The organism is Paraburkholderia sp. 22099 (assembly GCF_052045835.1).
Taxonomy (GTDB): domain Bacteria; phylum Pseudomonadota; class Gammaproteobacteria; order Burkholderiales; family Burkholderiaceae; genus Paraburkholderia; species Paraburkholderia terricola.
In genome coordinates, this window is record NZ_JBQEPU010000003.1 from 173,015 (window position 1) to 288,357 (window position 115,343).

Genomic DNA, 115,343 nt, shown 5'->3' on the forward strand with positions numbered 1-115,343 from the left:
TTGCCGTTGGGCGCATCCGACAAACTGTATTGCCGCGGCTGGTCAACACCCAGTTCATCGACAAAGCGCTTCACGCTCAGATATTGGCCGGGTTCGAAACCGCAGGCCGGCGAGCCGTCGGCGGGAGTCAGATAGAACGACGTGATCTCGTCGCTCTCCACTTCCTTGCGGGCGACCTTGAACGGCCGGAAGCCGGTCCACGCGGCGCCGTCGTACAGCTTCGCCTCGGTGCCGATGAAGATATTGGCCAACTGCCCGTACGCGGCTTGCCATGCACTGAGCGTTTCCTGATCGACCGCGTCGCCGAGCACATCGACGATCGCGCCGAGCAGGTGGCGGCCCACGATCGGGTACTGCTCCGGGCGGATATTCAGGCTGGCGTGCTTATGCGCGATCCGCGAGACCGTCGGGCCGAGGGCGCCGAGATTGTCGATATTGGCTGCATACGCATACACCGCTTTCGCCAGCGTTTCCGGCTGATTGCCGCTCTTCTGGTGGGTCTGGTTGAACACGTTCTTCAACTCGGGGTGGTGCGCGAACATGCGCTTGTAAAAGTGCTTGGTGATGATGGTGCCGTGTTCGGCGAGCACGGGAACAGTGGCTTTGACGCGGGCGATCTGGTCAGCGGTGAGCGTGGTCATCAGGCTTTCTCCTAAAGATGCGCGTAGAATACCTCTTTAAGAAAAGACTTGCCCGGACAGATTGTCACAGGGCCACCAATGCGCCTATCCGGCCCCGCGGTCGTGCTGCCACAGTACGTCCGCGCCGCCGTCCGCGCGATTCAGCACGCGCGCCAGCACAAACAGAAGATCGGACAAGCGGTTCACATACTGGCGCGGCGCCGGATTGATCGCTTCGATTTCGCCCAGCGCGACGATCGCCCGCTCCGCGCGCCGGCACACCGTGCGGCACACGTGCGCGAGCGCGGCCGCGCGCGAGCCCGCCGGCAGAATGAATTCCTTCAATGGCGGCAGCGTCGCGTTGTAGTCGGCGAGCCAATCGTCGAGCTGGCCGAGATGTTGGTCGGTGATCATGGTGTGGCCGGGGATGCAAAGCTCGCCGCCCAGATCGAACAGATCGTGCTGAATCGCGACGAGCGCCGCTCGCACTTCGTCCGGCAGTGTCTCGCACAGCAGCACGCCGAGGTTCGAATTGAGTTCGTCGACGTCGCCGATCGCCGCGATGCGCGCGCTGTCCTTGCGCACGCGGCGGCCGTCGCCGAGACCGGTGGTGCCGTCGTCGCCGGTGCGGGTGGCGATCTTGCTCAAGCGGTTGCCCATGATGTCTCCGTGCATTTAGTAACGATGCGTCCGCGCGGCGCCGGCCATTCCATCCGGCGCATCGGCCACCCGGCCGGATAAGCCAGCGGACAAGCCACCGCGTTTATCCATATTGCGCGCATCGCGAGGTCGCCGCCATTATAGAAGCGCAAGCCGGTCCCGACGCCGGCCAGAAGGCGATCGGCGTAAAATGAAACGCCTGCTGCAAACCAGCTCTGCCACCCTATATCAGGAGACATGCGTGAACCATCCCGAGCCATCGGCTCCGTTGCGCCGGCCGTTTCCCGCTGAGTTGCTGAGCGCGCTGAACGCCGCTTTCGGCGAACGCGTGTCGATTGCCGAAGCCGTGCGCGCCCATCATGGCCGCGATGAATCACCCTTCGATCCCCAGTTGCCCGACGCCGTCGTATTCGCGCGCACGACCGAGGAAGTGCAGACCATCGTCAAGCTATGCGCGCAGCATGACGTGCCGATCATCCCCTACGGCAACGGCTCCTCGCTCGAAGGGCACCTGCTGGCGGTGCAAGGCGGCGTGTCGATCGACTTGTCGGAAATGAACCGCGTGCTGTCGATCAACGCGGAAGACCTCACCGTCACCGTCGAGCCCGGCATCTCGCGCAAGCAACTGAACGAAGCGCTGCGCGACACAGGGCTGTTCTTCCCCATCGACCCCGGCGCGGACGCGAGCATCGGCGGCATGTCGGCCACGCGCGCCTCGGGCACCAACGCCGTGCGCTACGGCACGATGCGCGAGAACGTGCTCGGGCTGACCGTGGTGCTGGCCGACGGCCGCGTGATCAAGACCGGCACGCGGGCGCGCAAGTCGGCGGCCGGATACGACCTCACGCGTCTGTTCGTGGGCTCGGAAGGCACGCTCGGCGTGATCACCGAAATCACCGTGCGTCTCTATCCGCTGCCGGAAGCGGTGTCCGCCGCGGTATGCGCATTCCCGTCCATGGGCGATGCGGTGCGCGCCGTCATCGAAACGATCCAGATCGGCGTGCCGATCGCGCGCGTCGAGTTCGTCGACTCGCTCGCGATCCGCTCGATTAATCGCCATTCGAATCTGACGCTGCGCGAGGCGCCCACGCTGTTCTTCGAATTCCACGGCACCGAGGCCGGCGTCAAGGAGCAAGCCGAGCTGGTGCAGGAAATCGCCGCGCAGAATGCCGGCGAGGGTTTCGAATGGGCGACTCGACCGGAAGACCGCAGCCGCCTGTGGAACGCGCGCCACAACGCTTATTTCGCGATGCTGCAACTGAAGCCCGGTTGCCGCGCGGTCACGACCGACGTCTGCGTGCCGATCTCGCGCCTCGCCGAATGCGTGGTGGAAACCGAGCAGGATCTGAAGGCGTCGCCGCTGCCCTGCCCGATCGTCGGCCATGTCGGCGACGGCAACTTCCACGTGGCGATCCTGATCGATCCGGAAAAGCCCGAAGAACTCGTCGAAGCGGAGCGTCTGAACCAGCGCATCGTGCAACGCGCGCTGCGCATGGACGGCACCTGCACGGGCGAGCATGGCGTCGGCCTGCACAAGATGGGCTTCCTGCTCGAGGAACACGGCGAAGTCGCGGTGGATACCATGCGCTCGATCAAACACGCGCTCGATCCGCGCAATCTCATGAACCCCGGCAAGATCTTTTCCTGGGCGGCTTGAGGCATTTCCAGGCGCGGCAGCGGCGCCGCCGCCGCATCGAACCCGACGAGCACGCCGGGTGAGCGACACGAGGAGACAACCCACATGAACGCACCCGCTGAACTGACGGCCGACGTACTCGCCCAGCGCCAGCGCGAAGTCGTGCAGGCGCTGATGGCCGTGTTGCCGACCCACTGTTTGCTATATCGCGAGGAAGACACCGTCGCCTACGACTGCGACGGGCTTGCCGCCTACCGGCGTCTGCCGCTGGCGGTCGCGTTGCCGGAGACGGAATCGCAGGTGCAGCGCATCGTGCAGATCTGCCACCGCCTCGACGTGCCGATCGTGCCGCGCGGCGCGGGCACCGGTTTGTCCGGCGGCGCGATGCCGATTCGCCACGGCGTGGTGGTGTCGCTCGCGCGCTTTCGCAAGATCGTCGAGGTCGACTCCTACGCGCGTACCGCCACGGTCCAGCCGGGCGTGCGCAATCTGTCGATTTCCGAGGCCGCCGCGCCCTATGGCTTGTACTACGCGCCGGATCCGTCGTCGCAGATCGCCTGCACGATCGGCGGCAACGTCTCCGAGAATTCCGGCGGCGTGCACTGCCTCAAGTACGGCCTCACGGTGCACAACGTGCTGCGCGTTCGCGCCGTGACGATGGAAGGCGAAATCGTCGAATTCGGCTCGCTCGGGCCTGACGCGCCCGGCCTCGATCTGCTCGCGGTGTTGATCGGCAGCGAAGGCATGTTCGCGATCGTCACCGAGGTCACCGTCAAGCTGATCCCGAAGCCGCAAACGGCGCAGGTCATCATGGCCAGTTTCGACGACGTCGTGAAAGGCGGCGACGCGGTGGCCGGCATCATTGCCGCGGGCATCATCCCGGCGGGCCTGGAGATGATGGACAAACCGGCCACGCGCGCGGTGGAGGAATTCGTCCATGCGGGCTACGACCTGGACGCAGCCGCGATCCTGCTCTGCGAATCGGACGGCACGCCCGAAGAAGTCGCCGACGAAATCGTGCGCATGACGGCGGTGCTGCGTGAACAGGGCGCCACCCGCATCCAGATTTCCCGCTCGGAGAACGAGCGGCTGCGCTTCTGGTCCGGGCGCAAGAACGCGTTTCCGGCCGCGGGCCGCATTTCACCGGACTACTACTGCATGGACGGCACGGTGCCGCGCCGCAGTATCGGCCCGCTGCTCGCGCGCATCGAAGCGATGGAGAAGAAATACGGCCTGCGCTGCATCAACGTCTTTCACGCCGGCGACGGCAACATGCATCCGCTGATCCTGTTCAACGGCAACGACCGGGACGAGTGGCACCGCGCGGAAGCGTTCGGTAGCGACATCCTCGAAACCTGCGTCGAACTCGGCGGCACGATAACGGGCGAACACGGCGTCGGCATCGAGAAAATCAACTCGATGTGCGTGCAGTTCTCGCCCGAGGAGCGCGACACGTTCCACGCGGTCAAGCGCGCCTTCGACGCGCCGGGCCTGCTCAACCCCGACAAGGGCATTCCCACCCGAGCGCGCTGCGCCGAATACGGCAAGATGCACGTGCGCGGCGGCTTGCTGCCGCATCCCGACCTTCCGCGGTTTTAACTCATGGGTTTCCGCTCACCCATGGCGAACTGACGCAGCGCGCATAGCCCGCTCTGGCGGGGCTTTCCGGCGTTCACCCTGATTACCCGATGCGGGTCCGCTCCGGGTTGTCAGCGCGCTCCCGGCCGGTACAATCAAACGAAACACAATGAAGCAGGACACCATGGAAGAGGACGACATCGTCGCCGTTTGGTCCGAACGCGTGCGTTCGGCCAGCGCCGCGGGACGCGCGTTGCGCATCCGTGGCGGCGGCACGAAGGACTGGTACGGTCAGGCGCTGGAAGGTGAGATCCTCGACACGCGCGCCTATCGCGGCATCATCGCGTACGATCCGGCCGAACTGGTCATCACCGCGCGCGCGGGCACGCCTTTGCTGGAGCTCGAGGCGGCGCTCGCCGAACACCATCAGATGCTCGCGTTCGAGCCGCCGCACTTCGGGCCGCAGGCCACCTTCGGCGGCTGCATCGCGGCGGGCATCGCCGGTCCGCGCCGCCCGGCTGCGGGCGCGGCGCGCGACTTCGTGCTCGGCGCCGTCGTCATGAACGGCCAGGGGCAGACGCTGCGTTTCGGCGGGCAAGTGGTGAAGAACGTCGCCGGTTACGACGTCTCGCGCCTGATGGCGGGCTCGCTCGGCACGCTAGGGCTGATCCTCGAATTGTCCGTCAAGGTGTTGCCGCTGCCGCAGGCCGAAACGACCCTCAAGTTCGATATGAACGGCACCGACGCGGTCCGCAAGCTCAACGAATGGGGCGGCCTGCCGCTGCCGATCACCGCGAGCGCATGGCGTCACGGCACCTTGGCCGTGCGGCTGGCCGGCGCGGAAAGCGCCGTCAAGACAGCGCGCACGACGCTTGGCGGCGAAGTCGTCGATGCGGTCGAGGCGGAACGCTTCTGGGCGGGCCTGCGCGAACAGACCGACCTGTTTTTCTCGGCGATTCCGCCAAAGGCCGCGCTGTGGCGCCTCGCGCTGCCGTCGATCACCGAGCCCATGCAGTTGCCGGGCGCGCAGTTGATGGAATGGGGCGGCGCCCAGCGCTGGTGGATCACCGACACCGACGCGCAAACCGTGCGCATCAGCGCCAAGCAGGCGGGCGGCCACGCCACCATTTTCCGCACCGGCCACGGCTATGACCGCAGCACCGGCGTGTTCACGCCGCTGCCCGCGCCGCTGATGAAAATCCATCGCGGCCTGAAAGCGGCCTTCGATCCAGCCCGCATCTTCAATCGCGGCCGTCTCTACCCCGACTTCTAAGCGACGCGATGCAAACCAACCTCGCGGACTTCATTCGCAATACGCCCGACGGCGACGAAGCCGACGCCATCCTGCGCAATTGCGTGCACTGCGGTTTCTGCACGGCCACCTGCCCGACCTATCAATTGCTGGGCGACGAACTCGACGGCCCGCGCGGACGCATTTATCTGATCAAGCAGATGGTCGAGGGCGCGCCGGTCACGCGCAGCACGCAGGTTCATCTGGACCGCTGCCTCACTTGCCGCAACTGCGAAACCACGTGTCCGTCGGGCGTGCAATACGGCCGGCTGGTGGAAATCGGCCGCAAGCTCACCGAGGAAAAAGTCACGCGACCGTTCGGTCAGCGGGTGGTGCGGCGGTTCCTCGCGAGCTTCGTGCCGAACAGCGCGCTGTTTACGCCGGCCATGCGGCTCGGTCAGCATGTCCGCCCGCTCCTGCCGAAGAAGCTGCGCGACAAGGTGCCCGCGCGGCAGCGTCCGCTCGAATGGCCGAGCGCGAAACATTCGCGCAAGATGCTAATGCTGGCGGGCTGCGTGCAACCGTCGATGATGCCGAACGTCAATACGGCGACCGCGCGGGTGCTCGACGCGCTCGGCATCGAGACCGTGGTCGCGCCCGAAGCCGGCTGCTGCGGCGCGATCCGCCTGCATCTCGGCTACAACGACGAAGCGCTCGACGATCTGCGTGCGAACATCGACGCATGGTGGCCCCAGGTTGAAAACGGCGTGGAAGCGATCGTGATGAACGCGTCCGGTTGCGGCGCGACGGTCAAGGAATACGCGCACCTGTTGCGCCACGATCCGGCCTACGCGGAGAAGGCGCGCCGCATCGTCGAACTGACGCGCGACATCGCGGAGATCTTGCCGGAGTTCGAGGAAAGCCTGATCGCGGCCACGAGGCGCCGCTCGGTTCACACGGTGGCGTTTCATCCGCCCTGCACGTTGCAGCACGGTCAGCAGGTGCGCGGCAAGGTCGAGCATCTGCTGACGGCGCTCGGCGTCGAAGTGCGTCTTCCCACGGATAGCCACTTGTGCTGCGGCTCGGCCGGCACTTACTCGCTCACGCAGCCCAAGCTCTCGTATGCGTTGCGCGACCAGAAGCTCGAGCGGCTCCATGCGCAGGAACCGCAGGTGATCGTGTCGTCGAACGTCGGCTGCATCGCGCATCTGCAAAGCGGCACGTCCACGCCGGTCGCGCACTGGATCGAACTGGTCGAGCACATGCTGTCCGTATAATCCGGTCATCGCCCTCCGGATCCGTTCCATGTCCGATCTGATTCACCACCTCGAAGCGGTGCGGCAGCGCATCGCGGCCGCCGCGCACGCGGCCGGACGCGACGCGCGCACCATCGACCTGCTCGCGGTTTCCAAGACCTTTCCCGCCGAAGACGTGCGCGCCGCCTACGACGCGGGCCAGCGCGCGTTCGGCGAGAACTACGTGCAGGAAGCCATTGCGAAAATCGAAGCGCTGGCCGATTTGCGCGCCGCGCTCGAATGGCATTTCATCGGACCGTTGCAATCGAACAAGACGCGGCCGGTCGCCGAGCATTTCGACTGGGTGCATTCGGTCGACCGCTTGAAGATCGCACAACGCTTGTCGGAGCAGCGGCCGGACAATCTGCCGCCGCTGAACGTGTGCTTGCAAGTCAACATCAGCGGCGAGGCGTCGAAAAGCGGCGTGAGCATGGCCGAGGCGGTGGAAGTCGCGCAGGCGATCGCCGCGCTGCCGAAGCTGCGTTTGCGCGGCTTGATGGCGATTCCGGAACCGGCCGGCGGCATCGACGAGCAACGTGTGCCGCATCGCCGCTTGCGCGAACTGTTCGAGCGCCTGCGCGAGAACGGTCTGCCGCTCGATACCCTTTCGATGGGCATGTCGAGCGACCTGGAGGCGGCCGTGCTGGAAGGCGCGACGATCGTGCGCGTCGGCACCGCGATCTTCGGCGCGCGGGATTACTCTCACTGACCCTTGCTTGTTCGAACCCAGGCGGGCTCTCAACGGAACTTCTTTCGGACCATCATGAAAATTGCTTTTATCGGCGGCGGCAACATGGCTGCGGCGTTGATCGGCGGCCTCATCAAACGTGGCGTCGCGCCCGCCGATCTCTATGCGATCGATCCCAACGAGGACGCGCGCAAGCGCAACGAGCAGCAGTTCGGCATCCGGACCGGCGCCGCGGCGGACGCCGCGCTCGCGTCGTATGACGCCGTCGTGCTGGCGGTGAAGCCGCAGATCCTGAAGAGCGTCGCCGAGGCGCTGGCGCCGCACTTGAACGCGTCGCAACTGGCGATCAGCATCGTCGCCGGGATTCGCATGGACGATATGTCGCGCTGGCTGAACGGCCACAGCCGCATCGTGCGCGTGATGCCGAATACGCCGGCGCTGATCGGCATGGGCGTGGCCGGTCTCACCGCCACGCGCAGCGTCGACGAAGCGGGCCGCGCATTGGCGTCGCAGGTGCTCGGCGCGGTGGGCGAAACCGTCTGGTTCGACGACGAAGCGAAGATCGACGCGGTCACCGCCATCTCGGGTAGCGGCCCGGCCTACGTGTTCCATTTCATCGAAGCGTTGCAGGAAGCCGCGCGCCAGCTCGGCATGAACGAAGCGCAAGGCCGCGCGCTGGCGGTGGCGACCTTCACCGGCGCGGCGCAACTCGCCGCGAACTCGGACGAGCCGCCGTCCGTGCTGCGCGAACGTGTGACGTCGAAGGGCGGCACCACCGCAGCCGCGCTGGCGTCGTTCGACGCGAGCGGCATCAAGGATGCAATCGTGCGCGGCGTGCTGGCCGCCGATGCGCGTGCCAAGGAAATGGGCGACGAGTTCGGCAAGCAGTAAGCGCGGTTGGTGCGCTCGACGCGTTAAGCGCGGATCAGGCAGTCAGTCAGGAAAAGTGCGCCGCAGGACGCGGCGCCTCGAAATTAGCTGACGGATTCGGCCGGCGATCAGAGCGGTTAGCGCGGTCGTCGCGCTCCGCGCCGACGAGCAGTTAGAACAGAAGTGGATTCGAACCGAGGCGGCGTGCGCGGCACAAAGGCAACGCGAACACAGCGCTGAAAAACTAGAACGAAGCCGCCGCGTAATGCGCGGCGATGCCGGCAAACAGCGCGCCGCCCAGCCAGTTGTTATGCCGGAACGCCGCGAAGCAGGCCATCCGCTCGCGGTTGCGGATCAGCGTGTAGTGATAGATCGCGCAGCCCGCCGCCGCCGCCCATCCCAGCCAGTACAGCACGCCGAAACCGAGCAGTACGCCGATGCCGACGTAAATCCCCAGCGTTGCCGCATAGCACAGCATGATCGCGGTCACGTCGAAGCGCCCGAAGGTCAGCGCCGAGGTGCGGATGCCGATCTTGATGTCGTCGTCGCGATCGACCATCGCGTATTCGGTGTCGTACGCGACCGACCAGAACACGTTGGCCAACAGCATCACCCAGGCGAGCATCGGCACGTGGTCCTGAATCGCGGCGAACGCCATCGGAATGCCGAAGCCGAACGCGATGCCGAGGTATGCCTGCGGAATCGCGAAGAAACGCTTCGTGAACGGATACGAACCGGCGACGAACAACGCGGCGACGGACAGCTCCTTGGTCAGCGTATTGAGCGGCAGGATCAGCAGAAAGGCCAGCAGGGACAGGCCCGCCGCGAGCGCCACCGCTTCCCATGCCTTGATCTTGCCCGAGGTGATCGGACGGTTTTCGGTGCGCTTCACGTAGCGGTCGAAATCGCGATCCGCATAGTCGTTTATTGCGCAACCGGCCGAGCGCATCAGCACCGTGCCCACCGTGAAGATCACCAGCAGCGGCCACGACGGATGACCGTCGGAGGCGATCCACAGCGCGTTGAGCGTGGGCCACAGCAGCAGCAGGCTGCCGATCGGCTTGTCCATGCGCACGAGGCGCAAATACAGGGGAAGTCGGGCGAACATGGCGGATTCGGTGGAATGCGGAGATGTGCGGCTATTTTACGGGATGCGGGCTGCGGGGAGCTTCGGCAGGACGACGGTCACGCGCTCGGCGCCGACGCAGGAGCGAACGCCAGCGTCGAAGCCGAAATCCGCCCCGTAAAAAAACAAAAGCCTCCCGTAAAGGGAGGCTCCGTCTGGATTCATCACACACGCCGAAGCGCCGGTCGATGAATCCGCACGCCGCCGCTCAAGCGGATCAACCGCTCAAGCCAGCATCGAACGCAGCATCCACGCGGTTTTCTCATGCGTCTGCATGCGTTGCGTCAGCAGGTCGGCGGTCGGTTCGTCGTTGGCGGCTTCCGTCGACGGGAAAATCGCGCGCGCGGTACGCACCACGGCTTCCTGACCTTCCACCAACTGGCGGATCATTTCCTCGGCAGCCGGCACGCCGTCCGCTTCGGGAATCGACGACAGCTTGGCGAAATCCTTGTAGCTGCCCGGCGCGTGGACACCCAGCGCGCGAATACGTTCGGCGATCGAATCCACCGCCAGCGCCAACTCGTTGTACTGCGTTTCGAACATCAGGTGCAGCGTGTTGAACATCGGACCCGTGACGTTCCAGTGAAAGTTGTGGGTCTTCAGATACAGCGTGTAGGTGTCGGCGAGCAGATGCGACAAACCTTCCGCGATCTTCTTGCGATCCTTGTCGCTGATCCCGATGTTGACATGCTGTACGGCTTCTTTCTTGGCCATGATGACTCCTTTGAAGAGTGATACGAACCGGTCGGCAAACTAACGGTTTGCGAATGACAAACCGGAAACATCGAACGCTCGACAGTTTATCTTAGAAAGGTGCCGCGTTCGTGTGACGCGTGGTCACTTGCCGCCCTTGCGGCAAGCGCTTGAATCAGCCGCCTGACGCGTGCCGGAGCGCTTCTGCGACGATCACCGCCAGTCCGCTCGTGAAGATCGCGAAACCCACGGTCTTGCGCGCCATCCATGCCTGCCGCTGTTGCGCGCCGCGCGTCGACGGCGTGCCGCCGATGGTCGCCATCATCATCTGGATCATGATCGTGCTTCCTCGATTCGTCTCAATACCGGCGGGGCGCCGATGCGCCCCGCTTTGCTGCATCACTTCCCGATTACTTCGACCGCTTACTTCTTGCCGGCTTCCGCAAGCGCGGCCAGCGCGGCGGTCACGCCTTCGGCGTAGGCCGGATCGATGCGGCGGAAATGCTCGATCTGACGCGCGACGATCTCCTGCGGCACACCGTTGATATGGCGCGCGATATTGCCGAACAGACGCTCGCGCTGCGCGGCGTCGAAGAGCGCGAACAGCATCGCCGGCTGCGTGTAGTAGTCGTCGTCCAGCCGATGATCGTAGCGATCCACCGCGCCCGCCGCGAGCGGCGGCTCGGACGCATTCGCGTCCTGCGCGAAGTCGCCGAAACGGCTCGGCTCGTAGTTCACGTTACCGCCGAGGTTGCCGTCGGTGCGCATCGCGCCGTCGCGATGGAACGAATGCGGGTTCGGCACGCGCGCCGCATTCACCGGAATCTGGTGATGGTTGATGCCGAGGCGATAGCGCTGCGTGTCGCCGTACGAGAACAAACGGCCTTGCAACAGACGGTCCGGCGAGAAGCCGATGCCCGGCACCACGTTGGCCGGCGTGAACGCCGCCTGCTCCACGTCCGCGAAATAGTTGGCCGCATTGCGGTTCAACTCGATCGTGCCGACGTCGATCAACGGATAGTCCTTCTGCGACCACACCTTCGTGATATCGAACGGATTGAAGCGATATGCCGCGGCTTCCGCTTCCGGCATCACCTGAATCGCGAAGCGCCATTTCGGGAAATTGCCCGCGTCGATGTTCGCGACCAGATCGCGCTGCGCGCTTTCACGGTCCTGCGCGACCACTTGCGCCGCTTCGGCATCGGTGAAATTTTCAACGCCCTGCAGCGACTTGAAGTGGAACTTCACCCAAAAACGTTCGTTGTTCGCGTTGATGAACGAGTACGTGTGCGAGCCGAAACCGTGCATCTGACGATAGTTCTTCGGAATACCACGATCGCTCATCAGAATCGTCACCTGGTGCAGCGACTCGGGATGACGCGACCAGAAGTCCCACGCCGCGACGTTGCTGCGCATGTTGGTGTACGGGTCACGCTTTTGCGTATGGATGAAGTCCGGGAACTTCAGCGGATCGCGGATGAAGAACACCGGCGTGTTGTTGCCGACCACGTCCCAGTTGCCTTCTTCCGTGTAGAACTTGATCGAGAAACCGCGCACGTCGCGTTCCGCGTCGGCCGCGCCGCGCTCGCCCGCCACCGTGGAAAACCGCATGAAGAGCGGCGTTTCCTTGCCGACCTCGGCGAACACTTTCGCCTTCGTGTAGCGCGAGATGTCGTGCGTCACTTTCAGCGTGCCGAATGCGCCCGAGCCTTTGGCGTGAACGCGGCGCTCCGGAATCACTTCACGATCGAAGTGGGCGAGTTTTTCGAGCAGCCATACGTCTTGCAGGACGACCGGGCCGCGCGTGCCGGCAGTCATCGAATTCTGGTTGTCGGCGACGGGTGCGCCGGCGGCATTGGTGAGCTTGCGTTCTGACATGCGTGACTCCTGGGTGTCTTGTATCGAAACTGAATGTGGGGAGAGGCGCGGCACACTGATGCCGGAAACTTGAGCCGATATCGAGCGAATGCTAAGTGGGCACTAAGCGGACAGAGCCCGGTCGACCAGCAACGAGAACGCGACGGTGCGCATATTCAGCATCGACGCGGCGAACGCGCGGGGCGTGGCGACGGCTTGGGCTTGCTGCGAATTCGGTTGGGCCATGATGTCCTCCGGGTCTTATGGGATCGGGTGATCCGTTGGAGAAACTATATCAACCCTATCGAACTTCCGTGGTTAATTAATTTAATCTATTTGATAGGCGCGGGACCAACGGCGCCTTGGGCGATGGCCGGGCCGCCAGGATACTTGGCGAGCCGGCTTCGGCGCGAAACGGGTAACAATCAGCGGGTGAAAATCAGTTGACGGCGACCGGCAGGTCCAGCTTCTTGACGCCTGGCAGATCGCAGGCGCTGACCGCGTCGCAAATGGCCTCGATGGCGGGCATGCGGGTGAAACTCTTGCGCCAGGCGAGCACGACGCGGCGATCCGGCACCGGCTCGCCGAAAGGAACGTAGCTCAGCAGGCCCGAGTCGATGCCGCCCGCATGCGCCTTCACTTCATGCACCGACATGCGCGGCAGCACGGTAATGCCGACGCCGCTCGCCACCATATGGCGAATGGTTTCCAGCGACGAACCTTCGAAAGTCTTCTGGATGCCGTCCGCGTTCTGCGAAAAGCGCATCAATTCCGGGCACACGCCCAATACGTGGTCGCGGAAGCAATGGCCGCTGCCGAGCAGCAGCATGGTTTCCTGCTTCAGATCGTCGGCGTCGATTTCCTTGCGGTTTTCCCACGCGTGGCCCGAGGGCAGCGCGACGACGAACGGCTCGTCGTACAGCGAGCGCAGCATCAGGCCCGTTTCCGGGAAAGGCAACGCCATGATCGCGACGTCGATTTCGCCCTGCTTGAGCAGCTCGATCAGCTTGAGCGTGTAATTTTCCTGCAGCATCAGCGGCATTTGCGGGACGCGCTTGATCATCTGCTTGACGAGCGTGGGCAGCAGATATGGCCCGATCGTATAGATCACGCCGAGGCGCAGCGCTCCGACCAGCGGGTCCTTGCCCTGCTTGGCGATTTCCTTGATGGCGAGCGTCTGTTCGAGGACGCGCTGCGCTTGCGTGACGATCTGTTCGCCGATCGGCGTGACGCTGACCTCGCTGGTGCCGCGCTCGAAAATCTGCACGTTCAACTCGTCTTCGAGCTTCTTGATCGCCACCGACAAGGTCGGCTGGCTAACGAAACACGCTTCGGCGGCCCGGCCGAAGTGCCGCTCGCGGGCAACCGCGACGATGTATTTCAATTCGGTGAGCGTCATTAGGGGACCAATCAGTGCGGTGAATTCGATAGGTTCTAGTTATACACCTATAGGGTCGGTTCGCCAACCTTTTGATCCCCCGGCTTTCCCGAAGGCGCTGCTGTTTGTCCGCCAAGCGGCATCACGCTTTCAGATAGTGCTCGCGCGCCCCGAGCCACCGCGCGAGATGCTGCATCACGACCTCGGGGTATTGCTCGAGCAACGCCGCCGCGGCTTCGCGCGCCGGCTCGATCAGCCACTGATCGTTCTCCAGATCCGCGAAGCGCAGCATGGCCGCGCCCGACTGCCGCGCGCCCAGGAATTCCCCCGGCCCGCGGATCTCGAGGTCCTTTCGAGCGATCTCGAAGCCGTCGGTGGTCTCGCGCATGGTCTGCAAGCGGGCGCGCGCCGTCATCGACAGCGGCCCGGTGTAAAGCAGCACGCAAACCGACGCCGCGCTCCCGCGCCCCACCCGTCCGCGCAACTGGTGCAATTGCGCGAGGCCGAACCGCTCGGCGTGCTCGATCACCATCAACGACGCATTCGGCACGTCGACCCCCACTTCGATCACCGTCGTCGCGACCAGCAACTGCACCTCGTTGCGGGTGAAGGCGTCCATCACCGCCGCCTTCTCGGCCGGCGCGAGCCGGCCATGCACGAGGCCCACGTTCAGTTCGGGCAACGCGGCTACCAGCGTCTCGTAGGTTTCCACCGCGGTCTGCAACTGCAAGGTCTCGCTTTCCTCGATCAGCGGACATACCCAGTACACCTGGCGCCCCGTCAACGCGGCTTCGCGCACGCGGCCGATCACTTCCTCGCGGCGCGCATCGGACACCAGTTTGGTGAGAATCGGCGTGCGCCCCGGCGGCAATTCGTCGATCGTGGAGACATCGAGATCGGCGTAATAGGTCATCGCGAGCGTGCGCGGAATCGGCGTGGCGGACATCATCAACTGATGCGGCTGGAACTCGCGCACGCCGTCGGCGGCTTTGGGCGCCTTGGCGCGCAACGCGAGCCGCTGCGCGACGCCGAAGCGATGCTGTTCGTCGACGATCACGAGCCCCAGCCGCGCAAATTCGACCGCGTCCTGAATGATCGCGTGCGTGCCGATCACGAGATGCGCCGTGCCGAGCGCGGCGGCTTCGAGCGCGGCGCGCTTTTCGCGGGTCTTAAGACTGCCGGCCAGCCACGCGACGCTCACGCCGAGCGGCTCCAGCCAGCCGCGCAGCTTGCGCGCGTGTTGCTCGGCGAGGATTTCGGTAGGCGCCATCAGCGCGGCCTGATAGCCGGCGTCGATCGCCTGCGCCGCCGCCAGCGCGGCGACGATCGTCTTGCCGCTGCCGACGTCGCCCTGCAGCAACCGCTGCATCGGATGAGGCTGCGTCAGATCGAGCGCGATCTCGCCGCCGACGCGCTCCTGCGCCGCCGTCAGCGAAAACGGCAGCGCCTTCAGCAAACGCGCCACCAGCGCGGATTCGTCGCCCAGCTTGCGGCGCGGCATGGCCGGCGCCGCGCGCCTGCGGCGCTCTTCGTGCGCGCGCTTGAGCGACATCTGCTGCGCGAGCAATTCCTCGAACTTGATGCGCACCCACGCCGGATGCGTGCCGTCGATCAACGCGGTTTCATCGGACTGCACGCCCGGATGATGCAGCGTGCGCACGGCGTCCATCAGCGTCGGCACGCCGAGCGGCTGCAGATAGGCCCGCGCGATCGGCTCGGGCAGCAATTCCGGCAACGCGGTGCGCGACAACGCGTTGTCGATCGATTTGCGCAGATACGCCTGGGTCACGCCCGCGGTGCTCGGATACACCGGCGTCAGCGCCTGCGGCAGCGGCGTGTCCTCGTCGACCACGCGCACCGCCGGATGCACCATCTCCAGACCGAAGAAACCGCCGCGCACGTCGCCGCGCACCCGCAGGCGCGCGCCGATCGCCATCTGCTTGACCTGCGAGCCGTAGAAATTCAGAAAGCGCAGTACGAGCTCGTCGCCGGCGTCGTCGCGCAACTTCACCAGCAACTGGCGACGCGGACGATAGGCGATCTCGTTGTCGAACACCACCCCTTCCGTTTGCGCGACGCCGCCCGGCAGCAGGTGGCCGATCGGCGTCAGCGAGGTTTCGTCTTCGTAGCGCATCGGCAGATGCAGCACGAGGTCGATGTCGCGCGTGAGGCCGAGCTTGGCGAGTTTGTCGGCGGGTTTGGCCGCAGGCTTGGCCGCCGGGGACGCGGCTTTCTTTTTGTCCGGCGCGGCGGCGGTTTTGGTGCTGTTCGAGGTTGCCGATTCGGATGCGGATCTGACGTTGCTCGCGGGGGCTGAGTCAGGTGCGGCTTTGGCGCCGCTGGGAGTTGCCGGGTCCGGTGCGACTTTGGCGCTGGTGGCGTTGGTGGCGTTGGTGACGTTAGTAGCACCGCTCGCGCCGCTCATCGCACCGCCCGCACCAACCGCATCGGCCGCACCCGCCGCCGGCCTGCCCCGCGAGACGCGGCGCTTGGGCTCGGCGCTCACTTCGTCGGTAGCGGAGGGCAATCGGCGTTCGGACAAAGGCATGGGTTGCTTCGCAAGTACAATATCGGCTGTCAAAGATGTCGCCGCCAATCAGCGCGCGGGCTCGCGGGCCGCTCAGGCGTCCCGCAATCATAGCCGCCCGGCTCCGGCTTCGGCTCAATTCCGTCCCAATTCGCTTCCAGTCGTCCGCATGTTTACGCTTTCCGATTTCGATTTCGATCTGCCACCCGAGCTGATCGCGCAAGTCGCGCTGCCCGAGCGCAGCGCGAGCCGTCTGCTCGAGGTGGACAATCCGCTCGATGCCGGCGCCGCGCGCCTGATCGACCGCCGCTTTGCCGAACTGCCCGATTGCATCGCGGCGGGCGACCTGCTCGTCTTCAACGATACCAAAGTCCTGAAGGCGCGTTTCCTCGGCCAGAAGGCCAGTGGCGGCAAGGTCGAAGTGCTGGTGGAGCGCCTCACCGGCGAGCGCACGGCGCTCGCGCAAATCCGCGCGAGCAAGAGCCCGCAGCCGGGCACCACGATCCGCCTGGCCGACGCGTTCGACGTCACCGTCGGCGAACGCGTCGAGCCGTTCTACACGCTGCATTTCCCGGACGACTGCCTGACGCTGATCGAGCAACACGGCCGCCTGCCGTTGCCGCCGTACATCGAGCACGATCCCGACGCAACCGACGAAACGCGTTATCAAACGGTGTTCGCGCAAAATCCGGGCGCGGTCGCCGCGCCCACCGCCGGCCTGCATTTCGACGACGCGCTGCTCGCGAAGCTCGACGCCAAAGGCGTGCAACGCGCGACGCTGACGCTGCACGTCGGCGCGGGCACGTTCCAGCCGGTGCGGGTCGAGAACCTGGCCGAGCACAAGATGCACAGCGAGTGGTATCACCTGCCGCAATCGCTCGCCGACAGGATCGCGGCCACGCATGAGCGCGGCAACCGCGTGATCGCGGTCGGCACGACCTCGATGCGCGCGCTCGAAGCCGCCGCGCGCGACGCCGAAGCCGCCGGCCGGCCGCTTGCCGCCGCCAGCACGGAAACCGACATCTTCATCACGCCGGGCTACAAATTCCGCGTGGTCGACCGGCTGGTGACCAATTTCCATTTGCCGAAGTCGACGCTGCTGATGCTGGTGTCGGCGTTCGCCGGCGTCGAGACGATTCGCGAAGCGTATCGCCATGCGATCGACGAGCGTTACCGCTTCTTCAGCTACGGCGACGCCATGCTGCTTACGCGGCGGGAAGGCTGAGACCGTCGTATCGCGCCGATGGCGTTGCGCGCCGGCCATGTGCGCGGTAGTCTGCCGCTCCTTGCCGCGTTGATGTGGCGGCGGTGCTTGCCCCGCTCTTGAGCGGGCATGCCCGCATCTCGAGTTTTATTACCCTGCCGCCGTGGCTGACCCGGCGGCGTTCGATACCGCGCCGGACTGTTCTCCGGTGGCACAGGAGTCTCCATGACCGAAGGTCATACCCACGATACACGCGGTAGCGGCAATACCGGCGGGAACACCGCCTCGCGCCCCGATAACGGCCTCGCATTCGAACTGCTCGGCACCGACGGCCAGGCGCGCCGCGGGCGCGTCACGCTGAATCACGGCGTGGTCGAAACGCCGATCTTCATGCCGGTCGGCACGTACGGCACGGTGAAAGCCGTCCAGCCGCGCGAGCTCGAGGAAATGCACGCGCAGATCATTCTCGGCAACACCTTCCACCTGTGGTTGCGTCCGGGGCTGGAAACGATCGAGGCGCACGGCGGCCTGCATGGCTTCATGGGCTGGAAGAAGCCGATCCTGACGGACTCCGGCGGCTTTCAGGTGTTCTCGCTCGGCGATCTGCGCAAGATCACCGAGGACGGCGTCACGTTCGCTTCGCCGATCAACGGCGACAAGCTGTTCCTGTCGCCGGAAGTATCGATGCAGATCCAGAAGGTGCTGAACTCGGACATCGTCATGCAGTTCGACGAATGCACGCCGTACGCCACCAACAATGTGCCGACCTCGCACCAGGAAGCCGCCGATTCGATGCGCATGTCGATGCGCTGGGCGAAGCGCTCGATCGACGAATTCAACCGGCTCGGCAATCCGAATGCGCTGTTCGGCATCGTCCAGGGCGGCATGTTCGAGGATCTGCGCGACGAATCGCTGGCGGGTCTCGCGGAAATGGATTTCCACGGGCTGGCGATCGGCGGGTTGTCGGTCGGCGAGCCGAAGGAAGACATGCTGCGCGTGCTGAACCACATCGGCCCGAAGCTGCCGGCCGACAAGCCGCACTACCTGATGGGCGTCGGCACGCCGGAGGATCTGGTGGCGGGCGTCGCAGCCGGCGTCGACATGTTCGACTGCGTGATGCCGACCCGCAACGCGCGCAACGGCTGGCTGTTCACGCGTTTCGGCGACATCAAGATCCGCAACGCGGCGCACAAAAATTCGCTGCGCCCGCTCGACGAGCAATGCGGCTGCTATACCTGTCGAAACTTCACCCGCGGCTATCTCCACCATCTGCATCGCGTGGGGGAAATCCTCGGCGCGCAGCTCAACACGATCCACAACCTGCACTACTACCTCGAACTGATGCAGGAAATGCGCGACGCCATCGACGCAAAAATGTTCGAGCCGTTCCGCCGGCGTTTCCAGGAGAACCGCGCGCGCGGCATCGATTAGACAGACGGTGCGCGCGCCGAAGGATTTGCATGAGGATTCCGTCGGCGTCACGCGGAAAACCTTACAATCCACTTTCGCGCGCGAGGTAAACAGGCTTTAACCGATTGATCGCAAAGCCGATTCGCCGCGCCGACGCGCATAGGGCCAGTGGTAGAATAACCGGCTGATTTTTTTGATCGTTTTTGACTTATAACGGAGAGACCAACGTGTCGTTCATTTCCAATGCCTTCGCTCAAGGCACAGCAACTGGTGGCATTGAATCGAATCTGATGAGCTTCCTGCCGCTGATCTTGATGTTCGGCGTGCTGTACTTCATCATGATTCGCCCGCAAATGAAGCGCCAGAAGGAACATCGCAGCATGCTCGCCGCGATGGCCAAGGGCGACGAGGTAGTGACGAATGGCGGCATCGTCGGCAAGGTGACCAAGGTGGGCGAAGCTTACGTCGGCATCGAAATCTCGGAAGGCACGGAAATCACCGTGCAAAAAGCGTCGGTCACGACGATTCTCCCGAAGGGCACGATCAAGTCGCTGTAAGGCCTGCTCTCTCGCGTCCGGCGCGGCCTCGCCGGCGGTTCATGCAACGCAACGCCGAACCGCCCGCGCTCATCGCCGGGCGCATCGCTTCCAAGCCAACCTTCCCGTTGGACCACTCATGAATCGTTACCCCCTCTGGAAATACGCCGTGATGCTGGTGGCTCTGGTCATCGGCCTCGTGTACACGCTGCCCAATCTGTTCGGCGAAGCGCCGGCGGTGCAGGTGTCGAGCGGCAAGGCAACGGTCAAGCTCGACTCGACCACGCTGTCGGCGGTCGAAGCCGCGCTCGCGGCCAGTCAGATCAAGCCGGCCGACGTCACGTTCGACAACACGTCGGCCAACGCGAACATTCGCGTGCGCCTGACGGACACCGACACGCAATTGCGCGTGAAGGACCTGCTGCAGAAGTCGCTGAACAGCGACCCCACCGACCCGCAGTTCATCGTCGCGCTGAACCTGCAAAGCGCGTCGCCGCGCTGGCTGACCGCCTTGCACGCGCTGCCGATGTACCTCGGTCTCGACCTGCGCGGCGGCGTGCACTTCCTGCTGCAGGTCGACATGGCCGGCGCGCTCAACAAGAAGCTCGACTCGGACGCCTCGGACGCGCGCACGCTCCTGCGCGACAACAACATCCGCGACGGCGGCGTGAATCGCGTCAACCAGACGGTGGTGATCAATTTCGCCGACCAGGCCACGGCGGACGCGGCGCTCAAGCAACTGGGCCGCGGCATCAGCGAACTCCAGTGGGCCTCGCAAGCCAGCGCCGACGGCAGCGTGCAACTCGTCGGCACGTTCACGCCCGCGGTGCAGAAAACCGTCGAGGATGCGGCGCTCAAGCAGAACATCACCACGCTGCACAACCGCGTGAACGAACTCGGCGTGGCCGAGCCGGTGATCCAGCAGCAAGGCGCGGATCGCATCGTGGTCGAACTGCCGGGCGTGCAGGACACGGCGAAGGCGAAGGACATCATCGGCCGCACGGCAACGCTCGAAGCGCGTCTGGCCGACCCGGTCAACACGCACCCGAATCCGTCCGACCCGGTGCCGCCGGGCGACGAACTGTTCACGCAAGGCAACCAGACGCCGGTGCTGCTGAGAAAGCAGATCATCTTCACGGGCGACCGGATTATCGACGCGTCGGCCGGGTTCGACGAACATCAGCGTCCGTCGGTCAACATCCGCCTCGATTCGGCGGGTGGGCGCGCGGTGCGCAGCGTGTCGCGCGACAACATCGGCAAGCCGATGGCGATGGTGCTGTTCGAAAAGGGCAAGGGCGAAGTGCTGACGGTGGCGACCATCCAGTCGGAACTGGGCGACCGCTTCCAGATCACCGGCCAGGCCACGCCGCAAGGCGCCGCCGACCTCGCGCTGCTGCTGCGCGCCGGTTCGCTGGCGGCCCCAATGGAGATCATCGAAGAACGCACGATCGGTCCGAGCCTCGGCGCGGACAACATCAACAAGGGCTTCCACTCGGTGGTGTGGGGCTTCGCGGCAATCGCCGTCTTCATGATCGCGTACTACATGCTGTTCGGCGTGATTTCGATGATCGGCCTGTCGGTCAACCTGCTGCTGCTGGTCGCCGTGCTGTCGATGCTGCAGGCCACGCTCACGTTGCCGGGTATCGCCGCTATCGCGCTCGCGCTCGGTATGGCGATCGACGCGAACGTGCTGATCAACGAGCGCGTGCGCGAGGAACTGCGCCACGGCGCGCCGCCGCAACTGGCGATCCAGAACGGCTACGCGCACGCATGGGCGACGATTCTCGACTCGAACGTCACCACGCTGATCGCCGGTCTCGCGCTGCTCGCGTTCGGCTCGGGCCCGGTGCGCGGCTTCGCGATGGTCCACTGTATCGGCATTCTGACGTCGATGTTCTCGGCCGTGTTCTTCTCGCGCGGCCTCGTCAACCTCTGGTACGGCGGCAAGAAGAAGCTCAAGTCGCTGGCGATCGGCCAGGTGTGGCGTCCGCAAGCGGAAGGTATCGACGGTGCCGCCGCGTACCTCGGTAACGAAGACGCAGCAACGGATACCGCACAAGCCGTCGCTGCCGTCACCGCGAAGCCGAAGGCCAACGCTGGCGCGCAAGCGCGTGCCGGCAAGCCGACCGTGCGCCGCCGCAATGCGTCGAATGCGTCGCCGAATGCGTCGAACACGCCGCAGAAACCGGGTTCATCCCGCTGAGTCCCGGAGAACAAGACCATGGAATTTTTCCGTTTTCGCAAAGACATTCCGTTCATGCAGCGTGCGTTGATCTTCAACGCAGTCTCGCTGTTGACGTTCCTTGCCGCTGTGTTCTTCCTGCTGCATCGCGGGCTGCACCTGTCGGTGGAGTTCACCGGCGGCACCGTCATCGAAGTGCAGTATCCGGGCGCCGCGCCGCTCGAACCGGTGCGCGGCACGCTCGCGAGACTCGGCTATGCCGACGCGCAAGTGCAGAACTTCGGCACCTCGCGCGACGTGCTGATCCGCTTGCCGCTCAAGCAGGGCTTTACGTCCGCGCAACAGAGCGACCAGGTGATGGGCGCGCTGCGAACCGAGACGCCGCAGGTGCAATTGCAGCGCGTCGAGTTCGTCGGCCCGCAGGTCGGCAAGGAACTGGCCACGGACGGCTTGCTCGCGCTCGCCTGCGTGGTGATCGGCATCGTGATCTACCTGTCGTTCCGTTTCGAATGGAAGTACGCGGTGGCCGGCGTGATCGCGAACCTGCACGACGTGATCATCATTCTCGGCTTCTTTGCGTTCTTCCAGTGGGAGTTCTCGCTGTCGGTGCTGGCCGCGGTGCTCGCGGTGCTCGGCTATTCGGTGAACGAGTCGGTGGTTATTTTCGACCGGATTCGCGAAACCTTCCGCCGCGAACGCAAGATGACCGTGATCGAGGTGATCAACCACGCGATCACCAGCACGATGTCGCGCACGATCATCACGCACGGCTGTACGCAAATGATGGTGCTGTCGATGTTCCTGTTCGGCGGCCCCACGCTGCACTACTTCGCGCTCGCGTTGACGGTGGGTATCCTGTTTGGTATCTACTCGTCGGTGTTCGTCGCGGCGGCGCTCGCCATGTGGTTCGGCGTGAAGCGTGAAGATCTGTTGAAGGACAAGAAGGTCGGCACCGATCCAAACGATCCGAACGCGGGCGCGCAAGTCTGAGTCGGTTGTAGCCGCAGACTTCGCAGCTCCATGCAAAAGGCCGGTTCTCTCGAACCGGCCTTTTGCGTTTACGCCGCGCTCGCCGAGGCGCGGCGAAAAAACTTCGCGCCTCAGCGAAACCCGAGCTTGCGCCGCGCCGCCATCAACGCGACGAGACTCACCACGGCGGCAAAAATCAGATAGTAGCTCGGCGCCGCCTTCGAACCCGTGAAGCCGATCAGCCACGCGATGATGAACGGCCCAAAGCCGCCGAAAATCGTCACCGCGATGTTATAGGCGAGCGACATGCCGGTGGTACGCGTCTGCACCGGGAACATCTCCGAGAGCAAACCGGGCAGCGCCGCGAAGTAGCCCGTCATCAGAAAGCCGAACACGATCTGCAGCGCGATCAGCGTGCCGAAGCTCGGATGCGCGATCAGGTACACGAAGGCCGGATAGATCAGGACGAGCAGCAGCAGCGCCGGCGCCAGCATGATCGTGGTGCGCCCGTAGCGGTCCGACAGATGGCCGACCAGCGGCGCGAACAGCATCTGGATCACGCCGGTCAACGCGATCGCCCCGAAGGCGACCGAGGGCGCGAGTCCCAGTTGCTTGACGCCGTAAGTCGGCATGTACAGCACCAGATAGGTGGACACCGTCCCCAGCACCACCACGCCGATTGCGATCAGCAAGCGCAGCTTCTGGCTCGTGAACGTGTCGCGCAGCGGCGTGGTGGTCGTTTCCGCCGCGAGGAACTCGGGGGTCTCGTCGAGCCGGGTGCGGATGTACCAGGCGACCGGCCCGATCAGGAGGCCAAACACGAACGGCACGCGCCAGCCCCACGACGCCATGTGTTGCGGCGAGAGTTCGCCGGTCAGCAGCGCGCCGAAACCGGCGGCGAGCAGCGTGGTCAGCCCCTGGCTCGCCACCTGCCAGCTCGCGAAGAAACCACGCCGGCCCGGCACGTGCTCGGCGAGAAACGCCGTCGCGCTGCCGAATTCGCCGCCCGCCGAGAATCCCTGCATCAAACGGGCGATCACGAGGATCACCGGCGCGGCAAGGCCGATGCTCGAGTAGGTCGGCAAGACCGCGATGATCAGCGTGCCGCTCATCATCAGCACGATCGACAGCGTGAGCGCCGCCTTGCGCCCGGCGCGGTCCGCGTAAGCGCCGATCACCACCGCGCCCAGCGGCCGCATGAAGAACGACACGCCGAAGGTGCCGAGCGTGAGCAGCAGCGAGACCGTCTCATTGCCGGCCGGGAAAAACAGCTTCGCGATGATCACCGCGAAAAAACCGTACACCACGAGGTCGAACCATTCGAGCGCGTTGCCGATCGAGGCGGCGACCACCGCTCGCCACGAGTTCTGCCGGGTTCCCGCCCGGCTGACGGCTGTCGTTGCGTCCATGAGGATCTCCAATTCGCGCGAGCTGTTATTGATTCGGGCTCTTTTACGCCCGATGTGGCCGACTGGATGCGCGCGCAGCCAACCGGCCTCAGCGCTCTATGTATCTTAAAAATTAAACGGATGCTATCGCCAAATGACGGCGAGCCGCTACCTCAGGCCCGCGGCGCTTCAGACAGGCAATAAAAAACCGCTTCCTCGCCAAAGCGAATGGAAGCGGTTTTTGTTGCGGCGTAACGTGGACGCCATTCAATGCGATCAGGCAAAAAGGCGTGTCGAGGCGCTTATTGCTTGATGCCCTCGGCCTGAATATGCAGCTTGGTATCCATATTGAAGCCGTACTTCACGCCGGAATCCATGCCGTAATCGGCGCGGCTGAAATGGCCGCTCGCCTCGACGCCGCACACTTCCCGCTTGAGCATCGGATGCGGCATGCACTTGAACGATTCGATCTTCAGATTCAGCGGTTTGGTCACGCCGTGCATCGTCAGGCTGCCGACCACTTCAACCGGCTTGTCGCCGTCGAACTTGATGTCGGTGCCTTTGTAAGTCGCCGACGGGAATTTGGCCACGTCGAAGAAATCCGAGCCCTGCAGGTGCTCGTCGAGCTTGCCGTTGCCGGTCTGAACCGACGCCGGATCGACCGTCACCTCCACCGTGCCGGTTTTCGCCGTACGGTCGAGCGTCACCGTGCCGGAGCTCTTGGCGAACTTGCCGCGCCACACCGAGAGGCCGCCGAAGTGATCCGCCTCGAAGCTCGGATAGGTGTGAGTCGGGTCGAGTTGATAGGTGTCGGCGGCGGCGAACGCGCCGAGCGAGAGCGAGGAAGCCAATGCGCCAACGGCGATCAACATGGATGTTTTCAATTCATGCTCCTTGGTCTTTGAAAAAAAGCGGCTGCGCCGGAACAGCGCAGCGAACGTCACTTGCGTGCTGCAACGATATGAAACTTGATCACCACCTCGTCGGCGACCACCGACGTGTCTTTCCATTCGCCGGTGCCGATGTCGAATTGCGAACGCTTGATCGGCAGCGCACCGTCGAAGGTTTCCGTGCCGCCCTGCTGCGTGACCGTGACCGGCACCACCACCGTCTGCGATTTGCCCTTGATGGTCAGCTTGCCGGTCACCTTGAACTGGTTGCCGCCGGCGGGCGCGATCGCGCTCGAAACGAAGGTGGCGCTCGGATAGGTCCTGGCGTCGAACCAGTCCTTGCCGCGCACCTGCTCGTTATAACTTTCGTCGCCGAGATCGTAGCTGGCGACGTCGATGTTGATCTGCGCGCTGCCCTCCGCGGGCTTCGCCGGATCGAACTTGACCTGCGCGGTGAACTTGCCGAACTTGCCTTCGACCGGCACGTTCATCTGCTTCGAGGTGGCCGTCACCGAACTCTTCGCGACGTCGACCTGAGCGAGCGCGCTGCCGGCCGCGGTCAACGAGGCCGCCGCGAACGCGGCGAGCATGTAGCGGTAAAACGAAACTTTCATGGTCGTCCTTATTTGATGAAAGGGAGCATGCGCGACAGCAGACCGTCGCGGTCCAGCCATTGATGCTTGAGCGCGGCCGCGACGTGCAGCGCGACCAGCACGAGCAACGTGTAATTCAGCGCGATATGCACGTTCTTCAGCAGTTCCTTGAGATGCGGATCAGGCGCGATCAGGCGCGGCAGCGGAATCAGCCCGAGGTACACCACCGGCACGTTGGCCGCCGAACTGTACAGATAGCCCGACAGGGGAATCACGATCATCAGCACGTACAGCAACACATGCGTGAGATGCGCGGCGCCGCGCTGCCAGGCCGGCATGCGGCGCGGCATCGGCGGGCCGACGTGCGTGGCGCGCCAGAGAATGCGCAGCACCGCGAGCGCGAACACCGTCACGCCGATCCACTTGTGCCACGAGAAGTAGCGCAGCTTGGTGGGCGTGAAGCCGGGGATGTCGGTCATCACCCAGCCGAGCGCGAAGCCGCACACGATCAGGAGCGCGATCAGCCAGTGAAAGGCGATCGCGGTGCGCGTGTACGACTCCTGTTCGCCGAAGGAAGGATTGATTGCCATGACAGATCAGCACGAGCCAATAAAGGTTAACGGCGCGGCCGGCCCCGCTATTCCCCATGCGGATGCAAACCGTGCATCCAACGGGAACATTTCACCGGAACATGCCATGCGGCACACGCCAAGGCCGCCATGCTACCCCAAGCGGAAAAAGCTGGCTGCGGCTCGTGTCGAGTGCGCCGCTGGAAGCTTTCAATCGCTGTGCATCCCTATTGAACAATTAGGGACGGAGGTTGTCAGAGCCACGGCGATTCCGTTAGAAACCAGTCGAACGGCGACGCAACCCGCGTCGCAACTGTATTCGGGGTGCGGCCGGCGCGACGCCCGGGCGCGTTTTGGTACTATTGCTGCAAATTTTGCAGACCCGCGCGACAAGAACCGGTATTGCACGCTCCCCCTCACACCGTAGGCCTTTTGCCGCATGGACCATGAGAACCTGATCGCGTGCCACGAATGCGATACGCTGTTCCGCAAGCCAACGCTTGTCGGGCGCAAGGTCGCGCGCTGTCCGCGCTGCGGCGCAACGCTCTACAGCGGGGTCTCCCGCAAGCTCGACAGCATCTGCGCCATGACGCTCGGCGCGCTGATCACCTTCCTGATAGCTCAGGGCTTTCCCATCGTCGAACTCGAAGCCAACGGCATCACCTCGCAAACCACGCTGTTCGGCGCGCTCGTCGCGCTGTGGAACGAGGACATGCAGATCGTCGCCGTCATGGTGTTCTGCTCGACCGTGCTGTTTCCGCTCACCGAACTGGTCGCGCTGCTCTACGTGCTGATCCCGCTGCGCGCGGGCCACGTGCCGCCCGCCTTCAACCAGGTGCTGCGCGCGATTCAATTCGTGCGCCCGTGGGGCATGATCGAGGTCTTCATGCTCGGCGTGCTGATCACGATCGTGAAGATGGTGAGTCTCGCGCGCGTGATTCCCGAGGCGGCGCTCTTCGCGTTCGGCGCGCTCACGCTGATGTTCGCGGTGGTCGTGACGTTCGATCCGCGCATTCTGTGGGATCTCGCCGACGAGCTGGGCGCCGGCACGCGGCGGCCGCGACCGCGTACCGCCGCCGACAGCGCGGCGGCGGCCATCAGTTCGGTTGCCGGGCCGCCCGCGCCGCCCGGCATGCACAATGCGGTGCAAAGCGCGGCCCAAACGCCGGCGTCCCCCGCTTCGCCGCGCGGCGCGCCGCCGAAGCCGCGTCACGGGTGAGCGCACGATGAAATACGTCACCGCGAAGCGCGCGGGTCTCGTCGCCTGCCATGCCTGCGGAAGAGTCGAACCCCGTATCCGCTCGGTCACCGCGCAGCACTGCGGGCGCTGCGGCGCGCGCCTTCACTCGCGCAATCCCGACAGCCTCATGCGCACATGGGCGCTGCTGATCGCCGCGGCCCTGCTGTATATTCCCGCCAACCTGCTGCCGGTGATGCACACCTCGTCGCTTCTCGGTTCCGAAGAAGACACCATCATGAGCGGCGTCGTCTATTTCTGGACCTCGGGCGACTGGCCGCTCGCTGTGATCGTGTTCGTCGCCAGCATCATGGTGCCCATGCTCAAGCTGAGCGTGCTGGTGCTGCTCACCGTCACCGCGCAGCGCCGCTCGCGCTGGCGGCCGGGGCAACGCACCACGCTCTACCGGATGGTAGAGCGGATCGGCCGCTGGTCGATGCTCGATATTTTCGTCGTCACACTGACTGTCGCGCTGGTGCGCTTCAAATCGCTCGCCGTCATCACCGCCGGGCCGGGGGCAATCGCCTTCGGTTCCGTCGTGATTCTGACGATGATGGCCTCCATGCAATTCGATCCACGGCTCATCTGGGATCACGTGGAAGGCAATACCAAAGAACCTCAGGATCCAGACCATGACTAGCCCGCAAGGACCGACGCCCGCCTCCGAGGCGCCGCGCAACGATTCGAACGGACCCACGCTGCCGCCCCAACTGCCCGACCCCGAGATCGAGCCCCGCAGCCGCTGGCTGCCTTCGCTCGTCTGGGTGATTCCGCTGATCGCCGCGCTGATCGGCATCGCGCTCGTGATCAAGTCGGTGACCGAGAAAGGCCCCACGATCACGCTCAGCTTCACCAGCGCCGAGGGCCTCGAACCGGGCAAGACCAAGGTCAAGTACAAGGACGTCGACGTCGGTGCGGTCAAGACCATTACGCTGTCGAAGGATCTTTCGCACGTTCTGGTTCAGGTGCAGTTGACCAAGGAAGGCGAGGACTTCGCGGTCAAGGATTCGCGCTTCTGGGTGGTGCGCCCGCGCGTCGGCGCGAGCGGTGTCTCGGGGCTCACCACGCTGCTCTCGGGCGCCTACATCGGCGCGGACGCGGGTCATTCGTCGGAGACCGAGAAAAACTTCGTCGGCCTCGAAACGCCGCCGCCGATCACCGGCGACCAGAAGGGCCATCAGTTCATTCTGCACGGCGAGTCGCTCGGCTCGATCGACATCGGTTCGCCGATCTTCTACCGGCGCGTGCAGGTCGGCCAGGTGGTCGGCTTCTCGCTGGACAAGGACGGAACGGGCGTCACCATGCAGGTGTTCGTGTCCGCGCCGTTCGACCAGTACGTCGGCACCAATTCGCGCTGGTGGCATGCGAGCGGCGTCGATCTGCGGCTCGACTCGAGCGGCTTCAAGCTGAACACGCAGTCGCTCGCGACGGTGATCGTCGGCGGCTTGTCGTTCGAGTCGCCGCCCGGCCAGGGGGTGGGCGCGCAGGCGCCGAACAACATGACGTTCCGCCTCGGCTCCGATGAAGCCGACGCGATGCGCGAGCCGGACGGCGTGCCGCTGCGCGTGGTGATGAACTTCAACCAGTCGCTGCGCGGTTTGTCGGTCGGCGCGCCGGTGGATTTCCGCGGCATCGTGCTGGGCCAGGTGACCAACATCGGCATCGATTACGATCCGCAGAAACGCAGCTTCACCATGCCGGTGACGATGAACCTGTACCCCGACCGGCTCGGCAAGCGCTTCCGCGAAACGGCTCCGGTGCCGGGCAGCATCGCGGGGCAAACCATGCTGCAACAGCTCGTCAAGCATGGCCTGCGCGGTCAGTTGCGTACCGGCAATCTGATCACGAGCCAGTTGTATGTGGCGCTGGACATCTTCCCGAAAGCGCCGCCGGCCACCGTCGACGTCGCAAGCGATCCGCTCGAATTGCCGACCATTCCGAACACGCTCGACGAATTGCAGTTGCAGGTCGCCGACATTGCGAAGAAGCTCGACAAGGTGCCGTTCGACCAGATCGGTGCCAACCTGAACAGCGCGTTGAAGAACGCCGATCAGCTCTTCACCCGACTCGACAAGGAAGTCGTGCCACAGGCCCGCGACACGCTGGCAGCCGCGAAGCAGACCTTCGGCTCGGCCGAGGCGACGTTGCAGCAGGACTCGCCGTTGCAGTCGGATGTGCATCAGGCGTTGCAGGAACTCACGCGCACGTTGCAATCGTTGAACGCGCTGTCGGATTACCTCGAGCGTCATCCCGAATCGCTGTTGCGCGGTAAATCAGGAGATAAACCATGATGTTTGCCCGGCTCCCTCGCCTGCCGCGCGGGCCCGTGCGCGGTGCCGTTTATGCTGGCGCCCTGGCCGGATTACTGGCGATGACGGCCTGTTCGTCGCCTTCGAGCCGCTTCTATACATTGAGCGATGGCGGCGTGACCGGCGCCGCGGCTTCTGCCGGCACGCGGACTTCGGCTGCGCCCGCGTGGCTGATCGAAGTCGCGCCGATCAACGTGCCGCCGCAAGTGGCAAGAAATCAGTTGGTCGTGCAGACGGCGCCGACGCAAGTCAGCGTGCTCGAACAGGAGCGTTGGGCGTCCCTGCCGGGGGACGAGATTCGCCGGGCTTTGTCGACTACTCTGACGCAGCAGCTCGATACCATCGATGTGTACGGCACCGCTTATCCGGATGCGACGCCGGTTTATCGAGTCAGCATGAACGTGCAGCGGTTCGAGTCGTGGCCTGGGTCGCATGCGTTGATCGATGCGGTGTGGAGTGTGCGGGCTGTGCGGAGTGCGGTGGTGATGACTTGCCGGAGTGTGGTTAGTGAACCGGTTGGCGGTGGGTATGATTCTCTGGTGAAGGGGCATCGGCAGGCGTTGGAGCAGGTTTCCTTGCAGGTTGGGGCTGCTGTAAAGGCTATGGCTGGTTCTGTTTCGCGGGGGAAAGGGGGTGGTGTGGGTGTGCCGGGGTGCCCTTCGGGGGGTGGGGGTTGAGGCTTTTTTTTGCCTGCTCGGCGGTTTGTGGTTGTGGTTGTGCTGTTGCTGGTTGGCCTCTCCTTGTGTTGTTAGTGGTCTATTAGCGTTGCCCCTGTGCGGGGCGGCACCTACTTTCTTTGCCGCCGCAAAGAAAGTAGGCAAAGAAAGCGGCTCACACCGCCAGTTCTGAAGCGGGTCCCCTGGCTTGGAGGGCGTAGTGGTGCATCTGGAATCCGTGTTCTCGCGCACTCCGCGTTCGTGACAAGGCAATCATTCTTCCGGCGGCGCTGCGCGCGCCGTCGCGGTGCTTCGTAACACCTACACCTTGGTCTACCGTCTCGGCACTTTGCAACCTGTCGCTCTGGTCGGCCGTCGCGGCACTTTGCAATACCCGGCACTCTGGTCGGCCGTCGCGGTGCTTTACAACAACGGGCACTTTGTTGCGGTCGTGGCGTCGGCGCGCGTCGCGAAACTCGCGCGGCCATGTGTTTTGCGTTCGTCTTCTGTAGGGCGGTCAAATCGCGGGACTTGTTTGTCGCGCGATGCGGTGCGCTCGCCGTCGCGTTGCGCGATCTGGCAGCGCGAGTTCCGGCAGCGTATTCCGGCATCCGCGGGAAACCGCGCAGCCGGCGCGCCGCCGGTCCCACCCCGACCGCGTACAATGGCGCCTTATCTAACGCCTTCCGGCAACTCAATGTCCTTCGATTTCTTCCTCCCCTGCCCACGCGGCCTTGAAGCCTCGCTCGCGGCCGAACTCGCCGAAATTGCCGCGCAACACCTGAACGGCGCGCCGTTTACGGCAGGCGCGCAAGTGCCGGGCGGCGTTCATTTCCGCGGCGGCTGGGCCGCCGGCATGGCCGCCAATTTGCATTCGCGCATCGCGAGCCGCGTGCTGCTGAAGATCGCGCATCGGCCCTATCGCAGCGAGCAGGACGTGTACGCACTTGCCGTCGAACAGCGTTGGGAGCAGTGGTTCTCCGCGAACGAAACGCTGCGCGTGGATGTCACCGCGATCAAATCGCCGCTGCGTAGCCTCGAATTCACGACGCTGCGCGTCAAGGACGCGATCTGCGACCGTCTGCGTGAAGTCAGCGGCGCGCGACCGAGCATCGACACCGGCATGCCCGACGTGCGCGTGTTCGCGTTCCTCACCGCCACCGATTGCACGCTCTACCTCGACACCTCGGGCGATCCGCTCTTCAAGCGCGGCTGGCGCCTCGACAAGGGCGCGGCGCCCCTGCGCGAAAATCTGGCGGCGGGCATCCTGCGTCTGACGGGTTGGACCGCCGGCACGCCGCTCTACGATCCGATGTGCGGCAGCGGCACCTTCCTCGCGGAAGCCGCCCAAGTGGCGTTGAATATCGCACCGGGCGCTGAACGCCGCTTCGGCTTCGAAAAGCTCAAACAATTCGACGCCAGGAGCTGGCAAACGCTGAAGGCCGCCGCGCTCGACGCGAAGCAGGCGGCCCGCAATTCGCGCGCCGATATCCAGATCTACGGCAGCGATATTTCCGGCGACATGCTCGACAAGGCACGCGCGAACTTCCAGCGCGCCGGTTTGCCGACCATTCCGCTCAAGCAGGTCGACGCGCGCGGCATGACGCCGCCGAGCGCGGAGCCCGGCATCCTCGTTGCGAATCCGCCGTATGGCGAACGGATCGAAGTGCGCGGCCGCAATGCGCGTGGCGAAATCCGCGAACGCGGTAATCGCGAGAACCGCGACGACGACGGTTTCCGCCGCGCCCAGGAAGAAGCACCTGACAGCGAGTTTTTCCAGTCGCTCGGCGACGCGCTGAAGCAGCGCTTCACCGGCTGGCATGCGTTCATCCTGACGTCGGATCGCAAGCTGCCTGGGCAGTTGCGTCTGCGTGAATCGACCAAGACGCCGCTCTTTAACGGCGCGCTCGAATGCCGGTTGTTCCGTTTCGATCTGATCGCGGGCAGCGTGCGGCAGCGGCCGCAAAGCGATACGCCGGCGCAATGACGCAGCGATTGCACGTCGAACCAGCGAACGCGGACCTAGGTCCGCGTTTTTTTCGAGGTGCTCCGGTTAGGATCGCGCTCACGATCGCGGCTCCTCTCCGCTCTTCCTGTTGTTTTCCGTCTCGCCGGGCGCCCTGCCGTTGCCGTCGTGGAATCCAATGAGCAAATCCGGCGACGCTCGCTCTTGGGTTGGCTTCGAGGCTCAAGGACATTCTTTAACGCCGCCGCGGAGCGCCGTCGCTGCGACGCGCCGATCCTCTGCTCTTCCTGTGCGATGAAATCCGCCGCGATGCGGTTGTATGCGGCGGGCAATCGGTCGCGCATGTCCCCCGCCGTCAGCAATTCGCCATAGCGGACTGCGCCGTCGTACTCAACGTAGGTCGAGCTATTGGATGAGAGGTGGTGGGCGACGGGGCTCGTCGATGCGAGTTCTGCCTGAGCCGGCTAGAACTGCGCGGTGAGTTGGAAGCCCACCGTCACGCGCGCGGTGGGAAAGCCGGACGGCTTGTAGATCGGCGTTGCCGCGAACAGGTCATACGCGAGTCCCGCGTACTTCGCCGGTATGCCGCCACGGATACCGATGACCGCGCCCGCCAGTTGCGTTCCCGCCAGGAATGCCGTGTTCGGGCCGAACACCCGCCCGTAATCGATGCCCGCGTACAGCGACTGTCCTGTCTGTCCGATCGACATCTGCAGTTCGTTGCGCCAGTAAAAACCTTTCTCCGCCGCCAGCATCGTTTCACCGTCGAAGCCGCGCACCGTGTAGCGGCTGCCGATGGTCAGGTCGTCCAGGTAGAACAGCGTGTCGTTCGTGAACTGGCCGTGAAGCGTCGTCACGTAGCGGAAGTTCTGTTTGGCTACGGAGAACGGCACCGACAGGTTCGCGTCGAGCACGGTCATGTGGAAGCGGTAGGTGGGGCCGCCCGGATACGGGTCCGGCGTCGCGCCGAGTCCGCCGATACCCTGACGGTAGGCGAGCGTGCCGTCGAACTGCGATGCGCCGAAGTAATGGCGATCGGTCAGGCCCGCTTCGATGAAGGTGTTGTTGCGCCGCTGCGTCGGAATGCTCGCGTCATTGATGAAGCTTTCGCCGAAGCGCTTCGAGAGCTGGAACTCGACGCCGAACACGTCGTTCTGGCTGCGGCTCAGTACACGCGTGAGGCGTAGCGCGGTTGTCTGCGCGTTGCCGCTCGACACGAATGTCTCGTTCGCTCCGGCGAGAGGCTGGTAGTAGGTGTTCGTGCTGCCCGACAGGGTTGCCGTCCAGTAGCCCCACGGCACCGAGTACGAACCGTTGAAGCCGTGCGAGCCGAGCGTCTTGTTACCCAACGACAGGTCCTGGTTCGCGCCGACCGTGAACACGTCGTTCAGGCCGAGCGGGTTGTAGATGCCGAGGCTCACGTTGCCCTGCCATTTGCCCGTCGCTTCCGTGCCGGAGTTATCGACCGATGCGACGAACGTCCAGGGCTTCGAGCGCTTCACGCTTACCACGACATCGCTTTCGCCCGGCGTGTCGGTCGGTTCGATTTTCATGTCCACGTCCTGCGAGGCGACGCGCTTCATCTGCTCGAGTCCCTGTTCGAGATCGCGCAGGTTCAGCAGGTCGCCGTCGTTCGCGGGGAATGCGGTTTTCCATGTGCCGCGCGTCTCAGGATCGGCGAAGCGGATCTGGCGCACGACGCCTGGCACCAGTGCGAAGGCCAGTGTTCCGGTTGACACGTCCTGTTGTGGGACGAGTACGCGTGTGGTGATGTAGCCGCGTGAAAGGATCGTCCGCTGCAATCCTTTCGTGAGCGTGTCGATGCCGCCCTTGCCGACGCACTGGCCCCGGTAGTGGTCGAGCCATTCGCGCGCGAAGGCGAAGCGGTCGAGCGGCAGCGCCGACGCGCCGTGCTTGCGCACGCTATCGGGCAGGGTCGCCGGGACGTCGAGCGTGAATGACTCGATGCGGAAGCAGGGTTGCTCAGTTGGAAGGTCTGGCCACGCGCCAGCCTCGGGCGCGGTCGAACGCACCGAGGGCGCGTTGACGGTTTTTGCGCGCTCCTGTGATTCGCGCTGTTGCTGGATCTGCTGGTTCTGCTCGGCGTTGGCGCGGGCGGCGGCGGCGGTGTCGGCGGGAGTCGGGGCGTGCTGCGCGTGAACAGCCTGACCCGCCAGCGAGGCAGAGGCTATCAACGGCAGAAGCGATAGCCTCTTGCTGATTTTCATTGTTGTTCCAATCTTTGGATTCTGTTCGTTACGCGGGCGAAGCGAACATTCGTCCCACCAGCGTGTAATTGCCGGTTGAAGTGATCCACGTTCACACCTTCATGTGCCCACAGTGCTACTGGATCGTCTAGAGATGCGGGTGACTCACTGTGGGCGCAAAGAAATAAATACCGAGCGCAACAACGACGAGAATCGTCAGCATAACGAGCAATAGATTTCGCCAACCTCTGCCAGTTGTTGGAAGGTCGCTTAGGCCCCCGCCTGTGCCCATGCCCCCACTGAAAAATTCGAGAGCAACAAGAAGCAAAACGGCAATGACCATCGTCGCCTTCGCAATCGTAGCGAAGAACAATTCGGCAAAGCGGTAGGGCCACGTGGAACGATGCGGCCCTACCGGGGGACGACGAAATTCTGGATGCATGATATTTCCGCCGCAATGCCGCCTCGTAGAAATGCCAAGTTGCTGCGCAGTCAGCTTGGCCTTCTATCATTTGCTGGAGTAGTTCACGGCTTATCAGCACGTTCGGATGCCACGAAGCCGGACAAACGTGCAATCCAGACCAAAAATACCGTTGCGCAGCCGAAACCCACCATAATCAAGATGCCTTCGAGAGTTAAAACCCGAGGTAAAACTTCATCGACGGAACGAGCCCATCCCGCTCGTAGTCCCATCGATACAAACGCGGATACCGGGATTCCAAGCGCACCACAAGCGAAGAATGTCCAGTAGCCCACTTTACGAGTCCAATATGCAATGAGCGGCATAACAATGGGCACAATCAGTCCGTACATCGCACCCGCAAGTACATCCTGTTTCATGATGTTCTCCAAATCATCTATTCTGCTCGTGCTGATTTATCGCTGCTTGAGCCGCCTTACCTGCCGCCTGCCCCTGTACCATCCCATTGAGGCGAATCACTGCACCAGGTATCGTTATTACATTCGTGAGTTTGTTTGGAATTTCCGCCCACTTGAACATCGAGGCACCAAAAATCCCATTCATTGCGCCAACTGTAGTAGCAGCACCAAGGCCCAATAGCGAAAAGTGTTGATCAAATGCAGTTCCGGCGTCGCCGCCTTGGAACTTCGCGATAGCCGCAGCAGCAGCTCCAGTAAATGTATACGCTCCCGCGGAGACGGCCCCACCACTGAGCGCCGCCGTGTAAAGCGAATATCCCGCCTGCGCGGCCTTGTACGCAGCGAGCGCCTCCGGTCCAGCAATTGCGGCCGCAGCAAGAGCCGCTGTTGCACCACCCACGGCGACCACGCCCATCGCGTTCTGGTTGACCGCCTGCGAAAGTTCGCCCTGCGCCTGGAGAACTTGCTTGTATTGCGCATCGGTGCAGACATTGCCCGCGCCGCAATAGCGGTTCACCAGATCGACCCGGATGGCATTGAGCGGATCGCTGCCCTTGCCGATTGCATTGCTGTCGTCGCAATGAGCACCGTCGCACGAAGTGCTCCGGTTGTACAGATCGGTATTCGAGCCGGTGAACGCCCCCGAATTGCCGCCGACCAGTGCGCCAGCGCCATCCGCCAGCGCATTCGCCAGGACGTTCCCGAGCATGCGGTTCGTGTCAGCGTCGCCGGTCGGATTCGCATCATAGACGGCGTTGCTGACCTGGTTCAGGTTACCCGCTAGGGCTGACGACAGACCTGCGCCTGCCGCGCCTGCCAGCGCGTTGCCACCACCCAGGCCTGCGATCAGACCGCCGCCTGCCGTATGCAGCGCCACGCGATACGTGCCACCTTCGCCCCAGTTAGCCGCTTCCTGCGCGTACTGCGCGGCGAGTTCTGTGTCATTTGCGTCAAGGGCCTGCTGCTTGGCGGCCAAGGCATCTTTCTGCTTGCTGTCGGCATATTGCCCGATCTGCGTCGCCACCGCTTCGCCCGCCGCGCTCGACGCGTTCATCATGTCGGCCTGCCGGTTCAGCAGATCGTTCACGTCCGGCGTCCTTGCGACCGTGCCGTTGGTGTTCGTCGTGTCGCGATTCAGGCTGGCCGCGTCCTGCGTCTGGTGCGCACTGTCCGTGACATTGATCGTGCCCGCGCTGATGCCGCTCTTCGTCAGCGCGCTATCACTGCCGCTGTCGTGCTGGCTCAGCATCGGCGTGACGCCGCCCGCATTTCCGACCGAGGATACGCCTGTGCCTCTGGCCGGCGCACCGATGGACGCGCCCGCGCTGAACCCGCTGCTCGACGCACTGTAGTCCGAGCGGTTCTGTATATCGGAGAAGGTAAGCGTGCCCGTTGTCAGCGTGTTCCTCGACGCGTCGGCGTCACCGGCGATCACGGCCCCCTTGAGGTCCGTGTTGCCCTTCACGTTGATGTCGAACCCGCCCGAGCCCGCCTGAATGCCCGCCTGCTCGTTGACGCCCGCATAGTTGCCGTGCGCGTCGCCGTGCTGTGAACTGAAACTCGCGCCACCGCCGCCCTGGCTGATGCTGAAGCCGCCGCCCGAGCTTTCCTGATGCGCGCTGCTGACGGTCGTGTCCTGCACGCTTGCGACATTCAGGTTGCCGCCCACGCCAACGGAAATCTGTTTGCCGCTCACGTTCGAACCGATGATGTTCGTATCGCCGCCCGATGTGATGCTCACGCTGTTCGCACCATCGATGTGCGTATTGTTCTGCATCGCAGCGTCGCTATTCGCGTCGCCGTGCGCCTTCGACATCGACGCCGACACGCCAAAGCCCTGCGTGCCATACGAGACGCCCACGCTCGCGCTACTCGACTGGTTCGTGCTGCGCGTCGTGTCCGTATTCGTCGTATTGACGAGATTGACGTGATTCCTTGCGGCGAGAACCACGTCGTTTGCATTCACGTCCGAACCGGCAATCGTCACGTCGCCACTTCCCGGCGTACCGTTGCCTGTCGCGGCAAACGCGGCTGTGCCGCCCGCGCGCACGGTCGAGCCCTGCTGGGATGCCGAGTCTTCCGTGAAGGTATCCTTGCTGTGGCTGCTGCCGTAACTCAGTTCGATCTTCATGTCGGGCGCACCGCCCGCAGCCATTTCGCCCGCCGAAGCCACGCTCCCGACTGCGGCAATCGCGTGCAGGGCGGAGGCGCGGGAGTCTTTGCTATCGCCCGCCGCATGCGCCTGATCGACTGCGCCCTGCACCGCATCCACGAGTCCGCCCTTCACAGCCAGCGTAAAACCGCTCTTGCTAACCTCATGCACCTCGTCGTGATGACTAGTACCGGTGGCCGCATCGATGATCACATTCGCGCCCGTCCCCGTCACGTTGCGCGCCGCGATCAGATCGCTGCCCGTCACATGCAGGTCCGCCCCCGCGGACAGATTCACGCTGCCACCCGTGCTACCGACGAGACTCCCGTTCTGCGTCACCGAACTGTCGTGCGTCGTGTCCTTCTGGTCGACCTTGCCGTAGGAGATGCCGACCCCGCCCGAACTGCCCAGACCGGTTTTCACCTCCTGATGGAAGTGGCTGCTCTCACTCGTGTCCTGCGTGGTGTTGATGGTCAGGTTGTTGCCCGCCGCGAGCGTCACGTCGTGCGTGGCCGCAACCGTCGAACCGCTGACCGTCATGTCGTGACCGGCCGCGCCCGTGACCGTATCGCCCGATACCGTCGAGCCCTGCGCGATCACCTGGTGCGAACTGGCCGCGTCGGTCGTTTTCTGTTTCGACAGGAAGCCCGAACGTTCATCATGCGACCAGCGTTGCGAATCGTGCGTTTCGCCGACGCTGCCGATCGTCACGTCGCCCGTCGAGACGAGTCTGACGCCACCCGTGCCCGCCGCATCGGTGGCCACACTCGAGCCGAGTATCGCGAGATTGCCGCCGCCGCTCTGGCCGGCCGCGAGCGTCACATCGCCGCCCGCGCTCACATTCGAACCCTGCACCGACTCGTCGTAGGACGAACTCGTGTGATGCGACAGACTGCCGCCCATCGACTGCTCCCGATGCTCGTGCGTGTCCTTCGCCGCCGTCACCGTCAGGTTGTTACCGGCGACCATCGCGGCATCGCCGCCTGCCTGCACCGTCGCACCCGTGAACGTCGTATCGCGCCCCGACACGGTCGCGAGGTTCCCGCCCGCGACAATCGCACTGCCGAGGTTCTGCGTGACCCTGTCGTGTCCGCCGTTCAGCCCGTCGTGTGTCTGGACGTCCTGCGTGCTGGTCAGCGTGATCGTGCCGACGTTCAGGTCGCGGCCCGCCGCAATGGCGGCGTTGCCGCCCGCCTGGATCGTCGCGCCCGTCAGGTTCACGTCGCGCCCGGCTATCACCGTCGCGCTGTTCGTCGCCGAGATCGTGCCGATCGCGTCAACGCCGGTTCCCGCGACGCTGCCCGTCAGCGTGTTCGAGCCGAACGACTTCGACACACCATAGGTCTGCGTCTCATTGACGACATCGCGCCCCGCCTGCACGACGACGTCCCCGCCGCCGATCCGGCCACCCGTGTTGCGCACGTCCTGGACCGCTGCGACAGCCGTCGCGCCCGCGCTGCCGATCACGCCGCGGTTCGTGATGTTGTTGCCGATGATGGTCGTCGCGAGATTGCTGCTGACGTGGCCGCTGTTATTCACGTCGCCGCTCGCGTTCAGGTTCACCGCATTACCCGCGACAAGCGCGCCGCTGTGCGCCAAGTCAACCGTGCTGGACTGCGCGAGATAGACCTGGGGCACCAGCACCGTCTGGTGCGAACCGTCCGGCAAGGTCACGTCCTGCGACACGAGCCACACCATGTCGGTGGTCAGTTGCTGCATCTGCGCGGGCGACAGCGCAATGCCCGGTTCCAGCCCGAACGCCTTCGCATACGCGACGCCGTTGTTCATCAGCGCCGTATATTGCGCGAGATTATCCGTGTAGCCCGCGAGGAACGTGCGGCCGGTCAGTTGCGTGACCTGGTCGCGCATCAGCCTTTCTTCATAGAGCCCGTCGCCCAGGCGCTTCTGGATCTTCTGCGGATCGAGCCCGAGCTGTCCGAGCATGTAGTCGCTCGATATGAATCTGCCGTACTGCGTGAAGCGCGGATCGGTGACCACCAGATAGGTGGCTCCCGGTGCCGTGTTGTAGGTGTACAGGCCACTGACTGGCAGTTTCAGGTTCGGAATGCCGCCCGTCGCGCCGCCGACCGTCTGTGGCCGGCTCGACTGACCGCTGATGGTGCCCGTCTGCGTGCCGTCAGCGCTGCCGCCTGCAACGCCCGAGCCGGCAACCGTCTGCCCCTGACGGTTGACCGAACTGATGCTGATATCCCGCGCATCGGTCTGCACCGTCTGGTTCGACGTGGCAATCGCGGGCAGTGCATCGACGCTCGTCGTGCCCTGGGTGATGCCGGTGCCAATCACCTGCGTGTCGTTGCTGCCGCCGGTTTTCTGGTGCCAGTAGAACGTCGATTGCGAGTCTTGCGTGACGGTCTGCTGAAGCACGATGCCCGTATCGTTGACGCTGCCGCCCGTGGCGCGGCGAACCAGATCGCCGCCCGCGGCCATCGTGGACGACTGGTTGCTGATGCTGCCGCCGTCCGCGTTGATACGGATCGCGCCCTGGGCCCGGAGCGTTGCCGCGTTGCCCGCGCTGACGAGCTGGTCGGTCGCCGTGGTCGTCGTCGAGGTGCGTGACATCTCCACGTAGTCGTGACTGTCCGAGCCGAGGTCGGTTCGCACCACCACCTGGTCAGGCCGGATGTTCGTCTTCGGATCGTAGTCCGGCCACAAGGTAATCGTGTAAGTGCTGCCGTTGTCCGTAATGCTGTTGTAGTACTGCGTCGCGTTGCTGGTGATCGTGCGCGTCGCCTTGACGTGTTGCTGGCTGCAGAAATCGTGGGCGTTGCAGACCTCGACGAGCGGCGTCGTGGCGCTGATGTACGTGTCGGTCAGCGGCTGCGTGAGCGAGAGCGTCTGCTTGGTTGCGTCCAGATTGGCGACCTGCGATTTCGGAACCGTGACGGTGATCGGCGTCATTAACTTGCCGATACTCTCCCCGCCGATCGCCCCTGGGCTCCACCTCCACTGCGGATAGTCGAAACTGTCGTAGAAACCGAGGTCATCGACGGACATCCCCCCGGTCCAGAGCGTCAGCGTAGTCGAGCCCGCATCCTGCGGCGTGCCCGCCTGCGTGACAACACCCGTACGCACGTTACTCACCGTGCGCGCGGCGATGTCGATATCGCCATCCGCCTCGATGGTCGCGGCGCTGTTCGTGAGCGAGCCGGTCTGGTTCGCGAGCATGCCCGACGCGTCGCGCGTGCCGTCCTTCGCGATCTCCAGATTGCCAGCGCTGTAGATCAGCGCGCCGTCGGCGTTGTTGACGGAGTTCTGCGCGTACAGACGGACGCTGTTCGCGCCCGCGATCACGGCCGCGGCGCCGGTATTCCGCACGTCGTCCGCGTTCACGGTGACGTTGTTGCCGATGACCGTACCGGTGTTCGCGAGCGTCGCGCTGGAGGTGGTGACCGTATCGCCTTCGATGCGTCCATCGTTCGTGAGCGTGCCCACTGCGTTCACGGTCGTGGACGACGAATTGATGTCCGCGCCCGCCGAATTGACGACGTTCGCGCCCGTCGCCGTCAATGCGCCCGCCGCCGCAAGCGTGCCGGCGTTCGTCAGCGTGCCGGTCGCGCTCACGCTCATGTCGCCATCGGCGTGCAGGTTGTTGGCCGCGCTGTTGGTGTAGTCGCCGAGGACCGCGAGCGACAGGTTGCGGCCCGCGACCATGTCGCCGTCGCCCGCTACCGTACCGCTTGCGGAGATGTCGCGATTCGCGCGGATCGCACCGCCCGCGTTCGACAGCGAAGCGACATTGACCGACACGTCGAGCCCGCCAAGGATCGCGCCACCGTCATTGATGACAGCCGCGCCCGCCTGGGTCAGATTCACCGCCGTGCCGCCGAAGATCGTGCCGCCCGCGTTGTTCACGGCCTGCATGACGTTCAGGTTCGCTGCGCCGCCCGCGACGAGATTTGCGCCCGCGTCGTTCGCCAGCGTCTGGGCGTTGAGCGTCACGTCGCCATTGCCGCCCAGCGTGCCGCCCGTGCTGGTCACGCTTGCGGCGGAAACAGTCGTCACGCCGTCGCCCGCGTTGGTCAGCCTGCCCGCCGTGTTGTCGAGGCTCGCCGCCGTCACGTTCGCCACGCCGTGCGCGCCGTTGGCGGTCAGCGTGCCCCGCGCGTTCGACAGCGCGCCGCCCGCCGTCACCGACAGGTCGCCCGCTGTCTGCGCCGAGCCGTCCGTGTTGTCGATGCCGCTTTGAGCGGTGAGGCTCAGGCCGTCGTGGCCATACAGTGTGCCGCTCCGGTTCACGATGTCCGAGGCCACGTCGACCTGAGCCGCCTTCTGCGCGGACAGCGTGCCGTGGGTGTTATCGAGGCGCTCCCCGCTGACGGCGAGCGCGCCGTTCGTCTGGAGCGTACCCGCGACGTTCGAGACCGCCGCCGTCGCGCTCACGTCAAGCGAGCCTGTGCCCGCGTGCTGGAGCGTGCCGCTGTCATTCGCGACCGACCGGCCCGACACCGTCAAGCTGTTCGCGTTCGAGGCGATCGTGCCGCCCGTGTTGTCGAGCGTGCCACCCGCTCTGACGGTCTGGTCGCTGGTGCCGTATTGCGTGAGCCTGCCGCTGCGATTGGTGAGGTCGCCCGATGCCGAGACAGCCAGCGTATCGCCTTCGATGCCGCCGCTCGTGTTGTCGATGGATGCCGCTGACACGGTGGTGGCCGCGCCTGACAGCGTGCCGGCCGCATTGTTCAGTGCGCCGGTCGTGGTGACATCGAGCGCGCCGCCGGCGCCGATCGTGCCAGCGTGATTGTCGATGCCCTGCGCGCGAACCGTTGCATCGCTCGCCGCGCTGATTTTCCCGAGGTTCGCGAGTGTGCCCGCTGAAGCACTCAACGCGCCGTTTGTGCCGATGGTGCCGCCCGTCCCGTTGACGAGCGCGCCCGTCGTTGTGAGGGTCATCCCGTCGCTGCCGAGCGACACGATGCGGCCCGCGGTGTTCTCGAGCGAACCGGTAGCGGCGGACAGTGCGCCCGCTGCCTGGATCGTTCCGCCCTGGTTCGACAGGCCGCCCGCCGACGTGACGTTGAGCGCGCCGCCCGAAACGAACTGACCGCCGCGGTTCGACACGTTCGCCGCCGTCACCTGGACCGACCCGCCGGACAGGTTGCCGTGGTCGTTGGTGAGCGTGCCCGCCGCGCTCGCGTCGAGCGCGCCGCCTGCCGTCGTCGTCGCACCAGACAGATCCAGGTCGCCACTGTATGCCGCCAGCGTCAGCGTGCCATTCGCCGACGTGTTACTGCCGGCGAGACTGACGGACGCGCCCTGGATCGTCGTGTTGCCGCCGCCTTCGTTACGGCCGGTCGCGCTGAGCGCACCCTGGGCGGAAACCGACAGGTCGCCCGCATTGGCAATCGTGCCGTCGCCGTTCACACCCGCGCCCAGCGTACCCGTCGATGCAACGCTGCCCGCAGTGAGAATCGTGTTCTGCTGCGCGGCGAGCACGCCGCTGTTCGTGATTGCGCCCGACGTGTCCGCCTTGACGTTCTGCTGCGCGTAGGTGGTGCCGCTGTTGTCGATGCCATCGCGAGCGGATACGTTGATGCTGCCGCTCGCGTTGGTCTGCCCCGCTAGCACGAGCCTGCCCTGCGCGGTCAGGATCAGATCACCCGCCTGCGCCGCGAGCACGCCCCTGTTCGACACGCCGACGCCGTTCTCCGTGCCGACCAGAACGATGCGGTTCGCGTACATGCCGCCCAGGTTGCTTACGTCGATCGACACACCCGGCGCCGGACCATCGCCCGCGATTGGGGTGGTCGTGAGCGTGTCGTGCCCGACCGCATTCGCACCCGTGACGACATTCAGGTTCTTCGCATGGATCGCCGCGTTCGCCTGCACCGCGCGCGCGATCAGATCGACCTGATCGACGTTCGACGCATTCAGCCCCGCGCCCTGCACGGTAATATTGCCGCCCGTCACATTGAAACCCGTCAGCGAGCCGTCCGCGGCGAAGTTCGGCGTGCCCGTCGTCAGGATCGCGCGCGACGTATTGATGAAGCCGCCGCCGTTCACGCTGATGCCCGAGCCGTTCGCGATCACGACTTCCGCGCGCTGGCCCGCGACTTCCAGATGCCCGTTGATCTGGCTCGCCGCGCCGCTGTTGACCTGGTTGACGATGATCCGCGCGGACTGGCCGGGGCCGAAGTTCGGGTTGCCGTTGATCATGCCCGCCTGCTGCGTCTGCACGATGGTCGGCGAGTTGTTCAGGATCGCGCCGCGCTGCTGCACGTCGAACTGGCCGTAGGTGTTCATCGAAACGCCGGCGCCGGACGGCCGGTTGATGTTCACCTGATCGAGACCGTTCTGCGTCTGGATGACGGAGGGCGCATGCGCGCCACCGGGAACGATCTGCGCGCCCGAGATCGCCGGCAATGCGCCGAGCAGCGCCAGGGCGGCGAAGGCGATCTGCCGCAGCGTGAATGGCGCGGTGTGACCGGCCGCATCACTGCGGCTGTGCAACGTGGTCTGTCCGGCTTGCTTCCCCGTCGCCGTGGCGGTTTCCTCGACGGCGACCAGCATGCCTCTCAGTCGGCTGAACACCAGCCTGTGCGTTCCTCGGTTCATTGCTGTTGCGCGAAATCAGTAACGGACCCGTAACGTAGTGGAACCCGACGAAGACCACTGTCAAGGTTTGTCAACATCGGCCCGCGCGCAACACTTCACATCGAATCAACGTCGTCTGATTGACGGTTCTTCCAGCCCATGCGGGCGAAAAAAACGCACGACGCGGGCAAAGACTATCGCTGTTGTCGGCGTCTAACTTCTGCCAACGTTTTCTCCGCAACCCGCGTCGCGGCACACCCTACTGACACCACGCTGTCAGCAGCACCCCCGCACACTTCTCCTCACGCCATCCGGCGCTTTACCCGGCTTACCCGCCCGTCACAGGAGAATGTCATGTCCGCATCATCCAAAGTTGTTGCATGGTTCGAGATTCCGTCGATCGACTTCGATCGCGCCGTTCGCTTTTACGAAGCCGCGCTCGACGTCGAACTGAATCGCCAGGAAATCGGCGGCCAGCCGATCGCGGTCTTCGGCTATGAAGAACCGGCGACGGGCGGCGCGATCGTCCACAGTCCGTCGATGACGCCCACCGGCGACGGCGTGCTCGTCTATCTGAACGCGCAGCCGACCGTCGACGCCACGCTCGCCCGTGTCGAGCAGGCCGGCGGCAAGACCGACGGACCGGTGATCAAGCTGCCGCAGGACATCGGCTACATTGCGTTTTTCACGGATACGGAAGGCAACCGCCTCGGCCTGCATTCGCGGACCAACGGTTAACGGCGACACGACACAACACGACGCGGCGCAGCGCTCACGTACAACGTGCACAGCCTGCACGGCAACGTCATGGCACCGTCCAGGGCCCGCGCAAGCGCCGCGCAACGGCTGAGCGTAGCGCAGACCGAAACGCAAACCGGAGCGCGGCATGCGGCGCTATCATCGCGGAACTGTTCCCGTCCTTTTCTACAAGACGCCCACGATGACGCGCCGCGCCGACCGCCTGTTCCAGATCGCCGAACTGCTGCGCGGACGGCGCCTGACCACCGCGCAACAACTCGCCGACTGGCTAAACATCTCACTGCGCACCGTCTATCGCGACGTGCGCGATCTGCAACTGTCGGGGGTGCCGATCGAAGGCGAAGCCGGCATCGGCTACCGGTTGAGCCGCGCGGCGAGTCTGCCGCCGCTCACCTTCACCGCCGACGAACTGGCCGCGCTCGCAGCCGGCGCGCGGATGCTCGAATCGTGGGGCGGCGCCGGCTTTGCGAGCGGCGCACGCGGGGCGCTCGCGAAGATCGCCTCGGCAATGCCCGCCGACAAGCGCGCGACGCTCGAACGTCTTGCGATCTTCGCGCCGTCGTTTCACATCAAGAGCGATTTCTCCGCGCAACTGGACGCGCTGCATCGCGCGATCGATGCAAGACATGTGGTGAGCTTTGCCTATACCGACGTGAACGGCGCGGCGACCGAGCGCCGCGTCTGGCCGCTCGCGCTCGCCTATTGGGGCGCACGCTGGACCCTCGGCGCGTGGTGTGAATTGCGCGGCGATTTCCGCAATTTCGGGCTGGAGAAGATCCGGAATCTTCAAACCCGCGAACCCTATCCGGATCAGGAAGGCAGGCGGCTCGCGGACCTGTTGCGGCATGTGAACGCGAAGCCGAAATAAAAATCGCGGCCCGCCGCGAGGCAAGCCGCGAATCGCCAACGCGTGCTTATTCGACCGCCTTCACCATATCCTCGATCACCTTCTTCGCGTCGCCGAACACCATCATCGTCTTGTCCATGTAGAAGAGATCGTTGTCGAGACCGGCGTAGCCCGCCGCCATCGAACGCTTGTTGACGATCACGGTGCGCGCCTTGTACGCCTCGATGATCGGCATGCCCGCGATCGGCGACTTCGGGTCGTTCTTCGCCGCCGGGTTCACCACGTCGTTCGCGCCGAGCACGAGCACCACGTCCACCTGACCGAACTCGCCGTTGATGTCGTCCATCTCGAACACCATGTCGTAAGGCACTTCGGCTTCGGCGAGCAACACGTTCATGTGACCCGGCATCCGTCCGGCCACCGGGTGAATCGCGTACTTCACCTCGATGCCCTTCTCGACCAGTTTGTCGGTCAGCTCCTTCAACGCATGCTGCGCGCGCGCCACCGCGAGACCGTAACCCGGCACGATCACCACCGTTTCCGCGTTGCCGAGCATGAACGACGCATCGTCGGCCGAACCCGATTTCACCGGACGCTGCTCCGCCGCGCCGCCCGCCGCCGCCGCACCCGGCTCATTGCCGAAGCCGCCGAGAATCACATTGAAGAACGAGCGGTTCATCGCGCGGCACATGATGTACGACAGGATCGCACCCGACGAGCCGACCAGCGAGCCCGCGATGATCAGCATCGGATTGTTCAGCGAGAAGCCGATGCCCGCCGCCGCCCAGCCCGAGTACGAATTGAGCATGGACACGACCACCGGCATATCCGCGCCGCCGATCGGGATAATGATCAGCACGCCGAGCACGAACGCGATGATCGTCATGATGATGAACGGCAGCCACGACTGCGTGAGGAAAAAGATCACGCCGAAGCCGAGCATCCCAATCGCGAGCATGAGGTTGATCAGATGCTGACCGCCGTACACCACCGGCGCGCCCTGGAACAGCCGGAACTTGTACTTGCCCGACAGCTTGCCGAACGCGATCACCGATCCGGAGAACGTGATCGCGCCGACGAACGTGCCGATGAATAGCTCGACGCGATTGCCATACGGCAGAAAGCCCGGCACCGGGTTCTCGGGATCGATCAAGCCGAACGCCGAGGGCTCCGACACCACCGCATACGCGATGCAGACAGCGGCAAGACCGATCAGCGAGTGCATCGCCGCGACCAGTTCCGGCATCTTGGTCATCTCGACGCGCGCCGCGACGAACGCGCCGACCGCGCCGCCGATCACCAACGCAACCAGCAGCAAGCCGAGCCCGAGGCCCAGATTCGAGCCGAGCGTGGTGGCCTGTTTGGCGATCAGCGCGATGGTGGTGAGGATCGCGATCGCCATCCCGACCATGCCGAAGGTATTGCCGATGCGCGCCGTCTTCGGATTGGACAGCCCCTTGAGCGCCTGAATGAAGCAGACCGACGCGACCAGATAAAGCAGCGTGACGAGGTTCAGGCTCATTACGCGTTCCCCTTGGTCTTGTCCGCGATGAGTTTCTTCGGCTCTTTCTTGCGGAACATCTCCAGCATTCGCCTCGTCACGAGAAAGCCGCCGAACACGTTGACCGCCGCGAGCGCGACGGCGAGCGTGCCGAAGAACTTGCCGGGCGCGCCGAGCGTGAGGCCGGTTGCGAGCATCGCGCCGACGATCACGATCGCCGAGATCGCGTTGGTCACGGCCATCAGCGGCGTGTGCAACGCGGGCGTGACATTCCAGACCACGTGGTAGCCGACGTAAATCGCCAGCACGAAAATGATCAGATTGATGACGGTGTGGTTGAGCACTTCCATCGCCGTTTCTCCTGGTGAATTCGTTTTATGTCTTGCGCGTGACTTCGCCGTCGCGGGCCAGCAGCGTGGCCGCGACGATATCGTCCGCGAGATCGATGTTCAGGGCGCCTTCCTTCGTGATGATCAGCTTGAGGAAGTCGAGCAGGTTGCGCGCGTATAAAGACGACGCGTCGGCGGGCACCATCGAGGCCAGATTCGTATAGCCGACGATCGTCACGCCGTGTTTGCTCACGACCTGATCCGCCTCGGTGAGCGGACAGTTGCCGCCGCGCCGGCCTTCGTACTCCGCGCCGCGGCCCGCCGCCAGGTCGATCAGCACCGAGCCGGGTTTCATCGCCTGCACCGTTTCCACCGAGATCAGCGTCGGCGCGGCGCGGCCAGGAATCAGCGCGGTGGCGATCACCACATCGGCCTGTTTCGCGCGCTCATGAACGAGCGCGGATTGCCGTTGCAGCCACGACGGCGGCATCGGCCGCGCATAACCGCCGACGCCCTGCGCGGCTTCGCGCTCCTCGTCGGTTTCGTAGGGCACGTCGAGAAACTTGGCGCCGAGCGATTCGATCTGCTCCTTCACCGCCGGACGCACGTCGGACGCCTCGATCACCGCGCCCAGGCGCTTGGCGGTCGCGATCGCCTGCAAGCCCGCCACGCCCGCGCCGAGAATCAGCACGCGCGCCGCTTTCACGGTGCCCGCGGCGGTCATCAACATCGGCATGAAGCGCGGATAAAGCGTGGCCGCCAGCAGCACCGCCTTATATCCCGCGATGTTCGCCTGTGACGACAACACGTCGAGGCTCTGCGCGCGCGTGGTGCGCGGCGCGGCTTCGAGCGCGAAGGCGGTGACGCCGGCTGCCGCGAGTTTCAACGCGTTTTCGGCGTTGAACGGATCGAGCATGCCGATCAGCGTCGCGCCGCGCTTGAGGAGCGGCAGTTCGGCATCGGTTGGAGACTGCACCTTGAGGACGAGATCGGCGCCGAACGCCGTGGCCGCGTCGACGATTTCGGCGCCGGCGGCTGTGAAGGCATCGTCAGGAAAGCTCGCGCCGGAACCGGCGCCGCTCTGGATGGTGACCCGATGGCCCTGGGCCACGTACTTCTTGACCGTTTCGGGCGTCGCGGCGACACGGGTTTCATGCGCGCGCGTCTCGGCTGGCACTCCGATGTGCATCGTTGTTCCTCCTCGACTTCCTGTTTTACGACAGATCGCCGACGAGGCACGCCGGCTTACGAGTGCAACGGCTAACGCCTCACTTTAACCGAAACACGGGGGTGCGCAGAAATCGGGGACAATCCGGGGGCGCCCGGCCGGCCGGGCGGCTTGCACATCGCAGCCGCTGCGTACGCAATCGCCGGCTCTCCGGCCCATGCGCCTGCCGCCAGCCAAGGCGAGCGGTCGCCCAGCCGGTCGCCCGCATTCCGGCAGCCCCCGCCCATAAACGGTAAAATGCGCAGCCATGAAACCGGAAACCTGGTTGCCGCACGTGACCGTCGCGGCCATCGTCGAGCGCGACGGGCGCTTTCTCGTGGTCGAGGAACATACCGCCGACGGCCTGCGCCTGAATCAGCCCGCGGGCCATCTGGAAGCGGGTGAAACGCTTCTTCAAGCGGTAATCCGCGAAACGCTCGAGGAGACCGCCCATCCCTTCGAACCCGAAGCGCTGGTCGGCATGTACATGACGCATTTCGAGCGGCCCGGCAGCGAGGGCGTGACGTATCTGCGCTTCACCTATTGCGGCACGGGCGGCGAACCGAACGCGGAGTGCGCGCTCGATCCCGACATCGCCCGCACGCTGTGGATGAGCGCCGATGAATTGCGCGCCTGCGCCGAACGGCATCGCACGCCGCTCGTCATGCAATGCCTCGACGACTACCTCGCGGGCCGGCGTTTCCCGCTCGACTTCGTGCATACGCATTCGGTCGCGCAAAAACGGCCGTAGCCTGATGAGCGGCCAACCCACGATCAATGAAGTCACGCAGTACCCAGTGAGCATCTTATGAGCAAGCAGAAAGTCGTAGTAGGCATGTCGGGCGGCGTCGATTCGTCGGTGACCGCATGGCTGCTGAAGGAACAGGGCTACGACGTGGTCGGCCTGTTCATGAAAAACTGGGAAGACGACGACGACAGCGAATACTGCTCGACGCGGCAGGACTGGATCGACGTCGTGTCGGTGGCGGACCTGATCGGCATCGACGTCGAAGCGGTCAACTTCGCGTCCGAATACAAGGACCGTGTGTTCGCCGAATTCCTGCGCGAATATTCGGCCGGCCGCACGCCGAATCCGGACGTGCTGTGCAACGCCGAAATCAAGTTCAAGGCCTTTCTCGACCATGCAATGTCGCTCGGCGCGGAAACCATCGCGACCGGCCACTACGCACGCGTGCGTGAGAACAACGGCCGCTTCGAATTGCTGAAGGCGTTCGACCATACGAAGGATCAGTCGTACTTCCTGCATCGGCTGAATCAGGCGCAGTTATCGAAGACGCTGTTTCCGTTGGGTGAGATTCCCAAGACCAAGGTGCGGGCGATCGCCGAACAGATCGCCCTGCCGAACGCGAAGAAAAAAGATTCGACGGGCATCTGCTTCATCGGCGAACGGCCGTTCCGCGATTTTCTGAATCGCTATCTGCCGACCAGGCCGGGCCCGATGAAAACCACCGACGGCAAAGTGGTCGGCGAACACATCGGCCTCGCGTTCTACACGTTCGGCCAGCGCAAGGGCATCGGCCTCGGCGGCAGCAAGGACGGCAGCGGCGAGCCGTGGTTCGTCGCCGGCAAGGACATTCCGTCGAACACGTTGTACGTCGCGCAGGGCCACGATCATCCGTGGCTGCTCAGCCATACGCTCACTGCGGGCAACACGAGCTGGGTCGCGGGGGAGTCGCCCGCGGACGGCTTCGCGTGCGGCGCGAAGACTCGTTACCGGCAAGCGGATGCGCGCTGCACGTTCGGTGCGGCTGCAAGCGCGGCTGCAAGCGCGGCAAACCCCGGCGAAGGCCTCTTCGAGCTGAACTTCGACACTGCGCAATGGGCTGTCACACCGGGGCAATCGGCGGTGCTCTACGATGGCGACGTGTGTCTCGGCGGCGGCATCATCGAACACGCGGTGACCGGGCAGCCGACGGCGCGTCAGCCGCAAACGGCCGCGCTGGTGACCGCTCGCTAGGCGCCGCGTTGCACCGTGCGGCAAGGCTCGTCATCGCCGCACGCGTTTTATCTTTACGCTTCAAGTTCACACCGCGTCTTCTGATTCGACACTGCGCGCTCCACGCGTGCGTTGCATCTTCAAGTCGCAGCCAGCTTCACCATAAGAAGCAGTCGTTCGTTTTCCCTCGTGGGCGGATTCCGCCGGCGCAATCCGCGCCGACGATCCCGCCATGACGATCCTCACTGCACCGGAGTCTCCATGTTTTCTCGGCGTTATCTGGCCATGTGGTGCGCAGCCGTGCTGCTCGCCGTTTGCGCGGCGCTCGCCGCAACGCATAGCATTGCGTGGTTCTGGCTCATCGTGCCGGCGGCGCTCGTCGCGCTCGGGGTATTCGACCTGGCGCAGCAGCGCCACGCGATTCTGCGCAACTATCCGTTGTGGGGACACTTGCGCTTTCTGTTCGAATTCATCCGCCCGGAAATCCGCCAGTATTTCGTCGAGAACGATACCGACGAGAAGCCGTTCTCGCGCGCTCAGCGCAGCATCGTCTACCAGCGCGCGAAGAACGACGTCGACAGCCGCCCCTACGGCACCGAGCTCGACGTGAAGGCCGTCGCGCACGAATGGATCAGTCATTCGCTCGCGCCGACCAGGCTGGATAGCCACGACTTTCGCATCGTCGTGGGAGGCGAGCGCGCGCAGCCTTACTCGATGTCGATCTTCAACGTCTCCGCGATGAGCTTCGGCTCGCTGTCGGCGAACGCGATCATGGCGCTGAACCTCGGCGCGAAGAAAGGCAACTTCGCGCACGACACGGGCGAAGGCTCGATGTCCAGGTATCACCGCGAGCATGGCGGCGACATCATCTGGGAAATCGCGTCGGGCTACTTCGGCTGCCGCAACGACGACGGCTCCTTCAGCGCGGAGAAATTCGCCAGGCAGGCCGCCGAGCCGCAGGTGAAGATGATCGAAGTGAAGCTCTCGCAAGGGGCGAAGCCCGGTCACGGCGGCGTGCTGCCGGCCGCCAAGATCACGCCGGAAATCGCCGAAACGCGCGGCGTGCCGATGGGCCGCGATTGCATTTCGCCCGCCACGCATTCGGAGTTCTCGACGCCGCGCGGCCTGCTCGAATTCGTCGACCGCTTGCGCACGCTGTCCGGCGGCAAGCCGACCGGCTTCAAGCTGTGCATCGGCCATCCGTGGGAATTCTTCGGCATTGCGAAGGCGATGCTGGAGACGGGAATCTTGCCGGACTTCATCGTCGTGGACGGCGCGGAAGGCGGCACGGGCGCGGCGCCGCTGGAATTCACCGATCACGTGGGCGTGCCGTTGCAGGAAGGGCTGCTGCTCGTGCACAACACGCTGGTCGGCATCGGCTTGCGGCAACGCATCCGCATCGGCGCGAGCGGCAAGATGATCACCGCGTTCGACATCACGCGGACGCTGGCGATCGGCGCCGACTGGGTGAACGCGGCGCGCGGCTTCATGTTCGCGGTCGGCTGCATTCAGGCGCAGACCTGCCACACTGGGCGCTGTCCGACCGGCGTCGCGACCCAGGACCCGGTGCGCCAGCGTGCGCTCGTCGTGCCGGATAAGGCCGACCGCGTGTTCAGCTTCCATCACAACACGCTGCATGCGCTGAAGGAAATCATTCAGGCGGCGGGCTTGAAGCATCCGGCGGAATTACGCGCGCATCACATCGTGCGACGGGTGTCGTCGCATGAGGTGCGGTTGATGTCGGAGTTGTTGAAGTATCTGGAGCCGAACGATCTGCTGAACGGCACCTATCGCTATTCGCTGTATGAGAAGTGGTGGCCGGTGGCGCAAAGCGATTCGTTTGCGCCGAAGGTGGAGTTGGCGGTGGCTTGAGTCGGATTCCGTCCGACCCCGCAAAACGGACACCCCCCTCCCCTTTCCGTTAAAATCCAAGGTTTAGCACTTCGCTCCACGGTCGCCTCGCGCGCTTCGGCGCTCGCGGCGCGACCCCATGCCCGAAAGGCACTTCATGCTCACGTTTCAGCAAATCATCCTGACAATGCAGTCCTACTGGGACAAGCAGGGTTGCGCATTGCTCCAGCCGATCGACATGGAAGTCGGCGCGGGCACGTCCCACGTTCATACGTTTCTGCGCGCGGTCGGCCCGGAACCGTGGCGCGCCGCCTATGTGCAACCGTCGCGCCGTCCGAAAGACGGCCGCTACGGCGAGAACCCGAACCGCCTTCAGCATTACTACCAGTACCAGGTGGTGCTCAAGCCGGCGCCGGAAAATATCCTCGATCTGTACCTCGGCTCGCTCGAAGCGCTCGGCTTCGACCTGAAGCAGAACGACGTGCGTTTTGTCGAGGACGATTGGGAAAACCCCACGCTCGGCGCATGGGGCCTCGGCTGGGAAGTGTGGCTGAACGGCATGGAAGTGACGCAGTTCACCTACTTCCAGCAAGTGGGCGGTCTCGATTGCAAGCCGGTGCTCGGCGAAATCACCTACGGTCTCGAACGCCTCGCCATGTACTTGCAGAAGGTCGAGAACGTCTACGACCTCGTCTGGACCGAATGGGAAGAACAAGGTCCGAACGGCCCCGAAATCCGCCGCCTGACCTACGGCGACGTGTACCACCAGAACGAAGTCGAACAGTCCACGTATAACTTCGAGCATGCGAACGTCGAGTTGCTGTTCTCGATCTTCAACAGCTACGAGGCGGAAGCGAGGCGCATGATCGAGGCGCAAATCGCGCTGCCCGCCTACGAACTGGTGCTGAAGGCCGGTCACACCTTCAATCTGCTCGACGCGCGCGGCGCCATTTCCGTCACGGAGCGCGCGGCGTATATCGGCCGCATTCGTGCGCTATCGAAGCTGGTCGCGCAGGCTTACTACGATTCGCGCGAAAAGCTCGGCTTCCCGATGCTCGGCAATCCGGTGCACGGCGTGCCCGGCCTCACCACCGACGCGCAAGATGCCGCGATGCCCGCCTGGGCGCCGCCGCTGAAAGTCGAACGCAAGATCGACCAGGACTGACGAGAACACCAAGAAATGACTCATCCCCATCAAGCTACCCTGCTCGTCGAGCTGCTGACCGAAGAACTGCCGCCCAAGGCGCTCGCGCGTCTCGGCGAGGCCTTCGCCGAAGGCATTGCGCAGCGCCTCGCGGCGCGCGACCTGATCGAAGGCGACCTGTCGTTCGAACGCTACGCAACGCCGCGCCGTCTCGCCGTCACGATTAAAAACGTGCGTGCGGTCGCGCCGGAAAAACACGTGCGCGAAAAAGTGCTGCCGGTTTCCGTCGCATTGGATAAAGACGGCCAGCCCGCCGCGCCGCTCGCCAAGAAACTCGCCGCGCTCGGCTTCCCCGATTTTTCAGTGAGCGACCTGGAGCGCGCGCAAGACGGCAAGGCGGAGGCCTTCTTCCTGCGTTACGCGGCGCCCGGCGCCACGCTCGCCGAAGGACTGCAAAGCGCGCTCGACGAAACGCTCGGCAAGCTGCCGATTCCGAGGTTCATGACGTATCAGCGCCCGGACGGCACCAATGTGCAGTTCGTGCGTCCCGCGCATCGTCTCACCGCACTGCACGGCGAGCGGATCGTGCCGGTCAGCGCGCTCGGCATCGACGCCGACGACACCACGCTCGGCCACCGCTTCCTGTCCGAAGGCTTCGTGCAGATCCAGCACGCGGACGCCTATGCCGACACGCTGATGCACAAAGGCCGCGTGGTCGCCAATTTCTCCGACCGCAAGGAAACCATCCGCACGCACCTGCTCGCGCAAGCCGACGGCGATCAGGTGGTGATGCCCGAAGCGCTGCTGGATGAAGTGACGTCGCTGGTCGAATGGCCGGTGGTCTACGCCTGCCGTTTCGAGGACGAGTTCCTGCAAGTGCCGCAGGAATGCCTGATCCTGACGATGCAGACGAACCAGAAATACTTCGCGCTCACGGATGCGAACGGCAAGCTGCGCTCGCGCTTCCTGATCGTGTCGAACATCGAAACGGCCACGCCGGGCGATATCGTCGAAGGTAACGAGCGTGTGGTGCGTCCGCGCCTGGCCGACGCGAAGTTCTTCTTCGAGCAGGACAAGAAGAAGCCGCTCGCCGAGCGCGTGCCGCTGCTCGCGAACGTCGTGTATCACAACAAGTTGGGTTCGGCGCTGCAACGCGTCGAGCGCGTCGAAGCGCTGGCCGGCGCGATCGCCGGGTTGATCGGCGCGGACGTGGCGCTCGCCATGCGCGCCGCGCGTCTCGCAAAGGCCGATCTGATCACCGACATGGTGGGCGAATTCCCCGAGCTGCAAGGCACGATGGGCACGTACTACGCGCGCCACGACGGCGAGCCGGAAGAAGTCGCGCTCGCGTGCTCGGAACACTATCAGCCGCGCTTCTCCGGCGACGCATTGCCGGCCACCGCAACCGGCACCGTCGTCGCGCTGGCCGACAAGCTCGAAACGCTGGTCGGCATCTGGGGCATCGGCCTGCAACCCACCGGCGAAAAAGATCCGTTCGCGCTGCGCCGTCACGCGCTCGGCGTGCTGCGCATCCTCGTCGAGAAGCAACTGCCGGTCGACGTGATCGAACTGCTGCGCACCGCTTACGCGCAATTCGCCGCGGTGCCGAACGTCGCCGATTCCACGCAGGCGATCTACGAATTCTGCATGGACCGTCTGCGCGGTCTGCTGCGCGAACGCGGCTACGCGCCGGGCGAAATCGACGCGGTGTTGGCGCTCGATCCCACGCGTCTCGACGACATCGTCGCGCGTCTGGATGCGGTGCGCGAATTCGCGGCACTCGCCGAAGCAGCATCGCTCGCCGCGGCCAACAAGCGCATTTCCAACATCCTGAAGAAGTCGGAAGGCGCGACGAACGGCGGCGTGCAGGCCGCGCTGCTCGTCGAATCGGCGGAAAAAGCCCTGCATGCGCAGCTCGAACAGGTCGCGCCGCGCGTGCAATCGCAGCTTGCCGCACGCGACTACACGGGCGCGCTAACCGCGCTCGCCGCATTGCGCGAATCGGTCGACACGTTCTTCAACGACGTGATGGTGAACGCCGACGATGCCGCGCTGCGCGCCAATCGGCTGGCTTTGCTCGGCGCGCTGCATCAGCAGATGAATTGCGTCGCCGACATTTCGCGACTCGCCGCCTGAGCCCCGCGCCATGCCGACCAAAAAAGTGGTGATCCTCGACCGCGACGGCGTGATCAACGCCGACTCCGACGCGTTCATCAAGTCGCCCGACGAATGGGTCGCGCTGCCCGGCTCGCTCGAAGCCATCGCGCGGCTGAGCCAGGCCGGTTATCGCGTCGCGGTTGCGACCAACCAGTCCGGCATCGGCCGCGGGCTCTTCGACATGAACGCGCTCAACGCGATGCATCTGAAAATGCATCGCATGGCGGCGGCGGTCGGCGGGCGCATCGACGCAGTGTTCTTCTGCCCGCACACGGCGGACGACCACTGCGAGTGCCGCAAGCCGAAGCCGGGCATGCTGCAGATGATCATCGAGCGCTTCGACGTCGATCCGGAACATACGCCCACGGTCGGCGATTCGCTGCGCGATCTGCAAGCGGGCGCCGCGCTCGGCTGCCCGATTCATCTGGTGCTGACCGGCAAGGGCCGTAAGACGCTCGCGGCCGGCGGCCTGCCCGAGGGCACGCGCGTCCACGACGATCTGCGCGCGTTCGTGCTCGACTTCCTCGCCGACGCTCAAGAGTGACGCGCGCCACGCGCGTCCCCAACCCTCACCGACCACGCCGATGCGCTTCATTCGTTCTTTCCTGCTGCTGATCTACTTCGTTCTGTTCACGGTGCCGTACGCAACCGCGTGCTTCATCGCGTTCCCGTTCATGCGCGCCGACCACCGCTACTGGATGGCGGCCGGCTGGTGCCGCGCCACGCTCAACACGGTGCGTTGGCTGAACGGCATCCGCTACAGGATCGAAGGCTATGAGAACCTGCCCGACGGTCCCGCCGTGCTGCTGTCCAAGCATCAATCCGCATGGGAAACGCTGGCGTTTCCGGCGTTGATGCCGCGGCCGCTGTGCTACGTGTTCAAGCGCGAGCTGCTGTACGTGCCGTTCTTCGGCTGGGCGCTCGGCATGCTGAAGATGGTTCACATCGACCGCAAGGAAGGCAAGTACGCGTTCGAGTCGGTCATCAGGCAAGGCAAGGCGCGCATGGCCGAAGGCGCATGGGTCATCATGTTTCCGGAAGGCACGCGCACGCCGACCGGCAAGCAGGGCAAATACAAAACCGGCGGTGCGCGTTTTGCGATCGCCACCGGCGCACCCGTCGTGCCGATCGCGCACAACGCCGGACGCGTGTGGCCTCGCAACTCGTTTCTCAAATATGCGGGTATAGTCACAGTGTCGATCGGCAAGCCGATTGAGACGACGGGGCTCACGCCCGACGAAGTGAACACGCGCGTCGAAAAGTGGATCGAAGCTGAAATGCGTCGCATCGATCCAACCGCGTACCGTGCGGCGGAAAGCAGTTCCGCCGCCGCACCAATCTGACGCGCCCACGCCCTCGAAGGCGTATTTGCGCGAAGCCTAATCCGATGCAGAAGTCTCCTACGCCGCAACCCGCTGCGGCGCTCGATAACCGGCAGCTCGATCTCCCGCTTTTTGCCGAGCCGGGATCGACGTCGTCGTCACCGTCACCGTCCGCGCCTGCGCCCGGCTCTTCAACGGGCTCGCAAGGCGGCCAGCAACCGGCCGTGCCGCTCGCGCCGGACGGCAGCAAATTGCGCAGCCTCGCGCTCGGTTCACGCACGCTCCATTACGCGCTCAAGCGTTCCGCGCGCCGCTCGATTGGTTTTGCAATCGACAGCACCGGTCTCACGATCACCGCACCACGCTGGGTCACGCTCGCCGATATCGAAACCGCGATCACCGAGAAGCAGCGGTGGATTTTCACGAAGCTGATCGAATGGCAAACACGTGTGGAGCAGCGCGCGTTGCCGAAGGTCGATTGGAAAGACGGCGCGCAAGTGCCGTATCTCGGCCAGCCGGTGCGCGTGACACTCGGTTCGCCGCAAGGCACGCTCGCGTTCAGCGTGGACGATGCGGCGCTGCAACTGCCGTTGCCGCTGCAAGCGGATCCGCAGCAGATCAAGGACCGCGTGCAAGGCTGGCTGCAAGGCGAAGCGAAGCGCGTGTTCGGCGAGCGTCTGGCGATTTACGCGGAGAAGCTGGGCGTGAACTATCGCGCCTATGCGCTCTCGTCGGCGGCCACGCGCTGGGGCAGTTGTTCGAGCGACGGCAAGATTCGCCTGAACTGGCGGCTGATCCATTTTCCGCTTTCGATCATCGATTACGTCGTCGCGCACGAACTCGCGCATTTGCGTGAGATGAATCACAGTCCGCGCTTCTGGCAAACGGTCGAGTCGATTTTTCCCGAGTTCCGCGAAGCGCGGCAGACGTTGAAGTCGCATCCGCCGGAGTTGCTGCCGACGCTTTGATGCGGCTCACTCAGTGCAGAACGTTTCCTGCAAATGGCGCCACGTCACCCTGCCGTGCGCGTCGAGGTTCATCACCGCCGTGGAGCGCCGCACGTTCGCGTTGCCCGCGTTGTCGCGCTGATACTCCCGATATTTCACCACCGCGCCCGACGGATAGTCGGCGACGATCTCTCTATCGCGGATGCTGATCCGCGAGCCGGGACGCGCGCCGCGCAGCTTCGCGAAGGTCTCGCGCAACGCGGCGTGATCCAGCACGAGACCGGACGGCATGATCAACGTGAATGGCTCGGCGAAACGCGCCATGATGCGCTCGAGCGCACCGTCATCCGCTGAGCCGTCGAACAGAGCCTCGATTTCGACGTGGATGTCGTCGAGTTCCTTGAAGTAGGGATTGCTGTTATTCATTGCCCGATCTCGGCCAGGGACGCGTGTCTTACGTCATTTCTTCTTCTGGATGAACTCGATCTTATAGCCGTCCGGGTCCGTCACGAACGCGATCACCGTGGTGCCGTGCTTCATCGGGCCCGCTTCGCGCACGACGTTGCCGCCCTGGGCCTTGATCTTTTCGCATGCGGCATACGCATCTTCAACCTCGACGGCCAGATGCCCGAAACCGTTGCCGAGATCGTAGGACGGGGTGTCCCAGTTGTGCGTCAGTTCGATGACCGTGCCGTCGCGCTCGTCCGTGTAGCCGACGAAGGCCAGCGTGAATTTGCCGTCGGGATAGTCGTCACGGCGCAGCAGTTTCATGCCGAGGAGTTCGGTATAGAAAGCGATGGAACGGTCCAGGTCGCCGACCCGGAGCATGGTGTGAAGCAGGCGCATTGTGCACTCCCTGTTGCGTGATATGGAGACCGTCAATGTACCCGGAATCACGCGGCGCTGCAGCGCGCCACACGCCGCGAGGCGTGCTCAGAACCGATGCCGCACGCCCGCCATCAAGCCGATCTGCGTGCCCTTCTGCGCGAGTCCCGCGCCGTTCACGCCTTGCAGTTGCGCGCCGATCAGACCGCCCCGATAGAGCGAGTAATCGCCTTCCAGATAGACGTCGGTGCGCTTCGAGAGGTCGTAGTCGGCGACCAGTTGATACTGCCAGGCGGAGCCGTCCTGCGCGGCGCGCTTGCCGTCCTGCAGCGTGCGCCACACGTTCGCGGCGAGGTGCCATGCATTGCCGACTTGCTGCGTGATGCCGCCCATGATCATGCGGCGCCGCGAAAAGTCCGTGTACTTCAGCGCCACGAGCGCGGCCGCGGAGAACGGCCCGTTGGCGAACGTCGAAAAGCCGGCGTCGTTCTGATTGACGATATAGCCTGCGGAAAAGCGGGTCTTGTTCCACGTGTACGAGCCGCCGAAGGTCCATGCCGTGGCGGACGAGCCGTTGACCGAATCCTTCGATACTTCATAGGCGCCGCCAATGCTGAACAGACCGCCCGCCGGCGCATAAGCCGCGGCCGCGCCGATCTGGCTGCCGTATGAATTGCCCGCGTTGCCGCCGAACGCGTAGCCCGCGGCGAAATTGAAGCCGTTATATCGCGCCTGATACTGCACCTGGTTGCTGGTCCAGATACCGCCGGTCATCGTCACTTCCGGCTGGAAGCTGAAATCGTAGGGGATCCAGAGATTGCTGCCGTAGCCGGCCACCGAAATGCCTTCGATCATCAGGTTGTACTGACGCCCAATGATCACCTGGCCATAAACATTCGAGCGGATGCCCACTTGTGCTTCGTTGAAGAACGGCAAGGTGGGGTCGCTCTGCCCGCCGTTGATATAAAAACGGTTTTCCAGCTTGAAGAAAGTCGACCAGCCGCCGCCCAGGTCCTCGACGCCCTTGAGCCCCCAGCGGCTCTCCGTCATGCCGCCGGCGCCGAGCCCGAGCGACGAATCGCCGGCCTTGTTGGCGTGGGTCAGATAACGCACGCTTTCGTCGACCACGCCGTACAGCGTCACACTGGACTGAGCCTGCGCCATCGGGCAAGCCAACGACGCCAGCGCCGCGGGCATCACGATCGCCGTCCACCTCCTTGCCTTGCTCATCTCGTCTCCTCGTCCGGGTTCCGCATTGTGCGGATACGGTTCGTCTGTTTTGGCGGCACGAATCGACTCATCACACGCACGGTCCACCCGACGAAACGCATGTGGCGCAACCTTAGCGCGAAACGGCAACGGTAAGAAATTAGTGTGACGTGGGTGTTGTTAAGTCCGCGAATCGTGGGCGGCGAAGAACGAAGCACGCGCGGGCGGTGGGGTCATCGCGAAGCTCGGCGGGCAGGTTTGTTATCGTACGGCCAGCAATCACCGACCCTTCATATGGCCATCCCCCCATGAGCACTACCGCCCTGCCCGCGCGCCGCGCCCCCGATAGCTTCGCGATCGTGCTGATGATCGGTTTGTGCGCGATCTGGGGACTCCAGCAAGTCGCGATCAAGAGCACCAACGCGGCGCTGCCGCCGCTCTTTCAGGCGGGCTTGCGCTCGGCGATCGCCGCCGTGCTGGTGTGGGGCTGGGCGCGTTCGCGCGGCACGCCGCTCTTTCGCGACGACGGCACGCTCGCCGCCGGCCTGTTCGCGGGCGTGCTGTTCGCCGGCGAATTCGTGTGCATTTTTCTCGGTCTGACGCTGACCAGCGCGTCGCGCATGGCGGTCTTTCTGTACACCGCGCCCTGCTTCACGGCGCTCGGCCTGCACTGGTTCGTCGACGGCGAGCGCATGCGGCGGATTCAGTGGGTCGGCATCTTCGCGGCGTTCGCGGGCATGACGCTGGCGTTCGCGGACGGCTTTCTGCACGGCCATCCGGCGCAGGGCTCGACGCTGCGAGGGGTCGCCGGCGACGCGCTCGGCGTGCTGGCCGGCGTCGCCTGGGCCGCGACCACGGTGGTCGTGCGCGCCACGCGTCTCGCGCAATCGAGCGCCAGCAAGACGCTGTTCTATCAACTGACGGTGTCGGCGGTGGTGCTGCTCGCGCTAGCGCTGGGACTCGGCCAGGCGCGCGTCGAAGCCGTCACGCCGCTGGCCGTGATGAGCCTCGCGTATCAGGCGGTGGTGGTCGCGTTCGTCAGCTATCTGGTGTGGTTCTGGTTGTTGACGCGGTATAGCGCATCGCGCCTGTCGGTGTTCTCGTTCCTGACGCCGCTGTTCGGCGTGACCTTCGGCGTGCTGTTGCTGGGCGAATCGTTCAGCCTGCGCTTTCTGATGGCGGCGATGCTGGTATTGACCGGCATTGCGCTCGTCAACGCGCCGGCAAAACGGGTTGCCGGTTAAGGGCTGAGGAGATTTTCAGATGCGCCGGCAAGCGCATGGCGCGCCTCGTTCGAACGAACCTGTTTGTGACTGACAGACACGGCACGCGTCGACTCAAGCTTCGTCCGCGTCGCTCCCACCGGCTGCCGCGCCGCGCGACGGCAGCGCCTGAACCACCTGCGCCACGCGCACATATTCGGCAACCGGCACATCTTCCGCGCGACGCTGCAAATCGAAGCCGAGCGCGTCGAAGTCCACCGAATCGCGAAACGCGCCCAACGTGTTGCGCAGCATCTTGCGGCGCTGCGAGAACGCCGCCGTCACCACTTCGCCGAGCACGCGCTCGTTCACGGCCGGCAGTTCATGCAGTTCGTAGGGAATCATCCGCACGATCGCCGAGTCGACCTTGGGCGGCGGATTGAAGGCTTCGGGCGGCACGTCGAGCTGCTTGTCGATCACGTAACGGTATTGCAGCATCACCGAAAGACGGCCGAACGCCTTGGTGCCCGGCTCCGCCACCATCCGCTCGACGACTTCGTTCTGCAGCATGAAGTGCTGATCGATGACGCGCTGCGCGAACGCGGTCAGATGAAACAGCAGCGGGCTCGAAATGTTGTACGGCAGATTGCCGACGATGCGCAGCGACGCTTTATCTCCGGGCGCGGCCAGCGAGCCGAAGTCGAAGGCGAGCGCGTCGCCCGCATGCAGTTGCAGCAGGTCGCCGAATTTCGTCTTGAGACGCCCGATCAGATCGCGGTCGAGTTCGACGGCGTGCAACGGCGACTCGGGCGTCGCTAGACGTTCGATCAGCGGTTCGGTGAGCGCGCCGAGACCCGGGCCAATCTCGACCATGCGTTCGCCGCGCCGCGGCCGGATGACGTCGACGATCGAATCGATCACGCCCATGTCGACCAGGAAGTTCTGACCGAAACGCTTGCGTGCGATATGACCTTGGTGCCGGCCCTGTTGCTGTCTGCTGGTGGACATCGAAGAAACGCTAAGAAAGAGAACTGCTTGAGAAAAAGAGCACGCTCGACGCATGCCGAGCCCGCAACGACGGGCCGCGCGCAGCAAGCCGCCGAATCAGCCCGCGCGGCGGTGCTGCGCCATCGACACCGCCGTATCGATCGCGGCGATCAGGCTGCCCGCGTCGGCGCGACCGGTGCCGGCCAGATCGAGCGCGGTGCCGTGATCGACCGAGGTGCGGATGATCGGCAAGCCGAGCGTGATGTTGATGCCTTCGCCGAAAGTCGCGTATTTCAGCACCGGCAGGCCTTGATCGTGGAACATCGCGAGCACGCAGTCGGCCTCGTCCAGGTAACGCGGCTGGAACAGCGTGTCGGCCGGATAGGGCCCGCGCGCGTCGATGCCCTGGTCATTCACGAGCTTCAGCGCCGGCGCGATGACGTCGATTTCCTCGCGGCCGAGATAACCGTTTTCACCCGCGTGCGGGTTCAACCCCGTCACGAGAATGCGCGGCGCGGGCAAGCCGAAATGGTGGCGCAAGTCGTGATCGACGATGCGCAAGGTCTCGACGATGCCCTCGACCGACAGCGCGGCGGAGACGTCCTTGAGCGGCAGATGCGTGGTAGCCAGCGCGACGCGCAGCGGACGCTTGCCGGTGCCGGCCAGCATCATCACCACGCGCGGCGTGTGGGCGCGTTCGGCCAGATATTCGGTGTGGCCGGTGAACGGCACGCCGGCGTCGTTGATGGTGCTTTTTTGCAGCGGCGCGGTGACGATCGCGTCGAAGGTGCCGGCCATCGCGCCGTCGATCGCGCTATCGAGCAGATCGAGCACGTAGCGGCCATTGGCCGCGTTCAGCTTGCCCGCCTGCGAAGGTGCGCCGAGCGGCCGGTGCTGCACCTGCACGCGCTTGCCGTGCGCCAACAACGCGGCCCAGTCGACGCCGACCGCGCGCGCGCGGTCGGCGAGCAAAGCCGCATCGCCCAGCACGGTGAACTCCGCGCCGGGCCAATGGGTTGCCGCGCCGGCCAGCGCCTGCGCCGTCAGCTCGGGGCCGACGCCCGCGGGCTCGCCGGTCGTGATGGCGATCTGCAACGGAAGGCTGGCGGACGGCGCGGCGCTTGTCATGATGCTTATGGCAAAGCCGAGAGGTTCGGCTTCACTTCCACGTAGGCGGTGTCGCGCAATTCGCGCAGCCAGTCGGCGTAGGCCTGTTCCGCCTTGCGCTGGCCGATTGCCTGACGCGCCAGGTCCATCTGCTGCGCGGCCGAGCCTTCCGATTCGCGGCGGCCCAGCACCTGAATCAGATGGTAGCCGTATTCGCTGCGGACCGGGTCGCTGATCTGGCCGTCCTGCAGGCTGTTCATCGCGCGCTCGAAGTCCGGCACCGTCTCGCCGGGGCTGATCCAGCCGAGGTCGCCGCCTTGCGACGACGAACCGTCTTGCGAGTAGGTGTGCGCGAACTTGGCGAAGTCGCCGCCCGCGGCGATCTGGTTCTTGATCTCGAGCAGCTTCTGACGCGCTTGCGGCTCCGACATGCCGTCGCCGACGCGCAGCAGAATGTGGCGCACGTGCGTTTGCACGAGCTTGACGGCATCCGCCGAGCCGGCGCCTTGACCCGCGCGGCGCTCGACGAGGCGCACGATTTCGAAACCGTCGTTGGTGCGGATCAGATCGGCATTGACCTGACCGGGGCGCAGCGCGGAGGCCGCCTTGACGAACTCAGGCGGCAGCTTGGAAGGCGACACGAAACCGGTATCGCCGCCCTTCGACGCATCGGGCGCCTGCGAATTCGACTTCGCCAGCTTTTCGAAGTTGGCGCCGCCCTTGGCTTCGGCGAGCAGCGCCTGGGCCTTTTTCTGCGCCGCCTCGATGTCGGTTTCCGACGCGTTGAGCGGCGCCTTCAGGAAAATGTGCTGCATATGCAGGTCGCTCGTCAGGCCGGCGTTCGGGCCACGCTGACTGGCGATGTAGTTCGCGACCTCGGCGTCCGAGACCGTGACCTTGCTGTCCACTTCCTTCTCACGCAGACGCGAGAGCGTGAGCTCGGTGCGCGCGTCGCTGGTGAAGGTGGTCCAGGGCACGCCTTGCGCCTCGATGCGCGCGCGATAGGTGTCGAGCGTGAGGTTGTTCGCCTGGGCGAGCCGCTCGAGCGTTTTTTGCACGGTGGCGTCGTCGATGTTGATGCCGTCTTCTTTCGCTTTTTGCAGTTGGATGCGTTCGAGCACCATCTGGTTGAGCACCTGCTGGCGCAGCTGGTCCGTCGGCGGAAGGGGCGCGTTCTGCTGATTCAGCCGGCGCGTGATCAGGCTCGTGCGCTCGTCGAGTTCGCGCCGCGTGATGACACCGTTGTTGACCACTGCGGCGATGGTGTCGACCGTCTGACCGCGACCGCCGTTCAGCGCCTGCGCCTGCACCGGCGCAACCGACAGGAAAGACGCCGCGGCGGCAAGACCGGCCGCGAGTGTTGCCAAGCGAAGCTTTTTCATGATTGCCACAGATACTCCAATGATGTCGGGCGCGCCTGGCCCGTCTTTTCGCATTCTATAAACGACCGCTGTCGGACCAGCGTCATTCGTAATTGGTGAAGCGCGCTTCCGGCGGCGGCGGCGGCGGCAACGGCGTGTAACCCGCCACGCTGTTGCGGAAAGCGGTCATCAGCCCGTTGTCGACGGTCGACAAGCCCTTGAACGTCAACTGCGCGAGAAACCGCGTGCTCGACTGATGCTGCGACGACGTGTTCAGACCGTTCGCATAACGCTGAATCCCGGCGCCGAGCGTCCAGCAGTCGGCGTCGTATTGCAGCCCGACCAGGCCGTCGACGATCCGATGCCCGCCGAGGTCGTAATTGAAACGGCCCACGCCGTACACCCGGTGCGACAGCGGCCATTGCCCCGAAATCAGCACCTGGTTGATCGGCTGGTTGTCCAGCGTGGTGTTCGCGCGCGTGTAGCGATACGCGACGTTGATCACCCTGTTGGTGCCCGGACTGAACCCGAAGCCGATGCTCGTCTTCACCAACTGGTTGTTGTCGGCATTATATTGGAACGCGGTTTCCGAAGCGAAACCGGCGCCGAGCTTGATCGACGCCCCCGCGATCAGGTCCGAATGCGTGGCCTGCGTGCTGGTCTGATTCGGCAGCAGCGTGACCCGCTGGTCCTGGAAATAGTACTGCTGCGCGAGCACGAAGCGCGCGCGTTCGTCGCCGGTGGCCGGATTGATGAAGCGCGTGGTGATGGCCGCGGTCAGACGGTTCGCGTCCGCGATCCGGTCGTTGCCGACGAAGGTGTTCGGCGTGAAAATCTCCGCCAGCCCGAAGTCGGAATCGGCCGTGTCGAACAGCGGCGCCGACGCCTGGTTGCGATACGGCGTGTACACGTAGTACAGCCGCGGCTCGAGCGTCTGAATGTAATCCTGGCCGAAGAGGCGCACCGAACGGTCGAAAATCAGCCCCGTGTCGAAGGTGAGCGTGGGGATCGATTCGTTGAAGTTCTTCGGCGTGCCAGCCGGCACGTCGTTCGAAATGTTGTTCAGGTTGTACGACGCGAAGTGCCATTGCACCTTCGGCGTGACGAAGTAGCCCGGCCCGACCACCGAATACGAGAGGTACGGGTTGAACATCACCCGCTGACCTTGCGTCATGTCCTGGGTGGTGATGCGGAAATTCGTGTAGTCGGCTTCCGCGCCGAAGTCGAAGCCGCCGACGTTGTACTTCGCGTACTTCACGTTCAACTGCGGCTCGCGGCCATACGGCGCGATGGACGGCGTCAGCGTCTGCCAGTGCTGTTCGCGCGCGAGCACCGACCACGGACCGTTGTTGTACGTCAACCCGGCTTCCTGTTGATACAGGAGCTGGGTGCCGTTCATGAACTGATTGACCGACGACGACAGGTCTTCCGGATACGTGTTGTCCGAGACCTTGTTGTAGTAGATGTAGCCGCCGAACCCGTTGCCGAAGTTCTGGTTGTGCTGAATGTACAGCGCGTAGCGGTTGGTCCGCGTGAGCCGGTCGTTGGGCAGGAATTCGCCGGTGATCGAGCCCGCGTAGGTGGGCGACAGATAACGGAACGTGGACTGCACCTGCACGCCGCGCTTCGAGATCACACGCGGCGTGATCGTCAGATCGCGATTGGGCGCGATATTGAAGTAATACGGCACCGACAGTTCGAAGCCGTTCGACGAACTCAGCGAGAAGGTGGGCGGCAAGATGCCGCTGCGCCGCGCGCCCGAAAGCGGGAACGACAGCCACGGCGACGCGAATACCGGCAAGCCCTGGAAGAACAGCACGCTGTTATAGGCGACGCCTTCGTCCGCGCCGGTGTCGAAATCGAATTCGCTGCCCTTGATGTACCAGGCGGGATCGTCCGCGCACGCGCAGGCGGTGTAGGTGCCCTTCGTAAATACCGAGCGCTCGTTGTCGAGCAGATCGACGCGCTCCGCGCTGCCCGAGCCGCCCGTGATGTTGAAGCGGTACTTCGGCGCGGACATGTAGCCTTCGCTCGAATCCACACGCAGATGCGCTTCCGGTCCGGCGAACGAGTTGCCGTTGTTGATCACGCGAACCTGGCCGTATGCGTCGGCCATGTCGGTGTCCTGGTCGTAATGCAGCGCGTCGGCCTTGATCACCGCGGTATTGCGGCGCACTTCGGCCGAGCCCTTGGCGGCCATGTCCTGGTCCGTCGTGCCGCTGGTGCTGTCGCCAAGCACGAACGTGGCCGGCTTCTGGCCAGCCGGCAACGGGTGTTCTTCGAGCTGCGGGGCGAGCCGCATGCCCCAAGGTGCGTCGATCGATTGCGGCTGCGCGGCTTCCCCAACCAACTGGGCGTGCGCAAGCGCGGGCATCAGGCCCGGAACGGCGATCAACGCCGCGACGAGCCGCCTTTTGCGTGGCACTAAGGCACAAGAGGGAATCGTATGGGAAAGCTGTCTAGGCGGCATGTATCGTTTGGCGAATCGGCCCGTCCGTCAGCTTTCGTAGTCACGATCCACCGCCTGCGCACCACGACCGTGACAGTCGGCTGCACATCAAATTTACAATCGGTCGAACGGTGAGGCGGGCGGCAAAGCGGAATACGCGAAAAGCTGGCGTGAGTCGCGTCAAAAAAGTCGTGGGGTATTATATGGCAAGACGTTGCCCCCCTGAATTTGCCGCCGGTTTTCATGACGCTGCCCCCTTCCAAAGACTTCACAGATACCCGCCTCGAACTGCTCAAGGCCTGGCTGCACGGCCATGCGGCGCGCTATGCGCTCGTGCTGGAGACGCTTGCCCCGGCCTCGTCCGACGCCAGTTTTCGCCGCTATTTCCGGCTCGCCGGTAAGGCGGCGGAAGGCGACGACATCGGCACGCTGATCGCCGTCGATGCGCCTCCCCCCGAAAAGTGCCGCGAGTTCGCGCAGATCGCGCAGTTGCTCGATGCGGCCGGCGTGCATGTGCCGCGCGTGCTGGAGCTCGATCTGGAGGCCGGGTTCATGCTCGTCACCGATCTGGGCACCGACTCTTATCTGAGCGCGCTGACCGGCGCGCAAGACGATGCGCGCGACGCGCAAGACACCAACGCGCCGCGCCGCGCCCGCACGCTGATGCGCGACGCCCTCGACGCGCTGATCCGCTGGCAGCTCACGTCGCGTGAAAACGTGCTGCCGCCATTCGACGAAGCCTTCCTGCGCCGCGAGATGGAGTTGATGCCGGAATGGTTCATCGCCCGGCACCTGGGTCGCGAGGTCGACGAAAAAACCCGCGGGCTGCTCGATCGCACCTTCGCGCTGCTGATCGCGAGCGCGCGGGCGCAGCCGCAAGTGTTCATGCTGCGCGATTTCATGCCGCGCAATCTGATGATCGCGGAACCCAATCCGGGCGTGCTCGACTTCCAGGACGCGGTGTACGGTCCGATCACCTACGACGTGGCCTCGCTGCTGCGCGACGCGTTTCTCAGTTGGGACGAAGAGTTCGAACTGGATTGCTTCGTGTACTACTGGGAGCGCGCGAAAAAAGCCGGCCTGCCGGTCGACCCCGACTTCGGCGAGTTCTACCGCCAGCTCGAATGGATGGGCCTGCAACGGCACATCAAGGTGCTGGGCCTGTTCTGCCGGATCAACTATCGCGACAGCAAGCCGCATTACATGAAAGATCTGCCGCGTTTCATCGGCTATGCGCGCAAGGTGGCTGAACGCTATGCGCCGCTGCGTCCGTTCGCGAAGCTGCTCGACGATCTCGAAGGCCGCGCGAATGAAGTGGGCTACACCTTCTGACCAATGACGATGCCCCTGAAGAAAGCGATGATTTTCGCCGCGGGCCGCGGCGAACGCATGCGTCCGTTGACCGACGCGTGCCCCAAGCCTTTACTCGAGGTGGGCGGCAAGCCGCTGATCGTGTGGCAGATCGAACGGCTCGCGAGCGCCGGCTTTCAAACCATCGTGATCAACCATGCGTGGCTCGGCGAGCGGATCGAAGCCGCGCTCGGCGACGGCTCGGGCTGGCATGTCCAGTTGCGCTATTCGGCCGAGCACGAAGCGCTGGAAACGGCGGGCGGAATCGTGCAGGCCTTGCCGCTGCTCGAAGAGCACGGCGCTAGCGAAGTATTCGTCGCGGTCAGCGGTGACGTATACGCCGATTACGATTACGCCGCGTTGAACGCACCGGCTGCCCGGCTCGCGGCAATGCCTGAGCCGGGCATGCATCTGGTGATGGTGCCGAACCCGGCGTTTCATCCGGCAGGCGACTTCGGTTTGGTCGACGGCGCGCTCTCGCTCGATGCACAGCCGCGCTTCACGTTCGGCAATATCGGCCTTTACGACACGCGCATGTTTCGCGATCTGCCGCGCGGCACGCGGCGCGCGCTCAGGCCGTACTACCGCGAGACGATCGCGCGCGGCCTCGCGAGCGGCGAGTTATTCGAAGGCTTGTGGGAAAACGTCGGCACGCCGGCGCAGTTGCACGAGTTGGATGAGCGTTTGAACAGGCGCTGAGAAATACTCGCTGAAAAGCGGGCGCTGAGAAGCCCGCACCGGAAAGCAGTAAATCAACGCCCGCCTTCGCCCGCGTCGATCGCGCTCACCGTTTCCGGCGTCTCCGCCGCGCGTTGCTGCTGCAACGCCCACATCTGCGCGAACAGGCCGTTCGCGAGCAGCAATTCGGCGTGCGTGCCGCGCTCGACGATCCGCCCTCTATCCATCACGATGATCTGCTGTGCGTGCACCACCGTCGACAACCGGTGCGCGATGATCAGCGTCGTGCGCTCGCGGGCGATCTGGTCGAGTTCGTGCTGAATGGCGCGCTCCGAACGTGAATCGAGCGCGGAGGTCGCTTCGTCGAACAGCAGGATCGGCGGATTCTTGAGGATGGTCCGCGCAATCGCGACCCGCTGCTTCTCGCCGCCCGACAGTTTCAACCCGCGCTCGCCGACCGGCGTCTCATACCCTTTCGGCAAGCCTTCGATGAATTCGTGAATGTGCGCCGCGCGCGCCGCCGCGATCACTTCCTCGCGTGCCGCCGACGGGCGGCCATAAGCGATGTTGTAGTAGATCGAGTCGTTGAACAGCACGGTGTCCTGCGGCACGATGCCGATCGACGCGCGCAGCGAATCCTGCGTGACGTCGCGAATGTCCTGACCGTCGATGGTGATCGCGCCACCCGTCGCGCGGTCCAGATCGTAGAAGCGGAACATCAACCGTGCGAGCGTGGATTTGCCCGAGCCGCTATGACCGACCACCGCCGTGGTGGTGCCGGCGGGAATCGTGAAACTCACGTCGTGCAGAATCTGCCGCGCCGGCTCATACGCGAAGTTCACATGCTCGAAGCGCACTTGCGCGCCGCTCACCTTCAACGCCGGCGCGTCCGGCAGATCGGGCACTTCCCGCGCGGCGCCGAGCAGCGTGAACATGCGGTCCATGTCGGTGAGACTTTGCTTCAGTTCCCGATACACGACGCCGAGAAAATTCAGCGGAATATAGAGCTGCAACATGAACGTGTTGATCAGCACCAGATCGCCGAGCGTGAGGCGCCCGGCCATCACGCCCTCGGTCGCGCGCCACAGAATGAACACGAGCCCCGTGCCGATGATCGCCTGCTGACCGAAATTCAGCGCCGACAGCGAGCGCTGCGACTTGATCGCCGCCGTGCGGTAGCGCTTGAGGTTTTCGTCGTAGCGTTGCGCTTCCCACTCTTCGTTGCCGAAGTACTTCACGGTCTCGTAGTTGAGCAGCGAATCGATCGCGCGCGAGTTCGCCTTCGAATCGAGATCGTTCATCGTGCGGCGAAAATGCGTGCGCCATTCGGTGACCTTCACCGTGAAAACGATGTACACGGCGAGCGCGATGAACGTGACCACCGCGTAATACGCCTCGTATTTGACGACAAAAAACCCAAGCACGAGACCGACTTCGACGAGCGTCGGCAGAATGCTGTACAGCGAATACGAAATGAGTTGCGTGATGCCGCGCGTGCCACGCTCGATGTCGCGCGACATGCCGCCCGTCTGCCGTTCCAGATGGAACCGCAGCGACAGCGCATGCAAATGGCGGAACACCTTCAGCGCAAGTTGGCGCACCGCGCTTTCGGTCACTTTCGAAAACAGGATCTCGCGCAACTCGGTGAAGAGCGAGGTGGAGAGCCGCACCACCGCATACGCGACCACCAGCAAGCCGACGCCGCCCAGCAGCACGATACCCGGCGAATCCTGCGCGCGGCCGAGCGCGGTGAGATGCTGCACCGAGGCGAGATTGTCGACGATCCGCTTCATCACGATCGGCACGCCGAGGTTGGCGATCTTCGCGCCGATCAGGCAACTCAGCGCGAACGCGACGCGCCATTTGTAGGTGGCGAGATACGGCAGCAGCGACAGGATCGTCTGCCAGTCGTTGCGCGGCTGGGTGGAAATCGGCGAGGGTTCGGACGAGGGCGTGCGGCGCATGGGATCGGCTGGGGAGAGGGTGGAAGCGACGGAGTTCGCAGCGAACGGCGCGCGCGACGACACTTGAGTGACCCAGCGGACGCGGCCTCCCGGCCCGTCACACTGGTTTTTGTCGCGCGACCCGGCTGGGCGCTTTCCCGTACAATTCCTAGTCTTTCCATTGTCGCAGAAGCCGGCTGGCGCCGCTTTCCACGGGTTGTCCGGCCCATCGTTCACGTTGGCCGCGCGGTCGTGCCCCACGGCCGTGTCGTACCGTTGTCGTGAATCCCCGCCTGCCGGTCGAGCCGACCGAGCCACATACGTTTTCAAGGGTGTCCCGATGACCGATCTTCCGCAACTCCCGCAAAAGCCTTGCGCGCTGCGCGTCGTGCCGCAGCCGTCGGACGCGAATGTCCACGGCGACGTGTTCGGCGGCTGGATCATGGCTCAGGTGGACATAGCCGGCTCCATTCCGGCAAGCCGCCGCGCCAACGGGCGGGTCGCCACCATCGCGGTCAATTCGTTCGTGTTCAAGCAGCCGGTGTTCGTCGGCGATCTGCTGAGTTTTTACGCGGATATCGTCAAGACGGGCAACACGTCGGTGACGGTGTCGGTCGAGGTCTACGCGCAGCGTATGAGCCTGACGCAAGATGTCGTGAAGGTGACCGAGGCGACCCTGACCTACGTCGCCACCGACAGCGACCGCCGTCCGCGCGCGCTGCCGGTGCTGGACTGAGCGGCTCGCGCAAAGAGGCTCGCGCTGCACGAACCAGCGCGCGAAGCGCGAAGCTACTTCGCGGCAATCGACAAAGGCGAGCCGCTGTCACGCAAATAGGCGTCGACCTGCCCTTCGATCCACTGCGCGAAATGCGCCTGCCTGGCATCGAGGGTTTCGCGCTGCTGCCACACCAGCCAATACGGATACCGGTAGGGCACGCGAATCTCAGTGATCTGCACCAGTTCGCCGCGCGCCAGCGCATGCGCGACCAGGCTGCGCCGTTCGAGCGCCACGCCCTGCCCGAGCAGGACTGCACCGAGAACGACGTTCGAATCGTTCGACGACAGCACCACCGCTTCGGCGTCCGGCTCCGCCACCCCGGCCGCTTGACACCACGGCGCCCACGGCGCGTCGGGGCTTGAAATCAGCGGGCAGGCGATCACGTCCTCGGCGCTGACAGGAAAGCGGCCGTGCGGCGCGAGCGCGAAATGCGGCGCGGCAACCACCACCATCTCGTCGTCGAACAGTTTCTGTTGCGCGACATCCGGCCAGTGCCCCTGGCCCATGCGAATGCCGACGTCGCTCACGCCCTGGCGCAAGTCCTCGATCTGCAAACTCGTCAGCAAACGGACCCGATAGTAAGGATGCGCATGGCGAAAGCTCGCGAGACGCGGCACGAGCCAATGTTGCGCGAACGACGGCAAGGTCGCGATCACCAGTTCGCTTTCGTGCGGACGCGCCTCCGCGCGGCGCGTGGCTTGCGTGATGTCGCGCAGCGCCGCGCGGATTTCGAGCGCGTAGAAACGTCCTTCCTCGGTGAGCCGCAGGCCGCGCGCCTCGCGCACGAACAGCGCGACCCCCATCGACTCTTCCAGCACCTTGATTTGCTGGCTCACCGCCGAATGCGTGACATGCAACTCGCGCGCGGCCTGAGTCACGCCGCCCAAGCGGGCGACGGCTTCGAAGCAGCGAAGCGCGGTTAAAGGCGGGATGGGTTTCATGTAAGAAATTCTGACGTAAACCGTCGAATAATGTCGCTTTTTTTGGCGCGAAGAGATGCTTAAGCTATCGGTTCGATGCGCCACCGTCACCGCTGCTGACCGGCTAGCCGCCGTGCCGCGAACCGAGGCGCGCAATGATAGATCCTCTAACGGGAAATGCGATGAAACTGATCGGAATGCTCGATTCGCCTTACGTGCGCCGCGTCGCGATCTGCCTCAAATTGCTGAAGCTCGACTTCGAGCACCAGTCGATCTCCGTGTTCAGCACCTACGACCAGTTCGCGAAAATCAACCCGGTCGTCAAGGCGCCCACGCTGATCGCCGACAACGGCCAGAGCGTGATGGATTCGACGGTGATTCTTCAGTACCTCGCGACGCTCGCCGGACCGGAGCAACGGCTCTTTCCGTCGCGCCCGGACGCCTGCCTGCGCGCCGCCCGTCTGACGGGGCTCGCGCTTGCCGCGTGCGACAAGACCGTGCAGATCGTCTACGAACGCAATCTGCGCCCGGCGGATAAGCAGCATGAGCCCTGGATGGAGCGCGTGCGCTCGCAAATTCTCGCGGCCTACGGCGAACTCGAGCAGGAAGTGGCGGCGGCACCGCTGCCGATCGAGGCCGATCACTTCGGCGCGGCCGACGTCACGGTGGCCGTGGCCTGGCGTTTCACGCAGATGATGTTGCCGCAGATCGTCAGCGCAGCGGACCATCCGCGCTTGCAGGCGTTCGCCGCGCGCGCCGAGCAACTGCCGGAATTCGTGAGCACGCCCCCGGTGTGAGCGTGTGGCGCGCGAGCGCTCGACCGCGCTCGCCGCACGGCGCGTCACACCGTCGCCAGTTCGCGCCCCACGCCGCCCTGAAACAATGCGGAAATCGCGTCTGTCGACAAAGGCTTCGCGAAGTAGAAGCCCTGCATCTCGTCGCACGCGCGCTCCTTGAGGAAATCGAGTTGCGCGGACGTCTCCACGCCTTCGGCGATCACCTGCAGCTTCAGTGAGTGCGCCAACGCGATGATCGCCGACGTGATGGTTTCATCGTCGCCAGAAATGCCGATGTCCGACACGAACGAGCGGTCGATCTTCAGGCGGTCCACCGGAAAGCGCTTCAGATAGCTGAGGCTCGAATAGCCGGTGCCGAAGTCGTCGATGGCGAGACCGATGCCGAGCGCATGCAGTTCGTTGAGCATCGACACGGCCTCTTCGGCGTTGCGCATGATCGTGCTCTCCGTCAGTTCGAGTTCGAGATACCGCGGTTCGAGCCCGGTCTCGGCCAGCACCTGCGTCACCAGCTTGGCGATGTCGCGCTGCTGGAACACCCGCGCGGACAGGTTCACGGACACGCGCGCCGGCGGCAAACCCTCATCCTGCCAGGCCTTGTTCTGGCGGCACGCCTCGCGCAACACCCACTCCGAAAGCGGCCCGATCAGCCCGCTTTCCTCCGCGACCGGAATGAACGACGACGGCGGCACCAGCCCCGCTTCGGGATCGCGCCAGCGCACCAGCGCTTCGGTGCCGACGATCTGTCCGCTCACGATGTCCACCTGCGGCTGATAGTGCAGCAGGAATTCGTTGTCGCGCAGCGCCCGGCGCAGACGCCGGTCGAGGTTCAGCCGCGCGCTCGCGCTCGCGTTCATCTCCGGCTGATAGAACTGGAACGTGTTGCGGCCCATGTCCTTCGCGCGATACATCGCGAGGTCGGCCTTCTTCATCAGCGTTTCGGTGTCGTCGCCGTCTTGCGGGAAGAGGCTCGCGCCCATGCTGCAACCCACGTATAGCTCGGTGCCGTCGAGCCACACCGGCTCGGAAATCGACGCGCGCACGCGCTCCATCCACGCGATCAGCGATTGCTCGTCGACGGTATCGGTCATCACGATCACGAACTCGTCGCCGCCGTGCCGCGCCACGGTGTCGCTCGTGCGCGTGCAGCGCGCGAGCCGTTCCGCGACCACGCTCAACAGACGGTCGCCGACGCTATGGCCGAGGCTGTCGTTGACGTTCTTGAAGCCGTCCAGATCCATGAACACGACGGCGACGCCCTTGTGCTGCCGCTGCGCGACGATCAACGCGTGCTGCAGTCGGTCGCGCAGCAGGTTGCGATTGGGCAGCCGCGTGAGGCTGTCGTAGTTGGCCTGGTATTCGAGTTGTTCCTGATAGCGCATCAGGTCGGTCACGTCGTTGATCACGCCGATATGGTGCGTGATCACGCCTTCCGCGTTCGGCACCGGCGCGATGAACAGTTGATTCCAGAACAGCGCGCCGTCCTTGCGATAGTTGCGCACCACCGCGCTCACTTCGCGGTTCGCCGCGAGCGCCTGGCGAATCGACGCGACGCCTTCCTGATCGCGGTCGTCGCGCTGCAGCACGCGGCAATCCTGGCCGATCACTTCGGCGGGATCGTAACCGGTGATGCGCATGAACGCCGGATTCACGTATTCGATCAGGTTGCCCGCCGGCGACGGCGCGGTGATCAGAATCGCGTTGACGCTGGCGTCGAGCGCTCGGCTTTGCAGACGCAACGCGAGATCGGCGCGCTTGCGCTCGGTAATGTCCGTATAGGAACCGAGCACGCCGATCACGCGGCCGTCGCCGTCGGTGAACGGCAGCTTGCTCGTCATCGTGGTGCGATGCACGCCGCCGATCATCACGTCGACTTCGAAATTCATCTTCGGCACGCCGGTGCTCACCACCTCCTGGTCGTGCTGATTCAGCAGATCGGCGAACGCGCGCCACGGCATGTCGGCGTCGCTCTTGCCCACCACCTGCTCGGGGTAAGCGAGCCCGGCATCGCGCGCGAACGCCATGTTGCAGCCGAGATAGCGCGATTGCTGATCTTTCCAGAAGATGCGCTGCGGAATGTTGTCGATCACCGTTTCGAGCATCTGGTTCGAACGCCGCGCTTCGGCCTCGGCGTTGATCTGCTCGGTGACGTCGTCGGCCAGCACGAAAAGCGCGGCGCGCCCCATGAAATTCAGCGCGTGATACGAAATGTCGGCGCTGATCGTGGAGCCGTCCTTGCGCCGGTGATGCCAGATGCCCGCCATCGTGCGGCCGTGCGACACCGCGTCGCTGCGTTGCAGATGCGATTCGAGACGCGGGACTTCGCTGTCCGGCCGGATCGCGCGAATCGTCATGCGCAGGAATTCTGTTTCCGTGTAACCGTATTGCTGAATCGCGGCCGCGTTGACGGCGAGAAAGCGCAGCGTCTCGCGATCGAAGATATACATCGGCACCGGATGATCGTCGAACAGGCTGCGAAAGCGCTCGTCGTTGCGGCCGAGCGCGCGAACGCTGCGCAGCTTCTCGCGCGCGCTGTTTTCGCGTGCGCTGAACGTGAGGATCAACAGCGCGCTGCCGGCCAGCATCGTCACGATCAGCAGAAACGTCGCGCGCCGGGTTTCGCTCGCCGACGCCGCGAGCGACGCCTTCAACGCGCGGTTCTCCTCGCTGCGCAGGGCCGCCAGCGCGGCTTCGACGCGATCCAGCACGAGCCCGAGATGCGTATAGGCGGATGCCGCCCACGTGCGTGCGGTATCCGGTTCGGCGTGGGCGCTTCTGACGAGCGCGTCGTCGAGATCATGGCGCAGCGCTAGGCTGTCCGCGCTCAGCCTCGCCAGCGCGGCGAGCATGGCCGGCTCGCCGGCGAGTTCGGCACGCAGATCGCGCTCGAGACCGGCGAGCGTTGCGCTCAGCGCGGTGGCCGCATGCGCGGGCGCCGGCTCGCCCGATGCCTCGAAACGGCCCAGCGCCACGAGTCCGCCGTCGAGCGCGGCCTGGTACGCGTCGAGGTTCTGGCGCACGTTCGTCGAACGCAGCATGCGTGCGTCGGCGTCGCGCTGGCCGCAAATCTGCGTATAGGCGACGAACGCATTCGCGCCGAGCGCGGCGGCGACGACCGCTATATTGATCAGCAGCCGCTTCGTGAGAAAAGGAGTCATGGGTTCCGAACGTCAATCGTTCTCTTGACGGGAGCGCGCGGCCGCTGCCGATGCGCCGCGGCGCATCGAGGCAAGTCCTTTTACGCGCCAACTCATGGATAACGGCAGCGTTCGGAACAGGTTGAGGGGGGTGAGTGAAAAAAAATCGCGGGGGGTGCCTGGCTGGCCGGCCTAGCCGGCCGCACCGAATTCCTTCATCGCGGGGACGAAGTCGTGATTGGCTTCCGGCTTGCGCGACAATTTGGCGAGCACGTAGCGCTTGAATGGCGCGAGGGCGGCCCACTGGGCGACGCTCGGCGCGGCGAGACCGGCCAGCCCCGCTTGCTGCGCGACGCCTTCCGGCACGCTGTCGATGCGGCGCCAGGCCGGCGACTCCTCAGGCGTGAACCATTCCGGCTCGACGTTCGCGTGAGTGCGCAGCATCTCGAACAGCGCGTGATCGAAGTTCGGCTCGATTTCCGCGTCTTCCTCGACCGGGAAACGCGCCAGCAATTTGCGGTCCTCGAGCGGCAGCAACTGCCACTGCGCGAGCGTGATGCGCAGGCCGAAACGGTCGAGATTGAACCGCACCGACATGGGGATATACGTGAAATTCTCCGAGGACTCGACCTCGAAGTTGAACAGCAGCGGTGCTTCGTTGAGTCCCATGACAAGTTCCTCTTGGATGACGGGCAACGCGCAAGCCCGGCTTGGGGTATTTTAGAACCTTATTCGCGTAAAGGCGGCGCGGCTTGGAGCCGTCCGTTGCCCTCGGCGGCGCGGGCGGGGCGAGACCGCAAGCCGCGCAGGCGCGCGGCATGGCAAAGGAGTGAACCAGCTTGAACGATATGGAAACAGCCGGACAGCCGGGCGCGGTCGAGCGCCAGGTGCGCCGGCATCGCGGCGCGGCGGTCGAAACCGTTACCGATCACATCGGTCAGGAATGGCCGGTGGCGCTCGTCTTCAATGGCATTTCGCACGCGGTGATGATGTGCACGCCCTGCGATCTCGAAGCGTTCGCGGTCGGCTTCGCGATTTCGGAAGGCATCGTCGAGCGCGGCAGCGATATTCAGGACATCGAGGTCGAATTGCACGACGACGGCGAATTGCCGCATGCCGAAGTGCAATTGCAGGTCGTGCAGCAGGCGTTCGTCGCGCTGAAGGAAAAGCGCCGCGCGCTGGCCGGGCGCACCGGCTGCGGCGTGTGCGGAATCGAAAGCATCGATCTGCTGGATCTGCAACCGGAGCGGGTGCCCGATACCGGTTTTCTGCAACGGCTCGCGCCGGATGCGATCGCTCGCGCCGCGCGCGAATTGCCCGAGCACCAGGCGCTGACGCGGCTGACCGGCGGCCTGCACGCCGCCGCATGGTGCGACGCGGCAGGCGCGATCCGCTACGCGTTCGAGGACGTCGGCCGTCACAACGCGCTCGACAAGCTGATCGGCCGGCTCGTGCTCGATCGCGTGGACACACAAGACGGGTTCGTGTTTCTGTCAAGCCGCGCGAGCTACGAGTTGGTGCGCAAGGCCGCTCGCGTCGACGTGCCGATGCTCGCCACCATCTCGGCGCCGTCGTCGCTCGCGATTGCGATTGCGCGCAAGGCGGGCGTGCGGCTCGTCAGCTTCTGCCGCGAAACGAGCTACGTCGACTACGACACGTTGCAGCCGGCGCAGTCCTGAGCCGCGCCGCCGACTCTCGCCTGCACGCGCGAGGGTTCAATCGAACTGCCGGAAGTCCGGCTTGCGCTTCTCGAAGAACGCTTTCAACGCCTCACGCGCTTCCGGCGCCAGCAGCATCTTGCCGAAGTGCACGGCTTCGTCGGTGATCTGGGTTTGCACGTCGTGGTGGCTCGCGCGCTTCATCAAGCTCTTCGTCACGCGCAACGACGAGGCCGGCAACGCGGCCAGTTTAGCGGCCTGCGAAGCCGCGAACGCGTCGACTTCGGCGGCGGGCAGCAGACGATTCACGAAGCCCATGCGTTGCGCTTCGCGCGCGTCGAAGGCTTCGCCCAGCAGCAGCTTTTCCGCCGCCGCCTGATAGCCGGCGACGCGCTGCAACAGAAGGCTCGACGCCGCTTCGGGACATAACCCGAGTTGCGCGAACGGCAGCGAAAAGCTCGCCGTGTCCGCCGCATAGACCAGATCGCAGTGCAGCAGCAGCGTCGTGCCGATGCCGACCGCCGGCCCCGCCACCGACGCCACCACCGGCTTTTCCGCCGAACTGATCGCGCGCAGGAACCGGAACACCGGCGCGTCCTCGCCCGCCGGCGGCGCCTTCATGAAGTCCTCGAGATCGTTGCCGGCGCTGAAAATGCCCGCGCTGCCGCGAATCAGAATGACCCGCACCGCGGCATCGCCTTGCGCTTCGACGAACGCGTCGGCCATCGTCTGATACATCGCGGCCGTAATCGCGTTCTTCTTGTCGGGCCGGTTGAAGGCAATCGTGAGCACGCCGTCGGCACGCCCGATCAGAATATCCATCGTCATCTCCTCGTAGTCCTGCTGCGAATGTGAAAAACGGTTCGCAAGCCACGCAGCCTGCGAACCGTTCCGTTCATACGTCTCGATCGAGCCGAGCTTACAGGCGCTCGATGATGCCCGCCGCGCCCATGCCGGTGCCGACGCACATCGTCACCATGCCGTACTTGTAGTTGCGGCGGCGCAGGCCATGCACGACCGTCGACGCCCGAATCGCGCCCGTCGCCCCGAGCGGATGACCCAAGGCGATTGCGCCGCCGAGCGGGTTGATCTTCGACGGATCGAGGCCGAGATCCTGAATCACCGCCAGCGATTGCGCGGCGAACGCTTCGTTCAGCTCGATCCAGTCGAGGTCGTCCTGCTTGAGACCCGCGGCCTTCAGCGCGGCCGGAATCGCTTCCTTGGGACCGATGCCCATGATTTCCGGCGGCACGCCGCGCACGGCGAAACTGACGAAGCGCGCCAGCGGCGTGAGATTGAACTGCTTGAGGATCTTTTCCGACACGACGATCAACGCGCCCGCGCCGTCCGAGGTTTGCGAGCTATTGCCCGCCGTCACCGAACCCTTGTTCGCGAACACCGTGCGCAGTTTGGCGAGACCTTCGAGCGACGTGTCCGCGCGCGGGCCTTCATCGAGCGACACTTCGCGCGTTTTCACGCGCACTTCGCCGCTGGCGAGATCGGGGAAACGCTCGGTGATCGTGTACGCGGCGATTTCGTCGTTGAATTCGCCGGCCTGCTGCGCGGCGATCGCGCGACGGTGCGATTCGACCGAGAACGCGTCCTGCGCCTCGCGGCTGATCTTCCAGCGCTCGGCGACCTTTTCGGCGGTAAGACCCATGCCGTAGGCAATGCCCACGTCCTCGTTGCGATCGAAGATATGCGGCGACAGCGACGGCTTGTTGCCCATCATCGGCACCATGCTCATCGACTCGCAGCCGCCCGCGACCATCGCGTCCGATTCGCCGACGCGAATGCGGTCGGCCGCCATCGCGAGCGCGGTCAGGCCCGACGCGCAGAAACGGTTCACCGTCACGCCGCCGACGGTGTTCGGCAGGCCGGCCAGCAACGCGCCGATCCGCGCGACGTTGAGCCCTTGTTCCGCTTCGGGAATCGCGCAGCCGACGATCGCGTCCTCGATCACGCTCGTGTCGAGGCCGGGCACTTGCGCCACGGCCGATCTGATCGCGTGCACGAGCAGTTCGTCCGGGCGCGTGTTCCTGAACATGCCGCGCGGCGCTTTACCGATCGGCGTGCGGCTCGCGGCGACGATGTAGGCGTCTTGCAATTGCTTTGTCATTTAAAGCTCCTTTGTCGACGGAAGTTAGCGCTTTAGCGCTTACTTCCGTCCCATGCGGTTCTATCGCGGTCGACAGGAGTTGGCGCTTTAGCGCTTACTCCTGTCCCATGCAGTTCTATCGCGGTCGACGGGAGTTAGCACTTCAGCGCTGCCTCCCGTCCCATGCAGTCCTATCGCGGTCGACGGTAGTTAGCGCTTTAGCGCTTACTCCTGTCCCATGCAGTCCTATCGCGGTCGACCAGAGTGAGCACTTCAGCGCTGCCTCCGGTCCCATCCAGTCGTACCCCACTCGCTCAGTTACGCACCGGCTTGCCGGTTTGCAACATGCCCATGATCCGTTCCTGCGTCTTTTGCGTGCCGAGCAGATCGACGAACGCGCGACGTTCGAGTTGCAGCAGCCATTCCTCGTCGACCAGGCTGCCCGCTTCCACGTCGCCGCCGCACACCGCTTCCGCGATGCGGCTCGCGATCAGGAAATCGTGCTCGCTGATGAAGCGGCCGTCGCGCATGTTGACGAGCGATGCCTTGATGGTCGAGATCGCCGAGCGCCCCGCGACCGGCACTTGCGTGACGCGCAGCGGCGGACGGTAACCGGCCGCCGATAACGCGCGCGCCTCCTTCTTCGCGACGTCGAGCAGTTCGAATACGTTGAAGACGATCGTGTCCGACGGCTTCAGATAGCCCATCGCGCGCGCGTCGAGCGCGGAGGCCGAGACCTTCGCCATCGCCGCGTTTTCGAACGATTTCTGCACGAACTTCAGCAGGTCGTTGGTCGCGCCCACTTGCGTCGCGGCTTCCGCCGCGCGCAGCGCCGCTTCCTTCAGGCCGCCGCCCGCAGGCACGAGGCCCACGCCGACTTCCACCAGCCCGATATAGCTTTCGATGTGCGCGACACGCTTCGCGCTATGCAGCACCAGTTCGCAGCCGCCGCCGAGCGCGATGCCCGACACCGCCGAGATGACCGGCACGCTCGCGTACTTCACGCGCAGCATGCCTTGCTGGAATTTCTTCACGAACGGCTCGATGCCCTTGGCGCCGCCCATCATGAACGCGGGCATCGCTTCTTCAAGGTTCGCGCCGGCGGAGAACGGGCCGCCCGGCGTGCCGAGTTTCAGCGACGTCGGTTGCCATACGACGAGACCCTTGTAGTCCTTTTCAGCGAGTTCGATTGCCTGCGTCAGACCGTCGATCACCGACGGTCCGATCGTGTTCATCTTGCTCTTGAACGACACGATCAGAACGTCGTTCTCGCCCGCGCGGTCGTCGACCCATGCGCGCACCGCATCGGTTTCGAACAGCGTCTTACCGTAGGTCTTCGGATCAGCCAAGGTTTCGCCGACCAGCGGCGCGCGGAACACCTGCTTGTCGTACACCGACAGGGAAGAACGCGGCACGAACGTCTTCGAAGCCGGCGACCACGAACCTTCGTTCGCATGGACGCCGCCCTTTTCCGCGACCGGACCGTCCAGCACCCACGACGGCAACGGCGCATCCGACAGCGCCTTGCCGGCGGCGATGTCTTCCTGCACCCATTCGGCGACCTGCTTCCAGCCGGCCGTCTGCCAGCCTTCGAACGGGCCTTCGTTCCAGCCGAAGCCCCAACGGATCGCGAGATCGACGTCGCGCGCGTTGTCGGCGATCGATTCCAGATGCACGCCGATGTAGTGGAACACGTCGCGGAAGATCGACCACAGGAATTGCGCCTGCGGATGTTCCGATTCACGCAAGAGCTTCAGACGCTCCGCCGGCGGACGTTTCAGAATGCGGCCGACCAGTTCGTCCGCTTTCGCGCCGCCGTCGACGTACTCGCCCGTTTTCGGGTCGAGCACCTTGATGGCCTTGCCTTCCTTTTTATAGAAGCCGCCGCCGGTTTTCTGGCCGAGCGCGCCCTTCTTCACCAGTTCGGCCAGCACGGCGGGCGTTTCGTAGATCGGGAAAAACGGATCGTCCTTCAGGTTGTCCTGCATCGTCTTGATGACGTGCGCCATCGTGTCGAGACCGACCACGTCGGCGGTGCGGAACGTGGCGGACTTCGCGCGGCCGAGGCGCGCGCCCGTCAGGTCGTCCACCTCGTCGAAACGCAGGCCGAACTTCGCGGCCTCGGTCATCACCGCGAGGATCGAGAAAATGCCGACGCGGTTGGCGATGAAGTTCGGCGTGTCCTTGGCGCGCACGACGCCCTTGCCGACCACGCTCGTCAGGAACGATTCGAGTTGATCGAGGATTTCCGGGCGCGTCGTCGCGGTGGGAATCAGTTCGACCAGGTGCATGTAGCGCGGCGGATTGAAGAAGTGCACGCCGCAGAAGCGCGCCTTCAGTTCGTCCGCGAAACCTTGCGAGAGTTCGGTGATCGACAGGCCCGACGTGTTGGTCGCGAAGATCGCATTCGGCGCGATGTGCGGCGAGACCTTCTTGTACAGGTCGTGCTTCCAGTCCATGCGTTCGGCGATCGCTTCGATCACGAGGTCGCACTCTTCGAGTTTGGCGATATCGTCGTCGTAGTTGGCGGGCTGGATGTATTGCGCGTCGTCCTTCACGCCGAACGGCGCGGGCGACAGCTTCTTCAGATTTTCGATCGCCTTCAGGGCGATCGCGTTCTTCGGGCCTTCTTTTGCGGGCAGGTCGAACAGCAGCACGGGCACCTTGGCGTTGATCAGGTGCGCGGCGATCTGCGCGCCCATCACGCCGGCGCCGAGCACGGCTACCTTGCGAATGATCAGATTGCTCACGTCGTTCCTCCGGGGAGTTATGCGGTAGTCGCGAATGTGTTTCGTCGCTTCGCGATGTGTGGCTGGCGGAGCGCCACGCTTGCATAGCGCGGCGCTTGCCGTGATGTGGGCTTAGAACAGCGCTTCGTCGACTTCCATCAGCGACTTCGAACCCGCGCGCGCCTGACGGATCGTCATTGCCGTTTCGGGCAGCAGCTTCGCGAAGTAAAAGCGTGCGGTGGCGAGCTTCGCCTTGTAGAACGGATCGCCGGATGCCTGCTTGTCCAGCGCGACGCGCGCCATGCGCGCCCAGAAGTACGCGAACACGAGATGGCCGACGGTGCGCAGATACGGCACGGCGGCCGCCCCGACTTCGTCGGGGTTCTGCATCGCCTTCATGCCGATTTCCATCGTCAGCTTCTGCACCTTTTCGCCGATGTCGGCGAGCGGGTTGATGAACTCCTGCATTTCCGGCTTCACGCCTTCCGCTTCGACGAATTCCGACACCAGCTTGCCGAACTTCTTCATCTTCGCGCCCATGTCGCCGAGGATCTTGCGGCCCAGCAGGTCCAGCGCCTGGATCGCGTTGGTGCCTTCGTAGATCATGTTGATGCGCGCATCGCGCACGTACTGCTCCATGCCCCACTCCGCGATGAAGCCGTGGCCGCCGTAGATCTGCATCGCGTGATTGGTGCTTTCGAATGCGTTGTCCGACAGAAACGCTTTCAGGATCGGCGTGAGCAGCGCGACGAGATCGGCGGCTTCCTTGCGCACCGCTTCGTCGCCGTGCGACAACTCCTTGTCGATATGCAGCGCGGACCAGTACGAGAAGGCGCGCGCGGCTTCGGCGTAGGCCTTTTGCGTGAGCAGCATGCGGCGCACGTCCGGGTGGACGATGATCGGATCGGCGGCTTTTTCCGGCGCCTTCGGGCCGCTCAGCGAACGCATTTGCAGACGTTCTTTCGCATACGTCAGCGAGTTCTGATACGCGACTTCGGTCAGGCCCAGGCTCTGCATGCCGACGCCCAGACGCGCCGCGTTCATCATCACGAACATCGCGTTCAAGCCTTTGTTCGGCTCGCCGACCAGCCAGCCCTTCGCGTTGTCGAGATTGATCACGCAGGTCGCGTTGCCGTGAATGCCCATCTTGTGCTCGATGGAACCGCACTTCACACCGTTGCGCTCGCCCGGCGCGCCCGCTTCGTTCGGGATGAACTTCGGCACGATGAAAAGCGAAATACCCTTAGTGCCCGTGGGCGCATCCGGCAGACGCGCGAGCACCAGGTGAACGATGTTCTCGGCGAGATCGTGTTCGCCGCTGGAGATGAAAATCTTCGTGCCGCTGATCGCGTACGAGCCGTCGCTGTTCGGCTCGGCCTTGGTGCGCAGGATGCCGAGATCGGTGCCGCAATGCGGTTCGGTCAGACACATCGTGCCGGTCCAGACGCCCGCGACAAGCTTCGGCAGATAGCGCTGCTGCAACTCCGGCGTGCCGTGCGCGTGCAGACATTCGTATGCGCCGTGCGAAAGACCGGGATACATCGTCCAGGCCTGGTTGGCCGAGTTCAGCATTTCATACAGCGCGTTGTTGACGAACGCGGGCAAACCCTGGCCGCCATATTCAGGATCGCAGCCCAGTGCGGGCCAGCCCGCTTCCACGTACTGTCGATAAGCTTCCTTGAAGCCCTTCGGCGTGGTCACGACGCCGTCGCCGACATACGTGCAGCCTTCCTGATCGCCGCTGTGATTGAGCGGGAACAGCACTTCGGAGCAGAACTTGCCGGCTTCTTCGAGCACCGCGTTGATCGTGTCGGCATCGAGATCCGCGTGCTTCGGCATCTGCTTGATTTCGGCTTCGACGTTGAGCAGTTCGTGCAACACGAATTGCATGTCGCGCAGCGGCGCGGCGTACTGTCCCATGACTCTCTCCAAAGTTTGACAAGAAGCCAGGCTGTTAGCTGAGTCCGTGGTCGGATTCCGCGCCGCTGAATCCGCTCGGTCCGGTGGGTCCCGTCTGTCGGTTCGGCGGCGCTGCTAACGGCTTTCGCTTTGATACGAAACAATCAGTTTTTCCAGCGCGGCCCACGTGAGACGCACGGCGTCCGGCAAGTGCAGGAAGCGCGCGTCGTGATGCAGACCGAGCGTGAAGCTATACAGTTCGAACAGCATGAGCTGCGGATCGGTATCGGCACGCAGATGCCCTTCTTCCACCGCCTGCGAAATCGCGCGGGTGAGCGCCGCACGCCACATCGTCACGCTCGACACCAGTTGCTCGCGCACCGGGTTGTCCGCGCGGTCGTCGTATTCGACCGCGCCGCTGATATAGATGCAGCCGGTCGTGACTTCCTGAATGCGCTTCTCGATCCAGCGGGAAATCATGGCGCGCAAGCGCGGCAAGCCACGCGGCTCGCGCAGGCTTGGGAAAAACACCTCGTCTTCGAAACGACGGTGATATTCGCGCACGACTTCGACCTGCAAATCCTCGCGCGACCCGAAATGCGCGAACACACCGCTTTTGCTCATCTGCATGCGCTCGGCCAGAAGCCCAATCGTCAGACCTTCGAGTCCGTCGCGGCTTGCCAGATCGAGTGCTGCTTCGAGAATCGCGGCTCGTGTTTGTTCGCCTTTTCGCATAGCTTCCCTACCGTTCTAATGTGACCGAAATAAAATCGAACGGCCGTACTATTATTGTGTGCGGCCGTCCGCGAAACAAGGACTTTATTAGAAACCGGTTTCTAACCTGGCTTCAATTCTGCGGCATCCGTCAATCAGTGGAATGAGATTTTTTAGAGGCGTTTGTCTTTTATTCTGTGCCGGAACGGCTTGCAATGAAGGAAGGAGGGTGAGGCGGTCGGCAGACGCGGCGCTAATCGTACCCGCCTACCGTCAGCAGCTTCATCACTGCGCGGTAGGTCGTATAGGCGAGCCAGTTGAGCACGCGCTCGCCGGCCGGACGCGCGTCGTAACGTGCCTCGTCGATCCGGCGCGAATCCCTGAACGCGACGAGGATCGCTTCGCGCAAAGCCTCGATCGACGGATCGTTCACCAGCACCACGTTGGCTTCGTTGTTGAGCATCAGGCTCAACGCGTCGAGGTTCGACGACCCGACCGTTCCCCAGTTGGAATCCACCACGGCGACCTTGCCGTGCAGCATGGTCTTCTCGTACTCGGCGATCTGCACACCGGCCTTGAGCAACGCGCGGTACAGAAACGGCACCGCGTAATCGAGCGCCTTGAACTCCTTGCGCCCGATGATGAGCTTTACTTCGACGCCGCGCCGCGCCGCCAGCACCAGCGCGCGCCGCAGCTTGCGCCCCGGCATGAAGTACGGATTGGCGAGCAGCACTTCGCTGCGCGCCTGGCCGATCGCGGTGAGATATGCCTTCTCGATGGCGCGGCGGTTGATCAGGTTGTCGCGCGCGACGAAGGCCACGCATGGTTGGCCGCCGGCCCACAGTGCCTCGTTACGGCGACGGCGGCGCCGGCGCAGACTGCCGAGCGACGCAGTGGTCTTGGGCCCGAGATCGGGCTCCAGGGATTCGATCGGACGATGCCCGAGGCGAATCCGCCGCCATTGCAGTTCGAACGCCTGACGGACGTCCGCGACCACCGGCCCGTGCAATTCGACCGCGAAGTCCCAGCGGCGGTAAGGCAGCGTTACGCCGTTGTTCTCGTAATCGTCGACGATGTTGATGCCGCCGCAATACGCGTACTGATCGTCGATCACCGCCAGCTTGCGGTGCGTGCGCGAAAAGCCGAAGCGGCCGAACAGATGCGGGTTGTAGATCCGATGGTCGATGCCGGCAACCGGCCACTCGTTGAACATCGGCAGCCGCGCGGTGCCGATGCCGTCGGTGATCGCGCGCACCTTCACGCCGCGCGAAGCCGCGCGCAGCAGCGCCGCGCTGACGGCCTGGCCGGCGTTGTCATCGCAGAAGATGTAGGTTTCCAGAACCACGTCGTCGCGCGCCGCGTCGATCCGTTCGACCAGTGCGGCGAAGAACTCGTCGCCGGAACGCAGCAGCTTGACGTCGTTGCCGCTCGTGAAGCGGTAGCGTTGCCAATAGCGGCGGCCGAGCAGCGATTGCCGCAGTCGAGCGAAACGGCGCGCGCCGCCGACGCTCACCGGCCGCGCTCCCTGGAGCGCCCATCAATGGGCGTGTCCAGCCCCTCATCAGACTGCGCACCGAGCGAAGCATCAAGCCGCCGCCGGGCTTCGAGCCTGCTGGGCAACTGCAAGATCGCATCCGCATTCGACGACGAAAAACAGCGCGACGCCGCCTCCTCATACGGCAGCCACAGAAACGCCGTATGCTCGCGCGGCGCGAGCGTCACCTCGAGCTGCTCGGGCACCTCCACACTGAACCAATGCTCGGTGTTGTGGATCACGCCTTCGGCATAACGATGCCGGAATTCCGGGTAGATCTCGTATTCGATCGAATACTGCCAATCGAATAACGCGCTCGTCGGCACCAGCTTGCTGCCGACCACGATGCCGGTCTCTTCCGCGACCTCGCGCGCCGCCGTCTCGATGAGCGGCTCGTCGAGCTGGTCTTTGGAACCCGTCACCGACTGCCAGAAACCCGCGTGGTCGGCGCGCTCGATCAGCAGCACGTCGAACGAGGGCGTATGGATGATGACAAGCACGGATTGCGGAATCTTCGGCGGTTTCGGCATGGCGTGAAAACTGGGCGCAACGCTTGCGCGCTACATGTCGGCGAATGGTGCAGTGAGCGGTCGAAAGCAGTTGCATCGACTGTAACGCAAAAAACGAAAAAGGCGCATGGCGCCTTTTTCGTTTCGCTTTTCATCCACCTCGGGCTGTCGTTTTCAGACAGCTTCGGCTTATGCCTTCGGTTCCGGCGTACGCAGACGGATATGCAACTCGCGCAACTGACGCTCGTCCACTTCGCTCGGCGCCTGCGTGAGCAGGCACTGCGCGCGTTGCGTCTTCGGGAACGCGATCACGTCGCGGATCGAATCGGCGCCGGCCATCATCGTGACAATGCGGTCGAGACCGAATGCGATACCGCCGTGCGGCGGCGCGCCGTATTGCAGCGCGTCCAGCAGGAAGCCGAACTTGGCTTGCGCCTCTTCCGCGCCGATCTTGAGCGCGCGGAACACCTGGCTCTGCACTTCCTCGCGATGGATACGCACCGACCCGCCGCCGATTTCCCAGCCGTTCAGCACCATGTCGTAGGCTTTCGCGAGGCAACGCGCCGGGTCCGTTTCCAGATATTCGAGATGCTCGTCCTTCGGGCTCGTGAACGGGTGATGCGCGGCGACGTAGCGGTTGTCTTCCTCGTCGTACTCGAACATCGGGAAGTCGACCACCCACAGCGGCTTCCAGCCCGACTCGACGAGACCGTTGGCCTTGCCGAATTCCGAGTGACCGATCTTCAGACGCAACGCGCCCAGGCTGTCGTTCACCACCTTCGCGCGATCCGCCGCGAAGAAAATGATGTCGCCGTCTTGCGCGCCGGTGCGCTCGATGATCGCCTTGACCGCTTCGTCATGCAGGTTCTTGACGATCGGGCTTTGCAGACCGTCACGGCCCTTCGCCACTTCGTTGACCTTGATCCACGCGAGGCCCTTCGCGCCGTAGATGCGCACGAATTCCGTGTAGCTGTCGATATCGCCACGCGTGAGTTCACCGCCCTTCGGCACGCGGATCGCCGCGACGCGGCCGTCTTTGGTGTTGGCCGGCGTGCTGAACACCTTGAAGTCGACGTCGCGCACCGCATCGGTCAGGTCCGTGAATTCGAGCTTCACGCGCAGGTCCGGCTTGTCCGAGCCGAAGCGGCGCATCGCTTCCGAATACAGCATGACCGGGAATTTCTCGTCCAGCGAAACGCCGATTGTTTCCTTGAAGACGTGACGGATCATCGCCTCGAACAGGTCGCGAATTTCCTGTTCCGAGAGGAACGAGGTTTCGCAGTCGATCTGCGTGAATTCCGGCTGGCGGTCGGCGCGCAGGTCTTCGTCGCGGAAGCACTTGACGATCTGGTAGTAGCGGTCGAAGTTCGCCACCATCAAAAGCTGCTTGAACAGTTGCGGCGACTGCGGCAGCGCGAAGAACTGGCCCGGGTTGGTGCGCGACGGCACGAGGTAGTCGCGCGCGCCTTCCGGCGTGCTCTTGGTGAGCATCGGCGTTTCGATGTCGATGAAGCCTTGCGCGTCGAGATACTTGCGCACCTCGATCGCGACGCGATAACGCAGGCGCAGGTTGTGCTGCATCTGCGGACGGCGCAGGTCGAGCACGCGATGCGTGAGACGCGTGGTTTCCGACAGGTTGTCGTCGTCGAGCTGGAACGGCGGCGTGATGGACGGGTTCAGCACGATCAGCTCGTGGCACAGCACTTCGATCTTGCCGCTCTTGAGCGCGGCATTCGTCGTGCCTTCCGGACGGCTGCGCACCACGCCCTTGATCTGCAGACAGAATTCGTTGCGCACGCCTTCGGCCGCCTTGAACATCTCAGCGCGGTCCGGGTCGCAAACGACCTGGACGAGGCCTTCACGGTCGCGCAGGTCGATGAAGATGACGCCGCCGTGATCGCGGCGGCGGCTTACCCAGCCACACAGCGAGACGGATTGGCCCAGCAGTTCTTCGGTCACCAGACCGCAGTATTCAGATCTCATCGACATGATGTTTGTCTTTCGTTTTGCATTGGTTGAACGGCGCGCCGCAGTTGGACCCTGCGTGAAACGCTGCGCGCCGGCATTACAGCGGAGGCTCGACTGTCGTGCGGCGCATCGGCGCCGGCGGCGCGGACGGCGCCACGACGCCCATCGAGACGATGTACTTGAGCGCGGCGTCGACCGTCATGTCGAGTTCGATCACTTCGCTCTTGGGCACCATCAGGAAGAAGCCGGACGTTGGATTCGGCGTGGTCGGCACATACACGCTGACGTGATCTTCTTTCAGGTGATTGGCCACGTCGCCGCCCGGAATGCCGGTCAGAAACGCGATCGTATAGGAGCCGCGGCGCGGATACTCGATCAGCAGAGCCTTGCGAAACGCGTTGCCGCTGCTCGACAGCAAGGTGTCCGACACCTGCTTGACGCTGGTGTAGATCGGCCCGACCACCGGAATGTGGGCGACCACGACTTCCCACCACTTCACGAGCTTCTGCCCGACGAAGTTTTGCGTCAACAAGCCGACGACAAAGATGAACGCCAGCGTGAGCACCGCGCCCAGGCCGGGCAGGCGAAAGCCGAATATGCGCTCGGGCTGCCACGCGCGCGGCAGGAGCAACAGCGTCTGGTCCATCGTGCCGATGATCAGGCCGAGCACCCACAGTGTGATAGCCAGAGGCACCAGCACCAGCAGGCCAGTCAGGAACACCGATTTGAGCGTCGTTTTTTTCGTCGTCATGTGTACCGCCAGAAAGCCGCGCGAGCCGGTAACCGGCGCGCGGCGTGTGCGCCGCTCGTTTGAGCGGCAGTCCCGCTAGGCGCTGCCGGCACCGCTCGTGGCGGCCGGTGCGGCAGCTGGCGCGGCAGGCGTTGCAGCCACGCTCGATGAACCGGCTGCGGCCGCGCCGTTGGCCGAAGCCGTGTCGGATTTGGCGCCGCCGCCATTCGCGGCTGCAGCGCTTTCTCCCGAGCCGCCATTCGAAGCGGCATTCGCGTCGGGTTTGGCAGGCGCGCCCGCGCCGCTATTGCCCCCGCGGAAATCGGTGACGTACCAGCCGGAGCCCTTCAACTGAAAGCCGGCCGCAGTCACCTGCTTGCGAAAGCTGTCTTTCCCGCATTCGGGACATTGCGTCAACTGGGGGTCGCTCATCTTCTGAAGCACGTCCTTCCCGAAGCCGCATGATTCGCAACGATAAGCGTAGATCGGCATGATCTTTTCCCTACTGAAATCTTGTAAACGCTTGCAAAGCCTTGAATTATAGCCGCAAACGATCTCCCCTCCCCGGATTTCGGGGCGGGCGATCGACCCGGCCGCCGTTGCGGCAGATGGGGGCGGCGGCCGCCGAATCAAGTGCGGTGCGAGCCGTTTTGGAGCCGTGCCGCGCCGCGCGAGAACGTTGACCGAGCCGCGCCGGAGTGCGGCGCGGCAGCCCTCAAGCCAGCCGACGCCAAGTGAGCCAGCGCTCACGTCCCGCAAAGACGGGAATCGAATCGTTCACGGCTTCATCTTCGATCAGTTCGAAATTGGGCGTGAGCAGTGCGTCCAACTCGTTACGCTCGATGCCGAACGGCGGTCCTTTCGGCGTCGATCCGATAAAGAAGAAACCGGCCAGCAGCGCGCCCGCAGGCAAGAGTTCCGCTACCCGCTGCGCATAGTCGGCGCGGCGCGACGGCGGCAACGCGCACAGGAATGCGCGCTCGTAGATCCATGCGGGCGAAAACGGCGGCTCATAGGCGAAGAAATCCGCCTGTTCGACGAGGTGCGCATGCTTGCCCAACTGCTCATGCGCGGCTGCGACCGCAGCGTGCGAAAAATCGATCGCCCGCACGGGGTTGCCGTGCTCGGCCAGCCAGAGCGCTTCGTAGGCGCTGCCGCAACCGGGGATCAGCACGGCCGCGCCGCTGTGACGAGCCGCGAACGACTGAAACGCGGACGGCACGCCACCTTGATCCCACGGTGTGTGGTGACGCTCGAAACGCTCGTCCCAGAACTCCGGCGAGTTGGGGTCGCGGCTTGCAAAGTCGGGCGCGGAGGGTTGCGTTGGGTCGCTCATGGAATGCTCGCCTGAATGTAGACCTGGACCTGGATCGCCCTCAACCGCCGTAAGCGAAAGCCAGAAACGCCCGCGCCAACACTGCGCCGACACCGACCGCCACGCCGAATAGGAGCAAGCCTTGCAGCAACCGGTTCGTACGTTTCTGCTCGAGCAGAATCTGGCGAATCATGTCGTCGTTCATGCCGCGACCGTGGTCGTGACGCTCAGCGAGTACGTGATGGATCAGGCGCGGCAACTGCGGCAGCGTCTTGCTCCACTGCGGCGCCTCGATTTTCAGGCGCTCGTACCAGCCGCGCAGACCAATCTGCTCGTTCATCCAGCGTTCGAGATAGGGCTTCGCGGTCTTCCACAGATCCAGTTCAGGATCGAGCGAGCGGCCGAGCCCTTCCACGTTCAGCATGGTTTTTTGCAGCAGCACCAGTTGCGGCTGAATCTCGACGTTGAAGCGGCGCGAGGTCGAGAACAGCCGCATCAGCACCTGGCCCAGCGAAATATCTTTCAGCGCGCGGTCGAAATACGGCTCGCAGACCGCGCGGATCGCGCTTTCGAGTTCCTCGACGCGGGTGGTGGGCGGCACCCAGCCCGACTCCAGGTGCAAGGTGGCGACGCGATGATAGTCGCGCTTGAAGAACGCGAGGAAGTTCTGTGCCAGATAGTTCTTATCGAAGTCCGACAGCGCGCCGATGATGCCGAAATCGAGCGCGATATAGCGGCCGAAATGCACAGGGTCGAGGCTCACCTGAATGTTGCCGGGGTGCATGTCGGCATGGAAAAAACCGTCGCGGAACACTTGAGTGAAGAAAATTTCCACGCCCTCGCGCGCCAGCTTCGGGATATCGACGCCCGCCCCGCGCAGCGTTTCCACCTGGCTGATCGGCACGCCGACCATGCGCTCCATCACCAGCACCGTGGGCGTGCAGAATTCCCAGTACATCTCCGGCACCAACAGCAGGTCGAGCCCGGCGAAGTTGCGCCGCAGTTGGCTGCCGTTGGCCGCCTCGCGCATCAGGTCGAGTTCGTCGTGCAGATATTTGTCGAATTCCGCCACCACCTCACGCGGCTTGAGGCGCTTGCCGTCCGCCCACAGGCGCTCGGCCCAGACAGCGATGTCGCGCAGCAACGCGAGGTCGGAGTCGATGACCGGCAGCATGTTCGGCCGCAGCACCTTCACCGCAACCGCCTTGCCCGCATGCTGGCCGGCCTTCACCTTGGCGAAATGCACCTGCGCGATCGACGCGCTCGCCACCGGCACCCGCTCGAAGTCGTCGAACAGCACGTCGACCGGTGCGCCCAGCGACTTTTCCACCAGCCCGATCGCGACCGTCGAATCGAACGGCGGCACCTGATCCTGAAGCTTGGCGAGTTCGTTGGCGATATCGACCGGCAGCAGGTCGCGCCGGGTGGACAACACCTGACCGAACTTGACGAAGATCGGCCCCAGGCTTTCCAACGCGAGCCGCAAACGCACGCCGGGCGGCGCATCGAACTTGCGGCCGATGGTGGTGATGCGCAGAAGCAGACGCACGCGCCGGTCGTTGATGCGCCCGAGCATCATCTCATCGAGACCGAATCGGATAACCGTGAAAAAAATCTTGAGGAAACGCAGAAAACGCATGGTTGTGCCCAGTGACTAGCGCGTGCCGCGCGACGTGGCGGCGCCGCCTGGCGCATCTGCGCCGCGGGCTTCGACCTTCTGTTGAAGACGCTCGATGCGCTTTTCCACACGCGCCAGGGCATCGCGCGCGCGCGCCAGTTCGGCATTGAAGTCTTCCAGCGCAACGCGGCGCACCAGTTGCGGGTTCTCGTCGAGCAGATATTCGGCGGCCGTGTCGAGCAGATTGCGCCCGGTGCGCTGCACGTGTTGGCCGACCGAGCGCACGACCGAGGCAACCCGCCATGCAGGACCGTCGCCGATTAGCCTGGCAAGATCTTCTTCGGGCTCCCAGCGCAGATGCTCGGCGAGTTTGGCTATCACCTGCGCGAACTCCGCGTCGCCTTCGATCTTCACGTGCTTCATCACGGCGGCCTGGCCGCCTTGCACGAAGGCCGGCAATGCATCGGACGGCACCGAAATGGTCACATCGAACCGTTGCGCCTCGGTTTCGCCGACCGCACTCAGATAACCGTCCGGCTGCACCAGCAACATCAGCACGACTGGCGCGCACGTCAGCCTGGCGGTTTTGCCCGCGTAGGGGGCGAGGCGCTCACGAGCCCACGATTCGCGGGCGAGCAGATGATTGACAGCAGCAGCGAAAGGCTTGGCGGCGAGGGTCATTGAAAGTGGCAAGAAAAAACCCGCGCGGGCGAGGTGCCCACGCGGGTTCCTATTGTAACGTCCGTTCGCTTCGCGGCTCGCTATGCCAAACGGCCAACGCTTTGTGCAAAGTCAGGGCTAAGCCCTACCGCTTCGGCTCTTCCCTGCTCGCGCCTCAGTGCTGCGCAACCTGCTGGATGCCGGCCAGCAGCCAGCCTTCGCCGGCCCGGTTCGACTTCGACAGGTTCCAGACTTCGACGAACGGTTCCGCCGCCGCACCCGGTGCCTCGCGAATCAAGCCGGAGAAGCGCACGCTGGCGAAGTACTCGTTCGCGCGCTCCTCAACGCCGAGCAGTTCGGCGTTCAGCTGCACCACGTCGGTCTGATTGGGCTCTGCACCGCGCGAAGACAGATCGACCCTCACTTCAGCGAACATTTCGGGCGTGGTGAACTCGCGGATGTCGTCCATGTTGCCGACGTCCCATGCGGCTTGCAGCCGCACGAAATACACCTTGGCGTTGCGCAGGAACGCTTCCGAATCGAAGCCGGCCGGCACGGCGGGCACCGCGTTGATGGACGGCGTGGTCAACGGATTGCCTTGCGGTTCGAGGTACGAGCCGGTGGGCGGTGCGGTGTAACGCGGTTCCTGCGAGTAGCCGGTGCCGCCCGAATTGAGAGTCGGCGCGCCGCCCGCGTAGGCCGGGTGCGCCGCATCGCGCTTGCGACCCATGAAGCGGCGGATCAACCAGATGGCGATCATCGCGATCAAGGCAATCACGATGATGTTGGCCATGGCGCTGGCGAACGCACCGCCCAGACCGAAGTGCGACAGCAACGCCGCGATGCCGAGACCGGCGGCCAGACCGGCGATCGGCCCGAGCCAGCGCGACCGGTTAGGCTGCGGGGCCGGCGCCGCAGGCGCGGGGGCCGGCTGGGCACGCTGCGTAGCCTGATTGGTCGGTGAAGGTTGGGTCGGCGCCGCCTGCTGTTGCTGAACGGTATTCGACTGACGGCCGATGCTGCGGCTGCCGCCCATGCGGCGAGCTTCCGCGTCGAGCGAGGCGAGCGAGCCGGCCATGATCAGACCGACCATTGCGATCAGTCCGATTCTTCTCACCAACGACCTCGACACCTTACGGGGAGATGACACACCTGAATCGGACATTTTCGTACTTTCCTTTAAAAATCGATGGGTTAGGAACCCTAGTATTTGGTCCCCACATGTAAAGCTACCACGCCAGCTGACAAATTGTAATATTTGACGCCATCGAGGCCCGCTTGTTCCATCATTGTTTTCAAGGTTTCCTGGTCCGGGTGCATCCGGATCGACTCGGCGAGATAGCGGTAGCTCTCGGCGTCCTTCGCGAAGCGGTCGCCGAGCCACGGCAACACTCTGAACGAATAGACGTCGTAGACCTTCTTGAGCGGGTCCCATACCTTCGAGAATTCCAGCACCAGCAGACGGCCCGCCGGCTTCAACACGCGGCGCATTTCCGCCAGCGCGACATCCTTATGCGTCATGTTGCGCAAGCCGAATGCCACGGTCACCACGTCGAAGTAATTGTCCGGAAAGGGGATTTTTTCGGCGTCGCAGAGCAGCGCCGGCGTGATCACGCCCTTGTCCAGCAGGCGGTCGCGGCCCACGCGCAGCATCGATTCATTGATGTCGGTGTGCCACACCTCGCCCGTGTCGCCCGCCTGCTTCGCGAACGCCTTGGACAGATCGCCCGTGCCGCCCGCAATGTCGAGCACCTTGAAACCCGGCCGCACGTTGGCCTGGGCGATCGTGAACATCTTCCACGCCCGGTGCAATCCGCCCGACATCAGGTCGTTCATCAGGTCGTAGTTAGCGGCAACCGAGTGGAATACGCCCGCCACCTTCTGCGCCTTTTCCTGTTCGTCGACCGATTGAAAGCCGAAGTGGGTTTTGCTCATCGCGCTCGTCCTTTCGCGTATTCTGAAATGTTGCGCCGCATCAGTGCGGCGATGGGGCGAATCGTATCAGTGACAATGCCCGTGCGCAGCGCCGGCTGGAACCATCGGCGTATCGCGGTCGACTCCGGCGGCTTCCAGTTTGGCGAGGTAGGCTCGCCAGAGTTCATCCTGGCGGACCGCCATGTCGTACAGCAAATCCCACGAATAGATGCCGGTGGCGTGGCCGTCCGAGAAAGTCGGCTGCAACGCATAGTTGCCGACGCCTTCGAGCATCGTGATCGTCACCTCGCGCTTGCCGGTTTGCAGCGTTTCCTGGCCGGGCCCGTGACCCTGCACTTCCGCCGAAGGCGAATACACGCGCAGCAGTTCGAACGGCAGGCGATACGATTCGCCGTTTGCATACTGCAATTCGAGCACGCGCGATTTCGAATGCAGGACGACGCCGGTCGGCACCGGTGTATCGGGGGTCAGTCCGCTCATGATGGCCTCAAAAGAAAACGCCGGGCCGCCCCAAGATGTCGCCCCGTCGCGGAGCTTGGCGCGTAGCGGCAGGTTACGGGGCGCTCAGCCAAGCGCTTGTTCGATTTCCTGCCGCACGGCTTCGCGCAACAAGGTAGCTTGCGCGCGGCGCGACGACAGCATGGCTTCGGACACCGTGCGCTGGCGCGGCGCCCAAATGGGCAGCGGGAAATGCGCGTCGTTCGAAAAACGCGGAATCACATGCCAGTGCACATGCGGCACCTGGTTGCCGAGGCTCGCCAGGTTGACCTTCACCGGCTGAAGGATGCGCCGCATCGCGCGTTCGACCGCATAAACGGCCTTCATCACGCGATCGCGGTCGCTTCCGTCGAGATCGGAAAACTCGGCTACATGCCTGTTCCAGATCACCCGGCAAAGGCCCGGATAATCGTGTTCGTCGGCGAGGACGACGCGCAAGGTGTCGTCCTGCCACAGCACATCGCCGCCATCTTCATGGCAAAAAACGCAATCCATCGTCGTCCTCAGGCAAAAATCGTCAGTGCTTGCATTAAACCAGCACGCGCTCGATTCCGCCATTGTTCGCCCGCTGCACGTAATCGGCCATCCAGTTTTCACCGAGCACATGACGCGCCATCTCGACCACGATGTAATCCGCGTCGATATTCGCGTCTTCGTTGTAACGCGACAGGCCTTGCAGGCAGGACGGGCAGCTCGTCAGGATCTTCACGTCGGTGGCGCCCTTCGGCTGCGGACCGTCGCCGGCCTTCAGCACGGAGCCGTTCGGCGCGCCCGCCGAGCCGGCCGATGCGTTGACCGGATTGATCGCGTTCGCGCCGGCTTCCGCGAGCAGCGGAATGCCGCGCAGCTTCGCCGCGCCCTTGCGGATTTCCTCTTCCTTGCGAAAGCGCACCTGCGTCGAAATGTCAGGCCGAGTCACGGCCAGTGTGCCGGACTCGCCACAGCAGCGATCGTTTTTCTCGATCCTGTAGCCATCTTTCTCCGAGCCCATCAGTTCGTTGACGAGCTTGACCGGATCCATCGTCTTGATCGGCGTGTGACACGGGTCGTGATACATGTAGCGCACGCCGTTCACGCCTTCGAGCTTCATGCCTTTTTCCAGCAGGAACTCGTGGATGTCGATGATCCGGCAGCCGGGGAAAATCTTTTCGAATTCGTAACCGGCGAGCTGGTCGTAACACGTGCCGCACGACACCACCACCGTCTTGATGTCGAGATAGTTCAGCGTATTCGCGACGCGGTGGAACAGCACGCGGTTATCGGTGACGATCTGCTCGGCCTTGTCGAACTGGCCCGAGCCGCGCTGCGGATAGCCGCAGCACAGATAACCCGGCGGCAGCACTGTTTGCACGCCGGCTTCCCACAGCATGGCCTGGGTCGCCAGCCCGACTTGCGAGAACAGCCGCTCGGAGCCGCAGCCGGGGAAGTAGAACACCGCTTCCGTGTCGGCGTTGGTCGTTTGCGGATTGCGGATGATCGGAACGATCTTGTTGTCCTCGATATCCAGCAACGCGCGCGCGGTTTTCTTCGGCAGATTCCCCGGCATCTTCTTGTTCATGAAGTGGATCACCTGCTGGGTGACCGGCGGCTTGCCCACGGTGGCCGGCGGGTGCGCCGTCTGCTTCTTCGCGAACTTCTTCAGCAGGTCGTTGCCGAGGCGCTGCGCCTTGTAGCCGACGCCCATCATCGCGGTGCGCGCGAGGTTGATGGTCTGCGGATTGGTCGCGTTCAGGAAAAACATGCCGGCCGCGTTGCCCGGATTGAACTTCTTCTTGCCCATCTTGCGCAGCAGGTTGCGCATGTTCATGGTCACGTCGCCGAAGTCGATCTTCACCGGGCACGGCGTCACGCACTTGTGACAGACCGTGCAGTGATCGGCGACGTCGTTGAATTCGTCCCAGTGCTTGATCGACACGCCGCGGCGCGTCTGCTCTTCGTACAGGAACGCCTCGACCAGCAAGGAGGTGGCGAGAATCTTGTTGCGCGGGCTGTACAGCAGGTTCGCGCGCGGCACGTGGGTCGCGCACACCGGCTTGCACTTGCCGCAACGCAGGCAGTCCTTGATCGACTCGGAAATCGCGCCGATGTCGGACTGCTGCATGATCAGCGATTCATAGCCCATCAGGCCGAAGCTCGGCGTATAGGCGTTGCGCAGGTCGGCGCCTGCGAGCAGCTTGCCGGCGTTGAAGCGCCCATGCGGATCGACGCGCTGCTTGTACGCGCGGAATTCGCCGATCTCGTCGTCGGTGAGGAATTCGAGCTTGGTGATGCCGATGCCGTGCTCGCCGGAAATCACGCCGTCGAGCGAACGCGCCAGCTTCATGATGCGCGCGACCGCCGTGTGGGCGTCCTGCAGCATCTCGTAGTTGTCGGAGTTGACCGGCAGGTTCGTGTGGACGTTGCCGTCGCCCGCGTGCATGTGCAGCGCGACGAACACGCGGCCGCGCAGCACCTGCTTGTGGATCGCCTGGGCTTCGTCGAGGATCGGCTTGAACTCGCCGCCGTTGAAGATCTGCCGCAGTTCGGCGCGAATCTCCTGCTTCCACGACACGCGGATCGTACGGTCCTGCGTGACGTGAAACACGGTGGCGTCCGGCTGCGCGTCCGCGCGATCGGCGAACTTCTCCGCCAGCGCTTCGTAGCCGAGACCGACCAGGTAGTGCTGCGCTTCACGCAACGAGAGATCGAGCTTGTCGCGCAGGAATTCCCAGCGCGTGCGCACGCGCTTCAACAGATCGAGCGCTTGCTGCACGCGATCCTCGAGCAGTTCGGCGCTCGGGATTTCGTTGGCGTCGTCGCTCTTGCCGAGCGGCAGTTTGCCGGCCTTGAAGAACGCTTCCAGCGCGTCGACCAGTTGCAGCTTGTTCTTGATCGACAGCTCGATATTGATGCGCTCGATGCCGTCCGTGTACTCGCCCATGCGGTCGAGCGGAATCACCACGTCTTCGTTGATCTTGAACGCGTTCGTGTGCTTGGCGATCGCGGCGGTGCGGCTGCGGTCGAGCCAGAAACGCTTCCTCGCCTCGGCGTTGACCGCGACGAAGCCTTCGCCGCTCTTGCCGTTGGCCATGCGCACGACTTCCGAGGTGGCCTGCGCGACCGCGTCCGCATCGTCGCCGACGATGTCGCCGATCAGCACCATCTTCGGAAACGCGTTGCGCTTGCTCTTGGTGGCGTAGCCGACCGCGCGCAGATAGCGCTCGTCGAGGTGTTCGAGGCCGGCCAGGATCGCGCCGCCCTGCTTCGACGTTTCGAACAGATAGTCCTTGATCTCGACGATGCTCGGGATCGCATCGCGCGCCTGGCCGAAGAATTCGAGGCAGACGGTGCGCGTGTGCGCCGGCATCTTGTGCAGCACCCAGCGCGCGGACGTGATCAGCCCGTCGCAGCCTTCCTTCTGCACGCCCGGCAGACCGGCGAGGAATTTGTCGGTGACGTCCTTGCCGAGACCTTCCTTGCGGAACACGCGGCCCTTGATGTCGAGCGCCTCCGTGCGCAGCAGCTTCTCGCCCGGCGCGTAGTTGCCGTCGAACCATTTCAGCTCGAAACGCGCGACTTCGATGTCGTGAATCTTGCCGAGGTTGTGGTCCAGACGCGTCACTTCGAGCCAGTTCCCTTCCGGGTCGACCATGCGCCACCAGGCGAGATTGTCGAGCGCCGTACCCCACAGCACCGCTTTCTTGCCGCCCGCGTTCATCGCGACGTTGCCGCCGACGCAGGACGCATCCAGCGAGGTCGGATCGACCGCGAACACAAAGCCGGCCTGCTCGGCCGCTTCGGTCACGCGGCGCGTGACGACGCCCGCACCGGAGAAAATCGTCGCCACCTTGCGCTCGACGCCCGGCAGTTCGGTCATCTCGACCGCGCCCAGTTGTTCCAGCTTTTCCGTGTTGATGACGGCCGAAAACGGCGTGAGCGGCACCGCGCCGCCCGTGTAGCCCGTGCCGCCGCCGCGCGGAATCACGGTCAGACCGAGCTCGAAACACGCCTTGATCATGCCGGCGATCTCCGCTTCGGTATCCGGCGTGAGTACGACGAACGGGTACTCGACGCGCCAGTCGGTGGCGTCCGTCACATGCGAGACGCGGGACAAACCGTCGAACTTGATGTTGTCTTTTTCGGTGACGCGGCCCAGCACCTTGGTCGCGCGGCGGCGCAGATCGTAGGTTTTCTGGAATTCGCTTTCGAAGTCGTCGACGGCGCGGCGCGCGGCCTCGACCAGGGTTTCGACCCGAGCGGCCCGGTCGACGCCCGCTTCGTCGCCATGCTCGACCAGATCGGCGCGGCGGCGCTTTTCGATTTCAGACAGACGGTGATGCAGCGCTTCGATCAACATCGCCCGGCGCTTGGGGTTGTCGAGCAGATCGTCTTGCAGGTAGGGATTGCGACGCACGACCCAGATGTCGCCGAGCACTTCGTAAAGCATGCGTGCCGAACGGCCGGTGCGGCGCTCCGCGCGCAGTTCGGCCAGTGCCGCCCAGGCGTCGTCGCCGAGCAGACGAATGACGATTTCGCGGTCGGAAAAGGACGTGTAGTTATAGGGAATTTCGCGCAGACGCGCTTCGGGATCGGCGGCCACCGCGGCGGCGGCCCCGTGCGGATCGAATACTTGAGGTGCGTTCATGTTCGGACGACTCGGTGGGTCAACCGGCCGCGCTCAGGTGGAAGGCGTCGGCTGACGGTGCGCGTGGGGCGCAATGCTGGAAAATTTCTAGTGGAGCGAAGCGCAACCGACGGTTTCCTCACATCGATCGCTTCACGGCGCTCAGATGCAGCTACACGATCGTGCCCGGCGGGCGTGACGCTCCGCCGCGGGGCAACACTCACGCGGGATGGGCATCGAATGGGCGATCCGAGGCTGCCAGTGCATCTTCCGATCCTTATTCCAAAATGGAATTCTACCGCATGATCCCGCCGCGCGTTGACGGCTGAAATCGGAGGCGTGGCGGGGCTTGGCGGGTTTTCGTCACTAACACACGCGCCTTCGTGCATATGGCCAATTGACCAACCGGGCGGTCAGGCGGCGCTCGGGGCGCGGCTCCGACCGCCGCGCGGAAGCCGGAGCGCACGCCGTTGGCGCTATCATTGGTCCTTTCCCGTCTTATAAAGCGCACCGCGCCACCCGCATGGCTTCCCACGACTACCTGAAGAAAACCCTGACCGCACGCGTCTACGACGTGGCCCGCGAGACCGAACTGGAACGCGCGCCGAATCTGTCGGCGCGCCTGCGCAATCCGGTCTACCTGAAGCGCGAGGACAACCAGCCGGTGTTCTCGTTCAAGGTGCGCGGCGCGTACAACAAGATGGCGCACATTCCGGCCGAGGCGCTGGAGCGTGGGGTGATCACCGCGTCGGCGGGCAATCATGCGCAGGGCGTGGCGCTGTCGGCGGCACGGCTGGGCGTGAAGGCGATCATCGTCGTGCCGGTCACCACCCCGCAGGTGAAGGTCGATGCGGTGCGCGCGCACGGCGGGCCGACCGTCGAGGTGGTGCAGTCGGGCGAGTCGTATAGCGATGCGTACGCGCATGCGCTGACGCTGCAGAAAGCGCGCGGCCTGACCTTCGTGCATCCGTTCGACGATCCGTATGTGATCGCCGGCCAGGGCACCGTCGCGATGGAAATTCTCAGCCAGCATCAGGGACCGATTCACGCGATCTTCGTGCCGATCGGCGGCGGCGGACTCGCGGCGGGCGTCGCCGCGTACGTGAAATCGGTGCGCCCGGAGATCAAGGTGATCGGCGTGCAGACCGACGATTCGTGCGCGATGGCCGCGTCGCTGAAAGCCGGCGAGCGGGTCACGCTGAACGAGGTCGGCCTGTTCTCGGACGGCACCGCGGTGAAGCTGGTGGGCGAGGAAACCTTCCGCCTGTGCCGCGAGTATCTCGACGACGTGCTGCTCGTGAACACCGATGCGCTGTGCGCGGCGATCAAGGACGTGTTCCAGGACACCCGCAGCGTGCTCGAACCTGCCGGCTCGCTCGCGGTGGCCGGTGCGAAGCAGTATGCCGAGCGCGAAGGCATCGAGAACCAGACGCTGGTCGCGATCACGTCGGGCGCGAACATGAATTTCGACCGCATGCGCTTCGTGGCCGAGCGCGCCGAAGTGGGGGAAGCGCGCGAGGCGGTGTTCGCCGTGACGATTCCCGAGGAGCGCGGCAGCTTCCGGCGCTTCTGCGAACTGGTCGGCACGCGCAGCGTCACCGAGTTCAACTACCGGATCGCGGACGCGAGCTCGGCGCATATCTTCGTCGGCGTGCAGATCCGGAACCGCAGCGAGTCCGCGCAGATCGCGGGCGCCTTTGAAGCGCACGGCTTCGCCACTGTCGACCTGACCTTCGATGAACTCTCGAAGCAGCACATCCGCTACATGGTCGGCGGCCGCTCGCCGCTCGCGCATGACGAACGGCTGTTCCGCTTCGAGTTTCCCGAGCGGCCGGGCGCGCTGATGAAGTTCCTGTCGTCGATGGCGCCGAACTGGAATATCAGCCTCTTTCACTATCGCAACCAGGGCGCGGACTACAGCTCGATCCTGGTCGGCATTCAGGTGCCCGACAGCGAGAACAGCGAGTTCGGACGCTTTCTCGCGACGCTGGGGTATCCGTATTGGGAAGAGACCGGCAATCCGGTGTACCGCTTATTCCTCGCCTGATCTTTTGGGATTGAAACGCGCAGATGGCTCTTTCGCTTGTCGACAAACTGGTGGTGGCAATCTCGTCGCGCGCGCTGTTCGACTTCGAGGAAGAGAACCGCGTGTACGAGGAAGGCGATCTGCAAGCGTATGAAGCGCTGCAGCGCGACCGCCTGACCGTGCCCGCCAAGCCGGGCGTAGCGTTTCCGCTGATCCGCAAGCTGCTGGCGCTGAACGCCGGCGGGCATCGCGTGGAAGTGGTGATCCTGTCGCGCAGCGATCCGATCAGCGGACTGCGCGCGTTTCATTCGTGCCGCGAACATGGGTTGGCGATCGAGCGCGGCGTGTTCACACGCGGACGCGCGCCGTTCGGCTATCTGAAGCCGCTGAACGCGTCGCTGTTTTTGTCCGCGAATCAGGACGACGTGCGCGACGCGCTCGCCGCTGGTTTTCCGGCCGCGCGCGTCCTGCCCGAATCGGCGAAAATGGCGAGCAAGTATCCCGACGAAATCCGCATTGCGTTCGACGGCGACGCGGTGCTGTTTTCTGACGAAGCCGAACGCGTGTTCCAGCAAGATGGCTTGCGCGCATTCATTGGACACGAGATTCACAACAAAAATCTGCCGCTCGCGGACGGGCCGTTGAAGCCGCTGCTCGAAGCGCTGCACCGGCTGCAAAAACTCGCGGACGAAGCCGCGCCCATGCATATTCGTACCGCATTGGTGACGGCGCGCTCGGCCCCCGCGCATGAGCGCGCGATCCGCACCTTGATGGCGTGGAACATCGAAATCGACGAAGCGATGTTCCTCGGCGGCCTCGACAAGAGCGCATTTCTGCGCGAATTCGAGCCGGACTTTTTCTTCGACGACCAAATCGGCCATTGCGAATCGGCCCGCGTCGTGACGGCGACGGGGCACGTGCTGAGTGGCATCGTGAACGCATCATGACACCTGAACAGTCACCGCTGGGTAAGCCTTCCGCTTACACCGAACAATACGACGCTTCGCTGCTGTTTCCGATCGCGCGCGGCAATGCGCGCGAGGCGATCGGCATCAGCGCGCCATTGCCCTTCTTCGGCACCGATATCTGGAATGCCTATGAGCTTTCCTGGCTGAACGCGCGCGGCAAACCGCAGATCGCAGTGGCGACGTTTTTCGTGCCGGCCGATTCGCCGAATATCGTCGAGTCGAAATCGTTCAAGCTGTATCTCGGCTCATTCGCGCAGACGGCTTTCGAGTCGATGGAGGTGGTGCGGGAGACGATCAAGCGAGACGTGTCCGCTTCTTGCGGCGCAACGGTTTCCGTTCATCTAACGGCGCCTTACGAGTTCGGCAAGTTGCAGATGGAAGAGTTTGAGGGCTTGTCGCTGGATCGGCTGGATCTGGATGCGGACGTTTATCAGCCGGATGCTTCGTTGCTGAAGGCGGCGCTGAATGAAGCGCCGGTCGAGGAAACGCTGTTTTCCAATCTGCTGAAGTCCAACTGTCCCGTGACCGGGCAGCCCGATTGGGGCAGCGTGCAGATTCATTACATTGGCCCGCAGATCGATCACGCGGGCTTGCTGCGCTACATCATCTCGTATCGGAATCACACCGGCTTTCACGAGCAGTGCGTCGAGAAGATTTTTATCGACGTGCTCAAGGCGTGCAAGCCTGTGAAACTCGCGGTATATGCGCGCTACACGCGGCGCGGCGGGCTGGACATCAATCCGTTCCGCACCAATTACAACTTGCCGATGCCGGACAATATGCGGCTCGCCCGGCAGTAGCCTGTCAATGTCTCGCGCGCCGCGGGCGATGATCCATGCTCGCGGCGAACGAGGAAAGCTTTACGCCGATGGCTTTTTATAAGCCACGCAATCCACTTCGACCTTGCAGTCGATCACCATCGAGGAAACGACACAAGCCCGCGCCGGCGGATTGTCGCCGAAGTACTCGCGAAACACCTTGTTGAACGACGCGAAATCGCGCGGATCGTCCAGCCACACACCGCAGCGGACCACATGCTCCGCGCCATAGCCGGCTTCCTTCAAAATCGCGAACACGTTCTGAATCGCCTTGTGCGTTTGCTCGACGATCCCGCCGTTGATCACCTCGCCGTTTTCCATCGGCGTTTGTCCGGACACGAACAGCCAACCGTCCGCTTCGACTGCCCGAGCAAACGGCATATGCTGACCGCCCGTTCCCTTCCCGCCTTCAACGCCATATCGCTTCATCGTCCAACTCCTCACAAAAGGTTCGCGCGCGACGGGCAAAACCGCCGCGCGCCTCGATCCATCAAAAAATCAGAATGCGCCGTGCGCGTCGCCTTTCGACGCCGCGCCACGCGCCACGAATTTGCCCGCGCGTTCGCCCGTGACTTCGCCGTCGCGATATGACAACACGCCGTTCACCCACACCGCGTCGATGCCGTCCGCCGCCTGCTGCGGCTTCTCGAACGTCGCCGCGTCGCGCACCTTGGCGGGATCGAACAACACCAGGTCCGCGTGATAGCCGATATGCACCTCGCCGCGCTGCGCGAGACCAAAGCGACGCGCCGACAAGCTGGTCATCTTGCGCACCGCCTCTTCGAGCGGCAGCAAGCCGGCGTCGCGCGAATAGTGGCCGAGCACGCGCGGAAACGCGCCCCACAGCCGCGGATGCGGCAACGGATCGTTCGGCAAGCCGTCCGAGCCGACCATCGTCGCGGGATGCGACAGGATGCGCCGCACGTCCTCCTCGGACATGTTGTGATAGACGGCGCCCGCGGGCTGCAGACGCTTGCCCGCCTCCTGCTGCGTGATGCTCCACTCGGCGGCGATCTCTTTCAACAGCTTGCCGGCCATCTCGGGATGCGGCTCGGACCATGTGATCGTGATGTCGATGTCGCCGGTCACCTGCTTCAGATCGAGCGTCGATGAACTGCGGTTGTACGGATAGCAGTCGCAGCCGATCGGCTGCATGCGGCGCGCGCCTTCCAGCGACTTCAGCACCTCTTCGCTGCGTCCCCAGTTCGACGGACCCGCGCACTTCAGGTGCGAAATCACCACCGGCACGTGCGCGTGACGTCCCACGCGATACGCTTCGTCCATTGCGTCGAGAATCGCGTCGAATTCCGTGCGCATGTGCGTCGTGTACAGCGCGCCGGCGGCGGCGAGTGGTTCGGCCAAGGCCATCACCTCCTCGGTGGGCGCAGCGAAGGCCGAGCCGTAGGCGAGACCCGAACTCAAACCCAGCGCGCCGTGCGACAACGCCTCTTCCAACTGAGCGCGCATGCCTTCGATTTCTTGCGGCGTGGCCGCGCGATCGAGCCGGTCCATCTGATTGCTGCGCAACGCCGTGTGCCCGATCAGCGCGCCCACATTCACCGCCGGGCGCGCGGCGTTCACCGCTTCGACGTAAGCGGCAAAAGTCGGGTATTGAAAGGCGTCGCGCTCGCCGAGCAGATTCATCGGATCGGGCGGATCGCCCTTCAGCGAAACCGGCGCGGCGCTGATGCCGCAGTTGCCGACGATCACCGTCGTCACGCCCTGCGTGATCTTCGGCAGCATTTGCGGCGAGCGGATCACGTGCGTGTCGTCGTGCGTATGGACGTCGATGAAACCGGGCGCCAATGCACGGCCGTTGGCCTCGATCACCTCTTCGGCGAGCCAGTTCGACAGATTGCCGATCGCGACAATGTGGCCGTCGCGGATCGCGACGTCGCGCTCGACGGGCGGCGCGCCGGTGCCGTCATAAAGTTGCGCGCCGACGATCAGTGTGTCGGCGGCTTCAGGATGCGAATGCATGGATCAGTCTCCTAACGGTTGTCGATCGCCGCCGCCGCGGTGCGCGTCGAGCGCGTGCTTCATGCGGCGCAGCAATTCGCGGCTCTCGTCACCCTGACTGACGGCAAGCTCGGTGACGAGCACATCGAGCGCCATCATCATCGCGTAACGCGACGACGACGGCTTGTAAATGAAATCGGTCTCGAACGCGACGATCGGAATCACCCATTCCGCAAGCTTCGCGAGCGGCGAGGCCGGCGCGGTCAGCGCGATCACGGTCGCGCCGTAGCTGCGCGCGATCTTGCAGTTCTCGACCATCTCGGGCACGCGCCCGGTGGTGGACAGCGCGAGCACCACGCAGTCGCGCGATACGGTGCTGGCGACCATGCGCTGCAACAAGCCGTCCTGATAGGTCGCGACCGGCCGGCCGAGACGCACCAGCCTGAAGCGCATTTCGTCGGCCAGGGCGGTCGAGCCGCCGCCCATGCCGAATACGTAAATCATGCGCGCCGCGCGCAAGGCGGCCGCCGCTTCGCCAAGCGGCGCCTGGCGCAGCAACTGATGGTTATGCGCAAGCGCGGTCTGCAATTCGTCGAACACGCGGGTGGCAATCGGCTCGGGCGCGCCGACGGCGCCGCCCGGTTGCAGAAACCGCTGGCCGACCGCCGCGGCCTGCGCGAGCCGCAGTTTCAGTTCGCGCACGTCGCGGCAACCGACCGCCTTGGCAAAGCGCGTGACGGTCGCGACGCTCACCTGCGCCTGCTGTGCGAGCGCGCCGATGCTGGCGCGCGACGCGCCGGTGAGATCGTCGAGAATCAGCGCGGCCACCTTGCGTTCAGCCGAGCGCAATTCCGGCGCGCATTCGGCGATGCGCGCGACGATGTCGAAAGCGAGCGGTTCGGCGGTTGAGTTCATTGCGGAGCGTGGAAGGCCGCGCACCGGCTCACATCGAGCCGGCGCAAAGCCGTGGTACTAAATAACATTTCTTCATCCATCGTACTTTCGGTAACATGATAAAGTCAAATCTGATTCAATTTAACCGGACGATGGAGCTGGGCGACATGAAAGTTACAAACTATCAGGGCGCAACGATTGATCCTTATAGCAAAGGTCTCGGCATGGTGCCGGGCACCAGCATCCAGCTCACGGATGCAGCGCGCCTCGAGTGGAATCTGCTGAACGAAGACGTGAGCCTGCCCGCCGCGGTGCTATACGCGGATCGCGTGGAACACAACCTGAAGTGGATGCAGGCGTTCGTCGCGGAATACGGCGTCAAGCTCGCGCCGCACGGCAAGACCACCATGGCGCCGCAACTGTTTCGGCGTCAACTTGAAACCGGCGCGTGGGGCATCACGCTCGCCACCGCGCACCAGGTGCGCGCGGCGTATCACGGCGGCGTCTCGCGCATTTTGATGGCCAATCAACTGGTCGGCCGCCGCAACATGATGATGGTCGCCGAGTTGCTGAGCGATCCGGATTTCGAATTCTTCTGCCTCGTCGATTCGGTTGAAGGCGTCGATCAGTTGGGCCAGTTTTTCACGTCGGTGCGCAAGCCGCTGCAGGTGCTGCTCGAACTCGGTGTGCCGGGCGGCCGCACCGGCGTGCGCGACGAAGCACAGCGCAACGCGGTGCTCGCTGCGATCGCGCGTTATCCGAACATATTGAAGCTCGCCGGCGTCGAGTTGTACGAAGGCGTGTTGAAGGAAGAGCACGAAGTGCGCGCGTTCCTGCAAGGCGCGGTCGCGCTCACGCGCAAACTCGTCGACGAAGGGAGGTTTGCTCGCACGCCGGCGGTGTTGTCCGGCGCGGGGTCGGCGTGGTACGACGTGGTCGCGGAAGAATTCGTGAAGGCCTCGGAAGCCGGCAAGGTCGAGGTCGTGCTGCGTCCCGGCTGCTATCTGACGCATGACGTCGGCATCTACCGCAAGGCGCAGACAGACATCCTTGCGCGCAATCCGGTCGCGAAGAAAATGGGCGAAGGCTTGCTCCCCGCGTTGCAACTATGGGCGTACGTGCAGTCGATTCCCGAGCCGGATCGCGCGATCATCGGTCTAGGCAAGCGCGACTCCGCGTTCGACGCCGGCATGCCGGAGCCGGCGCGTCACTATCGTCCGGGCAACGAGACGCCGCGCGACATCGCGGCGAGCGAAGGCTGGGAGATTTTCGGCTTGATGGATCAGCACGCCTATCTGCGGATTCCGGCGGGCGCCGATCTCAAAGTGGGCGACATGATCGCGTTCGACATCTCGCACCCGTGCTTGACGTTCGACAAGTGGCGCCAGGTGCTGGTGGTCGATCCGTCGTATCGGGTCACGGAAGTGATCGAGACGTTCTTCTGATCGTGATGCGAATGGCGCGCTTCATGGCAACGTAGCGCGCCGCGCGGTTCTCGCCGACCGCCTGATGCAGTCGCGATTGCGCCGGTTATCGCGGCGATCCCTCGTTGTTCACCGCCGCTTCAGGCACCTGAGAAGAAGCAGCCGGATCAGTAACACCGGCCGTCGCCGCCACTTCACCGATCCGCGCTTCCAGCATCTTCAACGCGCCGGACAGCGCGCTCAGCGCGTCGTCCGGCAGCGCGGCCATCGTGTCGTGCAAAAAGGCATTGCGACGCGGCAGGCTCGCTTCGGTTGCCGAGAGTCCCGCTTCGGTCAAGCGCACGTTGGTCACGCGGTTATCGCGCGTATCCATGCTGCGCGCAATCCAGCCTAATCCCTCCAGCGCTTTCAACTGCCGCGTGAGCGCGCCCGGATCGACCCGCAAGCGCTCGACCAGCCGCTTCTGCGAGGACTCGCCCGCCTGCTCGTGCAGCGCGAGCAGAATGCGCCAGCGCGGCAACGGGTGGCCGACGTGCGCCTCGAATGCCGACATGAACGCCCGATAAGTGCGGCCGAATTGCTGCATGACGGCGACGCGGTCCTGTTCTTCCATGATCTGTCAGTAAAACGGTAAGTCTAAAAAATCAGTCCGCGTGAACCACCGGCTCGAGCTTGCGCTGGAGCTTGATCGGCGGAACGCGGCGGCTTTGCCACACCGATACCACGGCGATGATCGCCGCCAGCGCGAGACCCAGATGAATCGCCGCGACGAGCGCCTCGCGCGCGCTTTCGAGCAGCATCGCGCCGTCGTGGCCGGCATGCGCCAACTGGCCGAGCACGGTGCTTTGCGCGTCACGATTGATCAGGATTTGCGGATCGCCCAGATCGGCGAACCATTGCGATGCGCGATCGTTTTCCAGCGCGCTGCGCACGCCGCTTGCGTACATGTGGCTCACCAGCGTGCCGGTGAGCGCCGTGCCGATCATGCCGCCGATCATCCGCAACGACTGCAGCAGCGCCGTGGCGATGCCGAGATGTTCGCGACCGGCCGTCTGCTGCGCAAAGATCGTGAGGTTGGGCATCACGAAACCGAGCCCGAGGCCGCCGACCATCATGAACGACATCAGCAGCCATTGCGGCATGGAACGCGTCGCCACCACCATGCCGAGGCACGCAAGCGCGACCAGCGCAAAGCCGACGTATAGCATCAGATTCGGGTTGCGCACGCGAGAAACGATGCGCCCGTTGGCGATGCTGCCGATCGTGATGAACACGACGAGCGGCGTGATGACGAACCCCGCTTCTTTCGGCGACATGCCGAAGCCGCCCTGGAATAGCAACGGCGCGTAGAACAGCAGCGAGAACATCGTGAAGCCGCCCAGCACCGCGAGCGTGAAGAGCGCGGCGAGGCTGCGGTTGCGAAACATGTCGACCGGCAGGATCGCGGTCGGGCAGCGCTTTTCCCACTGCCACAGCGCGTAGGCCGAGGCGATGCTCAACGCAAGCAGCGCGAACGCGCTGAACGTGACGCCGTGCTTCGGCAGCAATTCGACGAAGAGTTGCAGCGAGCCGAGCGCCACCGCGATCAGCACCGCGCCCGGCCAGTCGAGCCGCATCTTGCCTTCGTGCTCGACATGCCGCAGATGCGGCAGGAAGCGCCAGACGAAAAACAGCGACAGCAGACCGACTGGCAGATTCACATAGAACACCGAGCGCCAGCCGTAATACTGCGTGAGGAAACCGCCGAGCGACGGCCCCACTGCGTTCGCGATTCCAAATGCGGAGCTCATCAACACCTGCCAGCGCAGGCGCACGACCGAGTCGGGGAAGAGATCGGGAATGCAGGCGAAGGCCGTGCCGACCAGCATGCCGCCGCCGATGCCTTGCAGCCCGCGCGCCAGCACGAGGAACAGCATGTTGTCGGCGGCGCCGCACAGTACCGACGCGCCCGTGAACACGACGATCGACGCGATCACGAAGGGCTTCCGTAGTAGTCGCCAAGACGGCCGAAGATCGGCACCGTGATCACCGAGGTCAGCAGATACGACGTGGCGACCCATGCGTAGAGTTCGAAGCCCTTGAGTTCGGCGACGATCGTGGGCAATGCGGTGCCGACCACGGTCTGGTCGAGCGCGACCAGCATCGTGACGAAGGAAATGCCGAGCATTGCCAGCAGCGATTCGCGGAAAGGTAAGACTTGCCCGCTCGAATGGTGGGCAGCGGTATGGACAGCCATTTTTGCGGACGCAACAGTTGACTTGTCAAATGATGGGGAATCATACCACGAGGCCATGCTCTAAGCTTGACCGTGCGCGGGCCGTCACTGAACGGACTATCGACCGCAAATAGTCAACAAATGATGCCAGGGAGGCATATGGAGCAGAGTTCGCTCGCAGCACAATCCTTATCGGACGAAGACCTGAATGCGCTGCGGCGCGCGAAACACGAGTTGGAAAGCCCCGCGCTGGCGATGAAGCTGGCGAGTATCGTCGGTGCGCCGCTGGAGAAACTGCTCGCGCGCATGCCGGCGTTCGCCAACGAAAAAATCGCCGATGCGACTGAACTGGCATTGCGCAAGTGCCTCGCGATCGCGCTGCGCACGTTGGGGCGGCAGGACAGCGCTGCGCCGCTCGCCGCGCCCGACAAGCCGAGCAACCTGCTGCACAAGTTCGCTGTGGCGACCACCGGCGCCGCCGGCGGCGCCTTCGGCCTGTTCGCGCTGCCCGTCGAGTTGCCGATCACGACCACGCTCATGTTCCGCTCGATCTGCGATATCGCGCGCAGCGAGGGCGAAGACCTGACCTCGATCGATACGCAACTGCAGTGTCTGACGGTGCTGGGCATGGGCGGCACGTCCACTGCCGACGACGACGCCGACTTCGGTTACTTCATCATGCGCGGCGCGCTGGCGCAGGCGGTGTCGAAAGCGTCATCTGAAATCGCGACCAAGGGTTTCACCGCGCACGGTTCCGCAGCCTTGCTGCGCCTGCTTCATACGATTGCCGCGCGTTTTTCTGTGCAGGTGAGCGAACAGATCGCCGCCAAGTCGATTCCGGCGATCGGCGCCGTGCTCGGCGCGATGGTCAATACCGTGTTCATCGACCACTTCCAGCAGGTCGCACACGGTCATTTCACCGTGCGGCGGCTGGAAAGGCAGTACGGCCACGAAACGGTCGAGGCCGCCTATCAGACGATCGACATCGCGCTCGCTGGCTGAGCGGCGTTCGTGGCGCGGTTCGTGACGCGCCGCACGAAGGCCGCGGCGCCGTCGAGCGCGCGATTCGCCTCGGGCATGAATGGCGTGAACAGCGGCCACACGTGCGGCATCTTCTTCCATACCTCGAATTCGCAGTCGACGCCCGCTGCGCGCGCGTTGTCGGCGACGCGTCGCGAGTCGTCCAGCAACACCTCGGTGCTGCCCGCCATGATGAAGAGCGGCGGCAAACCGTGCAGTTCGGCATAAACCGGCGAAGCGTACGGATGCGTGGCCGGCGTGTCGCCGAGATAGACCTTCGCGGCCCGCTCGATCGCGGCGCCGCAAAACATCGGATCGCGACTGTCGTTGGTGCGGATACTCGCGCCGGCAGCGGCCAGATCGGTCCACGGCGAGAACAGTAGACCGCCGGCCGGCATGGGATCGCCGGCGTCGCGAAGCGCGATCAACGTGGCGAGTGCGAGGCCGCCGCCTGCGGAATCGCCCGCGATCACAATCGACTCGGGCGGCACGCCATCGGCGATTATCTTGCGATAGGCCGCGGTGGCGTCGTCGAGCGCCGCCGGGAAGGGATGTTCGGGTGCAAGGCGATAGTCGAGCGAAAAGACCGGGGAGTTGGCGCGCGTTGCAAGACCGAACACTAGCGAACGATGCGTGAGCGGCGAACAGAAGTAATAGCCGCCGCCGTGGCAATACAGTACGGTCGGTTCAGCGCTGGGCGCTGGTTTGCCGCCGGCGCGCTCTATCCACTCCCCGCGCAGCGGCCGGTCATGCGGCCCGTACAACTCTCGCAGACGCCAGCCGGCGGGAACCCGCGGTGACCAGACGCGCTTGGCGGTCAACGCCCGCGCTCTCTCGACATCGATACACGGCTTGAGGGTTTCTGGCCGAAACTGCTTGCGCAAAATCCAGCAGGCGAGTGCGCTTTGCCAACTCATCGGAACACGCTCCTTCGATAGTGTCCCGTCATGGTACGTGCGTTCGCGGTTGCGGCGATGGGCGAGCGATTCTAATCTCTAAAAGCGCCCGCTTTTCCGAATGCGCTTCTTTCGATCCGGCCTAGTTCGCCGGCAACACCTGCCCGCGAATTTCGCCCGTCGGATTCTGTGCTGTGTGGATATTGAAGTACCACTGGCCCGCCATCAGATCGGTGACCTGCTGTTCGGTGAGCGCCGCCGATCCCTTGATCGGGCTGCCAAGCGCGCTCTTTCCTATTGGCACCTGAGGCTTGGCGTTCTGGCCCACTGGAGCGGGGCCGTGGAAATGCGCGGCGGTGACCGGGCCGCTCAATCCTTCATAGCTGATCGTCCATTGCAGCGATTTGGTCGACGTATCGAACGTGGCGTTCAACGTGCCGTGCCCATGACTCACTCGCGGCGGCACCTCGCTCGACGGCTCAAGATCCGCTTTCAAGGCCACCGTATCCGCGAAGGCGACGCCCGACGCCAACACCCACAGCACCACGGCAAGGTTCAGTTTTCGAAGCACAATCATGGTCTTCTCCGGACTTGATGCACCGCCGCACCGACGTTTCGGCTGCGCGGAGCCACCACATACTAGTGCAAATTTCTTGAATACGTTTGCGCGGATGGTGGGTGAGCAAGCGATGTATAGGTCGCGGCACAGGGGCCTGACTATCGTGAGCGCAGATGCTAATTCATAGCGCTCGCTGGTTTCGTAGTTATCCGTGGTATCGAAACGCATCAGGCCGCTCGCGCGAATCCCATCCGCTCCTGAATAAGCGCAACCTCGAGCGGATTCGAGCAACGCCTTCGTCGATTTCCTCAAACAGTTAATTGCGGATTTCGGAACGAATGGTTAGCGCTATCCGAGTTATGCTTCCGACTGCGAGAAGTGACTCCTTCATCGAAGGATGTCTCCAAACCTTAACGCGGCTTCGGCCGCGTTTTTTTTCGTCTGCTCTTTGTCGGATTTGTTTTGCTCAGTCCTCTTTTCGGTCACACCCGTAGCGAGGAACGGCACCGCGCCGCCCAAGCGGTGCAATGTCACGCGAGCAAGGCGGCCTGCTGCTCGATTCGATCTAGCATGACCTGGCACTTGGTGATCAATATCAATCCCTCACTGCGCACGCGCTCCGGTGGCTTGACGGTGATATCTCGACGATATTCGTCCAACGCATTGAGCAGCGGCGGATATTGCAGCACGCTCGCTGCCCCGGCCACCCTGTGCAACCACTCACGCACGCGCCCAATCTCAGCGCTTTCGACCAGTGGCGACAACGCCTCCACGTCCTCGCGCACGGACGAGACAAACGAGTCGAGCAACGCCTTGACGGTCGATTCGCTACCCCACAACTGCGTCATGTGCGCCAGATCGACTGGAACAAATGGCTCTGTGACGCCGTGAACATCCGGCCCTGCGACTGCCGGGGTGCTCACCGTTTCAATGGGAGCGGCTTGCCACGCGCTGTCGGGGCCGAACCAGCGGCTCAGGTAGTCGCGCAGCGTGGCGAGCCGGGTCGGCTTGACGAGGCAGTCGTCCATGCCCGCATCGCGACATAGATTCAGGTCTTCGGGCGCGGTGTTCGCCGTGATACCGAGAATGGGCAGACGCTGCGCGCCACCGTGCTCCCGCTCGCGGATGCGCCGCGTGAGTTCATAGCCGGACAGGTTCGGCATATGGCAATCCGTGATCAGGCATCCATAGCTCGTGCGTTCCAACGCGACCAACGCCTCCGCACCGTCGTTCGCCACGTCGCATGCAAAGCCGAGCAAAGCCAGTTGATGACGGATCAACTCCTGATTGACCGGGTGATCTTCCGCCACCAGAATCAGGCGGCCGCTGGCGATGGCGCTTTCACGGTCCGGCGGCACGGTGCAGCCTTCGGCCGCGCGCGGCTTGCCCGCCGGGCGCTGAGCCACCGACGGCAGCCCCGCTAACGCGGCGGCGCATGCGGCACCGAGTCCGCGCCACGAAATGGGGTTGATGCTGACGC

General features: G+C 64.2%; 92 protein-coding genes and 1 pseudogene (2 of these 93 running past the window's edge). 37 read left to right on the plus strand and 56 right to left on the minus strand.

Features of this window, described 5'->3' with window-relative positions; all coding sequences use genetic code 11:
- Positions 1-641: the 5' portion of an NO-inducible flavohemoprotein gene (hmpA, locus tag ACTJLC_RS04770; RefSeq protein ID WP_073428217.1), read on the minus strand. Its footprint begins 565 nt before the window's first position; the window shows 641 of its 1,206 coding nt (coding positions 1-641); its start codon is at positions 639-641; its stop codon lies off the left edge, out of view.
- Positions 642-725: 84 nt separating this feature from the next.
- On the minus strand, positions 726-1,280 hold the full coding sequence (locus tag ACTJLC_RS04775; protein WP_114161906.1) for a cob(I)yrinic acid a,c-diamide adenosyltransferase: 555 nt from the start codon (positions 1,278-1,280) through the stop codon (positions 726-728).
- Positions 1,281-1,521: 241 nt separating this feature from the next.
- On the opposite strand from ACTJLC_RS04775, the gene ACTJLC_RS04780 reads away from it, so the two are divergent.
- The 6 genes from ACTJLC_RS04780 (at position 1,522) to proC (ending at position 8,599) form a co-directional block, all read left to right on the plus strand.
- Positions 1,522-2,937, plus strand: coding sequence for an FAD-linked oxidase C-terminal domain-containing protein (locus tag ACTJLC_RS04780; RefSeq protein ID WP_073428301.1), 1,416 nt, complete (start codon positions 1,522-1,524; stop codon positions 2,935-2,937).
- 84 nt (positions 2,938-3,021) lie between these two features.
- Positions 3,022-4,515 carry an FAD-linked oxidase C-terminal domain-containing protein gene (locus ACTJLC_RS04785; protein WP_114161905.1) on the plus strand — a complete coding sequence of 498 codons (1,494 nt, stop codon included), beginning with the start codon at positions 3,022-3,024 and terminating at the stop codon, positions 4,513-4,515.
- A 163-nt stretch (positions 4,516-4,678) separates the two neighbouring features.
- Positions 4,679-5,767 carry a glycolate oxidase subunit GlcE gene (gene glcE, locus ACTJLC_RS04790; protein ID WP_440843308.1) on the plus strand — a complete coding sequence of 363 codons (1,089 nt, stop codon included), beginning with the start codon at positions 4,679-4,681 and terminating at the stop codon, positions 5,765-5,767.
- Positions 5,768-5,775: 8 nt separating this feature from the next.
- Complete coding sequence (gene glcF / locus ACTJLC_RS04795; protein WP_114161904.1) at positions 5,776-7,002, plus strand: glycolate oxidase subunit GlcF; 1,227 nt, start codon at positions 5,776-5,778, stop codon at positions 7,000-7,002.
- Between the two features lie 28 nt (positions 7,003-7,030).
- Positions 7,031-7,729, plus strand: coding sequence for a YggS family pyridoxal phosphate-dependent enzyme (locus ACTJLC_RS04800; protein WP_083084565.1), 699 nt, complete (start codon positions 7,031-7,033; stop codon positions 7,727-7,729).
- A gap of 54 nt (positions 7,730-7,783) precedes the next feature.
- Positions 7,784-8,599, plus strand: coding sequence for a pyrroline-5-carboxylate reductase (proC, locus tag ACTJLC_RS04805; protein WP_310130519.1), 816 nt, complete (start codon positions 7,784-7,786; stop codon positions 8,597-8,599).
- A gap of 223 nt (positions 8,600-8,822) precedes the next feature.
- Here the strand turns inward: proC and ubiA are convergent, their stop codons facing one another.
- The 7 genes from ubiA to recG all read right to left on the minus strand — a co-directional run bounded on the left by ubiA (position 8,823) and on the right by recG (position 16,180).
- Positions 8,823-9,686 (minus strand): 4-hydroxybenzoate octaprenyltransferase, encoded by an 864-nt coding sequence (gene ubiA, locus ACTJLC_RS04810; RefSeq protein ID WP_114161902.1) that lies wholly within the window; start codon positions 9,684-9,686, stop codon positions 8,823-8,825.
- 243 nt (positions 9,687-9,929) lie between these two features.
- Positions 9,930-10,418 (minus strand): Dps family protein, encoded by a 489-nt coding sequence (locus tag ACTJLC_RS04815; protein WP_073428224.1) that lies wholly within the window; start codon positions 10,416-10,418, stop codon positions 9,930-9,932.
- A gap of 154 nt (positions 10,419-10,572) precedes the next feature.
- The gene (locus tag ACTJLC_RS04820) at positions 10,573-10,734 is read right to left on the minus strand and encodes a hypothetical protein (protein ID WP_167449644.1); all 162 of its coding nucleotides are present in this window, start codon (positions 10,732-10,734) and stop codon (positions 10,573-10,575) included.
- A gap of 86 nt (positions 10,735-10,820) precedes the next feature.
- A complete protein-coding gene (locus ACTJLC_RS04825) occupies positions 10,821-12,275 on the minus strand; it encodes a catalase (RefSeq protein ID WP_114161901.1) in 1,455 nt (484 codons plus the stop codon).
- Between the two features lie 102 nt (positions 12,276-12,377).
- Positions 12,378-12,500, minus strand: coding sequence for a hypothetical protein (locus tag ACTJLC_RS04830; protein ID WP_277998130.1), 123 nt, complete (start codon positions 12,498-12,500; stop codon positions 12,378-12,380).
- Between the two features lie 193 nt (positions 12,501-12,693).
- Entirely contained in the window at positions 12,694-13,653 is a 960-nt protein-coding gene (locus ACTJLC_RS04835; RefSeq protein ID WP_114161900.1) for a hydrogen peroxide-inducible genes activator, read from the minus strand.
- Between the two features lie 121 nt (positions 13,654-13,774).
- Positions 13,775-16,180, minus strand: coding sequence for an ATP-dependent DNA helicase RecG (gene recG / locus ACTJLC_RS04840; RefSeq protein ID WP_114161899.1), 2,406 nt, complete (start codon positions 16,178-16,180; stop codon positions 13,775-13,777).
- A 148-nt stretch (positions 16,181-16,328) separates the two neighbouring features.
- On the opposite strand from recG, the gene queA reads away from it, so the two are divergent.
- The 5 genes from queA (at position 16,329) to secF (ending at position 22,481) form a co-directional block, all read left to right on the plus strand.
- Entirely contained in the window at positions 16,329-17,384 is a 1,056-nt protein-coding gene (queA, locus tag ACTJLC_RS04845) for a tRNA preQ1(34) S-adenosylmethionine ribosyltransferase-isomerase QueA (RefSeq protein WP_114161898.1), read from the plus strand.
- A 204-nt stretch (positions 17,385-17,588) separates the two neighbouring features.
- Positions 17,589-18,794, plus strand: a complete 1,206-nt coding sequence (tgt, locus tag ACTJLC_RS04850) for a tRNA guanosine(34) transglycosylase Tgt (RefSeq protein WP_310130531.1) — start codon at positions 17,589-17,591, stop codon at positions 18,792-18,794.
- Between the two features lie 206 nt (positions 18,795-19,000).
- On the plus strand, positions 19,001-19,330 hold the full coding sequence (gene yajC, locus ACTJLC_RS04855; RefSeq protein ID WP_073428230.1) for a preprotein translocase subunit YajC: 330 nt from the start codon (positions 19,001-19,003) through the stop codon (positions 19,328-19,330).
- Positions 19,331-19,448: 118 nt separating this feature from the next.
- Positions 19,449-21,512 (plus strand): protein translocase subunit SecD, encoded by a 2,064-nt coding sequence (gene secD / locus ACTJLC_RS04860; RefSeq protein WP_073428231.1) that lies wholly within the window; start codon positions 19,449-19,451, stop codon positions 21,510-21,512.
- An 18-nt stretch (positions 21,513-21,530) separates the two neighbouring features.
- Positions 21,531-22,481 (plus strand): protein translocase subunit SecF, encoded by a 951-nt coding sequence (gene secF, locus ACTJLC_RS04865; protein ID WP_073428232.1) that lies wholly within the window; start codon positions 21,531-21,533, stop codon positions 22,479-22,481.
- Between the two features lie 110 nt (positions 22,482-22,591).
- Here the strand turns inward: secF and ACTJLC_RS04870 are convergent, their stop codons facing one another.
- The 4 genes from ACTJLC_RS04870 to ACTJLC_RS04885 all read right to left on the minus strand — a co-directional run bounded on the left by ACTJLC_RS04870 (position 22,592) and on the right by ACTJLC_RS04885 (position 25,921).
- The gene (locus ACTJLC_RS04870; RefSeq protein ID WP_114161896.1) at positions 22,592-23,869 is read right to left on the minus strand and encodes an MFS transporter; all 1,278 of its coding nucleotides are present in this window, start codon (positions 23,867-23,869) and stop codon (positions 22,592-22,594) included.
- A gap of 281 nt (positions 23,870-24,150) precedes the next feature.
- Positions 24,151-24,720 carry a YceI family protein gene (locus tag ACTJLC_RS04875; protein ID WP_073428303.1) on the minus strand — a complete coding sequence of 190 codons (570 nt, stop codon included), beginning with the start codon at positions 24,718-24,720 and terminating at the stop codon, positions 24,151-24,153.
- A gap of 68 nt (positions 24,721-24,788) precedes the next feature.
- Positions 24,789-25,352, minus strand: coding sequence for a YceI family protein (locus ACTJLC_RS04880; protein ID WP_073428234.1), 564 nt, complete (start codon positions 25,350-25,352; stop codon positions 24,789-24,791).
- An 8-nt stretch (positions 25,353-25,360) separates the two neighbouring features.
- Entirely contained in the window at positions 25,361-25,921 is a 561-nt protein-coding gene (locus ACTJLC_RS04885) for a cytochrome b (RefSeq protein ID WP_083084579.1), read from the minus strand.
- Positions 25,922-26,339: 418 nt separating this feature from the next.
- On the opposite strand from ACTJLC_RS04885, the gene ACTJLC_RS04890 reads away from it, so the two are divergent.
- The 5 genes from ACTJLC_RS04890 (at position 26,340) to ACTJLC_RS04910 (ending at position 32,089) form a co-directional block, all read left to right on the plus strand.
- Complete coding sequence (locus ACTJLC_RS04890) at positions 26,340-27,119, plus strand: paraquat-inducible protein A (protein ID WP_440843294.1); 780 nt, start codon at positions 26,340-26,342, stop codon at positions 27,117-27,119.
- Between the two features lie 7 nt (positions 27,120-27,126).
- Positions 27,127-27,777, plus strand: a complete 651-nt coding sequence (locus tag ACTJLC_RS04895; RefSeq protein ID WP_073428237.1) for a paraquat-inducible protein A — start codon at positions 27,127-27,129, stop codon at positions 27,775-27,777.
- Positions 27,770-29,428, plus strand: a complete 1,659-nt coding sequence (locus ACTJLC_RS04900) for a PqiB family protein (protein WP_073428238.1) — start codon at positions 27,770-27,772, stop codon at positions 29,426-29,428. The genes ACTJLC_RS04895 and ACTJLC_RS04900 overlap by 8 nt, the downstream gene beginning before the upstream one ends.
- The gene (locus ACTJLC_RS04905; protein ID WP_310130545.1) at positions 29,425-30,123 is read left to right on the plus strand and encodes a PqiC family protein; all 699 of its coding nucleotides are present in this window, start codon (positions 29,425-29,427) and stop codon (positions 30,121-30,123) included. The genes ACTJLC_RS04900 and ACTJLC_RS04905 overlap by 4 nt, the downstream gene beginning before the upstream one ends.
- A 676-nt stretch (positions 30,124-30,799) precedes the next feature.
- On the plus strand, positions 30,800-32,089 hold the full coding sequence (locus ACTJLC_RS04910) for a THUMP domain-containing class I SAM-dependent RNA methyltransferase (protein ID WP_310130548.1): 1,290 nt from the start codon (positions 30,800-30,802) through the stop codon (positions 32,087-32,089).
- Between the two features lie 443 nt (positions 32,090-32,532).
- Here ACTJLC_RS04910 and ACTJLC_RS04915 read toward each other — a convergent pair whose 3' ends face one another.
- The 3 genes from ACTJLC_RS04915 to ACTJLC_RS04925 all read right to left on the minus strand — a co-directional run bounded on the left by ACTJLC_RS04915 (position 32,533) and on the right by ACTJLC_RS04925 (position 43,876).
- Positions 32,533-34,296, minus strand: a complete 1,764-nt coding sequence (locus ACTJLC_RS04915) for a ShlB/FhaC/HecB family hemolysin secretion/activation protein (RefSeq protein ID WP_310130551.1) — start codon at positions 34,294-34,296, stop codon at positions 32,533-32,535.
- Positions 34,297-34,800: 504 nt separating this feature from the next.
- Complete coding sequence (locus ACTJLC_RS04920) at positions 34,801-35,115, minus strand: hypothetical protein (RefSeq protein ID WP_310130553.1); 315 nt, start codon at positions 35,113-35,115, stop codon at positions 34,801-34,803.
- Positions 35,116-35,128: 13 nt separating this feature from the next.
- Complete coding sequence (locus ACTJLC_RS04925; RefSeq protein ID WP_440843295.1) at positions 35,129-43,876, minus strand: hemagglutinin repeat-containing protein; 8,748 nt, start codon at positions 43,874-43,876, stop codon at positions 35,129-35,131.
- A 333-nt stretch (positions 43,877-44,209) separates the two neighbouring features.
- Here ACTJLC_RS04925 and ACTJLC_RS04930 point away from each other — a divergent pair, with 333 nt between their 5' ends.
- Positions 44,210-44,593, plus strand: coding sequence for a VOC family protein (locus tag ACTJLC_RS04930; RefSeq protein ID WP_073428244.1), 384 nt, complete (start codon positions 44,210-44,212; stop codon positions 44,591-44,593).
- A gap of 148 nt (positions 44,594-44,741) precedes the next feature.
- Positions 44,742-45,482: a helix-turn-helix transcriptional regulator gene (locus ACTJLC_RS04935; RefSeq protein ID WP_083084591.1), complete on the plus strand. Its 741-nt coding sequence runs from the start codon at positions 44,742-44,744 to the stop codon at positions 45,480-45,482.
- A gap of 46 nt (positions 45,483-45,528) precedes the next feature.
- Here the strand turns inward: ACTJLC_RS04935 and ACTJLC_RS04940 are convergent, their stop codons facing one another.
- The 3 genes from ACTJLC_RS04940 to ACTJLC_RS04950 are packed head-to-tail and all read right to left on the minus strand — an operon-like array spanning position 45,529 to position 48,480.
- The gene (locus tag ACTJLC_RS04940) at positions 45,529-46,983 is read right to left on the minus strand and encodes an NAD(P)(+) transhydrogenase (Re/Si-specific) subunit beta (RefSeq protein WP_073428246.1); all 1,455 of its coding nucleotides are present in this window, start codon (positions 46,981-46,983) and stop codon (positions 45,529-45,531) included.
- The gene (locus tag ACTJLC_RS04945; RefSeq protein WP_073428247.1) at positions 46,983-47,312 is read right to left on the minus strand and encodes an NAD(P) transhydrogenase subunit alpha; all 330 of its coding nucleotides are present in this window, start codon (positions 47,310-47,312) and stop codon (positions 46,983-46,985) included. The genes ACTJLC_RS04940 and ACTJLC_RS04945 overlap by 1 nt, the downstream gene beginning before the upstream one ends.
- Before the next feature lie 25 nt (positions 47,313-47,337).
- Entirely contained in the window at positions 47,338-48,480 is a 1,143-nt protein-coding gene (locus tag ACTJLC_RS04950) for a Re/Si-specific NAD(P)(+) transhydrogenase subunit alpha (RefSeq protein WP_310130561.1), read from the minus strand.
- 286 nt (positions 48,481-48,766) lie between these two features.
- Between ACTJLC_RS04950 and ACTJLC_RS04955 the strand changes: the two genes are divergently transcribed.
- The 8 genes from ACTJLC_RS04955 to ACTJLC_RS04990 all read left to right on the plus strand — a co-directional run bounded on the left by ACTJLC_RS04955 (position 48,767) and on the right by ACTJLC_RS04990 (position 57,897).
- Complete coding sequence (locus tag ACTJLC_RS04955; protein ID WP_310119114.1) at positions 48,767-49,249, plus strand: NUDIX hydrolase; 483 nt, start codon at positions 48,767-48,769, stop codon at positions 49,247-49,249.
- 57 nt (positions 49,250-49,306) lie between these two features.
- On the plus strand, positions 49,307-50,476 hold the full coding sequence (mnmA, locus tag ACTJLC_RS04960; protein WP_310130565.1) for a tRNA 2-thiouridine(34) synthase MnmA: 1,170 nt from the start codon (positions 49,307-49,309) through the stop codon (positions 50,474-50,476).
- A gap of 240 nt (positions 50,477-50,716) precedes the next feature.
- Positions 50,717-52,327 carry an FMN-binding glutamate synthase family protein gene (locus ACTJLC_RS04965; protein ID WP_310130568.1) on the plus strand — a complete coding sequence of 537 codons (1,611 nt, stop codon included), beginning with the start codon at positions 50,717-50,719 and terminating at the stop codon, positions 52,325-52,327.
- Positions 52,328-52,463: 136 nt separating this feature from the next.
- Positions 52,464-53,471 carry a glycine--tRNA ligase subunit alpha gene (gene glyQ / locus ACTJLC_RS04970; RefSeq protein WP_073428304.1) on the plus strand — a complete coding sequence of 336 codons (1,008 nt, stop codon included), beginning with the start codon at positions 52,464-52,466 and terminating at the stop codon, positions 53,469-53,471.
- Positions 53,472-53,486: 15 nt separating this feature from the next.
- Positions 53,487-55,586 (plus strand): glycine--tRNA ligase subunit beta, encoded by a 2,100-nt coding sequence (gene glyS, locus ACTJLC_RS04975; protein ID WP_310130571.1) that lies wholly within the window; start codon positions 53,487-53,489, stop codon positions 55,584-55,586.
- Between the two features lie 10 nt (positions 55,587-55,596).
- Positions 55,597-56,151, plus strand: coding sequence for a D-glycero-beta-D-manno-heptose 1,7-bisphosphate 7-phosphatase (gmhB, locus tag ACTJLC_RS04980; RefSeq protein ID WP_073428253.1), 555 nt, complete (start codon positions 55,597-55,599; stop codon positions 56,149-56,151).
- Between the two features lie 40 nt (positions 56,152-56,191).
- Complete coding sequence (locus ACTJLC_RS04985) at positions 56,192-56,950, plus strand: lysophospholipid acyltransferase family protein (RefSeq protein WP_073428254.1); 759 nt, start codon at positions 56,192-56,194, stop codon at positions 56,948-56,950.
- Positions 56,951-56,994: 44 nt separating this feature from the next.
- Positions 56,995-57,897: a M48 family metallopeptidase gene (locus ACTJLC_RS04990; RefSeq protein WP_114161885.1), complete on the plus strand. Its 903-nt coding sequence runs from the start codon at positions 56,995-56,997 to the stop codon at positions 57,895-57,897.
- Between the two features lie 6 nt (positions 57,898-57,903).
- Here ACTJLC_RS04990 and ACTJLC_RS04995 read toward each other — a convergent pair whose 3' ends face one another.
- The 3 genes from ACTJLC_RS04995 to ACTJLC_RS05005 form a co-directional block, all read right to left on the minus strand.
- Entirely contained in the window at positions 57,904-58,302 is a 399-nt protein-coding gene (locus ACTJLC_RS04995; RefSeq protein ID WP_073428256.1) for a DUF4440 domain-containing protein, read from the minus strand.
- Positions 58,303-58,335: 33 nt separating this feature from the next.
- Positions 58,336-58,722, minus strand: a complete 387-nt coding sequence (gene gloA / locus ACTJLC_RS05000) for a lactoylglutathione lyase (RefSeq protein ID WP_073428257.1) — start codon at positions 58,720-58,722, stop codon at positions 58,336-58,338.
- 87 nt (positions 58,723-58,809) lie between these two features.
- Complete coding sequence (locus ACTJLC_RS05005) at positions 58,810-59,931, minus strand: porin (RefSeq protein WP_114161884.1); 1,122 nt, start codon at positions 59,929-59,931, stop codon at positions 58,810-58,812.
- 287 nt (positions 59,932-60,218) lie between these two features.
- Here ACTJLC_RS05005 and ACTJLC_RS05010 point away from each other — a divergent pair, with 287 nt between their 5' ends.
- Positions 60,219-61,154 (plus strand): DMT family transporter, encoded by a 936-nt coding sequence (locus tag ACTJLC_RS05010; RefSeq protein ID WP_114161883.1) that lies wholly within the window; start codon positions 60,219-60,221, stop codon positions 61,152-61,154.
- Positions 61,155-61,247: 93 nt separating this feature from the next.
- Here ACTJLC_RS05010 and rsmA read toward each other — a convergent pair whose 3' ends face one another.
- The 4 genes from rsmA to ACTJLC_RS05030 all read right to left on the minus strand — a co-directional run bounded on the left by rsmA (position 61,248) and on the right by ACTJLC_RS05030 (position 67,037).
- On the minus strand, positions 61,248-62,120 hold the full coding sequence (rsmA, locus tag ACTJLC_RS05015; RefSeq protein WP_114161882.1) for a 16S rRNA (adenine(1518)-N(6)/adenine(1519)-N(6))-dimethyltransferase RsmA: 873 nt from the start codon (positions 62,118-62,120) through the stop codon (positions 61,248-61,250).
- Positions 62,121-62,216: 96 nt separating this feature from the next.
- Positions 62,217-63,227 carry a 4-hydroxythreonine-4-phosphate dehydrogenase PdxA gene (pdxA, locus tag ACTJLC_RS05020; protein ID WP_114161881.1) on the minus strand — a complete coding sequence of 337 codons (1,011 nt, stop codon included), beginning with the start codon at positions 63,225-63,227 and terminating at the stop codon, positions 62,217-62,219.
- 5 nt (positions 63,228-63,232) lie between these two features.
- On the minus strand, positions 63,233-64,597 hold the full coding sequence (locus ACTJLC_RS05025) for a peptidylprolyl isomerase (protein WP_114161880.1): 1,365 nt from the start codon (positions 64,595-64,597) through the stop codon (positions 63,233-63,235).
- A 73-nt stretch (positions 64,598-64,670) separates the two neighbouring features.
- Positions 64,671-67,037: an LPS-assembly protein LptD gene (locus tag ACTJLC_RS05030; protein ID WP_083084614.1), complete on the minus strand. Its 2,367-nt coding sequence runs from the start codon at positions 67,035-67,037 to the stop codon at positions 64,671-64,673.
- Positions 67,038-67,259: 222 nt separating this feature from the next.
- Here ACTJLC_RS05030 and ACTJLC_RS05035 point away from each other — a divergent pair, with 222 nt between their 5' ends.
- Positions 67,260-68,348: an aminoglycoside phosphotransferase family protein gene (locus ACTJLC_RS05035; RefSeq protein WP_114161879.1), complete on the plus strand. Its 1,089-nt coding sequence runs from the start codon at positions 67,260-67,262 to the stop codon at positions 68,346-68,348.
- Positions 68,349-68,351: 3 nt separating this feature from the next.
- Positions 68,352-69,065, plus strand: coding sequence for an N-acetylmuramate alpha-1-phosphate uridylyltransferase MurU (gene murU, locus ACTJLC_RS05040; RefSeq protein WP_440843296.1), 714 nt, complete (start codon positions 68,352-68,354; stop codon positions 69,063-69,065).
- A 53-nt stretch (positions 69,066-69,118) separates the two neighbouring features.
- Here the strand turns inward: murU and ACTJLC_RS05045 are convergent, their stop codons facing one another.
- Positions 69,119-71,008 carry an ABCB family ABC transporter ATP-binding protein/permease gene (locus tag ACTJLC_RS05045; RefSeq protein ID WP_440843297.1) on the minus strand — a complete coding sequence of 630 codons (1,890 nt, stop codon included), beginning with the start codon at positions 71,006-71,008 and terminating at the stop codon, positions 69,119-69,121.
- 319 nt (positions 71,009-71,327) lie between these two features.
- Between ACTJLC_RS05045 and ACTJLC_RS05050 the strand changes: the two genes are divergently transcribed.
- Entirely contained in the window at positions 71,328-71,723 is a 396-nt protein-coding gene (locus tag ACTJLC_RS05050) for an acyl-CoA thioesterase (RefSeq protein ID WP_073428267.1), read from the plus strand.
- A gap of 53 nt (positions 71,724-71,776) precedes the next feature.
- Here ACTJLC_RS05050 and ACTJLC_RS05055 read toward each other — a convergent pair whose 3' ends face one another.
- Positions 71,777-72,706, minus strand: a complete 930-nt coding sequence (locus ACTJLC_RS05055) for a LysR substrate-binding domain-containing protein (RefSeq protein WP_440843298.1) — start codon at positions 72,704-72,706, stop codon at positions 71,777-71,779.
- Positions 72,707-72,867: 161 nt separating this feature from the next.
- On the opposite strand from ACTJLC_RS05055, the gene ACTJLC_RS05060 reads away from it, so the two are divergent.
- Complete coding sequence (locus ACTJLC_RS05060; protein WP_440843299.1) at positions 72,868-73,482, plus strand: glutathione S-transferase N-terminal domain-containing protein; 615 nt, start codon at positions 72,868-72,870, stop codon at positions 73,480-73,482.
- Between the two features lie 44 nt (positions 73,483-73,526).
- On the opposite strand, the gene ACTJLC_RS05065 is transcribed toward ACTJLC_RS05060, so the two are convergent.
- The gene (locus tag ACTJLC_RS05065; protein ID WP_440843300.1) at positions 73,527-76,637 is read right to left on the minus strand and encodes a sensor domain-containing protein; all 3,111 of its coding nucleotides are present in this window, start codon (positions 76,635-76,637) and stop codon (positions 73,527-73,529) included.
- A 171-nt stretch (positions 76,638-76,808) separates the two neighbouring features.
- On the minus strand, positions 76,809-77,285 hold the full coding sequence (locus ACTJLC_RS05070) for a nitrate reductase associated protein (protein ID WP_073428271.1): 477 nt from the start codon (positions 77,283-77,285) through the stop codon (positions 76,809-76,811).
- Between the two features lie 179 nt (positions 77,286-77,464).
- Between ACTJLC_RS05070 and fdhD the strand changes: the two genes are divergently transcribed.
- On the plus strand, positions 77,465-78,295 hold the full coding sequence (gene fdhD, locus ACTJLC_RS05075; RefSeq protein WP_440843309.1) for a formate dehydrogenase accessory sulfurtransferase FdhD: 831 nt from the start codon (positions 77,465-77,467) through the stop codon (positions 78,293-78,295).
- Between the two features lie 36 nt (positions 78,296-78,331).
- Here the strand turns inward: fdhD and ACTJLC_RS05080 are convergent, their stop codons facing one another.
- The 18 genes from ACTJLC_RS05080 to ACTJLC_RS05165 all read right to left on the minus strand — a co-directional run bounded on the left by ACTJLC_RS05080 (position 78,332) and on the right by ACTJLC_RS05165 (position 101,105).
- The gene (locus ACTJLC_RS05080; protein ID WP_114161873.1) at positions 78,332-79,102 is read right to left on the minus strand and encodes an enoyl-CoA hydratase; all 771 of its coding nucleotides are present in this window, start codon (positions 79,100-79,102) and stop codon (positions 78,332-78,334) included.
- A gap of 91 nt (positions 79,103-79,193) precedes the next feature.
- Complete coding sequence (locus tag ACTJLC_RS05085; protein WP_310130609.1) at positions 79,194-80,393, minus strand: acetyl-CoA C-acyltransferase; 1,200 nt, start codon at positions 80,391-80,393, stop codon at positions 79,194-79,196.
- A 293-nt stretch (positions 80,394-80,686) separates the two neighbouring features.
- Complete coding sequence (locus tag ACTJLC_RS05090) at positions 80,687-83,122, minus strand: 3-hydroxyacyl-CoA dehydrogenase/enoyl-CoA hydratase family protein (protein ID WP_310130610.1); 2,436 nt, start codon at positions 83,120-83,122, stop codon at positions 80,687-80,689.
- A 111-nt stretch (positions 83,123-83,233) separates the two neighbouring features.
- Entirely contained in the window at positions 83,234-85,021 is a 1,788-nt protein-coding gene (locus ACTJLC_RS05095) for an acyl-CoA dehydrogenase C-terminal domain-containing protein (RefSeq protein ID WP_073428276.1), read from the minus strand.
- Positions 85,022-85,135: 114 nt separating this feature from the next.
- Positions 85,136-85,735: a TetR/AcrR family transcriptional regulator gene (locus ACTJLC_RS05100; protein WP_073428277.1), complete on the minus strand. Its 600-nt coding sequence runs from the start codon at positions 85,733-85,735 to the stop codon at positions 85,136-85,138.
- Positions 85,736-85,967: 232 nt separating this feature from the next.
- Entirely contained in the window at positions 85,968-87,227 is a 1,260-nt protein-coding gene (clsB, locus tag ACTJLC_RS05105; RefSeq protein WP_073428278.1) for a cardiolipin synthase ClsB, read from the minus strand.
- Entirely contained in the window at positions 87,224-87,778 is a 555-nt protein-coding gene (gene nudB, locus ACTJLC_RS05110; protein ID WP_440843301.1) for a dihydroneopterin triphosphate diphosphatase, read from the minus strand. The genes clsB and nudB overlap by 4 nt, the downstream gene beginning before the upstream one ends.
- Positions 87,779-87,946: 168 nt before the next feature.
- A complete protein-coding gene (gene aspS, locus ACTJLC_RS05115) occupies positions 87,947-89,746 on the minus strand; it encodes an aspartate--tRNA ligase (protein ID WP_073428280.1) in 1,800 nt (599 codons plus the stop codon).
- 76 nt (positions 89,747-89,822) lie between these two features.
- Positions 89,823-90,476, minus strand: a complete 654-nt coding sequence (locus ACTJLC_RS05120) for a DUF502 domain-containing protein (RefSeq protein WP_073428281.1) — start codon at positions 90,474-90,476, stop codon at positions 89,823-89,825.
- 75 nt (positions 90,477-90,551) lie between these two features.
- Positions 90,552-90,947 carry an FmdB family zinc ribbon protein gene (locus tag ACTJLC_RS05125; RefSeq protein WP_083084632.1) on the minus strand — a complete coding sequence of 132 codons (396 nt, stop codon included), beginning with the start codon at positions 90,945-90,947 and terminating at the stop codon, positions 90,552-90,554.
- A gap of 223 nt (positions 90,948-91,170) precedes the next feature.
- A complete protein-coding gene (locus tag ACTJLC_RS05130) occupies positions 91,171-91,791 on the minus strand; it encodes a thiopurine S-methyltransferase (protein WP_310130618.1) in 621 nt (206 codons plus the stop codon).
- Between the two features lie 40 nt (positions 91,792-91,831).
- Positions 91,832-93,409, minus strand: coding sequence for a ubiquinone biosynthesis regulatory protein kinase UbiB (ubiB, locus tag ACTJLC_RS05135; RefSeq protein WP_073428284.1), 1,578 nt, complete (start codon positions 93,407-93,409; stop codon positions 91,832-91,834).
- A gap of 15 nt (positions 93,410-93,424) precedes the next feature.
- Positions 93,425-94,069 (minus strand): ubiquinone biosynthesis accessory factor UbiJ, encoded by a 645-nt coding sequence (locus tag ACTJLC_RS05140; RefSeq protein ID WP_440843302.1) that lies wholly within the window; start codon positions 94,067-94,069, stop codon positions 93,425-93,427.
- A 154-nt stretch (positions 94,070-94,223) separates the two neighbouring features.
- A complete protein-coding gene (locus ACTJLC_RS05145; protein WP_073428286.1) occupies positions 94,224-95,213 on the minus strand; it encodes a Tim44 domain-containing protein in 990 nt (329 codons plus the stop codon).
- A gap of 38 nt (positions 95,214-95,251) precedes the next feature.
- The gene (ubiE, locus tag ACTJLC_RS05150) at positions 95,252-95,983 is read right to left on the minus strand and encodes a bifunctional demethylmenaquinone methyltransferase/2-methoxy-6-polyprenyl-1,4-benzoquinol methylase UbiE (RefSeq protein ID WP_073428287.1); all 732 of its coding nucleotides are present in this window, start codon (positions 95,981-95,983) and stop codon (positions 95,252-95,254) included.
- A 66-nt stretch (positions 95,984-96,049) separates the two neighbouring features.
- Positions 96,050-96,463 (minus strand): gamma-butyrobetaine hydroxylase-like domain-containing protein, encoded by a 414-nt coding sequence (locus tag ACTJLC_RS05155; protein ID WP_073428288.1) that lies wholly within the window; start codon positions 96,461-96,463, stop codon positions 96,050-96,052.
- Between the two features lie 84 nt (positions 96,464-96,547).
- Positions 96,548-96,976, minus strand: coding sequence for an HIT family protein (locus ACTJLC_RS05160; protein WP_073428289.1), 429 nt, complete (start codon positions 96,974-96,976; stop codon positions 96,548-96,550).
- A gap of 34 nt (positions 96,977-97,010) precedes the next feature.
- Positions 97,011-101,105, minus strand: a complete 4,095-nt coding sequence (locus tag ACTJLC_RS05165; RefSeq protein ID WP_073428290.1) for a DUF3683 domain-containing protein — start codon at positions 101,103-101,105, stop codon at positions 97,011-97,013.
- 502 nt (positions 101,106-101,607) lie between these two features.
- Between ACTJLC_RS05165 and ilvA the strand changes: the two genes are divergently transcribed.
- From ilvA to queF, 3 genes are read left to right on the plus strand one after another with little or no spacing between them, the layout of a single operon-like run.
- Complete coding sequence (ilvA, locus tag ACTJLC_RS05170) at positions 101,608-103,131, plus strand: threonine ammonia-lyase, biosynthetic (protein WP_114161865.1); 1,524 nt, start codon at positions 101,608-101,610, stop codon at positions 103,129-103,131.
- Between the two features lie 23 nt (positions 103,132-103,154).
- A complete protein-coding gene (locus ACTJLC_RS05175; RefSeq protein WP_073432567.1) occupies positions 103,155-104,057 on the plus strand; it encodes a 5'-nucleotidase in 903 nt (300 codons plus the stop codon).
- Complete coding sequence (gene queF, locus ACTJLC_RS05180; RefSeq protein ID WP_440843303.1) at positions 104,054-104,878, plus strand: NADPH-dependent 7-cyano-7-deazaguanine reductase QueF; 825 nt, start codon at positions 104,054-104,056, stop codon at positions 104,876-104,878. The genes ACTJLC_RS05175 and queF overlap by 4 nt, the downstream gene beginning before the upstream one ends.
- 60 nt (positions 104,879-104,938) lie before the next feature.
- Here queF and ACTJLC_RS05185 read toward each other — a convergent pair whose 3' ends face one another.
- The 3 genes from ACTJLC_RS05185 to ACTJLC_RS05195 all read right to left on the minus strand — a co-directional run bounded on the left by ACTJLC_RS05185 (position 104,939) and on the right by ACTJLC_RS05195 (position 107,770).
- Positions 104,939-105,325 carry a RidA family protein gene (locus ACTJLC_RS05185; RefSeq protein WP_073432565.1) on the minus strand — a complete coding sequence of 129 codons (387 nt, stop codon included), beginning with the start codon at positions 105,323-105,325 and terminating at the stop codon, positions 104,939-104,941.
- 69 nt (positions 105,326-105,394) lie between these two features.
- Positions 105,395-106,876, minus strand: coding sequence for an N-acyl-D-amino-acid deacylase family protein (locus tag ACTJLC_RS05190; protein WP_440843304.1), 1,482 nt, complete (start codon positions 106,874-106,876; stop codon positions 105,395-105,397).
- Positions 106,877-106,879: 3 nt separating this feature from the next.
- Positions 106,880-107,770, minus strand: coding sequence for a MurR/RpiR family transcriptional regulator (locus tag ACTJLC_RS05195; protein ID WP_073432563.1), 891 nt, complete (start codon positions 107,768-107,770; stop codon positions 106,880-106,882).
- Positions 107,771-107,916: 146 nt separating this feature from the next.
- Between ACTJLC_RS05195 and ACTJLC_RS05200 the strand changes: the two genes are divergently transcribed.
- A complete protein-coding gene (locus ACTJLC_RS05200) occupies positions 107,917-109,194 on the plus strand; it encodes an amino acid deaminase (protein WP_310119170.1) in 1,278 nt (425 codons plus the stop codon).
- An 85-nt stretch (positions 109,195-109,279) separates the two neighbouring features.
- On the opposite strand, the gene ACTJLC_RS05205 is transcribed toward ACTJLC_RS05200, so the two are convergent.
- Together ACTJLC_RS05205 and ACTJLC_RS05210 are read right to left on the minus strand one after the other, a co-directional pair.
- On the minus strand, positions 109,280-109,786 hold the full coding sequence (locus tag ACTJLC_RS05205) for a MarR family winged helix-turn-helix transcriptional regulator (RefSeq protein ID WP_310119173.1): 507 nt from the start codon (positions 109,784-109,786) through the stop codon (positions 109,280-109,282).
- A 31-nt stretch (positions 109,787-109,817) separates the two neighbouring features.
- Positions 109,818-111,409, minus strand: a pseudogene (locus tag ACTJLC_RS05210) (MFS transporter).
- 138 nt (positions 111,410-111,547) lie between these two features.
- Between ACTJLC_RS05210 and ACTJLC_RS05215 the strand changes: the two are divergent.
- Positions 111,548-112,390, plus strand: coding sequence for an EcsC family protein (locus ACTJLC_RS05215; protein WP_073432559.1), 843 nt, complete (start codon positions 111,548-111,550; stop codon positions 112,388-112,390).
- Here ACTJLC_RS05215 and ACTJLC_RS05220 read toward each other — a convergent pair.
- From ACTJLC_RS05220 to ACTJLC_RS05230, 3 genes are all read right to left on the minus strand, one after another.
- Positions 112,360-113,325 (minus strand): alpha/beta hydrolase, encoded by a 966-nt coding sequence (locus ACTJLC_RS05220; protein ID WP_440843305.1) that lies wholly within the window; start codon positions 113,323-113,325, stop codon positions 112,360-112,362. The two genes, ACTJLC_RS05215 and ACTJLC_RS05220, sit on opposite strands and share 31 nt — an antisense overlap.
- 121 nt (positions 113,326-113,446) lie before the next feature.
- Positions 113,447-113,881, minus strand: a complete 435-nt coding sequence (locus ACTJLC_RS05225; RefSeq protein ID WP_073432557.1) for a CHRD domain-containing protein — start codon at positions 113,879-113,881, stop codon at positions 113,447-113,449.
- A gap of 512 nt (positions 113,882-114,393) precedes the next feature.
- Positions 114,394-115,343 carry the 3' portion of an ATP-binding protein gene (locus ACTJLC_RS05230; protein WP_440843310.1) on the minus strand. It continues 3,478 nt past the right edge of the window, so the window shows 950 of its 4,428 coding nt (coding positions 3,479-4,428); the start codon falls outside the window, past its right edge; it ends in the stop codon at positions 114,394-114,396.

What these genes read in the sequence shown, in the direction of transcription:
- ACTJLC_RS05095 (WP_073428276.1), bottom strand. Translation starts at nt 85,021, where the DNA reads ATGGGACAGTACGCCGCGCCGCTGCGCGACATGCAATTCGTGTTGCAC.
- ACTJLC_RS05145 (WP_073428286.1), bottom strand. Translation starts at nt 95,213, where the DNA reads ATGTCCGATTCAGGTGTGTCATCTCCCCGTAAGGTGTCGAGGTCGTTG.
- nudB (WP_440843301.1), bottom strand. Translation starts at nt 87,778, where the DNA reads ATGCCGAAACCGCCGAAGATTCCGCAATCCGTGCTTGTCATCATCCAT.
- secD (WP_073428231.1), top strand. Translation starts at nt 19,449, where the DNA reads ATGAATCGTTACCCCCTCTGGAAATACGCCGTGATGCTGGTGGCTCTG.
- ACTJLC_RS04820 (WP_167449644.1), bottom strand. Translation starts at nt 10,734, where the DNA reads ATGATCCAGATGATGATGGCGACCATCGGCGGCACGCCGTCGACGCGC.
- mnmA (WP_310130565.1), top strand. Translation starts at nt 49,307, where the DNA reads ATGAGCAAGCAGAAAGTCGTAGTAGGCATGTCGGGCGGCGTCGATTCG.
- ACTJLC_RS05125 (WP_083084632.1), bottom strand. Translation starts at nt 90,947, where the DNA reads ATGCCGATCTACGCTTATCGTTGCGAATCATGCGGCTTCGGGAAGGAC.
- ACTJLC_RS05195 (WP_073432563.1), bottom strand. Translation starts at nt 107,770, where the DNA reads ATGAACTCAACCGCCGAACCGCTCGCTTTCGACATCGTCGCGCGCATC.
- ACTJLC_RS04940 (WP_073428246.1), bottom strand. Translation starts at nt 46,983, where the DNA reads ATGAGCCTGAACCTCGTCACGCTGCTTTATCTGGTCGCGTCGGTCTGC.
- ACTJLC_RS05130 (WP_310130618.1), bottom strand. Translation starts at nt 91,791, where the DNA reads ATGAGCGACCCAACGCAACCCTCCGCGCCCGACTTTGCAAGCCGCGAC.
- ACTJLC_RS05140 (WP_440843302.1), bottom strand. Translation starts at nt 94,069, where the DNA reads ATGACCCTCGCCGCCAAGCCTTTCGCTGCTGCTGTCAATCATCTGCTC.
- ilvA (WP_114161865.1), top strand. Translation starts at nt 101,608, where the DNA reads ATGGCTTCCCACGACTACCTGAAGAAAACCCTGACCGCACGCGTCTAC.
- ACTJLC_RS05080 (WP_114161873.1), bottom strand. Translation starts at nt 79,102, where the DNA reads ATGACGATGGATATTCTGATCGGGCGTGCCGACGGCGTGCTCACGATT.
- secF (WP_073428232.1), top strand. Translation starts at nt 21,531, where the DNA reads ATGGAATTTTTCCGTTTTCGCAAAGACATTCCGTTCATGCAGCGTGCG.
- ACTJLC_RS04835 (WP_114161900.1), bottom strand. Translation starts at nt 13,653, where the DNA reads ATGACGCTCACCGAATTGAAATACATCGTCGCGGTTGCCCGCGAGCGG.
- ACTJLC_RS05190 (WP_440843304.1), bottom strand. Translation starts at nt 106,876, where the DNA reads ATGCATTCGCATCCTGAAGCCGCCGACACACTGATCGTCGGCGCGCAA.
- aspS (WP_073428280.1), bottom strand. Translation starts at nt 89,746, where the DNA reads ATGTCGATGAGATCTGAATACTGCGGTCTGGTGACCGAAGAACTGCTG.
- ACTJLC_RS05225 (WP_073432557.1), bottom strand. Translation starts at nt 113,881, where the DNA reads ATGATTGTGCTTCGAAAACTGAACCTTGCCGTGGTGCTGTGGGTGTTG.
- ACTJLC_RS05205 (WP_310119173.1), bottom strand. Translation starts at nt 109,786, where the DNA reads ATGGAAGAACAGGACCGCGTCGCCGTCATGCAGCAATTCGGCCGCACT.
- ACTJLC_RS05045 (WP_440843297.1), bottom strand. Translation starts at nt 71,008, where the DNA reads ATGCGCCGCACGCCCTCGTCCGAACCCTCGCCGATTTCCACCCAGCCG.
- ACTJLC_RS05100 (WP_073428277.1), bottom strand. Translation starts at nt 85,735, where the DNA reads ATGCGAAAAGGCGAACAAACACGAGCCGCGATTCTCGAAGCAGCACTC.
- ACTJLC_RS04915 (WP_310130551.1), bottom strand. Translation starts at nt 34,296, where the DNA reads ATGAAAATCAGCAAGAGGCTATCGCTTCTGCCGTTGATAGCCTCTGCC.
- ubiA (WP_114161902.1), bottom strand. Translation starts at nt 9,686, where the DNA reads ATGTTCGCCCGACTTCCCCTGTATTTGCGCCTCGTGCGCATGGACAAG.
- ACTJLC_RS05070 (WP_073428271.1), bottom strand. Translation starts at nt 77,285, where the DNA reads ATGGGACTCAACGAAGCACCGCTGCTGTTCAACTTCGAGGTCGAGTCC.
- ACTJLC_RS05215 (WP_073432559.1), top strand. Translation starts at nt 111,548, where the DNA reads ATGGAGCAGAGTTCGCTCGCAGCACAATCCTTATCGGACGAAGACCTG.
- ACTJLC_RS04875 (WP_073428303.1), bottom strand. Translation starts at nt 24,720, where the DNA reads ATGTTGATCGCCGTTGGCGCATTGGCTTCCTCGCTCTCGCTCGGCGCG.
- ACTJLC_RS05010 (WP_114161883.1), top strand. Translation starts at nt 60,219, where the DNA reads ATGAGCACTACCGCCCTGCCCGCGCGCCGCGCCCCCGATAGCTTCGCG.
- ACTJLC_RS04950 (WP_310130561.1), bottom strand. Translation starts at nt 48,480, where the DNA reads ATGCACATCGGAGTGCCAGCCGAGACGCGCGCGCATGAAACCCGTGTC.
- queF (WP_440843303.1), top strand. Translation starts at nt 104,054, where the DNA reads ATGACACCTGAACAGTCACCGCTGGGTAAGCCTTCCGCTTACACCGAA.
- ACTJLC_RS04825 (WP_114161901.1), bottom strand. Translation starts at nt 12,275, where the DNA reads ATGTCAGAACGCAAGCTCACCAATGCCGCCGGCGCACCCGTCGCCGAC.
- ACTJLC_RS05160 (WP_073428289.1), bottom strand. Translation starts at nt 96,976, where the DNA reads ATGGATTGCGTTTTTTGCCATGAAGATGGCGGCGATGTGCTGTGGCAG.
- ACTJLC_RS05050 (WP_073428267.1), top strand. Translation starts at nt 71,328, where the DNA reads ATGACCGATCTTCCGCAACTCCCGCAAAAGCCTTGCGCGCTGCGCGTC.
- pdxA (WP_114161881.1), bottom strand. Translation starts at nt 63,227, where the DNA reads ATGACAAGCGCCGCGCCGTCCGCCAGCCTTCCGTTGCAGATCGCCATC.
- ACTJLC_RS04880 (WP_073428234.1), bottom strand. Translation starts at nt 25,352, where the DNA reads ATGAAAGTTTCGTTTTACCGCTACATGCTCGCCGCGTTCGCGGCGGCC.
- ACTJLC_RS04905 (WP_310130545.1), top strand. Translation starts at nt 29,425, where the DNA reads ATGATGTTTGCCCGGCTCCCTCGCCTGCCGCGCGGGCCCGTGCGCGGT.
- ACTJLC_RS04800 (WP_083084565.1), top strand. Translation starts at nt 7,031, where the DNA reads ATGTCCGATCTGATTCACCACCTCGAAGCGGTGCGGCAGCGCATCGCG.
- ACTJLC_RS04900 (WP_073428238.1), top strand. Translation starts at nt 27,770, where the DNA reads ATGACTAGCCCGCAAGGACCGACGCCCGCCTCCGAGGCGCCGCGCAAC.
- glyS (WP_310130571.1), top strand. Translation starts at nt 53,487, where the DNA reads ATGACTCATCCCCATCAAGCTACCCTGCTCGTCGAGCTGCTGACCGAA.
- ACTJLC_RS04985 (WP_073428254.1), top strand. Translation starts at nt 56,192, where the DNA reads ATGCGCTTCATTCGTTCTTTCCTGCTGCTGATCTACTTCGTTCTGTTC.
- ACTJLC_RS05065 (WP_440843300.1), bottom strand. Translation starts at nt 76,637, where the DNA reads ATGACTCCTTTTCTCACGAAGCGGCTGCTGATCAATATAGCGGTCGTC.
- ACTJLC_RS04890 (WP_440843294.1), top strand. Translation starts at nt 26,340, where the DNA reads ATGGACCATGAGAACCTGATCGCGTGCCACGAATGCGATACGCTGTTC.
- ACTJLC_RS04885 (WP_083084579.1), bottom strand. Translation starts at nt 25,921, where the DNA reads ATGGCAATCAATCCTTCCTTCGGCGAACAGGAGTCGTACACGCGCACC.
- ACTJLC_RS05155 (WP_073428288.1), bottom strand. Translation starts at nt 96,463, where the DNA reads ATGAGCGGACTGACCCCCGATACACCGGTGCCGACCGGCGTCGTCCTG.
- ACTJLC_RS05030 (WP_083084614.1), bottom strand. Translation starts at nt 67,037, where the DNA reads ATGCCGCCTAGACAGCTTTCCCATACGATTCCCTCTTGTGCCTTAGTG.
- ubiE (WP_073428287.1), bottom strand. Translation starts at nt 95,983, where the DNA reads ATGAGCAAAACCCACTTCGGCTTTCAATCGGTCGACGAACAGGAAAAG.
- ACTJLC_RS05175 (WP_073432567.1), top strand. Translation starts at nt 103,155, where the DNA reads ATGGCTCTTTCGCTTGTCGACAAACTGGTGGTGGCAATCTCGTCGCGC.
- ACTJLC_RS04910 (WP_310130548.1), top strand. Translation starts at nt 30,800, where the DNA reads ATGTCCTTCGATTTCTTCCTCCCCTGCCCACGCGGCCTTGAAGCCTCG.
- gloA (WP_073428257.1), bottom strand. Translation starts at nt 58,722, where the DNA reads ATGCGCCTGCTTCACACCATGCTCCGGGTCGGCGACCTGGACCGTTCC.
- ACTJLC_RS04870 (WP_114161896.1), bottom strand. Translation starts at nt 23,869, where the DNA reads ATGGACGCAACGACAGCCGTCAGCCGGGCGGGAACCCGGCAGAACTCG.
- glyQ (WP_073428304.1), top strand. Translation starts at nt 52,464, where the DNA reads ATGCTCACGTTTCAGCAAATCATCCTGACAATGCAGTCCTACTGGGAC.
- gmhB (WP_073428253.1), top strand. Translation starts at nt 55,597, where the DNA reads ATGCCGACCAAAAAAGTGGTGATCCTCGACCGCGACGGCGTGATCAAC.
- ACTJLC_RS05220 (WP_440843305.1), bottom strand. Translation starts at nt 113,325, where the DNA reads ATGAGTTGGCAAAGCGCACTCGCCTGCTGGATTTTGCGCAAGCAGTTT.
- ACTJLC_RS05120 (WP_073428281.1), bottom strand. Translation starts at nt 90,476, where the DNA reads ATGACGACGAAAAAAACGACGCTCAAATCGGTGTTCCTGACTGGCCTG.
- ACTJLC_RS04895 (WP_073428237.1), top strand. Translation starts at nt 27,127, where the DNA reads ATGAAATACGTCACCGCGAAGCGCGCGGGTCTCGTCGCCTGCCATGCC.
- ACTJLC_RS04775 (WP_114161906.1), bottom strand. Translation starts at nt 1,280, where the DNA reads ATGGGCAACCGCTTGAGCAAGATCGCCACCCGCACCGGCGACGACGGC.
- ACTJLC_RS04955 (WP_310119114.1), top strand. Translation starts at nt 48,767, where the DNA reads ATGAAACCGGAAACCTGGTTGCCGCACGTGACCGTCGCGGCCATCGTC.
- ACTJLC_RS04920 (WP_310130553.1), bottom strand. Translation starts at nt 35,115, where the DNA reads ATGAAACAGGATGTACTTGCGGGTGCGATGTACGGACTGATTGTGCCC.
- ACTJLC_RS05085 (WP_310130609.1), bottom strand. Translation starts at nt 80,393, where the DNA reads ATGACAAAGCAATTGCAAGACGCCTACATCGTCGCCGCGAGCCGCACG.
- ACTJLC_RS04925 (WP_440843295.1), bottom strand. Translation starts at nt 43,876, where the DNA reads ATGAACCGAGGAACGCACAGGCTGGTGTTCAGCCGACTGAGAGGCATG.
- ACTJLC_RS05055 (WP_440843298.1), bottom strand. Translation starts at nt 72,706, where the DNA reads ATGAAACCCATCCCGCCTTTAACCGCGCTTCGCTGCTTCGAAGCCGTC.
- ACTJLC_RS05060 (WP_440843299.1), top strand. Translation starts at nt 72,868, where the DNA reads ATGAAACTGATCGGAATGCTCGATTCGCCTTACGTGCGCCGCGTCGCG.
- ACTJLC_RS04945 (WP_073428247.1), bottom strand. Translation starts at nt 47,312, where the DNA reads ATGGAAGTGCTCAACCACACCGTCATCAATCTGATCATTTTCGTGCTG.
- ACTJLC_RS04815 (WP_073428224.1), bottom strand. Translation starts at nt 10,418, where the DNA reads ATGGCCAAGAAAGAAGCCGTACAGCATGTCAACATCGGGATCAGCGAC.
- ACTJLC_RS05165 (WP_073428290.1), bottom strand. Translation starts at nt 101,105, where the DNA reads ATGAACGCACCTCAAGTATTCGATCCGCACGGGGCCGCCGCCGCGGTG.
- ACTJLC_RS04830 (WP_277998130.1), bottom strand. Translation starts at nt 12,500, where the DNA reads ATGGCCCAACCGAATTCGCAGCAAGCCCAAGCCGTCGCCACGCCCCGC.
- ACTJLC_RS05200 (WP_310119170.1), top strand. Translation starts at nt 107,917, where the DNA reads ATGAAAGTTACAAACTATCAGGGCGCAACGATTGATCCTTATAGCAAA.
- fdhD (WP_440843309.1), top strand. Translation starts at nt 77,465, where the DNA reads ATGGAAACAGCCGGACAGCCGGGCGCGGTCGAGCGCCAGGTGCGCCGG.
- queA (WP_114161898.1), top strand. Translation starts at nt 16,329, where the DNA reads ATGTTTACGCTTTCCGATTTCGATTTCGATCTGCCACCCGAGCTGATC.
- murU (WP_440843296.1), top strand. Translation starts at nt 68,352, where the DNA reads ATGACGATGCCCCTGAAGAAAGCGATGATTTTCGCCGCGGGCCGCGGC.
- tgt (WP_310130531.1), top strand. Translation starts at nt 17,589, where the DNA reads ATGACCGAAGGTCATACCCACGATACACGCGGTAGCGGCAATACCGGC.
- ACTJLC_RS04935 (WP_083084591.1), top strand. Translation starts at nt 44,742, where the DNA reads ATGCGGCGCTATCATCGCGGAACTGTTCCCGTCCTTTTCTACAAGACG.
- ACTJLC_RS04965 (WP_310130568.1), top strand. Translation starts at nt 50,717, where the DNA reads ATGTTTTCTCGGCGTTATCTGGCCATGTGGTGCGCAGCCGTGCTGCTC.
- ubiB (WP_073428284.1), bottom strand. Translation starts at nt 93,409, where the DNA reads ATGCGTTTTCTGCGTTTCCTCAAGATTTTTTTCACGGTTATCCGATTC.
- ACTJLC_RS05005 (WP_114161884.1), bottom strand. Translation starts at nt 59,931, where the DNA reads ATGAGCAAGGCAAGGAGGTGGACGGCGATCGTGATGCCCGCGGCGCTG.
- ACTJLC_RS05035 (WP_114161879.1), top strand. Translation starts at nt 67,260, where the DNA reads ATGACGCTGCCCCCTTCCAAAGACTTCACAGATACCCGCCTCGAACTG.
- recG (WP_114161899.1), bottom strand. Translation starts at nt 16,180, where the DNA reads ATGCCTTTGTCCGAACGCCGATTGCCCTCCGCTACCGACGAAGTGAGC.
- proC (WP_310130519.1), top strand. Translation starts at nt 7,784, where the DNA reads ATGAAAATTGCTTTTATCGGCGGCGGCAACATGGCTGCGGCGTTGATC.
- rsmA (WP_114161882.1), bottom strand. Translation starts at nt 62,120, where the DNA reads ATGTCCACCAGCAGACAGCAACAGGGCCGGCACCAAGGTCATATCGCA.
- ACTJLC_RS04785 (WP_114161905.1), top strand. Translation starts at nt 3,022, where the DNA reads ATGAACGCACCCGCTGAACTGACGGCCGACGTACTCGCCCAGCGCCAG.
- glcF (WP_114161904.1), top strand. Translation starts at nt 5,776, where the DNA reads ATGCAAACCAACCTCGCGGACTTCATTCGCAATACGCCCGACGGCGAC.
- ACTJLC_RS04990 (WP_114161885.1), top strand. Translation starts at nt 56,995, where the DNA reads ATGCAGAAGTCTCCTACGCCGCAACCCGCTGCGGCGCTCGATAACCGG.
- ACTJLC_RS04995 (WP_073428256.1), bottom strand. Translation starts at nt 58,302, where the DNA reads ATGAATAACAGCAATCCCTACTTCAAGGAACTCGACGACATCCACGTC.
- glcE (WP_440843308.1), top strand. Translation starts at nt 4,679, where the DNA reads ATGGAAGAGGACGACATCGTCGCCGTTTGGTCCGAACGCGTGCGTTCG.
- ACTJLC_RS04930 (WP_073428244.1), top strand. Translation starts at nt 44,210, where the DNA reads ATGTCCGCATCATCCAAAGTTGTTGCATGGTTCGAGATTCCGTCGATC.
- ACTJLC_RS05185 (WP_073432565.1), bottom strand. Translation starts at nt 105,325, where the DNA reads ATGAAGCGATATGGCGTTGAAGGCGGGAAGGGAACGGGCGGTCAGCAT.